The 113,452-nt window shown below is 66.0% G+C and carries 105 protein-coding genes (2 of these 105 cut by a window edge); 47 read left to right on the top strand and 58 right to left on the bottom strand.

Features of this window, described 5'->3' with window-relative positions; genetic code table 11:
* Positions 1-275 carry the end of a DEAD/DEAH box helicase gene (locus tag ACCQ12_RS16945; RefSeq protein ID WP_039403615.1) on the top strand. Its footprint begins 1,108 nt before the window's first position, so only the last 275 of its 1,383 coding nucleotides appear in the window; the start codon falls outside the window, past its left edge; it ends in the stop codon at positions 273-275.
* A 205-nt stretch (positions 276-480) separates the two neighbouring features.
* On the opposite strand, the gene ACCQ12_RS16950 is transcribed toward ACCQ12_RS16945, so the two are convergent.
* Positions 481-2,778: a transferrin receptor-like dimerization domain-containing protein gene (locus tag ACCQ12_RS16950; protein ID WP_372382309.1), complete on the bottom strand. Its 2,298-nt coding sequence runs from the start codon at positions 2,776-2,778 to the stop codon at positions 481-483.
* 164 nt (positions 2,779-2,942) lie between these two features.
* Positions 2,943-5,576, bottom strand: a complete 2,634-nt coding sequence (locus tag ACCQ12_RS16955) for a TonB-dependent receptor plug domain-containing protein (protein WP_338121481.1) — start codon at positions 5,574-5,576, stop codon at positions 2,943-2,945.
* Between the two features lie 262 nt (positions 5,577-5,838).
* Here ACCQ12_RS16955 and queD point away from each other — a divergent pair, with 262 nt between their 5' ends.
* Complete coding sequence (queD, locus tag ACCQ12_RS16960) at positions 5,839-6,192, top strand: 6-carboxytetrahydropterin synthase QueD (RefSeq protein ID WP_008576903.1); 354 nt, start codon at positions 5,839-5,841, stop codon at positions 6,190-6,192.
* 193 nt (positions 6,193-6,385) lie between these two features.
* Positions 6,386-6,721 (top strand): phasin family protein, encoded by a 336-nt coding sequence (locus ACCQ12_RS16965; RefSeq protein WP_104581755.1) that lies wholly within the window; start codon positions 6,386-6,388, stop codon positions 6,719-6,721.
* 328 nt (positions 6,722-7,049) lie between these two features.
* On the opposite strand, the gene bioD is transcribed toward ACCQ12_RS16965, so the two are convergent.
* On the bottom strand, positions 7,050-7,724 hold the full coding sequence (bioD, locus tag ACCQ12_RS16970) for a dethiobiotin synthase (RefSeq protein WP_372382310.1): 675 nt from the start codon (positions 7,722-7,724) through the stop codon (positions 7,050-7,052).
* 236 nt (positions 7,725-7,960) lie between these two features.
* Between bioD and msrC the strand changes: the two genes are divergently transcribed.
* Entirely contained in the window at positions 7,961-8,443 is a 483-nt protein-coding gene (gene msrC, locus ACCQ12_RS16975) for a free L-methionine (R)-S-oxide reductase MsrC (RefSeq protein ID WP_039403631.1), read from the top strand.
* The gene (locus ACCQ12_RS16980) at positions 8,440-8,832 is read left to right on the top strand and encodes a TfoX/Sxy family protein (protein WP_039403635.1); all 393 of its coding nucleotides are present in this window, start codon (positions 8,440-8,442) and stop codon (positions 8,830-8,832) included. The genes msrC and ACCQ12_RS16980 overlap by 4 nt, the downstream gene beginning before the upstream one ends.
* A 106-nt stretch (positions 8,833-8,938) precedes the next feature.
* On the opposite strand, the gene ACCQ12_RS16985 is transcribed toward ACCQ12_RS16980, so the two are convergent.
* The 4 genes from ACCQ12_RS16985 to dinB all read right to left on the bottom strand — a co-directional run bounded on the left by ACCQ12_RS16985 (position 8,939) and on the right by dinB (position 14,444).
* On the bottom strand, positions 8,939-9,850 hold the full coding sequence (locus ACCQ12_RS16985; RefSeq protein ID WP_372383650.1) for an alpha/beta hydrolase: 912 nt from the start codon (positions 9,848-9,850) through the stop codon (positions 8,939-8,941).
* A gap of 97 nt (positions 9,851-9,947) precedes the next feature.
* The gene (locus ACCQ12_RS16990) at positions 9,948-12,164 is read right to left on the bottom strand and encodes a TonB-dependent siderophore receptor (RefSeq protein ID WP_506191678.1); all 2,217 of its coding nucleotides are present in this window, start codon (positions 12,162-12,164) and stop codon (positions 9,948-9,950) included.
* A 430-nt stretch (positions 12,165-12,594) separates the two neighbouring features.
* Entirely contained in the window at positions 12,595-13,245 is a 651-nt protein-coding gene (gph, locus tag ACCQ12_RS16995) for a phosphoglycolate phosphatase (protein WP_184438263.1), read from the bottom strand.
* A 119-nt stretch (positions 13,246-13,364) separates the two neighbouring features.
* Positions 13,365-14,444, bottom strand: coding sequence for a DNA polymerase IV (gene dinB, locus ACCQ12_RS17000; protein ID WP_184438259.1), 1,080 nt, complete (start codon positions 14,442-14,444; stop codon positions 13,365-13,367).
* Positions 14,445-14,789: 345 nt separating this feature from the next.
* Between dinB and fabA the strand changes: the two genes are divergently transcribed.
* Together fabA and fabB are read left to right on the top strand one after the other, a co-directional pair.
* Positions 14,790-15,305: a 3-hydroxyacyl-[acyl-carrier-protein] dehydratase FabA gene (gene fabA / locus ACCQ12_RS17005; RefSeq protein ID WP_039403728.1), complete on the top strand. Its 516-nt coding sequence runs from the start codon at positions 14,790-14,792 to the stop codon at positions 15,303-15,305.
* Complete coding sequence (fabB, locus tag ACCQ12_RS17010; protein WP_372382312.1) at positions 15,305-16,513, top strand: beta-ketoacyl-ACP synthase I; 1,209 nt, start codon at positions 15,305-15,307, stop codon at positions 16,511-16,513. The genes fabA and fabB overlap by 1 nt, the downstream gene beginning before the upstream one ends.
* A gap of 98 nt (positions 16,514-16,611) precedes the next feature.
* On the opposite strand, the gene ACCQ12_RS17015 is transcribed toward fabB, so the two are convergent.
* Together ACCQ12_RS17015 and ACCQ12_RS17020 are read right to left on the bottom strand one after the other, a co-directional pair.
* Entirely contained in the window at positions 16,612-18,636 is a 2,025-nt protein-coding gene (locus ACCQ12_RS17015) for a M3 family metallopeptidase (RefSeq protein WP_372382313.1), read from the bottom strand.
* A gap of 93 nt (positions 18,637-18,729) precedes the next feature.
* Positions 18,730-19,833 (bottom strand): PLP-dependent cysteine synthase family protein, encoded by a 1,104-nt coding sequence (locus tag ACCQ12_RS17020; RefSeq protein WP_372382314.1) that lies wholly within the window; start codon positions 19,831-19,833, stop codon positions 18,730-18,732.
* A 134-nt stretch (positions 19,834-19,967) separates the two neighbouring features.
* On the opposite strand from ACCQ12_RS17020, the gene ACCQ12_RS17025 reads away from it, so the two are divergent.
* The 6 genes from ACCQ12_RS17025 (at position 19,968) to ACCQ12_RS17050 (ending at position 27,410) form a co-directional block, all read left to right on the top strand.
* Positions 19,968-20,384, top strand: a complete 417-nt coding sequence (locus ACCQ12_RS17025; RefSeq protein WP_372382315.1) for a CopL family metal-binding regulatory protein — start codon at positions 19,968-19,970, stop codon at positions 20,382-20,384.
* Between the two features lie 226 nt (positions 20,385-20,610).
* The gene (locus tag ACCQ12_RS17030; RefSeq protein ID WP_372382316.1) at positions 20,611-22,395 is read left to right on the top strand and encodes a copper resistance system multicopper oxidase; all 1,785 of its coding nucleotides are present in this window, start codon (positions 20,611-20,613) and stop codon (positions 22,393-22,395) included.
* A gap of 209 nt (positions 22,396-22,604) precedes the next feature.
* Positions 22,605-23,678, top strand: coding sequence for a copper resistance protein B (locus ACCQ12_RS17035; protein WP_506191679.1), 1,074 nt, complete (start codon positions 22,605-22,607; stop codon positions 23,676-23,678).
* Between the two features lie 159 nt (positions 23,679-23,837).
* Positions 23,838-24,362 (top strand): lactoylglutathione lyase, encoded by a 525-nt coding sequence (gene gloA / locus ACCQ12_RS17040; RefSeq protein ID WP_166752254.1) that lies wholly within the window; start codon positions 23,838-23,840, stop codon positions 24,360-24,362.
* Between the two features lie 326 nt (positions 24,363-24,688).
* On the top strand, positions 24,689-25,447 hold the full coding sequence (locus ACCQ12_RS17045; RefSeq protein WP_372383651.1) for a hypothetical protein: 759 nt from the start codon (positions 24,689-24,691) through the stop codon (positions 25,445-25,447).
* Positions 25,448-25,553: 106 nt separating this feature from the next.
* Positions 25,554-27,410, top strand: coding sequence for an XVIPCD domain-containing protein (locus tag ACCQ12_RS17050; protein WP_372382318.1), 1,857 nt, complete (start codon positions 25,554-25,556; stop codon positions 27,408-27,410).
* A gap of 134 nt (positions 27,411-27,544) precedes the next feature.
* On the opposite strand, the gene ACCQ12_RS17055 is transcribed toward ACCQ12_RS17050, so the two are convergent.
* From ACCQ12_RS17055 to glmS, 3 genes are all read right to left on the bottom strand, one after another.
* Positions 27,545-28,690 carry a hypothetical protein gene (locus ACCQ12_RS17055; protein ID WP_372382319.1) on the bottom strand — a complete coding sequence of 382 codons (1,146 nt, stop codon included), beginning with the start codon at positions 28,688-28,690 and terminating at the stop codon, positions 27,545-27,547.
* 234 nt (positions 28,691-28,924) lie between these two features.
* Complete coding sequence (locus tag ACCQ12_RS17060; protein ID WP_039564281.1) at positions 28,925-29,398, bottom strand: hypothetical protein; 474 nt, start codon at positions 29,396-29,398, stop codon at positions 28,925-28,927.
* Positions 29,399-29,789: 391 nt separating this feature from the next.
* A complete protein-coding gene (gene glmS, locus ACCQ12_RS17065; protein WP_039403678.1) occupies positions 29,790-31,619 on the bottom strand; it encodes a glutamine--fructose-6-phosphate transaminase (isomerizing) in 1,830 nt (609 codons plus the stop codon).
* Between the two features lie 206 nt (positions 31,620-31,825).
* On the opposite strand from glmS, the gene ACCQ12_RS17070 reads away from it, so the two are divergent.
* The 7 genes from ACCQ12_RS17070 to ACCQ12_RS17100 all read left to right on the top strand — a co-directional run bounded on the left by ACCQ12_RS17070 (position 31,826) and on the right by ACCQ12_RS17100 (position 39,852).
* On the top strand, positions 31,826-33,097 hold the full coding sequence (locus ACCQ12_RS17070) for an efflux RND transporter periplasmic adaptor subunit (protein WP_372382320.1): 1,272 nt from the start codon (positions 31,826-31,828) through the stop codon (positions 33,095-33,097).
* Positions 33,098-33,145: 48 nt separating this feature from the next.
* Positions 33,146-33,865, top strand: a complete 720-nt coding sequence (locus ACCQ12_RS17075; protein ID WP_184438222.1) for an ABC transporter ATP-binding protein — start codon at positions 33,146-33,148, stop codon at positions 33,863-33,865.
* A gap of 11 nt (positions 33,866-33,876) precedes the next feature.
* Positions 33,877-35,178, top strand: a complete 1,302-nt coding sequence (locus ACCQ12_RS17080) for an ABC transporter permease (protein ID WP_166749336.1) — start codon at positions 33,877-33,879, stop codon at positions 35,176-35,178.
* A gap of 55 nt (positions 35,179-35,233) precedes the next feature.
* Positions 35,234-36,466, top strand: a complete 1,233-nt coding sequence (locus tag ACCQ12_RS17085) for an ABC transporter permease (RefSeq protein WP_166749551.1) — start codon at positions 35,234-35,236, stop codon at positions 36,464-36,466.
* 199 nt (positions 36,467-36,665) lie between these two features.
* The gene (locus ACCQ12_RS17090) at positions 36,666-37,013 is read left to right on the top strand and encodes a hypothetical protein (RefSeq protein ID WP_047692991.1); all 348 of its coding nucleotides are present in this window, start codon (positions 36,666-36,668) and stop codon (positions 37,011-37,013) included.
* A gap of 140 nt (positions 37,014-37,153) precedes the next feature.
* A complete protein-coding gene (locus ACCQ12_RS17095) occupies positions 37,154-38,497 on the top strand; it encodes a sigma-54-dependent transcriptional regulator (protein ID WP_372382321.1) in 1,344 nt (447 codons plus the stop codon).
* Between the two features lie 8 nt (positions 38,498-38,505).
* Positions 38,506-39,852: a sensor histidine kinase gene (locus tag ACCQ12_RS17100; protein WP_039409248.1), complete on the top strand. Its 1,347-nt coding sequence runs from the start codon at positions 38,506-38,508 to the stop codon at positions 39,850-39,852.
* A gap of 206 nt (positions 39,853-40,058) precedes the next feature.
* Here ACCQ12_RS17100 and glmU read toward each other — a convergent pair whose 3' ends face one another.
* Positions 40,059-41,423, bottom strand: a complete 1,365-nt coding sequence (gene glmU / locus ACCQ12_RS17105; protein ID WP_372382322.1) for a bifunctional UDP-N-acetylglucosamine diphosphorylase/glucosamine-1-phosphate N-acetyltransferase GlmU — start codon at positions 41,421-41,423, stop codon at positions 40,059-40,061.
* Between the two features lie 145 nt (positions 41,424-41,568).
* On the opposite strand from glmU, the gene ACCQ12_RS17110 reads away from it, so the two are divergent.
* Positions 41,569-41,952 (top strand): GtrA family protein, encoded by a 384-nt coding sequence (locus ACCQ12_RS17110; RefSeq protein ID WP_047692945.1) that lies wholly within the window; start codon positions 41,569-41,571, stop codon positions 41,950-41,952.
* Between the two features lie 412 nt (positions 41,953-42,364).
* On the opposite strand, the gene ACCQ12_RS17115 is transcribed toward ACCQ12_RS17110, so the two are convergent.
* The 10 genes from ACCQ12_RS17115 to ACCQ12_RS17160 form a co-directional block, all read right to left on the bottom strand.
* Positions 42,365-42,952, bottom strand: coding sequence for a chorismate mutase (locus ACCQ12_RS17115; protein ID WP_372382323.1), 588 nt, complete (start codon positions 42,950-42,952; stop codon positions 42,365-42,367).
* A 266-nt stretch (positions 42,953-43,218) separates the two neighbouring features.
* Positions 43,219-43,641 (bottom strand): F0F1 ATP synthase subunit epsilon, encoded by a 423-nt coding sequence (locus ACCQ12_RS17120; RefSeq protein ID WP_005992065.1) that lies wholly within the window; start codon positions 43,639-43,641, stop codon positions 43,219-43,221.
* 143 nt (positions 43,642-43,784) lie between these two features.
* Entirely contained in the window at positions 43,785-45,191 is a 1,407-nt protein-coding gene (gene atpD, locus ACCQ12_RS17125) for a F0F1 ATP synthase subunit beta (protein ID WP_047693886.1), read from the bottom strand.
* 125 nt (positions 45,192-45,316) lie between these two features.
* Positions 45,317-46,180: a F0F1 ATP synthase subunit gamma gene (gene atpG / locus ACCQ12_RS17130; RefSeq protein WP_047693887.1), complete on the bottom strand. Its 864-nt coding sequence runs from the start codon at positions 46,178-46,180 to the stop codon at positions 45,317-45,319.
* Between the two features lie 185 nt (positions 46,181-46,365).
* Positions 46,366-47,913: a F0F1 ATP synthase subunit alpha gene (gene atpA / locus ACCQ12_RS17135; protein WP_104579461.1), complete on the bottom strand. Its 1,548-nt coding sequence runs from the start codon at positions 47,911-47,913 to the stop codon at positions 46,366-46,368.
* 47 nt (positions 47,914-47,960) lie between these two features.
* Positions 47,961-48,488 (bottom strand): F0F1 ATP synthase subunit delta, encoded by a 528-nt coding sequence (locus ACCQ12_RS17140; RefSeq protein ID WP_372382324.1) that lies wholly within the window; start codon positions 48,486-48,488, stop codon positions 47,961-47,963.
* Between the two features lie 3 nt (positions 48,489-48,491).
* Positions 48,492-48,962: a F0F1 ATP synthase subunit B gene (locus ACCQ12_RS17145; protein ID WP_039409208.1), complete on the bottom strand. Its 471-nt coding sequence runs from the start codon at positions 48,960-48,962 to the stop codon at positions 48,492-48,494.
* Positions 48,963-49,076: 114 nt separating this feature from the next.
* On the bottom strand, positions 49,077-49,379 hold the full coding sequence (gene atpE / locus ACCQ12_RS17150) for a F0F1 ATP synthase subunit C (protein ID WP_002814105.1): 303 nt from the start codon (positions 49,377-49,379) through the stop codon (positions 49,077-49,079).
* A 73-nt stretch (positions 49,380-49,452) separates the two neighbouring features.
* Entirely contained in the window at positions 49,453-50,253 is an 801-nt protein-coding gene (gene atpB / locus ACCQ12_RS17155; protein WP_047693890.1) for a F0F1 ATP synthase subunit A, read from the bottom strand.
* A gap of 25 nt (positions 50,254-50,278) precedes the next feature.
* Positions 50,279-50,644, bottom strand: a complete 366-nt coding sequence (locus tag ACCQ12_RS17160; protein ID WP_074059361.1) for a hypothetical protein — start codon at positions 50,642-50,644, stop codon at positions 50,279-50,281.
* A 632-nt stretch (positions 50,645-51,276) separates the two neighbouring features.
* Here ACCQ12_RS17160 and ACCQ12_RS17165 point away from each other — a divergent pair.
* Positions 51,277-52,089, top strand: a complete 813-nt coding sequence (locus ACCQ12_RS17165; protein WP_039409218.1) for a porin family protein — start codon at positions 51,277-51,279, stop codon at positions 52,087-52,089.
* Positions 52,090-52,228: 139 nt separating this feature from the next.
* Here the strand turns inward: ACCQ12_RS17165 and ACCQ12_RS17170 are convergent, their stop codons facing one another.
* The 6 genes from ACCQ12_RS17170 to ACCQ12_RS17195 form a co-directional block, all read right to left on the bottom strand.
* Entirely contained in the window at positions 52,229-52,516 is a 288-nt protein-coding gene (locus ACCQ12_RS17170) for a hypothetical protein (RefSeq protein ID WP_372382325.1), read from the bottom strand.
* A gap of 62 nt (positions 52,517-52,578) precedes the next feature.
* Positions 52,579-54,411: a dihydrolipoyl dehydrogenase gene (gene lpdA, locus ACCQ12_RS17175; protein WP_372382326.1), complete on the bottom strand. Its 1,833-nt coding sequence runs from the start codon at positions 54,409-54,411 to the stop codon at positions 52,579-52,581.
* A gap of 16 nt (positions 54,412-54,427) precedes the next feature.
* Positions 54,428-55,075 carry a hypothetical protein gene (locus ACCQ12_RS17180; RefSeq protein ID WP_372382327.1) on the bottom strand — a complete coding sequence of 216 codons (648 nt, stop codon included), beginning with the start codon at positions 55,073-55,075 and terminating at the stop codon, positions 54,428-54,430.
* A complete protein-coding gene (locus ACCQ12_RS17185; RefSeq protein ID WP_372382328.1) occupies positions 55,072-56,877 on the bottom strand; it encodes a dihydrolipoyllysine-residue acetyltransferase in 1,806 nt (601 codons plus the stop codon). Before ACCQ12_RS17185 ends, ACCQ12_RS17180 begins: the two co-directional genes overlap by 4 nt.
* Before the next feature lie 127 nt (positions 56,878-57,004).
* Positions 57,005-57,763: a DUF2884 family protein gene (locus ACCQ12_RS17190; protein WP_372382329.1), complete on the bottom strand. Its 759-nt coding sequence runs from the start codon at positions 57,761-57,763 to the stop codon at positions 57,005-57,007.
* A 153-nt stretch (positions 57,764-57,916) separates the two neighbouring features.
* On the bottom strand, positions 57,917-58,477 hold the full coding sequence (locus tag ACCQ12_RS17195; RefSeq protein WP_372382330.1) for a DNA-deoxyinosine glycosylase: 561 nt from the start codon (positions 58,475-58,477) through the stop codon (positions 57,917-57,919).
* A gap of 140 nt (positions 58,478-58,617) precedes the next feature.
* Here ACCQ12_RS17195 and ACCQ12_RS17200 point away from each other — a divergent pair, with 140 nt between their 5' ends.
* A complete protein-coding gene (locus tag ACCQ12_RS17200) occupies positions 58,618-59,289 on the top strand; it encodes an OmpW/AlkL family protein (protein ID WP_047693898.1) in 672 nt (223 codons plus the stop codon).
* 247 nt (positions 59,290-59,536) lie between these two features.
* Here ACCQ12_RS17200 and ACCQ12_RS17205 read toward each other — a convergent pair whose 3' ends face one another.
* The 5 genes from ACCQ12_RS17205 to ACCQ12_RS17225 form a co-directional block, all read right to left on the bottom strand.
* A complete protein-coding gene (locus tag ACCQ12_RS17205) occupies positions 59,537-60,094 on the bottom strand; it encodes a CcdC protein domain-containing protein (RefSeq protein WP_372382331.1) in 558 nt (185 codons plus the stop codon).
* Positions 60,095-60,235: 141 nt separating this feature from the next.
* Complete coding sequence (locus tag ACCQ12_RS17210) at positions 60,236-61,039, bottom strand: MetQ/NlpA family ABC transporter substrate-binding protein (protein ID WP_039409234.1); 804 nt, start codon at positions 61,037-61,039, stop codon at positions 60,236-60,238.
* Positions 61,040-61,245: 206 nt separating this feature from the next.
* Positions 61,246-61,941, bottom strand: a complete 696-nt coding sequence (locus ACCQ12_RS17215) for a methionine ABC transporter permease (RefSeq protein WP_039564295.1) — start codon at positions 61,939-61,941, stop codon at positions 61,246-61,248.
* Complete coding sequence (locus tag ACCQ12_RS17220) at positions 61,938-62,945, bottom strand: methionine ABC transporter ATP-binding protein (protein WP_047693900.1); 1,008 nt, start codon at positions 62,943-62,945, stop codon at positions 61,938-61,940. The genes ACCQ12_RS17215 and ACCQ12_RS17220 overlap by 4 nt, the downstream gene beginning before the upstream one ends.
* 234 nt (positions 62,946-63,179) lie before the next feature.
* The gene (locus ACCQ12_RS17225; protein ID WP_372382332.1) at positions 63,180-64,076 is read right to left on the bottom strand and encodes a DMT family transporter; all 897 of its coding nucleotides are present in this window, start codon (positions 64,074-64,076) and stop codon (positions 63,180-63,182) included.
* A gap of 106 nt (positions 64,077-64,182) precedes the next feature.
* Between ACCQ12_RS17225 and ACCQ12_RS17230 the strand changes: the two genes are divergently transcribed.
* The 6 genes from ACCQ12_RS17230 (at position 64,183) to ACCQ12_RS17255 (ending at position 69,527) form a co-directional block, all read left to right on the top strand.
* On the top strand, positions 64,183-64,668 hold the full coding sequence (locus tag ACCQ12_RS17230; protein WP_047693901.1) for a YajQ family cyclic di-GMP-binding protein: 486 nt from the start codon (positions 64,183-64,185) through the stop codon (positions 64,666-64,668).
* A 144-nt stretch (positions 64,669-64,812) separates the two neighbouring features.
* Entirely contained in the window at positions 64,813-65,277 is a 465-nt protein-coding gene (locus ACCQ12_RS17235) for a hypothetical protein (protein WP_372382333.1), read from the top strand.
* Positions 65,270-67,009, top strand: coding sequence for an ATP-binding response regulator (locus tag ACCQ12_RS17240; protein ID WP_372382334.1), 1,740 nt, complete (start codon positions 65,270-65,272; stop codon positions 67,007-67,009). The genes ACCQ12_RS17235 and ACCQ12_RS17240 overlap by 8 nt, the downstream gene beginning before the upstream one ends.
* A complete protein-coding gene (locus ACCQ12_RS17245) occupies positions 66,987-67,850 on the top strand; it encodes an alpha/beta hydrolase (protein WP_047693904.1) in 864 nt (287 codons plus the stop codon). The genes ACCQ12_RS17240 and ACCQ12_RS17245 overlap by 23 nt, the downstream gene beginning before the upstream one ends.
* A gap of 131 nt (positions 67,851-67,981) precedes the next feature.
* Complete coding sequence (locus tag ACCQ12_RS17250; protein ID WP_184439268.1) at positions 67,982-68,542, top strand: DUF1415 domain-containing protein; 561 nt, start codon at positions 67,982-67,984, stop codon at positions 68,540-68,542.
* A 178-nt stretch (positions 68,543-68,720) separates the two neighbouring features.
* The gene (locus ACCQ12_RS17255) at positions 68,721-69,527 is read left to right on the top strand and encodes an SDR family oxidoreductase (protein WP_047693905.1); all 807 of its coding nucleotides are present in this window, start codon (positions 68,721-68,723) and stop codon (positions 69,525-69,527) included.
* 56 nt (positions 69,528-69,583) lie between these two features.
* Here ACCQ12_RS17255 and ACCQ12_RS17260 read toward each other — a convergent pair whose 3' ends face one another.
* The 3 genes from ACCQ12_RS17260 to ACCQ12_RS17270 are packed head-to-tail and all read right to left on the bottom strand — an operon-like array spanning position 69,584 to position 72,038.
* Positions 69,584-70,264 carry an HAD family hydrolase gene (locus ACCQ12_RS17260; RefSeq protein ID WP_166744208.1) on the bottom strand — a complete coding sequence of 227 codons (681 nt, stop codon included), beginning with the start codon at positions 70,262-70,264 and terminating at the stop codon, positions 69,584-69,586.
* Positions 70,261-70,974, bottom strand: coding sequence for a pseudouridine synthase (locus ACCQ12_RS17265; protein WP_039414172.1), 714 nt, complete (start codon positions 70,972-70,974; stop codon positions 70,261-70,263). The genes ACCQ12_RS17260 and ACCQ12_RS17265 overlap by 4 nt, the downstream gene beginning before the upstream one ends.
* Positions 70,971-72,038, bottom strand: a complete 1,068-nt coding sequence (locus tag ACCQ12_RS17270; RefSeq protein WP_166744206.1) for a class I SAM-dependent methyltransferase — start codon at positions 72,036-72,038, stop codon at positions 70,971-70,973. Before ACCQ12_RS17270 ends, ACCQ12_RS17265 begins: the two co-directional genes overlap by 4 nt.
* Before the next feature lie 188 nt (positions 72,039-72,226).
* On the opposite strand from ACCQ12_RS17270, the gene ACCQ12_RS17275 reads away from it, so the two are divergent.
* Positions 72,227-72,487, top strand: a complete 261-nt coding sequence (locus ACCQ12_RS17275; RefSeq protein WP_081422346.1) for a hypothetical protein — start codon at positions 72,227-72,229, stop codon at positions 72,485-72,487.
* A 209-nt stretch (positions 72,488-72,696) separates the two neighbouring features.
* Here ACCQ12_RS17275 and ACCQ12_RS17280 read toward each other — a convergent pair whose 3' ends face one another.
* The 5 genes from ACCQ12_RS17280 to ACCQ12_RS17300 all read right to left on the bottom strand — a co-directional run bounded on the left by ACCQ12_RS17280 (position 72,697) and on the right by ACCQ12_RS17300 (position 77,542).
* Positions 72,697-74,034: a PQQ-dependent sugar dehydrogenase gene (locus tag ACCQ12_RS17280; RefSeq protein ID WP_047693910.1), complete on the bottom strand. Its 1,338-nt coding sequence runs from the start codon at positions 74,032-74,034 to the stop codon at positions 72,697-72,699.
* A gap of 88 nt (positions 74,035-74,122) precedes the next feature.
* Positions 74,123-74,431, bottom strand: a complete 309-nt coding sequence (locus ACCQ12_RS17285) for a DUF3247 family protein (RefSeq protein WP_039414184.1) — start codon at positions 74,429-74,431, stop codon at positions 74,123-74,125.
* A 221-nt stretch (positions 74,432-74,652) separates the two neighbouring features.
* Positions 74,653-76,596, bottom strand: coding sequence for a hybrid sensor histidine kinase/response regulator (locus tag ACCQ12_RS17290; protein ID WP_372383652.1), 1,944 nt, complete (start codon positions 76,594-76,596; stop codon positions 74,653-74,655).
* Positions 76,597-76,818: 222 nt separating this feature from the next.
* Positions 76,819-77,109 carry a hypothetical protein gene (locus ACCQ12_RS17295; protein ID WP_047693911.1) on the bottom strand — a complete coding sequence of 97 codons (291 nt, stop codon included), beginning with the start codon at positions 77,107-77,109 and terminating at the stop codon, positions 76,819-76,821.
* A complete protein-coding gene (locus ACCQ12_RS17300) occupies positions 77,096-77,542 on the bottom strand; it encodes a hypothetical protein (protein WP_372383653.1) in 447 nt (148 codons plus the stop codon). The genes ACCQ12_RS17295 and ACCQ12_RS17300 overlap by 14 nt, the downstream gene beginning before the upstream one ends.
* Before the next feature lie 248 nt (positions 77,543-77,790).
* Here ACCQ12_RS17300 and ACCQ12_RS17305 point away from each other — a divergent pair, with 248 nt between their 5' ends.
* Positions 77,791-78,366, top strand: a complete 576-nt coding sequence (locus ACCQ12_RS17305) for a DUF3016 domain-containing protein (RefSeq protein ID WP_355605214.1) — start codon at positions 77,791-77,793, stop codon at positions 78,364-78,366.
* Between the two features lie 674 nt (positions 78,367-79,040).
* On the opposite strand, the gene alr is transcribed toward ACCQ12_RS17305, so the two are convergent.
* Entirely contained in the window at positions 79,041-80,138 is a 1,098-nt protein-coding gene (gene alr, locus ACCQ12_RS17310) for an alanine racemase (protein WP_372382335.1), read from the bottom strand.
* Entirely contained in the window at positions 80,138-81,424 is a 1,287-nt protein-coding gene (locus ACCQ12_RS17315; RefSeq protein WP_372382336.1) for a D-amino acid dehydrogenase, read from the bottom strand. Before ACCQ12_RS17315 ends, alr begins: the two co-directional genes overlap by 1 nt.
* Before the next feature lie 148 nt (positions 81,425-81,572).
* On the opposite strand from ACCQ12_RS17315, the gene ACCQ12_RS17320 reads away from it, so the two are divergent.
* Complete coding sequence (locus ACCQ12_RS17320; RefSeq protein ID WP_047693916.1) at positions 81,573-82,052, top strand: Lrp/AsnC ligand binding domain-containing protein; 480 nt, start codon at positions 81,573-81,575, stop codon at positions 82,050-82,052.
* A 194-nt stretch (positions 82,053-82,246) separates the two neighbouring features.
* On the opposite strand, the gene ACCQ12_RS17325 is transcribed toward ACCQ12_RS17320, so the two are convergent.
* Positions 82,247-82,675: a hypothetical protein gene (locus ACCQ12_RS17325; RefSeq protein WP_039566476.1), complete on the bottom strand. Its 429-nt coding sequence runs from the start codon at positions 82,673-82,675 to the stop codon at positions 82,247-82,249.
* 340 nt (positions 82,676-83,015) lie between these two features.
* On the opposite strand from ACCQ12_RS17325, the gene msrB reads away from it, so the two are divergent.
* From msrB to ACCQ12_RS17355, 6 genes are all read left to right on the top strand, one after another.
* Positions 83,016-83,480, top strand: a complete 465-nt coding sequence (gene msrB / locus ACCQ12_RS17330; RefSeq protein WP_104579479.1) for a peptide-methionine (R)-S-oxide reductase MsrB — start codon at positions 83,016-83,018, stop codon at positions 83,478-83,480.
* Positions 83,481-83,647: 167 nt separating this feature from the next.
* Positions 83,648-84,136, top strand: coding sequence for an MliC family protein (locus ACCQ12_RS17335; protein ID WP_372382337.1), 489 nt, complete (start codon positions 83,648-83,650; stop codon positions 84,134-84,136).
* Positions 84,137-84,368: 232 nt separating this feature from the next.
* The gene (gene motA / locus ACCQ12_RS17340) at positions 84,369-85,223 is read left to right on the top strand and encodes a flagellar motor stator protein MotA (RefSeq protein ID WP_039405757.1); all 855 of its coding nucleotides are present in this window, start codon (positions 84,369-84,371) and stop codon (positions 85,221-85,223) included.
* Positions 85,224-85,233: 10 nt separating this feature from the next.
* On the top strand, positions 85,234-86,433 hold the full coding sequence (gene motB / locus ACCQ12_RS17345; RefSeq protein WP_372382338.1) for a flagellar motor protein MotB: 1,200 nt from the start codon (positions 85,234-85,236) through the stop codon (positions 86,431-86,433).
* Between the two features lie 474 nt (positions 86,434-86,907).
* Complete coding sequence (locus tag ACCQ12_RS17350; RefSeq protein ID WP_104579482.1) at positions 86,908-87,501, top strand: hypothetical protein; 594 nt, start codon at positions 86,908-86,910, stop codon at positions 87,499-87,501.
* An 8-nt stretch (positions 87,502-87,509) separates the two neighbouring features.
* Positions 87,510-87,794: a DUF4031 domain-containing protein gene (locus ACCQ12_RS17355; RefSeq protein WP_104579483.1), complete on the top strand. Its 285-nt coding sequence runs from the start codon at positions 87,510-87,512 to the stop codon at positions 87,792-87,794.
* Between the two features lie 377 nt (positions 87,795-88,171).
* On the opposite strand, the gene ACCQ12_RS17360 is transcribed toward ACCQ12_RS17355, so the two are convergent.
* Positions 88,172-88,723, bottom strand: coding sequence for a DUF6630 family protein (locus ACCQ12_RS17360; protein WP_047696425.1), 552 nt, complete (start codon positions 88,721-88,723; stop codon positions 88,172-88,174).
* A gap of 163 nt (positions 88,724-88,886) precedes the next feature.
* Between ACCQ12_RS17360 and ACCQ12_RS17365 the strand changes: the two genes are divergently transcribed.
* Complete coding sequence (locus ACCQ12_RS17365) at positions 88,887-89,153, top strand: DUF3297 family protein (protein WP_047696423.1); 267 nt, start codon at positions 88,887-88,889, stop codon at positions 89,151-89,153.
* A gap of 585 nt (positions 89,154-89,738) precedes the next feature.
* On the opposite strand, the gene ACCQ12_RS17370 is transcribed toward ACCQ12_RS17365, so the two are convergent.
* The 3 genes from ACCQ12_RS17370 to ACCQ12_RS17380 form a co-directional block, all read right to left on the bottom strand.
* Positions 89,739-90,500 carry an ABC transporter permease gene (locus ACCQ12_RS17370; RefSeq protein WP_166752275.1) on the bottom strand — a complete coding sequence of 254 codons (762 nt, stop codon included), beginning with the start codon at positions 90,498-90,500 and terminating at the stop codon, positions 89,739-89,741.
* Positions 90,497-91,441 carry an ABC transporter ATP-binding protein gene (locus ACCQ12_RS17375; protein ID WP_104579484.1) on the bottom strand — a complete coding sequence of 315 codons (945 nt, stop codon included), beginning with the start codon at positions 91,439-91,441 and terminating at the stop codon, positions 90,497-90,499. Before ACCQ12_RS17375 ends, ACCQ12_RS17370 begins: the two co-directional genes overlap by 4 nt.
* A 292-nt stretch (positions 91,442-91,733) precedes the next feature.
* The gene (locus ACCQ12_RS17380; RefSeq protein WP_039405778.1) at positions 91,734-93,371 is read right to left on the bottom strand and encodes a Na+/H+ antiporter; all 1,638 of its coding nucleotides are present in this window, start codon (positions 93,369-93,371) and stop codon (positions 91,734-91,736) included.
* A 476-nt stretch (positions 93,372-93,847) separates the two neighbouring features.
* On the opposite strand from ACCQ12_RS17380, the gene ACCQ12_RS17385 reads away from it, so the two are divergent.
* Positions 93,848-94,405, top strand: coding sequence for a fasciclin domain-containing protein (locus tag ACCQ12_RS17385; RefSeq protein WP_047696413.1), 558 nt, complete (start codon positions 93,848-93,850; stop codon positions 94,403-94,405).
* A gap of 463 nt (positions 94,406-94,868) precedes the next feature.
* On the opposite strand, the gene ACCQ12_RS17390 is transcribed toward ACCQ12_RS17385, so the two are convergent.
* The 3 genes from ACCQ12_RS17390 to ACCQ12_RS17400 form a co-directional block, all read right to left on the bottom strand.
* On the bottom strand, positions 94,869-96,308 hold the full coding sequence (locus ACCQ12_RS17390; RefSeq protein ID WP_372382339.1) for a UdgX family uracil-DNA binding protein: 1,440 nt from the start codon (positions 96,306-96,308) through the stop codon (positions 94,869-94,871).
* A gap of 346 nt (positions 96,309-96,654) precedes the next feature.
* Positions 96,655-97,899: a putative DNA modification/repair radical SAM protein gene (locus ACCQ12_RS17395; protein WP_039405785.1), complete on the bottom strand. Its 1,245-nt coding sequence runs from the start codon at positions 97,897-97,899 to the stop codon at positions 96,655-96,657.
* 114 nt (positions 97,900-98,013) lie between these two features.
* Positions 98,014-98,820: a DODA-type extradiol aromatic ring-opening family dioxygenase gene (locus tag ACCQ12_RS17400; protein WP_372382340.1), complete on the bottom strand. Its 807-nt coding sequence runs from the start codon at positions 98,818-98,820 to the stop codon at positions 98,014-98,016.
* A 188-nt stretch (positions 98,821-99,008) separates the two neighbouring features.
* Here ACCQ12_RS17400 and ACCQ12_RS17405 point away from each other — a divergent pair, with 188 nt between their 5' ends.
* Complete coding sequence (locus tag ACCQ12_RS17405) at positions 99,009-99,905, top strand: LysR family transcriptional regulator (RefSeq protein WP_039405787.1); 897 nt, start codon at positions 99,009-99,011, stop codon at positions 99,903-99,905.
* Positions 99,906-99,999: 94 nt separating this feature from the next.
* Positions 100,000-100,569 (top strand): flavodoxin family protein, encoded by a 570-nt coding sequence (locus tag ACCQ12_RS17410; RefSeq protein WP_372382341.1) that lies wholly within the window; start codon positions 100,000-100,002, stop codon positions 100,567-100,569.
* Positions 100,570-100,578: 9 nt separating this feature from the next.
* Here the strand turns inward: ACCQ12_RS17410 and ACCQ12_RS17415 are convergent, their stop codons facing one another.
* Positions 100,579-100,704 carry a hypothetical protein gene (locus ACCQ12_RS17415; RefSeq protein ID WP_372382342.1) on the bottom strand — a complete coding sequence of 42 codons (126 nt, stop codon included), beginning with the start codon at positions 100,702-100,704 and terminating at the stop codon, positions 100,579-100,581.
* 247 nt (positions 100,705-100,951) lie between these two features.
* Here ACCQ12_RS17415 and ACCQ12_RS17420 point away from each other — a divergent pair, with 247 nt between their 5' ends.
* The 3 genes from ACCQ12_RS17420 to ACCQ12_RS17430 all read left to right on the top strand — a co-directional run bounded on the left by ACCQ12_RS17420 (position 100,952) and on the right by ACCQ12_RS17430 (position 105,168).
* Positions 100,952-101,947: an aldo/keto reductase gene (locus tag ACCQ12_RS17420; protein WP_123137656.1), complete on the top strand. Its 996-nt coding sequence runs from the start codon at positions 100,952-100,954 to the stop codon at positions 101,945-101,947.
* Positions 101,948-102,254: 307 nt separating this feature from the next.
* Entirely contained in the window at positions 102,255-102,950 is a 696-nt protein-coding gene (locus tag ACCQ12_RS17425; RefSeq protein WP_372382343.1) for a glycosyltransferase, read from the top strand.
* A gap of 148 nt (positions 102,951-103,098) precedes the next feature.
* Entirely contained in the window at positions 103,099-105,168 is a 2,070-nt protein-coding gene (locus ACCQ12_RS17430) for a M13 family metallopeptidase (protein ID WP_372383654.1), read from the top strand.
* Between the two features lie 453 nt (positions 105,169-105,621).
* Here the strand turns inward: ACCQ12_RS17430 and ACCQ12_RS17435 are convergent, their stop codons facing one another.
* Positions 105,622-106,548 (bottom strand): oxygenase MpaB family protein, encoded by a 927-nt coding sequence (locus ACCQ12_RS17435; protein WP_372382344.1) that lies wholly within the window; start codon positions 106,546-106,548, stop codon positions 105,622-105,624.
* 480 nt (positions 106,549-107,028) lie between these two features.
* Between ACCQ12_RS17435 and ACCQ12_RS17440 the strand changes: the two genes are divergently transcribed.
* Positions 107,029-107,628 (top strand): hypothetical protein, encoded by a 600-nt coding sequence (locus tag ACCQ12_RS17440; RefSeq protein WP_039405802.1) that lies wholly within the window; start codon positions 107,029-107,031, stop codon positions 107,626-107,628.
* A gap of 183 nt (positions 107,629-107,811) precedes the next feature.
* Here the strand turns inward: ACCQ12_RS17440 and ACCQ12_RS17445 are convergent, their stop codons facing one another.
* From ACCQ12_RS17445 to ACCQ12_RS17460, 4 genes are all read right to left on the bottom strand, one after another.
* Complete coding sequence (locus ACCQ12_RS17445; RefSeq protein ID WP_047694783.1) at positions 107,812-109,407, bottom strand: APC family permease; 1,596 nt, start codon at positions 109,405-109,407, stop codon at positions 107,812-107,814.
* A gap of 174 nt (positions 109,408-109,581) precedes the next feature.
* Positions 109,582-109,953 (bottom strand): hypothetical protein, encoded by a 372-nt coding sequence (locus ACCQ12_RS17450; RefSeq protein ID WP_039405806.1) that lies wholly within the window; start codon positions 109,951-109,953, stop codon positions 109,582-109,584.
* Between the two features lie 51 nt (positions 109,954-110,004).
* A complete protein-coding gene (locus tag ACCQ12_RS17455) occupies positions 110,005-110,781 on the bottom strand; it encodes a LytR/AlgR family response regulator transcription factor (RefSeq protein ID WP_372382345.1) in 777 nt (258 codons plus the stop codon).
* Positions 110,778-112,076: a sensor histidine kinase gene (locus ACCQ12_RS17460; RefSeq protein ID WP_372382346.1), complete on the bottom strand. Its 1,299-nt coding sequence runs from the start codon at positions 112,074-112,076 to the stop codon at positions 110,778-110,780. Before ACCQ12_RS17460 ends, ACCQ12_RS17455 begins: the two co-directional genes overlap by 4 nt.
* A 278-nt stretch (positions 112,077-112,354) precedes the next feature.
* On the opposite strand from ACCQ12_RS17460, the gene ACCQ12_RS17465 reads away from it, so the two are divergent.
* Positions 112,355-113,452: the 5' portion of an FAD-dependent oxidoreductase gene (locus ACCQ12_RS17465; RefSeq protein WP_372382347.1), read on the top strand. It continues 111 nt past the right edge of the window; only the first 1,098 of its 1,209 coding nucleotides appear in the window; its start codon is at positions 112,355-112,357; its stop codon lies off the right edge, out of view.

The following is a 113,452-nucleotide window of genomic DNA, read 5'->3' on the forward strand; positions in this document are numbered from 1 at the left end:
AAATCCGCGACGTGCCGGGCTACGAGCCGCAGACCCCGATCCGCTGGGGCAACAGCGCGCCGGGCCGCGCCGAGCAGCCGGGCGGCGACCGCGCACCGCGCAAGAGCCACGCGCGTCGTCCGCATGGCGATGCCCCGCGCCAGGCGCATGCGCATGCCGGCCCGAAGAAGCCGGGTGGCCAGCGCAGCAGCGGGCCGCGTCAGGCCAACGCCGGTGCGGGCGCCGGCCGTCGCGATGGTGGCCGTGGCGGCCAGCGTCCGAGCGGCACGCGCTGATTCCTGCGCGCCGGTGCGACCGGCACTTAAGGTTGGCGTTGAACTGAAAAAGCCGCCCTTTCCGGGCGGCTTTTTTGTGCGCGGTGCAGAGGATGCGCTGTAGCGAACCGGCTGCGCGCAACAAGCATCAGGCATCAGGCAAGACTGGCAGCTGCGGCGGCATCGCTGAGGTCGCGCGCTGCCAGTCTTGCCGTGCAGCGCTCCGCTAGCCCTCGATCAACGCGGTATTGCGATCGATGGCCTCGCGATACCGATCCAGCACCGCCGCGGTCTGCACGATGTAGTTGCGCAGATCGTCCCAGCGCCGGTCTTCCAGCGCTTCGCGGATACCGGGCAAGGTCTTGACCTCGTAGCCGGTGGCCAGGCCCGGTGCGTAGATCAGGTTGCGATACCACGGCCGGCCCGGCAAACCGCCCGCGACCAGCAGCGTTTGATCGATGCGTTGCAGCGAGGCATTGAGCTTGCCGCGCATGGTCGCATCCAGGTTGCCGCCACGCGCGGCCAGTGCAGCGTCGTAGCGCTTGGCGCTGGTCTGCAGCCGCGTGATCGCCTGATCCAAGGCGGCGAAGTCGATCGACGGCACCGCCGCCTTGGGCTCGGGGGCACGCTGCGGACGGTTGGGGTTATCGACCGCCGCGTACGCACCGGCCTGCAACAGCTCGGCCTGCGTGCGCGCCGCGGTGCGGTCGCTATCGGCCTGCTGCTTGAGCTCCTGTGCATAGCCGGCCACCGCATCGGCGAAGTCGCCGAAACGTTGCGGCAACACCGGGGCGTTGGCCACGCGCAACACGGTGCGCCCCACCGTTTGCGACAGCAACGGCAGATAGCTGAAATCCGGATCGATATAGCGCGCGAAGTAATCATAGGAGTCGTACAGCGAGTGGTAAACACCGCTGCCGCCACCCTGCCCGCCATAGCCCAGATCCAGTGTCGCCAACCCCAGATGCTGCAGGAACGGGCTGTAGTCGCTGCCGGAACCGAGCGCCTTGAGCGGGATGTCACCACCGGCGGCCACCTGCTTGGCGATCTCTTTTTGCGCTGGCTTGGCGGTGGGCGCCAACGCGTCGATGCGCGCACGCGCGCGTTGCCGTTCGAGCACGCTCACGCCGCTGTCGGGGTCGCGCACGTCTGCCGCCACGCCATTGACCAACCGCTGCAGCGCATGGCTGCCACCGGCATTGAGAAAGCCGCGCCCGTTGCCGTCGGTGTTGACGTACAGCACCGCCTTGCGACGCAGCTCGTCGGCGTGCTGCTCGGCCCATTCGGTGGAGCCGAGCAGCCCGGCTTCTTCGCCATCCCAGCTGGCATACACCAGCGTGCGCTTGGGGCGCTGGCCCTGTTTGGCAAGCTCGCCGATCGCCTTGGCTTCGGCCAGCAAGGCGGTGGTGCCTGAGAGCGGATCGGCCGCGCCGAACACCCAGCCGTCGCGGTGATTGCCGCGCACGACCCACTGGTCGGGATACTCGCTGCCGCGCAAGGTGGCGATTACGTTGTAGATGGTCTTGCTGCCCCACTCCGCATCGACCTTGAGATGGACGCGTGCGGTGTCGTCGCCACCGATGCGGTAGGTGATCGGCAGGGCGCCGCGCCAGTCTTCCGGTGCTACCGGGCCGCCCAACGCGGCCAGCAGCGGCTGTGCGTCGCCCCAGCTGATCGGCAGGGTCGGGATCTTCAACACGCTGCCGGCCTGTTCGATCTTCAGCCGCTTGGCGCCCTTGCTTGCGCCCACGCCCGGCGTCAGCGGATCGCCCGGATAGATGGCGAAGTTGGCGACCGAGCCGCGTTGCACGCTCCACTGATTGCGCGCCGGGCCATCCGGATAGGCCTGATCCTGGAAATAACCGTCGTCACGCGGGTCGGAATAAATGATCGCGCCGATGGCGCCATGCTCCTGCGCCAGCCGCGGCTTGAGCCCGCGCCAGCCCTTGCCGTAGCGCGCGATCACGATCTTGCCGCGCACATCCACGCCGTTGCGCGCCAGTGCTTCGTAGTCTTCGGCGATGCCGTAATTGACGTAGACCAGGTCGCCGGTGACATCGCCATTGCCGCCGTAGATTACATACGGTGGCAACACGTTTTCGGTCTGGGCGGAGGTGCTGTCGCCCGCCAGCGGCGGCTCCTTGAGGCGCGCCACATACGGCGTGGAGCCCAGCAATTCCAGCTGCGAGGTCTTGGGCGAGGGCCACAGCACCTCGAAGGTTTCGATGCGCGCATCCCAGCCGTAGGCACGCAGGCGCGTTTGCAGATCGCGGGCGTTTTCCAGGTTGTGCGGGGCGCCGACGTGGTTGGGCGCCGACGACCACTGCTTCAACCAGCCACGATAATCGGCGTCCTTCAAGCCGCCGTCGAAACGCGCTTCCAGCGCGCGTTGCGCCTGGGCGGCAGCGGCATCGTACCCGGGCAGCGCGGCCGGTGGCGCTGCGGGATCTGCGGCGGGTTGTGCGGTCAGCGAAGGTGCGGCCAAGGCCAAGGCGATCAGCCAGGCATGCTGCGAAGAGGTCATCGTGCGTCCTTGAGAGTGTTCAGGGCGAAGAGCGAGTGGAATCGTTCGAGGCGATGGCAGCCAGGGCCACCATCGCATGGCCAGGCACGCGCAACCAACAGGCGATGGCGCGACGGCGGTTTGACGGCAAACCACCACCGCGCGCATCGGCGCTGCACTGCGGGTCAGAACCGGTAATCCAGTCCAACCGTGAAATAGCGCCCGCGCAGGTCGTACTGGGTGAAGTCGTAGGGCGCGCGAATGCCCGGGAACGAGGCATCCACCGGCGGCTGCTTGTCGGCCAGGTTCTCGATCTTGGCGTACAGGGTGAGCTTGTCGATGCCGGTGTAACCCAGATACAGATCGAACTGGTTGTAATCACCCACGCGCGACTGCACCGCACTGGCCGCCGCACTGGCCTTCTGGTCGTAGCCGCCGGTGTAGTACCAGGTCAGCGCCGCACTGATCGTGCCCAGGTTCCAGTCCAGCGTGGTGGTGGCCTTGTTGCGCGGCAACGATGGGCCGAGATTGCTGCCGGCGTAATCCTGCAGTGGGCCACCGACCACGGTGGGGCGGCGGTAATCGCGTACATGCGTGTAAGCAGTGTTGAGGCCGATGTTGCCGGCCGCTTCGGTGCGCCAGCGCTGGCGCAATTCGACATCGATCCCGGAGGTGGTCAGCTCGCTGAGGTTTTGATAGCGGTTGTACACCGCCACCAGGGTGCCGCGTTCGTTGCGGATCACATCGGCCGGGTTGTTGTTCTGCACGATGGTGGCGTTGTTGCCGGTGCCGACCAGGTTGTCCAGTTCGATCTTGTACCAGTCCACGCTCAGGCTGGTGTCGGCCCACGGCGACAGCACCACGCCCAGGTTGTAGCTGCGGGTGCGTTCGGGGTCGAGGTCGGTGTTGCCGACGGTGAAGAAGGTGGGATTCTGGCGCGAGCCGGGCACGTCCGGATCGAACGGATCGACCACCGAGCCGTAAGAAATATTGGTGCTGGCCGCATTCTCCGACAACGACGGTGCGCGAAACCCGCGCGAGGCCGCCGCGCGCACCAGCACCGCGTCCAGCGGCTGCCAGCGCAGGCTGGCCTTGGGCGAAAACGCATTGCCGAAATCGCTGTAATGATCGCCACGCCCGGCCAGCTGCAGTTCCAGCGATTGCAGCAGCGGCACGTTGACTTCGGCATACAGCGCCGAGACCTTGCGCTCGCCATCCACCGCGGCGATCGCCGGGCGGATCTGCAGGCCCTGGTCGATCTGCACAGGATTACGCGAGACCAGCTCCTCCTGCCGCCACTCCGCTCCGGCGGCGAACCCGACGTTGCCGGCCGGCAACGCGAACAGGTTGCCGGAGGCCTTGACATCGACACCACGCAAGGTGGATTGCGCCGGACGCAAGGTGCTGAGGTTGATGCCGTCGATCACCGCTTGCGGCGTGGCCGATGGGTTGCGCAGATTGTAGCTGCCGTCGGCCAGTGCCTGGGCCAGGGTGAAGCGATTGGCGAAGCCACCGGAGACGGTTTCGTGCTCGGTGCTGCGCGCAGTGAACGCGGCCGCTTCCCAGTCCCAGCGCTCGGTCTTGCCGCGCACGCCGCCAAGAAATCGGTAGGACTGCGAGCGGTTCGTCTTGACCGTCTGGCCCAGGTTAAAAAAGGTGTATTCGATCGGCACTGCCACCCCGTACGGGTTGTACGGGCTGGAGGCCGGCAGCAGGTTGGACACCGGCTCGGCCAGCCCGGTGCTGGCGTTCAATGCAAAGCGGCCGCCTTCCAGGGTGAAGTACGGGCTGGAGCCGAAGATCGACACACCCTTGACCTCGCTGTAGAGCGCCTCGCCGAACGCTTCGACGGTGTCGCTGAGCCGGAAGGTGGCGTTGGTGTAGGCCTGATAGCGCTTGGTCGAGGGAATCAGCGTGGTGAACGGGGCCTGGTTGAAGCCGCAGGTGTCGCCGGCCAGCCCGTCGATGGGCGCGCTGGCGGTGAGCACGGTGCCGGTGGGGCAATTGCCTTGCGCATCCAGCAGCGGCACCGAGCGGCCACCGATCAGATAGCGGGCGCCCTTGGCCGACCAGCCGTTCCAGCGCCCACCCGGTAGATCGGTATAGATGCCCGAACGGGTCAGCGCGCGCTGGTCCTGATCGAGCCGGTCGCGGTTGTAGGCGTCGAAACTGAAAAGGATGTTGTAGCCGTCGCTATCCAGGTCGCCGATGCCGCCGATGAACTTGGCGCGCTGGGTGTCCATGCCGCCCTGATCGGAGGTGCCGCCGCTCACGCCCAGCTCGGCGCCCTGGAAATCCTGGCGGGTGATGATGTTGACCACGCCGGCCACCGCATCGGAACCGTATACGGCGGAGGCGCCGTCCTTGAGCACTTCGATGCGCTCCACCGCCACCAGCGGCAGCGCATTGAGATTGACGAAGGTGTCGCCCAGGCCGTTGGCAGGAAAGCCGTAGTTGGCCAGCCGGCGGCCGTTGAGCAGCACCAGGGTGTTCTTCTGCGACAGCCCGCGCAGGCCGATGCCCGCCGAGCCGGAAGCCCAGCCGTTATTGGTGGTTTCATTGGTGGCGTTGCCGGTATTGGCCGAGATCGAACGCAGCGCGTCGGCCACGGTGACCTTGCCGGACTGCTCCAGTTGCTGGCGGTCGATCACCTGCACGGGGTTCGGGCCTTCGCTGTCGCTACGCTTGATGTTGGAGCCGGTGACGCTGACGGTGGCCAGGGTCTTGCCCGTTTCCGGTGGCGCCTCGTCGGCGTGTGCAAGGGGAATCAGCGCCGACAACACGGCAAGAGACAGCAGGTAAGGCGTAGGGCGCTTCACGTACGGCATCCATGAACAGGGGGCTGTGCAGTGAGCCATGTGCGTTTTACTAACAAAAATTACATATCTGCATACGGTTATGCGCTGCGGTGACGCACACAGACACACGGGTGCGCTGGCCAGCGCATCGAACCTCGGCGCTGCGCTGCATGTGGGGGAGTGCAACCAGGCGATCGCCGATTGGCACCGTGACGCGGCCATATCGCTGCGCGTTGCGCTGGCCGTCGGCTGCAGACGGCCCGGCGCACTTACAATGCCGCGCATGGATATCTTCAAAGTCTTTACGCTCGAGGCCGCGCACCGTCTTCCCAACGTGCCGCCTGGGCACAAATGCGCCCGCCTGCACGGGCATTCGTTTCGGGTCGAACTGCACGTCAGCGGCGAACCCGGTGCCGAGACCGGCTGGATCATGGACTTCGGCGACATCAAGGCCGCCTTCCAACCGATCTACGACCGCCTGGACCACCATTACCTCAACGACATCGAAGGGCTGGAAAACCCCACCAGCGAGCGGCTGGCGATCTGGATCTGGCAGCAACTCAAGCCGGCGCTGCCGCAGCTGAGCGAGATCGTGGTGCATGAGACCTGCACGTCCGGCTGCCGCTACCGCGGCTAATCAGTTAGCGCAGTCCCGTGTCCGGAAGCCGCCCATTGGGCGGCTTCCGTCGTTTCGGAACTTCTCTAACCATTTGATCTAGAAAAGCTTCTGCAGAGAGTTGGCAAATCTTCAGCAAACGTGTTGCATCGCAACAATATCGGCGTATGCTGCAACGCAACAAACGGTCACACGCTTCCCCAAGGGGTTCGCAATGTCGGCGCAGTTCGAAAACAGCTTCACCAGTCAGTTCGCCTCTGCTGCAGCACGTGCCAACCAATTGGCATTGGACACGCTGGAACAGAACGTCAACGCGACCACCAGCTTCTTCGGTGAGTTTGCGCAGGCACGCGACCTGGGCGCCTACCAGACGCTCTGGCCGAAAGGACTGCAACTGGCCCGCGACAACCTGGAACGTCTGGCTTCGGTCAATCAGGAAGTGGTGGGAATGGGGTTGAAGATGTCCAGCGAGCTTGGGCAATTCGCCAAGCAGCAGTTCGACACCGGCAGCGATCAGGCCGGCGCAGCAGGCAAGACCCGGCGCAAGTAACCGCCAATAAATTCAGCGTCTTTGCATGGGTCCCTCCCCCCGTGCAATCCGGCCCGACAGATCCCTCCCTCTGTCGGGCTTTTTTATTGTCCGATCGCTGGAGGCATTGATGCCCAGGTATGACACGGCGACGCTGCCGGAGCGCGCATTGGCCGCAATGACCATGTAAGCGGCGGCCGCACTGCAACGGAGTGACGGCGCGCACTGCCCCACGCGAGTGGAGCGCGGTGTACTCCCTGGCTGGCCGCGGCACGCGCGCCGGGCGCGGATCAACGCAAGCCGATCACGCGGCGTGTCAGCAGGCTCGCGTAGCTTGCCGGCCGTGACACTAGGCCGGCAATTGCAGCCCCTGCGCCTGGCTGGCGGCATCGGCGCCAGGTCGCCAGGCGATCCGTCCCCAGCACGGCATTGCCAGACGCGCGTGCAGCATGCGGATGTTGTCTTCGGCGCGCTCCATCTGCGGATCGACCTCGTTGGCGATCCAGCCGATGCAGTCCAGGCCGTCGGCGGCAATGGCGGCGGCGGTCAGGCGCGCATGATTGATGCAGCCCAGCCGTACGCCGACCACCAGCACCACCGGCAGCTGCAGCGCGCGCACCAGATCGGCCTGATCCAGATCGGCGCTCAGCGGCGCGGCCCAGCCACCGACGCCTTCCACCACCACGACGTCGGCCTGCGTGCGCAATTGCGCAAAGGCCTGGGTGATCGGGTCCAGCGACAGCGTCACGCCGACATCGGCTGCCGCCAGCTCTGGTGCCAGCGGTGCGGGCAAGGCGTAGGGGTTAAGGGTGGCGTAGTCCGGCTGCGGGTCGCTGGCGGCCTGCAGGGCCAGCGCGTCTTCGTTGCGCCAGCCCTGCGCGGTGCGCTCGCACCCGCTGGCCACCGGCTTCATGCCCACCGCCGTGCGCCCTCGCGCCCGTAAGGCGTGCAGCAACGCGGTGCTGCCCATGGTCTTGCCGATTCCGGTATCGGTGCCGGTGACATAAAACGCCGGATGCTGCATCGGTCAGGTCCTGCGGCCGCGCCGCCATTGCCGTGAGGGCGCGCAGCATAGCGTGCGCATCCGTACTCGACGCTGAGCCGGCAAGCAGTTGTTGCGGCAGGCGTCGCGCCGGCCACGGGCGCCGGGCGGCGCCGCGAAGCGCCGAGTCGCACGGCTGCCATGCGGGCAAGCGCCGCCAGCGCCGCCCTGCGCTGGCGCGCCATGCCGCCACAGAGCGCCGCTGCTAAACTTTGCCCATGTTCGCCACCTCCTCGCTGACCGGCAGCAAGCCGGAACAATATGCCCAGCTCACCGCCCAGGCTCAGGCACTGGTGCACGGCGAGCCGGACCGGATCGCCAATGCCGCCAATCTGGCCGCGCTGATCTTCAACTCCCTGCCCTCGCTCAACTGGGCGGGATTTTATTTCTACGACGGCCGCGAGCTGGTGGTGGGGCCATTCCAGGGTCTGCCTGCATGCGTGCGCATTCCGCTGGACAAGGGCGTGTGCGGCGCAGCGGCCAGCACCCGGCAGAGCCAGCGCATTGCCGACGTGGATGCGTTTCCCGGGCATATCGCCTGCGACTCGGCATCGCGCTCGGAGCTGGTGATTCCGCTGGTCAAGGGCGATGCGTTGATCGGCGTGCTGGATCTGGACAGCCCGGAGCTGGACCGCTTCGATGCGGACGACCAGCGCGGCCTGGAAGCGATCGCGCAGGTCTTTGTGGACGCGCTGACGTGACCACCGAACGGCTGCGCAACATCGGCCCCAAGAGCGCGGCGTGGCTGCGCCAGGTCGGGCTGCGCACGCAGCAGGACCTGCAAGCCGTCGGTGCGGTGGGCGCATTCGTGAAAGTACGCCGTGCCGGCTTCAAGCCCAGCCTCAATCTGCTGTATTCGCTGGAAGGCGCGCTGTCCGATTGCCATTGGCAGGACGTGCCGGAAGCGCGCCGCCATGCCCTATTGGCCGAATACGAAGCGGCCAGCGCGCTATTGCCGGTGCGCGGCCGCGCGGTTGGCGGACCGGTGGAAACCGTGCATTACGCGCGTGCCGACAATGACGACGCGCATGGCGACATGGGCGAAGCAGGCGCAGATACTGCGGACCTGAGCGAAACGCGCGAGGATTAAGTGCCTACGCCGAGGTGTCACCGCAGCATGCGTGGACGCCAACACTGCGATCCGCAGCAGCGTGCTTGTCGAGCGGGTTATCCTCGAGCGCCTGCTTGATGGAAGGTCATCGATGCGTCGCTACATCCTGCAACGTTGGCGCGAGCGATGCGCCTAACGTCTGGCCATGGCTGAGGCCTGGCAGCGGTTGATAGTCAGCGGTGAGGCCAGGTAACGACGACAGCAACACGACGAGGCGCTGTGTGGCCTGTGGATCTGCACGCGGCCGCTCCGGACGATCCGGTTTTGCATTGTTCGCTGATGGTGCGCCCTCGCCTGCCATCAGCGTCAGCCGACGCCTGGATGGCTGCGTGCCTGCCGAACCCTCCCGCGCATCGGCGACCACACGCTGTGCCTGCTGAACGACAAACCCATCGCCCCACCACAGCGATGGATCGACCGCGACGTAGTGCTGGAACAACTGCGGCTGCGTCAGCAACACCTGCAGCACGAACAGCCCGCCATACGAATGGCCCCACAGGGTCTGCCGCTGACGATCCACCGCCACACGCGCTTGCACCTGTGGGCGAATGCGTGTTGCGATCAGCTGCGTGAATGCTGCCGCACCGCCGGTCCTGCGCTGCGGATTCAGCGGATCGGTTTCCACCCGCCCGTCGCCGTAGCGCGCAGGCGTGTAATCCAGGCTGCGCCCCACCGCATCGATGCGCAACGCGCTGTCGTCGGCGATGAACACCAGCACCGGCGCATCGCCGTGGGTGGACAGGTTGTCGAGCAGGCGTTCATCCATTTCCATCAATGCCGCATTGCCATCCAGCAGATACACCACCGGATATCCCGCGGCCGGCGGCGCCGCTTTGGGGGTGGCAATGCGCACGCGGTAGTGGCGTTGGCCATCGGCCGAATCCAGGCGCAACGCGCTGAAGACATACGAGGCACTGGGACGATCGGCAACTGTGCTGCCGATCGTGCGGCTCAGGTCCGGCTGTGCGAATGCCGGCACCGTGCCGACGATCCACATCAGCACACCGGCACACGCAAGCCGCCAGGAATCATGTCGCGTCACTGCATGCTCTCCTTGTCCTGCGCCCATGTTCGCGCGCGGTGCTGAATTGCTGTTAGAAACCAAAACTCAGGCTCGCCCAATACGCGCGACCGGGCTCGTTGTAGGTGGCTGCACCCGCCGCACCGCCGGTGTTATTGGTGCCTTCGCGGAACAGGCGGGTGTCGAACAGATTGTCCACACCGATGCCCACGCTGACCTTGCGGGTAATGCGGTAACGCGCACTGACGCCCCACAGATCGTAGGGGTCGCGCGCGTCGGGGGCGATGGCGCCGCCGCTGGTGCTCGATTGCGTGGCCGACTCCTGCTTGCCGTAGAAGGTGCCGGTAAGCAGCAACGACAAAGCCTGGGTCGGTTGCCAATCGAGCGTGGTGTTGACCGTGTATTCCGGGATCACCGATAGCGGCTGATCAGTTGCGGTGTTCTTGTTCTCGATCATGTAGGTGACATTGGTATTCCACTTCAACACGCGGCCCTGCTCGCCCAGCAGCGGCAGGGTGAGATTGCCTTCCACCCCTTGCACGATCGCTTCCGATGCATTGGTCCACTGGAACACCTGCCCGCGTCTGTCGACCGTGACGCCGACCGGCACCATCCCGGCGACGATCTTGTCGTCGTAGGCATTATGGAAGTACGTCAGCGAGGCATGGTGACCGGTCTGTGGGGCCCACTCGATACCGACTTCCTTGTTGATGCTGGTCTCCGGATCGAGATCGTCGTTGCCCTGGATATAGCAGCCCGAGCCAAGATTGGGGAACAGCACCGGACAGCCATTGCCACGCGTGTAATACAGATAATTGGCGTTGGACTGATACAGGTTGGGCGCCTTGAAGGCGCGCGCGATGCCGCCCTTGAGCAACCAGTCTTCGCTGAGCTTGTACTGCACGTTGAGGCTGGGGCTGAGGTTGTTGCCGAACTGGCTGTGGTGATCCAGCCGCACACCCGGCGTCAGCGTCAGCCGCTCGCTGGCGTAGATGTTGTCTTCCAGATACACCGCGCTGAGCGTGGCCTCGCTGCGCGGGCTGCGCGTCCCGTTGGGAAGGCCGGGGAAACCACCGCCGGCACTCACCGTCTGCGACATCGAATACGCATCGCTGAGGCGGCTCTGGCGGCGCTCGAAGCCCAACGTCAGCACCTGCTCGGCCCAGGCCTGCAGCGGCAGATTGAATTCGCCATCGATATTGAGATTGTCGAGCGTGGCGGTGGAGTCCAGCAGACCCGCGGCAATGGAGCCTTCCGGTCCGCCGGCCAGGCCTTCGTTGAGGCGGGTATTGTCGGTGCCTTCATACGCGGCGGTGAGGCGGGAGGTGCCGAGCGCCCAGGTGCCGCGATGGGTCAGCGAGGCGGTGCGGCGGATCATGGTGTTGGTTTCGCTGCCGAACAGTGCGCCCAGATCGGCACCGGCCAGGCCATCGGCGCTGACCGCGCGATCGCCGGCATACAGATTGCCCTGGCGGCTGAGGCCGGCATCGAGTTCGATCACCTGGCCTTCGCTCGGATCCCAGCGCAGCAGGCCGTTGATGTCCTTGTTACGCACGCCTTCGCGCCCTGCCGGCGGCACCGCCGCAGTACTGCTGGCGAAGCGGCGATTGAGCTCCAGCGAATCCGGATCGGTCTTGTTGAGGTTTCCATACAGGCGGAAGGAGAAGGTATCGGTCAGCGGTCCGCTGAGCTGGAAGCCGACACGCTGGCCGCCGCCTTCGGCACTGTGCTGCGGCACCAGGCCGAACATGCTCATCGAGCCGCTCAGATCGCCGGTCGGCTTCTTGGTGATGATGTTGACCACGCCGCCGGAGGCACCCGAGCCATACCGTGCCGCGGCTGGGCCACGCAGCACTTCGATACGCTCCACCGCTTCGGCCGGCACCCAGTTGGTGTCGCCGCGCGTATTGCGCTCGCCGCTGCGGCCCATGCGCACCGCATCGCGTGATCCCACCGGCTTGCCATCGACCAGAATCAGCGTGTTTTCCGGGCCCATGCCGCGCAGATCGATCTGGCGGTTGTTGCCGTACTGGCCGGAGGCGCTGTTGCCGGTGAGGTTGACGCCCGGCATGGTACGCAGCAACTGCGACAGGTCGTTGACCGGTGGCCGCCGTTCGATGTCTTCGGCGGTGATCACGGATGACCCCAAGGCCTGGCGTGCAATCTGCGCGGCGGTGACGTGCACGGTGTCCAGCGACCGCGGCTCAGCCGCAACGTCTTCAGCCAACGCGCTGAAAATGCCGCTGCCACAGCAGAGCGCAATAGCCTGGACCAGCTGAAGGTGGGACAACACGGGACGACATGCGGACGCAGACATCCATGACCGGCGTGATGCGGACATTCTCAAACCTCTCGACAGGAGATAGACCTCTGGCGACAGCTTGAGGTGACACGGTGGGGGTAATGCGTGAAACAGGCGTAACGCCGTGCGGGCGCGGCCGATGCAGTCAAGCCTGGCCGCGCATTCTACACAGATGCGATTCATTCTCAAAACGAAACGCCATGCGGGCGTGGCCGTGTACGGGCTGCGCAGCGTGGCGCAGCTCATCCACCACCGATGACGCGCGTGGATCGCAGTGGCGGCACCTGGCAGCTGGCCGAGGCGGCGATCAAGCGAAAGACCATCACCCAGGGCGACCAACGCCGCCAGCTCCGGCGATGGTCGTCGCTGCACGGCGTGGTGGGCGATGCCTGTTCCTGCGCTGGTCCCGCCGCGCAGACTACGTCAACGCCAGCAGTTCCCGCATGTCATCGACAATGGCTACCGCACCGGAGCCCTGCACGTCGAAGCCGCGCAGATAACCGTAGCGCACCATGGCCAGCGGCATGTTGGCGGCATTCGCCGCTGCCGCGTCAGTGCCCGAATCGCCGACCATCAAACATTGCTGCGGCGTGTACCGGAACTGCGTGGCCAGGTGCAGCAGCGGCGTCGGGTCGGGCTTGCGCTGCGGCAACGAATCGCCACCAAGCACGCTGCTGAAGGACGCGGCGATGCCCAGGTGCTCCAGCAGCGGTGCGATGAATCGCGATGGCTTGTTGGTGCATAGCGCCAGCGTCGCCCCGGCATCGCGCAGGCCGTGCAATGCCTGCGCTACACCCGGGTACAGCTGCGGGTCGTGCAGCAGGCATGCTTCGTAATGCCGCATCATCACCGGCATGACCGTGGCCGCATCGTCCGTGCTGCCGGCTTCGCGCAGTGCGGCAGCCAGTAGCACCTGCACCCCTTCGCCGATCCAGCCGCGGATGGTGGATTCGCTGAACTGCTCCAGCCCCAGCTCCTGCAAGGTGTCATTGAGGGCTTCGGCGATATTGGGCGCGCTGTCCACCAGGGTGCCGTCCAGATCGAAAATCACCAGCGGATACGCAAACATTCGGATGGCCTCGTGCGGGGAACGCGGCAGTGTATGCAGTGCGGGATTCAGGCCGCGTCACCGCGCGAGCGCAGCCGTTTTACCCGTCTACGCGCGCGGCAACACCGGCAGGCACGCGCTCACGGTGCCTGCGAGACCTCGCCGAACAACTGCCCCTGCACCGCGCCCTCTTCCACATCGCTGAAACCGCTGAGCCCGACACCGACCAGGCGGTAACGCGTATCGGCAGGCAGCTCCACGCGCCGGGTCAGCGCCAGCGCAATCTGCGCCAACGCCTCGAACGAGGCCGGTGGCTGCTCGGGCGTGTGGGAGCGCGTCAGGATACGAAAATTGGAGGTCTTCAATTTCAGCACCACCGTCCGGCCAATGCGTTCGGTGCGGCGCGTGGCCAGCCAGGTCTTTTCGGCCAGGCGCAGGATGTGCGGGTCCAGCGCATCAAGCGCAAGATCTTCGCTGAAGGTGTCTTCCGAAGAGACCGATTGCACTTCCTGGTCCGGCTCCACCGGGCGCTCATCGATGCCCCGCGCGCGGCGATACAGGCTCTGCCCGAAGCTGCCGAAATGCGCCTGCAATTCTTCCAGCGGGCGCAGGCGTAGATCGGCCACGGTGACGATGCCCAACGCCGCCAGCTTGCCGTCCATCACCTTGCCCACACCGGGAATGCGATTGACCTTGAGCGGCAGCAGGAAGGCGTCCACGCGGCTGGGCGCGATCACGAACTGGCCATCGGGCTTGCGCCAGTCCGAGGCGATCTTGGCCAGGAACTTGTTCGGCGCGATGCCGGCCGATGCGGTGAGCTGGGTTTCTTCACGGATCTGGGTGCGGATCAGCTGCGCGATTTCGGTGGCCAGCTGCAGGCCGGTCTTGGCCTGGGTGACATCCAGATAGGCTTCGTCCAGCGACAGCGGCTCCACAAGGTCGGTATGCCGATGGAAGATCTCGCGCACCTGCCGCGACACCGCCTTGTAGCGGGCAAAATCCGGCGGCACGAACACCGCATCCGGACACAGGCGCTCGGCGCGCAGGGCCGGCATTGCCGAGCGGATGCCGAAGGTGCGTGCTTCGTAGGAGGCCGCGCACACCACCGAGCGCGCACCGCGCCAGGCCACCACCACCGGCTTGCCGCGCAGGCTCGGGTCGTCACGTTGCTCCACGGATGCGTAGAACGCATCCATGTCCACGTGCACGATCTTGCGCATCAAGCGGGTTTCTCTGTTGCAGGTCTGCATCCATGATAAGCCAGCGCCGTCTCATGCCTTGAGCGGCGATCGCGCACGATGCAAGCGGCAAACGGGCGCGACCGGCCATCGAACACCAGCGATCACGCCTGGAAGGCACAGCTGCAGAGCCAACCATGCGGGCGCGCCAGCTCCCCAGAGACGGCATGCCGGCATGCCGCCGTTCCACATGCAATCCGGCCCTGATGAGCGGCGCAAGCGGCTGAAAACAGCACGCATGCGTACGGATAAAACGTTTGATTGAACCGCGCAGGCTCATGCACCCTTGCCGACCTTGCCTCTCGCTCCTTGCAGGACACGTTCGTCATGACTCGTCAAAGTGCGTACTCGCGCGACCAATTGCTGGCCAGCGCGCGTGGAGAATTGTTTGGGCCCGACAGCGGCAGGCTGCCGAACGATCCGATGCTGATGTTCGACCGCATCACCGAGATCAGCGACACCGGCGGTGCGCATGGCAAGGGCGTGATTCGCGCCGAACTGGATATCCGCCCGGACCTGTGGTTCTTCGGCTGCCACTTCATCGGTGACCCGGTGATGCCCGGTTGCCTGGGCCTGGATGCAATGTGGCAGCTCACCGGCTTTTTCCTCACCTGGATCGGTGCGCCCGGGCGTGGCCGCGCCCTGGGCTGCGGCGAGGTCAAGTTCACCGGACAGGTGCTGCCCAGCGCAACCCTGGTGAGCTACGAGATCGATGTCAGCCGCGTGATCAACCGCAAGCTGGTGATGGCGCAAACCGACGCACGCATGCTCGTGGACGGGCGTGAGATCTATACCGCCAAGGATCTGCGCGTGGGCATGTTCACTTCAACGGAGAGCTTCTGATGCGCCGTGTTGTCGTTACCGGAATGGGCATCAATTCGTGTCTGGGCAATGATCTGGACACCGTCTCCACTGCACTGCGCGAAAGCCGCTCCGGCATCACCGCGCTGCCCGATCACGCCGAAGCCGGCCTGCGCAGCCAGGTGGGCGGCGCGGTGGCGCTGGACCTGGAGGCATTGATCGACCGCAAGCTCAAGCGCTTCATGGGCGATGGCGCGGCCTATGCATACCTGGCCATGCGCGATGCGATCACCGATGCGGGCCTGAGCGCCGAGCAGGTCAGCGACCTGCGTACCGGCGTGATTGCCGGCTCCGGCAGCGGCTCCAGCCAGTGGCAGGTGGAAACCGCCGATCTGCTGCGGGCACGTGGCGTGCGCAAGGTAGGCCCGTACATGGTGCCGCGCACGATGAGTTCGGCCGTCTCTGCATCGCTGGCCACTGCGTTCAAGATCCGCGGCCTGAGCTATTCGCTGTCGGCCGCGTGTGCGACCTCGGCGCACTGCATCGGCGCGGCGGCGGATCTGATCCGGCACGGCGCACAGGACGTGATGTTCGCCGGCGCCGGCGAAGAACTGCACTGGACCATGAGCGTGATGTTCGATGCGATGGGTGCGCTGTCCACCGGCTTCAACGATCGTCCGGCGGTGGCATCGCGCCCGTACGACGCGCAGCGCGACGGCTTCGTCATCAGCAGCGGCGGCGGCATGCTGGTACTGGAAGACTACGACCACGCCATCGCGCGCGGCGCACGCATCCATGCCGAATTGCTGGGCTACGGCGTGACCTCCGATGGCGCGGACATGGTCGCCCCCAGCGGCGAAGGCGCGGTGCGCTGCATGCACATGGCCATGCAGGGGCTGGATCGCCCCATCGATTACCTCAACACGCATGGCACCTCGACACCGCTGGGCGATGTCACCGAACTGGGAGCGGTGCGCGAGGTGTTTGGCGACAACGTGCCGCCGCTGTCCTCGACCAAGGCACTGTCCGGCCATTCGCTGGGCTCGGCCAGCGTGCACGAGGCGATCTTCAGCCTGCTGATGTTGCGCGATGGGTTCATGGCCGGCTCGGCGCATATCGAAGAACTGGACCCGCGCGCGGAAGGTTTCCCGATCCTGCGGCAAACCCAGGACGCCAGCTTGAACACGGTGATGTCCAACAGCTTCGGCTTTGGCGGCACCAACGGCACGCTGGTGTTCGGCCGGGTGTAAGTACGCGGCGCTAGACGCCGCGCGGAATGGGGAATGGGGAATCGGTGTGCCGGGAGATCGCTCTTGCCACTCCCCGATCCCGATTCCCCACTCCCGGGTCAGCCGGCCATGCCGTTATGCCGCAGCAACGCGTCGATCCGGGGCGCACGGCCACGGAAGGCGCGGAAGTTGTCGGCCGCACTGCGGCTGCCGCCACGCGACAACACCTCGTGGCGGAATCGGGCGCCGGTCTCGGCTACCTGCTCGGGTGCTTCCTCGAACGCGGCATAGGCATCGGCGCTGAGCACTTCGGCCCATTTGTAGCTGTAGTAACCGGCCGCATAACCGCCGGCAAAAATGTGGCTGAACTGGTGCGGGAAGCGATTCCACGCCGGTGGCCGATTGACCGCCACTTCGTCGCGCATGCGCTCGATCAACTGCAGCACGCTGTCCTGCGCCGGGTCGAAGCTGCTGTGCAGCTGCATGTCGAACAAGGCGAATTCCAGCTGGCGCACGGTGAACATGCCGCTCTGGAAATTGCGCGCAGCCAGCAAGCGGTCGAACAGGTTGCGCGGCAGCGGCTCGCCGGTCTGCACATGCGCGGTCATCACCTGCACGCGCTCCCATTCCCAACAGAAGTTCTCCATGAACTGGCTCGGCAACTCCACCGCATCCCATTCCACGCCGTTGATGCCGGCCACGCCCAGCTCGCCGATGCGGGTCAGCAGCTGATGCAGGCCGTGGCCCATTTCATGGAACAGCGTGGTGACTTCGCCATGCCGGAAGGTGGCCGGTGCGTCGCCGCTGCCGCGGCCGAAGTTGCACACCAGGTACACCAATGGCGTCTGCACGCCGTTGGCCGTTTCGCGGCGATTGCGGCAGTCGTCCATCCACGCGCCACCGCGCTTGCCCTCGCGTGCATACAGATCCAGATAGAACTGGCCGACCAGCGCACCTTGCGCATCCTCCAGCCGGTAGAACCGCACATCCGGGTGCCACACCGGCGCGCTGTCCTGCGTGACGCGCAAGCCGTAAAGACTGTGGATCACATCGAACAGACCAGCCAGCACCTTCGGCTCGGTGAAGTACTGCTTCACTTCCTGCTCGGAAAAGCTGTAACGCGCCTGCTTGAGTTTTTCGCTGACGTAGGCCAGATCCCAGGCCTGCAGTTCGTCCAATCCCAATTCTTCGCGTGCGAAGGCTTCAAGCTCGGCGCGGTCGCGCTGCGCATAGGGCTTGGCGCGCACGGCCAGATCGCGCAGGAAGCCCATCACCTCGTCCGGGCTCTGCGCCATCTTGGTGGCCACCGAATAGTCGGCGTAACTGGCAAAGCCGAGCAGCTGCGCCAGTTCCGCACGCAGCGCAAGAATGCGGTCGATATTGGCGCTGTTGTCCAGCGCGGCATCGCCGAATTCGGAAGCGCGCTCGGCGTTGGCGCGATACAGCAGCGCGCGCAGTTCGCGGCTGTCGGCATCGCTCTGCACCGGCAGATAGCACGGCATCTGCAAGGTGAACTTCCAGCCCGCCACGCCGTCCTTTTCTGCGGCAGCACGCGCGGCGGCGATCACTTCGGCCGGCAGGCCGGAGAGCTGCGCTTCGTCCTCGGTCACGTGCGACCAGGCATCGGTGGCGTCGAGCACGTTTTGCGAAAACTTGGCCGCCAGTGCCGACAGTTCTTCCTGGATCTGCGCAAAACGCGCCTTGGCGTCATCATCGAGTTCGGCACCGCCCAGGCGGAAATCACGCAGCGCGTTGTCCAGCACCTTGCGACGTGCCTCATCGTAGGACGCCGCCTCCGGCGACTGCGCCAACGCCTTGTACTGCGCATACAGCGCCAGGTTCTGGCCCAGCGCACTGCCGAAGCGGCTCACCTTGGGCAGGTTGCTGTTGTAGGCCTCGCGCAACTCCGGGGTGTTCATCACCGCCTGCAGATGACCAACTTGCCCCCAGGCGCGCCACAGGCGCTCGGTGGCATCGTCCAGCGGGGTCACGAAGCTGTCCCAGCTCACCGGGCTGACCTGTTCGGCCGCTTTCACTGCCGCTTCGGCATCGGCGAGCAAGTGGTCGATCGCCGGGCCCACGTGTTCGGGGCGGATCGCATCGAAGGACGGCAGTCCGGACAGGTCGAGCAGCGGGTTGGTCATGGGGCGCTCCGGCGGGGACTGGATCAGGAATGACGAAGTTGTCTGGGGACACGTACCGATACGTTGCGTGTCACTGCGTGGTGGATATGGCGGTCATTCCAGCGCGGCACAAGGCAAGGCCGGCAGATCGCCGCCGTTCACGGCCAGCGCAATGGCTGCATCGCTGCCGCTGACATCGAGCTCGCGCGCCACGTACCAGGCCGGGTCGTAATAGCTGTGCGCGTAGCGCTCGCCGGCATCGCACAGGATGGTGACGATGGAGCCCTGCCGGCCCTCCTCGCGCATCCGCTGCGCCGCCTGCAGGACGCCGACGAAGTTGGTGCCGGTGGAGCCGCCGACGCGCCGGCCCAGGGTGGCGCTGACATGGCGCATGGCCGCCAGGCTCAGCGCATCGGGCACCTTGATCATCACGTCCACGCAGCTGGCGATGAAGCTCGATTCCACCCGCGGCCGGCCGATGCCTTCGATGCGCGAGCCTCCGGTGATGGCCAGCTCCTTGGGGCATTGCCCGTCCACCGCGCGGCAGTAGCCGTCGAAGAACACCGACACTTCCGGGTCTGCGCACAGGATGCGGGTGGCATGCCGGCGGTAGCGCACATAGCGCCCCAACGTGGCGCTGGTGCCGCCGGTGCCGGGGCTGCAGACGATCCAGTCCGGAATCGGGTGCGGCTCCTCGGACAGCTGCTTGAAGATCGATTCGGCGATGTTGTTGTTGGCGCGCCAGTCGGTGGCGCGCTCGGCATAGGTGAACTGGTCCATGAAGTGCCCGCCGGTCTCGCGCGCAAGCGCATGCGAGGCGCTGTCCAGGTCGCAGGCGCGCTCCACCAGATGGCAGCGGCCGCCCTGGAATTCAATCGCGGCGATCTTCTCCGGCGAGGTCGACGCCGGCATCACCGCGATGAAGGGCACGCCCAGCAGGCGCGCGAAATACGCTTCGGAAATGGCGGTGGAGCCGCTGGAGGCCTCGATCACCGGGCGCCCGGCACGCAGCCAGCCGTTGGTGAGCGCGTACAGGAACAGCGAGCGCGCCAGCCGGTGCTTGAGGCTGCCGGTGGGGTGGCTGGACTCGTCCTTGAAGTACAGGTCGATGCCCGGATAACCCGGCAGGTCCATCGGGATCAGATGGGTGTCGGCCGAACGATTGAAATCGGCCTCGATCTTCTGGATGGCGGCGGCCACCCACTGGCGCTGCGACATGGGCAGGGACGTGATGCAAAGGAAGAACGCAATTCTAACGCCGCCAGGTGCACTGCCGGGGCGGGCGGTCATCCGGCGGACAGTTGCCAGGCCGGTGGTATGCTCGTGGCCCCTGTCCGCCGCCTCCACTGCCCGTGCCGCGTTGCCTGCTCCGCCTGCTGCTGTGCCTGTGCCTGGTCGCCAATACGGCCACCGGCGCGTGGGCGTCGGTAGGCATGGCGATGCCGGACACGGTCATGCCGCAGGCCGCGGCGCATGCGATGGCGGCGCACCCGTCGACCGCACAGGCCATGCCATGCCACGACGCCATGGCGGCGCCGCACAACGCTGCGCCCGACGCACTGGCCGCGCAGGTCAAGGGCGACCAACCGCATGCGGCCGACTGCTGCAAGCTGGGCAGTTGCGACTGCCTGCAGCATTGCAGCCTGGCCCTGCTGACGCTGCCTGCGGTGCCGACAGCGATGCCGGGCCATTTTGCCGTGCCTGCCGCCCTGGACGAAGGCCGCAGCAGCCCGGCGCACGAGCAACCGGTGCGACCTCCCATCGGCTAAGCGGCCGACGGACCCTGTGCCCGCCAGCAGGCGGGCATGCTCGTCACCCGATGTCGTCAGGTCGTGCATGCGCGCTGCGCGTGCAATCGCGCCCTCGCCGCAGCCTGATGCCGGCTCCGCATCGTCTGTCAGCCACGTCTTATGCCCTTCGCCCTGCGTGCCTGCATGCGGGAGTTCCCAGCGATGCGCTGCGTCCGCCAGTTGGCGCAGACGCACCGGAGGTATCATGTCTTCAGATTCCCATGTGTTCGATCCACCCTCCGCGCCAGGCCTGAGCCGGCGCCGCTTCGTGCAGGGCCTGGCCCTGGGCGGGGTTGCCGCCACCGCCGGGCTGTGGCGCAACAATGCACACGCAGCCGGCGCCATGGCTGCGCCCGTCCTGCGCGGCAACAGCCAGTCGCTGCAGATCGGCCGCCTGCCGGTCAACATCACCGGGCGCACCCGCCCGGCGATCACCGTCAACCAGAGCCTGCCCGCACCCACGCTGCGCTGGCGCGAGGGCGACACGGTGAGCGTGCGCGTGCGCAACGCGCTGCCCGACCAGCCCACCTCGGTGCATTGGCATGGGTTGTTGCTGCCGGCCAACATGGATGGCGTGCCGGGCATGAGCTTCGATGGCATCGCGCCGGGGCAGGAATATCACTACCGCTTCGCGCTGCGCCAATCCGGCACCTACTGGTACCACAGCCATTCGATGTTCCAGGAGCAGGCGGGTTTATACGGCGCCATCGTCATCGACCCGCTGACGCCAGCGCCGTATCGCTACGATCGCGAGCATGTGGTGCTGTTGTCGGACTGGACCGACCTGGACCCGGCCGCGCTGTTCCGCCGGCTCAAGCAGATGCCCAGCCACGACAACTACGCGCAGCGCACGGTGGGCGATTTCCTGCGCGATGCGCGCGAAGACGGTGTGCGGGCAACGCTGGCAGACCGCGGCATGTGGGGGCGCATGCGCATGACCCCCACCGATCTGTCCGACGTCAACGCCAACACCTACACCTACCTGCTCAACGGCGTGCCACCGGCCAGCAACTGGACCGGGCTGTTCACCCCCGGCGAAAAGGTGCTGCTGCGTTTCATCAATGGCTCGTCGATGACCTACTTCGACCTCCGCATCCCCGGGCTGCGCATGACGGTGGTGGCCGCCGATGGCCAGTACGTCCATCCGGTCAGCGTGGACGAACTGCGCATTGCCGCAGCCGAAACCTTCGACGTCATCGTCGAACCGATCGGGCAGGATGCATTTACGTTGTTTGCGCAGGACATGGGGCGTACCGGTTTCGCCTGCGGCACCTTGGCGGTACGGCACGGCCTGCAGGCGCCGATTCCTGCACTGGACCCGCGTACGATTTTGACCATGCAGGACATGGGGCATGGCGATGGGATGCATCACGCACTGCCCGCAATGCATGGCGCACCCGGGATGCAGGCCGCACATGCGATGCACGACATGCACTCGCATGACGATGCAAAGGCACACGACAAGACCCCTCACCACCCCGCCAGCGAGGCCGGCAACCCACTGATCGACATGCGCAGCAACGCCACCGCACCGCGGCTGGACGACCCCGGCGTGGGCCTGCGCGGCAACGGCCGCCGCGTGCTGCGCTATGGCGACCTACACAGCCTGTTCGACGACCCGGATGGGCGCGATCCCGGGCGCGAGATCGAGCTGCATCTGACCGGGCATATGGAAAAATTCGCCTGGTCCTTCGATGGCATCGCCTTCGCTTCTGCAGAGCCGTTGCGACTGCAGTACGGCGAGCGGCTGCGCATCGTGCTGGTCAACGACACCATGATGCAGCACCCCATCCATCTGCACGGCATGTGGAGCGATCTGGAAGATGCCGACGGCAACTTCCAGGTGCGCAAGCACACCATCGACATGCCGCCGGGCACCCGCCGCAGCTACCGCGTGCGCGCCGATGCGCTGGGCCGCTGGGCGTATCACTGCCATCTGCTGTATCACATGGAAGCGGGCATGATGCGCGAAGTGCGGGTGGAGGCATGAGCGCGCTTCGGCTCACCGCGCTGGTAGCGGGCAGCGTCTTGTTCAGTGCGCCGCTGGCGGCGCAGGAGCACGTGCATGCTGCGGTGGACATGGCAGCGCACGACCATCATGCCCATTCGATGCAGGCAGCAGACCAGCCCGGCGAAGCCGGCACGCAGGCGCCAGCCTCTCCGGAAGCGCCGTCGTCTGCGCGCGATGCGGCGCCCGCGATGGACATGACGCATGCGCATGCGCAGCACGCCAGCGATGACGCCGCTTCGATGGAGCCGGATGCTGCCACGCACGCTCCGGCACGACACCCGGCGCATGCCCACGGCACAGCGCACCCGCAGCATGCAGACATCCCGCAAACACCGCAGCAAGCCGCATCGCCTTCGTCGCCAGAGCAACGCCAGATGTCGAACGAGGGCATGGACCATGGCGCGATGAATCATGGGCCGACGCATCATGCCGCGATGGAGCACGCTGCAGTCGACCACGCGGCGATGGATCATACGGCGATGGATCACGCAACGATGGGTCATGCAACAGCCACGAGCACGCCCGCGCCCACATCTGCCCCGCGTGGCAACACCGCACTGCCACGCGAGCCAATTCCCAAGCCCACCACCGAGGACATCGCGGCAGCCTTTGCCTCGTTGCGTAGCCATGCGATGCACGGAACCGGCATCAACCGGTATGTGCTGCTCGATCGCCTGGAAGCCTTCGACACCGATCGTGGCAGCGGGCAAGCGTGGGAAGCACGGGCGTGGGTCGGCGGCGACATCAACCGGCTCTGGCTCCGCAGTGAAGGCGAGCGACACCGCGGCCGCACCCGGGATGCATCGGTCGAAGCGTTCTACGGTCATGCCATCTCACCGTGGTGGGATCTGCTGGCAGGCGTGCGTCAGGACCTGGGTGCAGACCATCGCAGCTGGGCCGCGTTCGGGGTGCAGGGAGTGGCGCCGTACAAGTTCGAAACCGAAGCCACGCTGTTTGTCGGCAGTGGTCGCGCCGCCATGCGGCTGGAAGGTGAGTACGACGTGCTGCTCACCAACCGCCTGATCCTGCAACCACGTGCAGAGGCGACCATCGCAGTGACCGATGACGATCGACGCGGTATCGACAGCGGGCTGCAACAGGTCGAAGTAGGCGTGCGGCTGCGTTACGAAATCACCCGGCGGTTTGCGCCTTACATCGGCTGGGTGCATCACCGCAGCTTCGGTGACCGGGCCAACGCCACGATGGACGAGGAGCCTGCACGCGACAGTCGCTTCGTCGCCGGCGTGCGCATCTGGTTCTGAGCCAGTGGCAAGGGGGCCCAGACTGCTTATCTGGCCCCTGCCGCTGACGGGCGCGCGGACGGTGGCAGCGCGCTGCCATGACACGCACACAACCCCGCCCCCGCTAAAATCGCCGCCCGGCGCTCACCCTGCGCACTCAACTTTCAACAGGAGATCACCATGCCTTTGACCGATCTGCAGCATGTTCCCGGTGCCAGTGCGGCGCCGGCACAGACCCACGGCTTCGTGTTCAACCACACCATGCTGCGCATCAAGGACGCGCCGCGCTCGCTGGACTTCTACACGCGCGTGCTCGGCTTCCGCCTGCTGGATGCACGTCACTATGCAGAAGCAAAATTCAGCCTGTACTTTCTCGCGTTGTTGCCGCAAGACACTGCCATTCCCGATGACGACGCACAGCGTCGCCTGTGGATGGCCGGCATCCCCGGCGTGCTCGAACTGACCCACAACCACGGCACCGAAACCGAAGACGGTCCCGTGTATCACGACGGCAACAGCGACCCGCGCGGCTTCGGCCACATCTGCATCTCGGTGCCGGACATCCACGCCGCCTGCGCGCGCTTCGACAGCCTCGAGGTGCCGTATCAAAAACGCCTGGAAGACGGCCGCATGAAGCACCTGGCCTTCATCAAGGACCCGGACGGATACTGGGTAGAGATCATTTCCAATACGCCGCTGGCCTAAGAGCGGCACGCTCGGCAACCCTGACGTTTCAGCGGATGGGAGTAGACATGAAAACTCCTCCCATGCCGCCGCAAGGTCCCACGCCACGGCGGAAAGCCGGCACCACCAGGCGCGGCGCGACGACTGGACACAACGGCGGGCTGGAGTAGACTTTCGCCGCCCTCCGCAATGGATGCATCCCAATGCTCGTCAGGAAGATTCCACTGATCCTTGCGCTAGCAACCATCGCCGCGTGCAAGCCGGCGACACCGGATACCACACCTCCAAAGACAGCCGCCACCGCGGCCAGCGGCGCCACCATATCTTCAGACAAGGACGCTTCTCCCATGCAGGACGCAACCCAGGGTTCCACTCAACAGCTCCAGCCGCCCCGCCCGGACAGCGTGCTGTACTTCATCAGTGATGTAGATGGCGATGGCGCACTTTCTTACGAAATCGCCAATGGCAGCTGGATCCATTTCTGGTACGGCCTCCAGTTCGAACTTGATGGTACGCAGTACTACACCGGCTTTGCCTGGAAAACCCCCCAGCTGTTCGGGGCGGAGCGCGAAAATCACTACCCCGCGCCCGACACCAAGGTAACCTTGGCCCACGCGACCTTCGTGACCAGCGAACCGGGCAGCAAATCGCCGTGGAAGTTTCTCGGCGCTGAGCCCTACATCGGGGAGTTCGGCGGGATGGAAAAGGGCAACACGGTCGATACGACGCGCAAAGCAAAGACCAGCGTCACCGACGACGGTCGACTGGTGCTAGCCGTGCCAACGTGGAGCCTGCAGTCGGGCGTACGGATCCTTTCGTACGACGCACTTGTGTACGACCCGAAGGAAACCAAGGATGTCGATGACAGGCATTGGACCTACATCGGCAATCTCCCGGCCGGTGAAGACAATAGTGCAAATTGCGGCGAGGACGCGCCTGGGAAGATCCAGTGCATCAAGAACACCAGCATGCTTGAGTTCGTTCCACAGGGCGGCCTGCCCGCATTACGGGTAACGGTTTCGGCTGACCCGAAGACGAGCGGGGCTGACGAAACGGTTGTCTACCGTTACGATGCGACACAGAAATCGTATTTGCCGACCCCTTAATACAGAACCAAAGGAATTGGTTCGGGCGGCGTACCGCTGCAGCTACTGGGCTGCAGCACTCAATCAAGGACCTTGAGCGATGCCAACAAATTATTCACGGGCCCAAGTGCTCGATATCATTGAACGCGAAGCTGCCGAACGAAATATTCCGCGTGACGACTTCCTGCGGTTTGCGCACGTAGAGACTGGCGGCAACTTCGACGAGTTGGCCAACCGCGGGGCAAGTGGTGCGAAGGGGCTGTTCCAATTCACCCCCCGAACCGCTGGCGAATACGGCATCGCTGGACGCGAACTGGATGCAGTGGTCAATACCGACGCAGCCGCACGGCTGTATCTGAATAACCGAACGAGCCTGGTTGACCGGCACGAACGCGATGGCCGCCCTTATCTTTCGGGCAAACCGGCGCCTGACGGCCTAGACATGTATATGGCCCACCAGCAGGGCGTTAGCGGTTACCGCTCTCTTCAGACCGCGATTGCCACCGGATCTTTCGGACTCGATAGTACACGCGCCAACATCCTCAACAATGTTGGCGAGAAAGAAATGAAGGCGCTGACCGGCGTGGATGCTGCGACGTTTCAGCGCATGTCCGACAAAGACATGGCGCAAACGTTTGTCCAGTATTGGGATACGAAGATGGACCGTATCCGCATTCCCGAAAAAGGCATTGTTCCTGTTTCGGAGAGTCAGCAGGTGCAATCGCCGACGCAGTCGGCATCGCCGCAGCAGCAAGCGCCTGCCGCACACGGCGTCGCGCTGAGCGCAGCGTACGATCTGAGTATTAAGTATGACCACGTCAAGTACGGCATGGGCTCGAAGGACCCAGACAAAGGAAAGGTCGACTGTTCCGGCTGGGTCGTAAAATTGCAGAACGCCACCATGGATGAGATCAATCAGGGCGCCGGGAAATTAGTATTCAGTGATAAGCAAAAATTTGTTTCAGGCTATGACAGTGCCTCTGAATTACTGCGCAAGTCCGAGCAGCGTTCCGGGCCTCTGATCGAAGGCAAGGACGTCACCGCCGACAAGCTCAAGGAGGGCATGATCATCGGCGAGGACAATGGTTCCTTGGGATGGGACAAAGGGCGTTACAAGGGCATCGACCACATCACCATGGTGGTGCGCGACCCCAAGGATGGCGAGCTCAAGATCAGCCAGTCGCGTGGTGGCGAGGGTGTCGAACTCAGCTCGCTGGATTCCTACCTTGAGCGCAAGCACGCCAAGGGCGTCAAGCTCTATGCCAGCGACCCGCTCTCCGAGGCGCGCGAGTTGCTGCAGGACCGCAGCCAGACCAAGCAGCAGTCGCACGACAGCAACGCGCACAAGCCCGCGCATGCACAAGCTGCGGCCGAAACATCCGGCGTGCTGCGCGAGAAGGCGCACGGTGCCGATGTTCAAAAATTGCAGCAAACCTTGCAACAGCTGGGCTACAAGGACGCCAACGGCAATGAACTCAAAGCCGACAGCGCCTATGGCCAGCGGACGGGCGAGGCAGTCAAGGCATTCCAGCGTGCACACGGGCTACAGGACGATGGCGTGGTTGGCCGCGATACGCTCAATGCGCTGAAGCAGGCAGAAAAAACACCGCTGCTCTCGGAGAAAACCAACCCCGACCACCCGCTATTCAACCAGGCTGTCAGCAAGCTGGAACAACTGGGTCCGAATGCATTCGCCAACCGGCAGCAGTTGGTGAACGCTGCCGGCCACATGACCTTCGAAGCAAAAGTCAGTGGCCTACAGCGAATCGACATGGTGGCGCAAAGCAAGGACGGCAGCGGGCTGTTTGCCGTACAGGGCCAGCCGAGCGACCCAGCGCATCAGCGGATCTACACCGACAAGGCAACCGCTGCGGAACGTCCCCTGGAGCAAAGCAGCAATGCCGTGCGGCAGGAAGCACAATCGCAGACGCAGGCACAAGATCAGCACGAGCAGCAACGCAACCAGGCGCGCAGCGTAGGCTGATCGCTCTGCAATGGAAAGACACAAGGGGCACTGATCAATGGATCAGTGCCCCTTGTGGTTTAGCGATATGTTTAGCGTGATTCTTGTCAGAGCACATCGGGTGCCCGATGTCCGGCATCGACAGATCCGGCCGTTCAATTGGACGTCGCAACAGCCTCTCTATCGGGGAACCACTGTGGCAACCGCTCGGCGAATTTCGCTGCGCATTCGTCGCTGTAGGCTTGTGCGGCCTCTTTGACCAAGGCGTAATCGTTGGCTTCCCACTGCTCCAGAGAAGCAGTCCGCGGTGTCGGCGTACAGTCCATGCTGACCGGGCTCGCCTTGCGCTTGAGAAGGCCGGTGCGCTCTCCGCCGATCGTCACTGCATAGCGCAATTCGTAGGGCGATTTGGTATCGGCCAGACTCTGATACACCAGCAGCCAGTCGGACATCAGCACCTGCAATGGAAACGGATCCACCGGCAGCGCAGTCGGATGCCCGGTGAAATAGGTCTTCAAGTGCGCGTTGACCGCATCGCGCTGCAATTGATAACCCGGATTGCCTACACCTTCCATCTTCTCGCCTTTCAACTGTCCCTTGTTGAAGGCCGAGACCACGCCCCCACGCGCAAACAAGCTGGTGGCGATCTGCAATCCCACCACCGCCCCGGTATGCCCGCGACGAACCACGCGCAACATTTCATCGCCATTGGGCAGCCCGTTGGAGCCTACGCGCATGCTGGCATGCAACGGCAGCTGCAAGGCCCAGTCAGCCGATGCTGCAATGACGACATCTGCATCGGCTTGCGTTTGTGACGATGGCTGCCCTTCGGCTGCCGCAACCACAATCGTCCCCGCTTCAGCCGCCGCCGCATAGGCAGTTGCCGCAGAGAAATCACCGCCTGCAAACGCAGGCCCCACTGCCGTGGCTTCGGTCACGCGCGCAGGCGTACAAAACGTCCCAGCTGCACGCATCTGCGCTTCATGAAAGCCGATACCGCTGATCTGGTGCACATCGGCATCCTTGCCGTACCGCTCCACCAACTTGCCGATCACTGCATCAGATGGCGTTTGCTGTGCGCAGACCTTGGCGGCGGCGATACGCGACCAGGCAAATTGCAGCGCAGGGTCCCAACCCATCGCATCTTCGCCCACGAACCCGTGGTCGTAGTGATACGCATAGATGGCAGGGTCGATTTCCTGCAGCGTCATTCCACCCTGACCGGCATAGCCCAGCGGCAGGTCTTGCGCAACGGCAAGCCCAGGCAGTGCCAACAGCACCGCCGCGATACACGTCTTCATGGATCCCTGTCCTTATGGATGACTGCGACGCGCTGCATGTCCCCCATGCAGCGCGACCAATGCACCAACGCTTGCACGCGATGGCTTCCAACACTGCAGGGTTCGGATCGACAGGTAATGGCACAACGCACCCGCAGATCGTCCTGCAGGGATAGTGTGCCCGCACGAGGCAGCCATCGCAGTCGGGGCGGTCCCGACGCCGATGTGGGGACCGCCCCTGCGCGCGTTCACTGGTTACGCATGCAAGATCCCGCCAGCGCTCGGTTGCCAATCGTGTGGCGTGCGCAATGCAGCGAGTGTGCGCACCAGCTCGCGATAGCTGCCGGCCAGTTGTGCGAACAGTCCTGCATCGCTGTAGCGGGTGTCGGCTACTTCAGAATATGCGCCGCGCCCCAGGTCGATGAAGTAGTCCACACTCAACCGACGGCGCTGCGCCACGCCTGGGAACAGGCCTGCAATCAGCAGACATCCGTCGCCCACATCGCGTAATGCATCGGCCCGTACGCTGCCGACCTGATCCTGCGCATGCAACCATGCCAGTGCCTGCGTGCGCGACAGCAGATGCGCATCGCGCTGGAAACGCAACAAAACAAACACCAGATAATGCTCACGCGACTCGTCCAGCGGACGTGCGATCCGCTGCCCCGCCTCGCGCACCAACGCCTGCCACAATTCCGCTGGCGCCCCCTGTTTGAAAGACTCGTGCATACGTCCTCCTGCGTGGTGTGACCCTCGCAAGAAGCTTATGCATAACCTGGGCCAAAGCGTTGGCAGCCTCGGAGCGCGGCTGCTAAGCGGCGTTACACGCAGCCGCCTTGATGGCGGCCTGCCGCCTGGCTGCCCGGGGACGACGATCGCCGCTATCTCTTGCGTAGCAGCAGTGAGGCATCCACGCGGCCTGGCTGCGCACCGCCGTTGCACCATGGCTGCCAGCTCACGCTTCGGTGCAGCGGCGCGATGTGGCTAAGGCACGCAAATCATCGGCCTGAGGCCGGCACTGGCGGCAGGCAGGCACCGTATTCGCGTGGTACAAGCCAAGCAGAAACAACGCACTGACCGCGCCTGCCTGACGGCGGGCGCGGTCGTCCCACTCGCGCGCTTACTCCACCGTCACAGACTTGGCCAGATTGCGCGGCTTGTCCACATCGGTACCGCGTGCCAGGGCGGTGTGATACGCCAACAGCTGCACCGGGATGGTATGGATCACCGGCGACAGCACGCCGGCGTGGCGCGGGGTACGGATCACGTGCACGCCCTCGGATTCACTGAAGTGGCTGTCCTGGTCGGCGAACACGAACAGCTCCCCACCACGGGCACGCACTTCCTGCATGTTGGATTTGACCTTCTCCAGCAGGCGATCGTTCGGTGCGATCACCACCACCGGCATCGCCGCGTCCACCAGTGCCAGCGGGCCGTGCTTCAACTCGCCGGCCGGATACGCTTCGGCATGGATATAGGAGATTTCCTTGAGCTTGAGCGCGCCTTCCAGCGCGATCGGGTAATGCAGGCCGCGGCCGAGGAACAGCGCATTTTCCTTCGGCGAAAACCGCTCGGCCCAGGCCATGATCTGCGGCTCCAGATTCAAGGCGTGCTGTACGCTGCCCGGCAGGAAACGCAGCTGCTCCAGATAATCGGCTTCTTCGGCCTCGCTGATGCGGCCCTGCAGCTTGCCCAGCACCATGGTGAGCTGGAACAGCACCGCCAGCTGCGTGGTGAACGCCTTGGTCGAGGCCACGCCGATCTCGGCGCCGGCGCGCGTATAGCAAACCAGTTCGCTGGCGCGCGGGATGGCGCTTTCGGGCACGTTGCAGATCGACAACGTATGCAGATGCCCCAGCGACTTGGCGTATTTCAGCGCTTCCATCGTGTCCAGCGTTTCGCCGGACTGCGAGATGGTGACGATCAGGTGCTTGGGGTTGGCATACGCGGCGCGGTAGCGGTATTCGCTGGCGATTTCCACGCTGCACGGCAGGCCGGCGATGGCTTCGATCCAGTAACGCGCGGTCATGCCGGCGTAGTAGCTGGTGCCGCAGGCCAGGATCTGCACGCCTTCGATGTCACGCAGCACCGCTTCCGCGTTGGCACCGAACAGCGATGCCGGAAAACCCTTGGCATCGATGGCCGCTTCGATGGTGTCGGCCAGCGCACGCGGCTGCTCGTGGATTTCCTTCTGCATGAAATGGCGGAACGGGCCCAACTCCAGCGACGCCAACGACACGTCCGACAGGTGCAACGGGCGCTCGACCGGCGCGTCGTTGCCATCGAAGATGCGCACGCCATCGCGACGCAGTTCGGCAGTGTCGCCTTCTTCGAGGAAGATCACCTGGCGGGTGGCCTGCACGATGGCCGAGACATCGGAGGCGACGAAGTTCTCGCCCTCGCCCACTCCGATCAGCAACGGGCAGCCCATGCGCGCGCAGACAAACCGTTCCGGCTCGGCCTGGCTCATCACCGCCAGCGCGTAGGCACCGGTGAGCTCCTTGACTGTGCGCTGCAGCGCGGTCAGCAGGTCGCCCGCGCTGCCCAGATGGTGATGGATCAGGTGCGCGATGACCTCGGTGTCGGTCTGCGACTCGAAGGTGTAGCCCAGCGCGCGCAGTTTTTCGCGCTGCGCTTCGTGATTTTCGATGATGCCGTTGTGCACCAGCGCCACGCCGGCGCTGATATGCGGGTGCGCGTTGGCTTCGGTGACACCGCCATGCGTGGCCCAGCGGGTGTGGCCGATGCCCAACGTGGCGCCGAACTGTTCGGCCTGCGCGGCCTGGGCCATTTCGGCCACGCGGCCGGTACGGCGCACCCTGCGCACCTGATCGCCATCGAGCACCGCAATGCCGGAGGAATCGTAGCCGCGGTATTCCAGCCGCTTGAGTCCTTCGATCAGGACCGGGACCACATCGCGCCCGGCGATCGCTCCGACAATGCCGCACATAGGGACAGCTCTTTAGGAAGAAGACCGGCATTTTAGCGTGTCCGCTCTTGTCCACTGCATGACCGTCCCCGGACAGCATGTCCGCGCAGGTGTCCGCGGACACTGCGGACACCCTGCGCTGCGACCCTAAAGTGCAACCATTTCAGCCACTTGCCGGTTGGCACGTGTCCTGCTTTGTCATCGTGACGCCACCGAGCCCGCCGACCATGATTCGTGACACCTCTGCCCAGGACCAGGTTCTCAGCACCCCCACCCAGGGCACGCCGTGGCGCCGCTGGCTATGGCCCGGCATCGCTGCGGTCGCCGTGTTGGCCGGTATTGGCTGGGCGGTCACTGCGTGGAGCGCCGGCAGCCGCTCGTTCGATGCCAGCCGGGTGCGCATTGCTACGGTCACCCAAGGCGACCTGGTCCGCGACATCGCCGCCGACGGCCGGGTGATCGCCGCCAACAGCCCCGTGCTCTACGCCATCTCCGCCGGCACGGTAACGCTGAGCGTGGTCGCCGGCGATGTGGTCAAGCAGGGCCAGGAGCTGGCGCGCATCGACAGCCCGGAGCTGCGCAGCAAGCTGGCGCAGGAGCAGGCCACGCTGGCCGGCCTGGAGGCCGAATCCAGCCGCGCCGCCCTGGATGCCACGCTGGCCCGCGCCAACGCCAGCAAGCTCACCGACCAGGCCCAAATCGACAAGCAGGCTGCCGCACGCGACCTGGAGCGCTACCAGCGCGGCTACGATGGCGGTGCGGTGCCGCAGGTGGAGCTGGCCAAGGCGCAGGACACCTTGAAGAAGACCGACATCGACCTGCAGCACGCCCAGCGCGATGCGGCGCTGAAGAGCCAGGGCGCAGATCTGGATTCGCGCAACAAGCGCCTGCTGGCCGACCGCCAACGCGCGGTGGTTGCCGAGGTGCAGCGCCAGGTGGATGCCCTCACTCTGCTGTCGCCGTTCGATGGCCAGGTCGGTCAGGTGCAGGCGGTGCAGCACACGCAGGTCGCCGCGAACGCACCGATCCTGGGCGTGGTGGATCTGTCCAAGTTCGAAGTCGAGATCAAGGTGCCGGAAAGCTTCGCCCGCGATCTGGCGATCGGCATGCCGGCCCAGCTCACCAGCGGCAGCGGCGAACCGTTCCCCGGCGCCATCTCGGCGGTGTCGCCGGAAGTGGTCAACGGCGAAGTCACCGCGCGCATCCGCTTCACCGACAAGCAGCCGCCGGGCCTGCGCCAGAGCCAGCGCATGAGCGCACGCGTGGTGATGGACACGCGCCGCAACGTGCTCAAGGTCGAGCGCGGCCCCTTCGTCGAACAATCCGGCGGCAGCTATGCCTATGTGATGGATGGCAACACCGCGGTGCGCCGCCCCGTGCGCATGGGCGTCAGCAGCCTGGGCGAAGTGCAGGTGCTGTCCGGGCTGCAGGCTGGCGACCGTGTGGTGGTGTCCGGCGCAGACAACTTCGGCGATGCGCCGCGCGTCACCGTCCACTGATTCAGTCATTCCACCTCGTCGCACTCTCTCTTCGCAAAGGAATCGGCAATGCTCAAGATGCAAGCAGTCTCCAAGGTCTTCCGCACCGAACAGGTGGAAACGCACGCGCTGCGCTCGCTGGACCTGCATGTACGCGAAGGCGAATTCGTCGCGGTCACCGGCCCCTCCGGCTCGGGCAAGACCACCTTCCTCAACCTGGCCGGGCTGCTGGAAACCTTCACCAGCGGGCAGTACCTGCTGGATGGCGAAGACGTCAGCCACCTCTCCGACGATGCGCGCTCTCGCCTGCGTAATCAGAAGATCGGCTTCATCTTCCAGGGCTTCAACCTGATTCCCGACCTCAACCTGTTCGACAACGTCGATGTGCCGCTGCGCTATCGCGGCATGGCCGCGGCCGAGCGCAAGCAGCGCATCGAAGAGGCGCTGACCAAGGTCGGCCTGGGCTCGCGCCTAAAGCACTACCCCACCGAGCTCTCCGGCGGCCAGCAGCAGCGCGCCGCGATTGCGCGCGCACTGGCCGGCAGCCCACGCCTGCTGCTGGCCGACGAACCCACCGGCAACCTCGACTCGCAAATGGCGCGCGGGGTGATGGAACTGCTGGAAGAGATCAACAGCCAGGGCACCACCATCGTCATGGTCACCCACGACCCGGAACTGGCCGCGCGCGCGCAGCGCAACGTGCACATCGTCGACGGCCAGGCCACCGATCTGGAACGCAACCCCAGCCTGATGCGCGCGCCCAGCGCCGCTGCAACCCTGGCCGACTAAGGAGCCCGCCCATGTTCGGCTATTACTTCACTCTGGCGCTCCGCAGCTTCCGCCGCAACAAGGTGCTCACCGCCCTGATGGTGCTGGCCATCGCGCTGGGCATCGGCGCCAGCATGACCACGTTGACGGTGTTCTACGTGTTGTCAGGCGATCCGATTCCGCAGAAGAGCGACCGGCTGTTCAACGTGCTGGTCGACCCACAACCCAAAGCCGGTTTTCAGCCAGGCGAAGAGCCGGATGATCAAGTAACCCGCTTTGATGCCGAGGCGCTATTACGTGAAAAACGTGCCAACCGCCAGGCACTGATGACCGGCGGGCAAGTGGCCATCGAGCCAGACAAGAAGGGCATCAGCGCATTCAAGTCGGAAGCTCGCTTTACCTCGGCAGATTTCTTTCCGATGTTCGAAACACCATTCCTGTACGGACAGGGCTGGTCGGCCGGCAGCGACGAAAAACACGAACGCGTTGCAGTCATTACCAAGAAACTCAACGACAAATTGTTCGACGGGAGCAACAGCGTCGGTCGCGATTTGCGCATGGACAAGAGCACTTTCCGCATTGTTGGCGTACTCAATGAATGGAATGTCAATCCGCGCTTCTATGACCTCAGCAATAGCTACGGCTCAGACGAACAGGTATACCTGCCGTTCTCGGTGGCGATCGATCTGAAGATGGACCATTACGGCGGCATGAATTGCTTTGGCAAGAACGACAATAGCGATCAAACCGCGCTCAACGCGTCCTGCACCTGGATGCAGTATTGGGCAGAGCTGGAAAGCCCGGCGAAGGCTGGTGACTACAAGGCCTACCTGGACAACTACTCCGATCAACAACGCGCTGCCGGACGTTTCCAGCGCCCGAACAACACCCGCCTGCGCAACGTGATGGAGTGGCTGGACTATAAAGAGGTGGTTCCCGGCGACGTGCGCCTGCAGTTGTGGCTGGCAATGGGCTTCCTGCTGGTGTGCCTGCTCAATACCGTCGGTTTGTTGCTCGCCAAGTTCCTGCGCCGCAGTGGCGAGATCGGTGTGCGTCGCGCACTGGGCGCATCGCGCGGTGCCATCTTTGCGCAATGCCTGGTCGAAGCCGGCACCATCGGACTTGCAGGCGGCATTGCGGGACTGGGGCTGGCATGGTTGGGATTGTGGGCGGTGCGCCAACAGGCCGTCGACTACGCCAAGCTGGCACATCTGGATCCGACCATGCTGCTGCTGACCTTCGCACTGGCGCTGCTTGCCAGCCTGCTGGCCGGCTTACTGCCGTCCTGGCGCGCCATCCAGGTTGCCCCCGCGCTACAGCTCAAAGCGTCCTGATCACCAAGCCCGCCGCGCTAAGGCGGGCACGGCCTCTTATCCGAAGGTACCGCCCATGGACATTCGCCCTATCGTTTCCACGTTGCGCCGTCACAAGACCGCAGCGACATTGATCGTGCTCGAAATAGCACTTGCCTGCGCGATTATCTGCAATTCCCTGTTTTTGATCGGCAACCGCATCGAAACGCTGCAGCAGCCCAGTGGCATTGCCGAATCGGAACTGGTCAGCATCCAGCTTGGGGGTATCGGCACCCAGGTCAATGCAGAAGCGCGCACGCGTGAAGATCTGGCGGCACTCCGCAACCTGCCCGGTGTCCGCAGCGCGACCGTCATCAATCAGATTCCGTTTGTTCATTACTCATGGAACAGCAGTGTCTCTCTTACTCGAGAACAAGAGCGCCCGACACTCAATGCCGCGCAATACATGGTCAGCGAAGGCACGCTTGGCACGCTTGGTCTGCAATTGCTGGCAGGGCGCGATTTCACTGCAGGCGAATTCATGGATGTGTCGCAGGCCAACAAGGACAGGTCCATCGATGAGAAAGGCCTTTCGATGATCATTACGCAGCACATGGCCAACAAGCTATTCCCCGCCCAAACTGCATTGGGAAAGACCGTTTACGCAGGCGATACTGCACTACACATCATCGGCATCGTGCAGACACTGGCACGCCCCACCAACAATACCGCAGCCGGTGTTGATCAGAGCAATTACTCGATGTTGCTGCCACTGCGCATCAATTACACCGCAGGCCAATACATCATCCGTGTCACCGATCCAACGCGTCGGGCAGAGGTCTTGCAATCTGCCGTCGCTGCGCTGATGAAATTGGACAATAGTCGGCTGGTCCTGAAACAGGAGACTTATAGCGAAATCCGCGCGGACTATTTCGAGAACGATCGCGCCATGATCTGGTTGCTTGGCGCAGTCTGCATCGCGCTACTGATCGTCACTGCGCTGGGCATCGTCGGTCTTGCCAGCTTCTGGGTGCAGCAGCGCACCAAGCAGATCGGCATCCGCCGTGCGCTGGGTGCAACGCGTAGCCAGATCCTGCGCTACTTCCAGATGGAGAATTTCCTGCTCGCCTCGATCGGCATCATGCTCGGCATGCTCATGGCCTACTCGATCAACGTGTGGCTGATGGCGCGCTACGAATTGCCGCGGCTGCCGGCGATCTACCTGCCGATCGGCGCCTTGCTGTTGTGGACACTTGGCCAGGTGGCGGTATTCTGGCCCGCGCGCCGTGCGGCTGCAGTGCCACCGGCTGTCGCCACTCGCAGTGCATGATCAACGACACCTCTTCCTTGCTGCGAGTTGGACGGGACGAAGCGTCGGCGCCTCCTTGCCATCGCCCGCACGTGCGGCAACTTCACTGATCGGGACACATTCCATGCATCCCTTTGTTGCAACACCGGCGCTGATCCTGCTGACAGTCTCTTGCCTATTGCACGCCGGGCAGGCCAGTGCCGCAACGCAGGCGACCTCCGTGCCAACCACCTCGACCCGCGATGTCCTCGTCATCGAAGACACGCGGCTGGACTGGCGACGTAACGAACAGGTCCTGGAACTCGTCTCGACCGGCGACGGATTGCTGGTGACAAAGGCCAGCGCGGCACTGGCGCTGCAGTTACACCGTGGCGATCGGCTACGCACGGCAGGGCGTACCCAGATCACCAGCGTCGCCCAGCTGATCGCCGCACTGCGTGCCGCTGCAAACGCCCCGATCGAAGTGCACGTGCTACGCGACGGCGTCCAGGTGCGTCTGACCTGGGCCGCAGCAGCGTACGCGCCACTCCTCCCGCCGAGGGCTCCTTCGCCGCCCACGTCCGGCTGACAAGCGGCCAAGTCTCCATCGCGCGCACTGTCGAGTCCGTCGGCATTGCTATCGCCTGCAAATCACGCTCCGCATTTGCAGCACCGTCCTGCACAGTATTCTGTGTCGATCCCTCTTCCCGCGCCTTCCTGAGCACCGCGATGCCGCACATCCTGATCATCGACGACAACACGGCCGTGGCCACTGCGTTGGAGGTGCTGTTTTCGTTGCACGACATCGAGGCGCGGCATGCGCATTCGCCGCAGGCCGGGCTGGCGCTGCTGGACGAGCAGGCGTTCGATCTGGTGATCCAGGACATGAACTTCACCGCCGATACCACTTCCGGCGAAGAAGGCGAGGCGCTGTTTGCCCAACTGCGTCAGCGTCATCCGGACCTGCCCGTGATCCTGCTCACCGCCTGGACGCATCTGGGCAGCGCGGTGGGCCTGGTCAAGGCCGGCGCGGCCGACTACATCGCCAAACCCTGGGACGACACCAAGCTGCTGACCACGGTCAACAACCTGCTGGAACTGTCCGAAGCACGCCGCGAGCTGGAACGTCGGCGCGAACGCGAACGGCGCGGCCGCGAGCAGCTGACCCAGTGCTACGACCTGCGCGGCGCGGTGTTCGCCGACCCTGCCAGCGAGCGCGCGATCGCGCTGGCCTGTCAGGTCGCACGCTCGGACTTGCCGGTGCTGATCACCGGCCCCAACGGCAGCGGCAAGGAAAAGATTGCCGAGATCATCCAGGCCAATTCGGCCACCAAACACGGCCCGTTCATTGCACTCAACTGCGGCGCCTTGCCAGGCGAATTGATCGAAGCCGAATTATTCGGTGCCGAAGCCGGCGCCTACACCGGCGCCAACAAGGCGCGCGAAGGCAAGTTCGAAGCGGCCGACGGCGGCACGCTGTTTCTCGACGAGATCGGCAACCTGCCGTTGGCGGGGCAGATGAAGTTGCTGCGCGTGCTGGAAACCGGCCGTTACGAGCGGCTGGGGTCCAACCGCGAACGCCACGCCAAGGTGCGCGTGATCAGCGCCACCAATGCCGATCTTCCGGCGATGATCCGCGACGGCAGTTTTCGCGAGGATCTGTATTACCGGCTCAACACGGTGGAAATCGCACTGCCTGCACTGGCCGAACGCCCCGGCGACATCGGCCCCCTGGCCGAGCACTTCCTTGCCGGCGAAAAGCCGCTGTCCGCGCAGGCGCGCGATGCATTGCAACGGCATGCCTGGCCCGGCAACGTACGCGAGCTGCGCAATGTGCTGCAACGCGCCGCCTTGCTCGCGCAGGGTGCACGCATCGAAGCGGGCGATCTGAATCTGCCACGTGCACCCGCCCCACGGCCGGTGGCGCCGGCTGCAGGCGAACCGGATCGCGCGCGTATCGAACAGGCGCTGGCACGCGCGCAAGGTGTGATCGCACAAGCCGCCGCCGAGCTGGGGTTGAGCCGCCAGGCGCTGTATCGGCGCATGGACCGCTACGGCATCACTGCCGAATGAGCCACCGCATGTGGAATCGCTCCTTCACCCTTGGCCTGTTCTTGCGGCTGTTGCCGGTACTCGCGCTGGCCGCTGCCCTGCCCTGGTTGATCGCGTACTGGCTGGACCGTAGCTGGGAGGTGGCCCTGGTCTCGGCCGTGGCGCTGCTGTCGGCCATGTGGTGGAGCCTGCGCCGCGCCACCGCGCCGATGCGCTCGCTGTTCCGGGCGCTGGCCGGCACCACCAGCAGTTACCGCGACGGCGAATACAACTTCGGTGTCCACTGGCGCGGCAATGACGAACTGGCGCAACTGGTGCAGGCGCATGCCGAACTCGGCGATGTGCTGCGTGCGCAACGCCGCGACCTGGTGCAACGCGAACTGATGCTCGACACCATGCTGCAGAACACGCCGGTCGCGATGCTGCTGGTGGTGGCCGGCGGCGATGGCCTGCGACGGATCGGTTTCTCCAACAATGCCGCACGCAAACTGCTGCATGGCGGGCGCAAGCTCGAAGGCCAGCATCTGGACGATGTGCTGGAGCGCATGCCGGGCGAATTGCGCGATGCCCTGGCCCGCGGCGGCGACTGCCTGTTTGCGGTACGCGAAGAGGGTGACGACGAAGACGATGAGCAGATCTATCACCTGTCGCGGCGCAGCTTCCACCTCAATGGGCGCGGCCACGAACTGTTGTTGATCCGCACGTTGACGACCGAACTTCGCCGCCAGGAAGTGCAGACCTGGAAGAAGGTCATCCGCGTCATCAGCCACGAATTGAACAACTCGCTGGCTCCGATCGCCTCGCTGGCGCATTCCGGCGCGGAGCTGCTGCGCCGCGAACGCACCGACCGCCTGGGCACGGTGTTCGAAACCATCGAAGAACGCGCGCGCCATCTGGAAGGGTTTATCCGCGGCTATGCGCGGTTCGCAAAGTTGCCGCAGCCGCAGCTGCAGACAATCGCCTGGGAACCATTTCTGGAACGCTTGCGGCAACAGATCCCGTTCCAGTTGCAGGGCGACCTCAGCGATGTCAGCAGCCGCATCGATGCCGCCCAGGTCGAACAGGCGCTGCTCAACCTGCTCAAGAACGCGCACGAAGCCTGCAGCGAAGCGCAGCCGGCCAATAGCGAGGTCGCCGTGCGCGTAAGCCGCGTGCCGCAATGGCTGCGCATCGAAGTGCTCGACCGCGGCAATGGCATGAACGAAGCGGTGCTGCACAATGCGCTGATGCCGTTTTATTCGACCAAGCGCAACGGCACCGGCCTGGGGCTCGCACTGACCCGCGAAATCGCCGAAGCGCACGGCGGGCGCATTTCGCTGCACAACCGCGCGCATGGCGGGCTGTGTGTGACCCTGTTGCTGCCATTGGCCGCATGAAGCAGCACCCCGTCCACGCCTGGTAGCGCCTAGGATCAGCACGCGTCATCGTTGCATCAGACCGTCCGCATCAGAACGCCGTCGTGCAGCTGTAGGAGCGCACCCGGGCGAGACAGGCTTCCCGGCATTGTCAGTCGCGCCCGGGTGCGCTCCTACGCAGTCGATCTGGGGCCGCAGCGCACTGTATTGTCCGCCAACAGGGCGGCCTACTTTTTGCCGGGCCGCTCCCATCCTTCGATCACGGTCTGCCGCGGACGCGACACACTGAGCTGGCCCGGCGGTGCGTCGCGCGTGATCACCGATCCCGCGCCGATCGTCGCATTGGCGCCGATCTCGATCGGTGCCACCAACGCGCTGTTGGAGCCGACAAAGGCGCCATCGCCGATGGTGGTCTGCGATTTGTTCACGCCATCGTAGTTGCAGGTGATGGTGCCGGCACCGATGTTGACCTTGCTGCCGATGACCGCATCGCCCAGGTAGGTGAGGTGATTGGCCTTGCTGCCCACGCCCATCGTGACCTTCTTGGTCTCGACGAAATTGCCGATATGCACGCCATCGGCAAGCACGGTGCCGGGGCGCAGCCGTGCGAACGGGCCCACCAGCACCGCACCTTCGGTGACCACGCCTTCCAGGTCGCAGTGCGCACGCACCTGCGTACCCGCGCCCAGGTTCACGTCGCGCAACCGGACGAACGGACCGATCACCACACCATCGCCCAGGGTCACATCGCCTTCCAGAATCACATCGATATCCAGCTGCACATCGCGGCCCACCTGCACGCTGCCGCGCTGCTCCACGCGCGCAGGGTCGGCCATGCGCACGCCCTGCAGGCATAGCGCCCGCGCCGCCCGTGTCTGCCACGCACGCTCCAGCTGGGCCAGCTGCCAGGGGTCGTTGGCGCCCTCCACATCCTGCGGGTCGGCCACGTAGACCATGTCGGCCGGCGTGAAATCGCTGGCCGCGCTGGCAAACACATCGGTGAGATAGAACTCGCCCTGCGCGTTGTCGTTGGACAGCCCACCCAGCCAACGGCGCAACGCGGTGGATTCGGCGGTGAGGATGCCGGTATTGATGGTGCGGATACGGCGCTGCTCCTCGCTGGCATCCTTCTGCTCGATGATCGCTGCCACCTTGCCTTCGGCATCGCGCAGGATGCGTCCATAACCGGTGGGGTTGGCGAGTTCGGCGACCAGCACCGCCATGCGCCCCGGCGCGTGCAGCAGCTGCAGCAGGCTCTCGCTGCGGATCAGCGGAACATCGCCGTACAGCACCAGCACCGTGGCCGCATCCGGAATCGCATCCATTGCCTGCTGCACTGCGTGGCCGGTGCCCAGTTGCTCGCGCTGCTCGGCCCATTGCAGATCCTGCTGCGCAGCGAATGCGTCCCGCACATGGTCGCCGCCGTGCCCGTACACGATATGGATCGCCGCCGGCTGCAGCTGCCGTGCGGTGGCGATCACGTGCGCCAGCATCGGCCGGCCCGCCAGCGGCTGCAGCACCTTGGGCAGCGACGAGCGCATGCGCTTGCCCTCGCCTGCGGCCAGGATCACAACGTGCAAAGGCAGGGTCATCAACAGTTCCCGAGGCAATAGATGCGTAAATTCTAGTCGCAGCGGTGCAACACGGCGTGCCCGTCACAGAGGATCGGCAGGCAATGACACACCGTTAAGCGCGGCGACCGCTAGGATGGGCGCCCTTTCTTCCTCTTCGGTCCGCATGAGCCTGTTCCGCCAAGGCAGCCAGTTCATCCTCATTGGCGCGCTGCAGTTGGCGGTGGATTGCGGCATCTTCATCGCGGCCACCGCCGCCGGCATGCCTGCAGTGCCGGCCAATCTGCTCGGGCGCATCAGCGGTGCGGTGCTCGGCTTCTGGCTCAACGGCCGCTACACCTTTGCCCGGCAAGGCGATGCACGCCTCGGCTGGCAGCGTTTTCGACGCTTTGCGGTGATGTGGCTGGCGCTGACGCTGATCAGCACCTGGCTGCTGTCGGTCACCGTCGATCTGGTCGGCCTGCGTCAGGCCTGGCTGGCCAAACCGCTGGTCGAAGGCGGGCTGGCAATCGTGTCGTTCTTTTTGGGCCGGCACGTGGTGTATCGCTGAGGCCAGGCAAGCGATCACGGCGACCGGGCGCATCAAACGCTCCGCGCCGGCGCGACCTGTCCTGCACAGTGCGCCTGCCTTCGCCTGGGGAGCGCTGGCGAACAGCCGCCATGCGACAGGCATGTCGTTCAACCCCCGCTTTTCCCGTCGCAGACGCCCGCGCAGCGGCGCCCCCGGACCTCAGGCTGACGACCGCGCACGAACCGGCTTCGCCGTCGTTGGACGCTATTGGCAAACAACCGCTTCACCCACAGGTCGCCAGACCACGCGGCCCAATCGCTGACCGCGCGGTCATCCGCCTGACCGCAGATACGGTCACTCGTTCCAGCACACGCTGCAAGCGCATAGACCCACACACGCACTGAATCGTCTGCTCGCCTGAATCAAGCCCATCGCGCCGAATTGCCGCCCGCTAGGTCTTGTTGCCCACCTGCTGGCAGAAGTCGCCCAGGCTGCGCACCAGTGCCGCGCGATGCAGTGCGTCCAGTTGCCATTGCGCGGCATAGCGCGCGGCCGCGCGCGCGGTGTCGGTCGGGCACTCGCGCGCCGCGCGTGCGGGACCTGCGGCGGCCAGTGCATCGAGCAACTCGCCTTGCAGCTGGTCCAGCCGTGCGCGCAACGCAGCCAGATCCGGCCGGGCGGTATCCGGCGCGCGGCCGCGCTCGTGCCAGCGATTCAGCAGTGCATATTGCACGGCCTTGTTGGCCTCGATCTGCGCGGCAAAAAAACGCACTGCATCATCGGGCTCCAGCCCATGGTGGGACGCCTGATCGCGCACGCTCAGCAACACTGCGGCTTCGCGCGTCTGGTCCAGCACCGGCTTGCCGCTGTCCCACTTGCTCAACGCCACGGCATCGCCGATGGCATTGCGCGCCACGATGCGGTCCAGCAGCGGATCCAGCGAAGGCTGGCTGCGCGCCGGCCATGCGCACCCCAGCAGTGCGGCCGTCAGCATGCCGGTCATGACGTAACGACGGAAGCCATCCACCCAGTAGGTCATGTAACGTTCCTCCACGACAGGTCGCCTGCGGCGATGACGCGCCAGCGTCAACCAAGGCACACAAACCGTCGTAACGGCGCATCCCGCATCGCACCACGGCGCAAGCGCGCAGTGTGCCTGTTACCCACAGAACATGGCGTGCTGTCCCGCAACCGCGGCTCCAGAAACGAAAACGCCGACACGAAGGTCGGCGTTTGCAGTCCACACCTGGGTGCGGCAGTACACGGGCGTCGCGTTGCCTGACCCTTGACGGGCCAGGCAAGCGCTCAGTGCTTGAGATTACGGCGCAGGCGTTCGAGCGCCTGCAACTGCACCGTCGCCTCGGCCAGCTGACGCTGCGCCTGGGCCACGTCCACCGTGTCGCCACGGTTGGCCAGCAGCCGCTCGGCTTCTTCCTTGACTTTGCGGACGGCGGCCTCGTCGATGTCCTGCGCACGCACCGCGGTGTCGACCAGCACGGTCACCACCTGCGGCTGCACTTCCAGGATGCCGCCGGAAATGGCGAAGTCCAGCTGTTCGCCACTGGCGGTGGTGACCACCACCTTGCCCGGCTTCAGGCGGGTGATCAGCGGCGCGTGCTTGGGCGCAATGCCCAGCTCGCCCAGCTCGCCGGTAGCCACGACCAGCGTCGCCTCACCGTGGAAGATCTCCTTCTCGGCGCTGACGATGTCGCAACGGATAGTGCTCATGGTGCCTCACTCTGTGAAGCGGGGATTGGGGATTGGGGATTGGGGATTGGCAACAGCGGCGTTCACCGTCGTTCCCTTCCTCATCGCCGCACCCCGATCACCGCCGTAGCAAATCCCGAATCCCGAATGCCAAATCCCGGCTCTTACGCCTTGGCGCTCATCTTGTTGGCTTTCTCGACCGCTTCTTCGATGCTGCCGACCATGTAGAACGCCTGCTCCGGCAGGTGGTCGTATTCGCCGTCGCAGATCGCCTTGAAGCCGCGGATGGTGTCCTTCAACGAGACGTACTTGCCCGGCGAGCCGGTGAACACTTCGGCCACGTGGAAGGGCTGGCTGAAGAAGCGCTCGATCTTGCGTGCGCGCGACACCGACTGCTTGTCTTCTTCGCTCAGCTCGTCCATGCCCAGGATCGCGATGATGTCCTTCAGTTCCTTGTACTTCTGCAAGGTCTGCTGGACGCGCTGGGCGGTGTCGTAATGCTCGTGACCGATCACCAGCGGATCCATCTGGCGACTGGTGGAGTCCAGCGGATCCACCGCCGGGTAGATACCCAGCGAAGCGATGTTACGGCTCAGCGTGACCGTCGAGTCCAAGTGGGCGAAGGTGGTCGCCGGCGACGGGTCAGTCAGGTCGTCCGCAGGCACGTACACGGCCTGGATCGAGGTGATCGAACCGCTCTTGGTCGAGGTGATGCGCTCCTGCAGCACGCCCATTTCTTCGGCCAGGGTCGGCTGATAGCCCACGGCCGACGGCATGCGGCCGAGCAGCGCGGACACTTCGGTACCGGCCAGCGTGTAGCGGTAGATGTTGTCCACGAACAGCAGCACGTCCTTGCCCTTGCCGTTCTCGTCCTTCTCGTCGCGGAAGTACTCGGCCATGGTCAGGCCGGTCAGCGCAACGCGCAGACGGTTGCCCGGCGGCTCGTTCATCTGGCCGTACACCATCGCGACCTTGTCCAGAACATTGGAGTCCTTCATCTCGTGGTAGAAGTCGTTGCCCTCACGGGTACGCTCGCCCACGCCGGCAAACACGGACAGACCCGAGTGCGCCTTGGCGATGTTGTTGATCAGTTCCATCATGTTGACGGTCTTGCCGACGCCGGCGCCGCCGAACAGGCCGACCTTGCCGCCCTTGGCGAACGGGCACATCAGGTCGATGACCTTGATGCCGGTTTCCAGCAATTCGGTGCTGGACGACTGGTCTTCATACGACGGTGCGCCGCGATGGATTTCCCAGTGATCCGAGGCCTGCACGTCGCCGGCTTCGTCGATCGGGCGACCCAGCACGTCCATGATGCGGCCCAGCGTACCGGCACCGACCGGCACCGAAATGGCGCGTTCGGTGTTGGTGGCGACCAGGTTGCGCTTCAGGCCGTCGGTGGAGCCGAGCGCAATCGTGCGCACGACGCCGTCGCCCAGCTGCTGCTGCACTTCCAGGGTGATTTCGGTGCCGTCGACCTTGAGCGCGTGATACACCTTCGGCACTTCATTACGCGGGAATTCGACGTCGACGACCGCGCCGATGATCTGAACGATCTTGCCCTGACTCATTTGGATAACTCCACTAATGTCTGTTCGATTCTGGTGTCGGGAATGGGGAATCGAGAATGGGGAATGGGAAGATCAAGAGCACCGATGGCCTTGCCTATTCCCGTTTCCCGATTCTCCATTCCCGGCTACACAGCGGCCGCGCCGCTGACGATTTCCGAAATTTCCTGGGTGATCGCCGCCTGGCGCGCCTTGTTGTAGACCAGTTGCAAGGTGCCGATCATCTTGTTGGCGTTGTCGCTGGCGGCCTTCATCGCCACCATGCGCGCGGCATGTTCGGAGGCCACGTTTTCCAGCACCGCCTGGTACACCAGCGACTCGATGTAACGCGTCATCACGTGCTCCAGCACGGTGGCGGCATCGGGTTCGTACAGGTAGTCCCAATCGTGCTGCGCCACCTTGTGCTCGGCGGCCGGCAGCGGCAGCAGTTGATCGAAGCTGGCCTTCTGCGTCATGGTGTTCACGAAACGGTTGTAGACCAAGTACACGCGATCCACACGGCCCTCGATGAAGGCATCGATCATCACCTTGATCACGCCGATCAGCTGTTCCACCTGCGGGCTGTCGCCCAGGTGGGTCACGCTGCCGACCATGTTGACCTTGATGCGACGGAAGAACGCCGAGGCCTTCTGGCCGATGGTCACCACGTCGACCTCGGCGCCCTTGTCCTGCCACGGGCGCACTTCGCCCAGCATCTTGCGGAACAGGTTGTTGTTCAGACCACCGGCCAGGCCGCGGTCGGAAGAGATCACGATGTAGCCGACCCGCTTGACCTGCTCACGCTCGACCAGGAACGGATGCTGGAAATCGGTGCTGGCCTGCGCCAGATGCCCGATCACCTGCTTCATCGCCTGCGCATACGGACGCGAGGTCTTCATGCGGTCCTGCGCCTTGCGGATCTTGGAGGCCGAGACCATTTCGAGCGCGCGCGTCACCTTGCGGGTGTTCTGCACGCTCTTGATCTTGGTTTTGATTTCGCGTCCGCCTGCCATTGCTCGCTCGCTTCGCTCGTGGGAATCGGGAATCGGGATTCGGGATTGGCCAAAGCCTCCCACGTCCCGCACCACGACTTCCGAATACCTAATTTGGAGATTCGAAACGATGGTCGAGGATCAACAGACCTCGATCCACCGTTCTTACGAATCCCGAATGCCCAATCCCAATCCCGGCTACTGACTTACCAGGTGCCCGTGGTCTTGAACTCTGCGATGCCCTTCTTGAACGCCGCTTCGATGTCGTTGTCCCAACCGCCGGTGCTGTTGATCTTGCTGATCAACTCGCCCTGGGTGTTGGCGAAATGCGCGTGCAGGCCTTCTTCGAACGCCAGCAGCTTATTGACCGGCACGTCATCGAGATAACCCTCGTTGACGGCATAGATCGACAGCGCCTGGTTGGCGATGGACATCGGCGCGTACTGCTTCTGCTTCATCAGCTCGGTGACGCGCTGACCGCGCTCGAGCTGCTTGCGGGTGGCTTCGTCCAGGTCCGAGGCGAACTGCGCGAATGCGGCCAGCTCACGGTACTGCGCCAGCGAGATACGAATGCCGCCGGACAGCTTCTTGATGATCTTGGTCTGGGCCGCACCACCGACGCGCGACACCGAGATACCGGCGTTGACGGCCGGGCGGATACCGGCGTTGAACAGGTCGGTTTCCAGGAAGATCTGGCCGTCGGTGATCGAGATCACGTTGGTCGGCACGAACGCGGACACGTCGCCGGCCTGCGTTTCAATGATCGGCAGCGCGGTCAGCGAACCGGTCTTGCCGGTCACCGCACCGTTGGTGAACTTCTCCACGTATTCCTCGGACACGCGTGCAGCGCGCTCGAGCAGGCGGGAGTGCAGATAGAACACGTCGCCCGGATAGGCTTCGCGACCCGGCGGGCGCTTGAGCAGCAGCGAGATCTGGCGGTAGGCCACGGCCTGCTTGGACAGATCGTCGTACACGATCAATGCGTCTTCGCCGCGGTCCATGAAGTATTCGCCCATGGTGCAGCCGGCATACGGGCTGATGTACTGCATCGCGGCCGATTCGGACGCGGTCGCAGCCACCACCACGGTGTGCGCCAGCGCGCCGTTCTCTTCCAGCTTGCGCACGATGTTGGCGACGGTCGAGGCCTTCTGGCCGATCGCCACGTACACGCACTTGATGCCGGTGCCCTTCTGGTTGATCACCGCATCGATCGCCAGCGCAGTCTTGCCGGTCTGGCGGTCACCGATGACCAGTTCGCGCTGGCCACGGCCGATCGGGATCATCGCATCGACCGACTTGTAACCGGTCTGCACCGGCTGGTCGACCGACTTACGCCAGATCACGCCGGGCGCGACGCGCTCCACCGGTGCGGTCTGGGTGGCGCCCAGCGGGCCCTTGCCGTCGATCGGCTCGCCCAGTGCGTTGACCACGCGACCCAGCAGTTCCGGGCCCACCGGCACTTCCAGGATGCGGCCGGTGGTCTTGGCCACGTCGCCTTCGCGCAGGTTTTCGTAATCGCCCAGCACCACGGCGCCGACCGAATCGCGCTCCAGGTTCAACGCCAGGGCGAAGGTGTTGTTCGGCAGTTCGATCATTTCGCCCTGCATCACATCGGCCAGGCCGAAGATGCGCACGATGCCGTCGGACACGCTGGTCACGGAGCCTTCGTTGCGCGACTCCGCAGACAGCTTGACCGTCTCGATGCGGGTCTTGATCAGGTCGCTGATTTCGGAGGGGTTGAGCGTGGTTGCCATCGTTCAGTCCTAGGTGCCGGCCGCGAGGGCCATGCGTTTATGTGAATTCAGTGGGCGAGCGAGCTTTGCAGACGCGCAAGCTTGCCCTTCAGCGAGCCGTCGATGACCACGTCGCCGGTGTCGATCACCGCGCCGCCGATCAGCGACGCATCCACCGCGGTGGTGATGTCCACCTCGCGGCCGAAACGCTTCTTCAGCGCGACGGCAATCGTGTCCAGCTCGGCCGGGCTCATCTCGGTGGCCGAGGTCACGGTCGCCTTGACGACGTGTTCGGCTTCGGCGCGCAGCTGTTCGTACAGCCCCGCTACTTCCGGCAGCAGCGACAACCGCTGCGCATCGGCCAGCAGGCCGAGAAAGCGCAGATAGTCTTCGCCTGCCTGCGGTGGCGCCAGCAACGTTACCGCCTGTTCCTGGCCCAGGGCCGGGTTGAGCAGCAGCGCAGCCACGCGCGGATCGCAAGCCACCTGCGCCGAAAACGCCAGCGCATCGGACCAGGGCGCGAATGTGCCGCCCTCACGCGCGATCGCAAACGCGGCACGGCCGTAGGGACGGGCAAGTGTGAGGGCCTGACTCATCGCTTAAATCTCCGCCGCCAGCTCGTCGAGCAGCGCCTTGTGGGCGTTGGCGTCGATTTCGCGCTTGAGCAGCTTTTCTGCACCGCTGACGGCCAGCACCGAGACCTGCCTGCGCAGTTCTTCGCGGGCACGGGTGGCGGATGCGTCGATTTCGGTCTGGGCAAGATCCTTCTGACGGTTGGCTTCGGCGATTGCCTCCAGCTTGGCCGCTTCGATGATCTGGTTGGCGCGCGCATGGGCCTGATCGATGATCTCGTTGGCCTTGGTGCGTGCGTCCTTCAATGCTTCGTTGACCTTTTCCTGCGCCTGCGCCAGATCCTTCTGACTGCGATCGGCCGCAGCCAGACCTTCAGCGATCTTTTGCTGACGCTCTTCGATCGCCTGCAACAGCGGCGGCCAGATTTTGGTCGCGACGATCCAGATCAGACCGGCGAAGGCCAACGCCTGGGCAAAGATGGTAAGGGTGATATCCATGGGTCGCTCAATCGCTGTTTAGGGGTGAAAGCGCCGCCGCACGGGCGACGCTTTCCGACCTTCATCCGCGGAGGCAACCGCGCGCGGCTGCCTCCACATCCTGCTACCGCTGGATCAGCCGGCGGCCTGCGACAGACGCTCGATGAACACCTGGGCCAGCGGGTTGGCGAAGGCGAACAGCAGGCCGACAGCGACGCTGATGATGAACGCGGCGTCGATCAGGCCGGCGGTGATGAACATACGCACCTGCAGCACCGGGATCAGTTCCGGCTGGCGCGCAGCCGATTCCAGGAACTTGCCAGCCATGATGGCCAGACCGAGGCCGGCACCCAGCGCGGCCAGGCCGATCATGATGCCGACGGCGAGGACGGTGGAGCTCTGGACTTGAGCGAGGTTGGTCAGGACGGCGAGGTACATGGTGATCTCCGAACGAAAGTTTCTAAGGGTGATGGATGAAGCGGAATGAAGCAGATGAAGGGGTGACGCAAACTCAGTGACTGTCTTCAGCCAGGCTCAGATACACGATCGACAGCATCATGAAAATGAACGCCTGCAGCGGAATCACCAGCAGGTGGAACAGCATCCAGCCAAGGCCGAACGCGCCGCCAGCAACCATGCCGGCGATGCCCGCACCGCCCAGCACCCAGATCAGCAGGAAGACGATCTCGCCGCCGAACATGTTGCCGAACAGTCGCATCGCCAACGAAATCGGCTTGCTCAGCCACTCGACGATGTTCAAGAGCAGGTTGAACGGCATCATCCACTTGCCGAACGGCGCCGTGAGGAATTCCTTGGTCATGCCGCCCACGCCCTTGGAGCGCAGCGAGAACACGATCATCAGGAAGAACACGCTGATCGACATGCCCAAGGTGGCATTGACGTCGGCGGTCGGTACCGGCTTCCAGGCATGGATACCGGCCCAGCCCAGCGGAATGGCGATGAAATCGGCCGGAATCATCTTGATGAGGTTCATCAACAGGATCCAGAAGAAGATGGTGATCGCGATCGGCGTCACCAGCTTGCTGCTGCCGTGATAGGTGTCCTTGGCCTGGCGGTCGACGAACTCCAGGCAGATTTCCACGAATGCCTGCCACTTGCCCGGCACGCCGGCAGTGGCATTGCGGGTCGCCGTCCAGAATGCCAGCACCATCACCAGGCCCATCAACACGGCCATGACCAGGGTGTCGACGTGGATGGTCCAAAACGTGCCGCCACCCTCGCGAACCGGATAGATCAGGTTCTGCAAGTGATGCTGGATATAGGAGGTAGGGGTTGCTGCCTCGCCCGCCATGTGTCTGGAGCCCTTTAAGTTCGAATCAACGTCTGGCCAAGGCCAGAACCTGAAAAATCAACCCGATGGCGATACCCGCCAACAGAGCCAGAGGAGGCAGCCGCCACAGGGCAAAGCCCAGCGACAACGCCGCAAATACCAATACCCACTTCAGCACCATCGCCAGCACCAACCGCACCATGGCGATACCGGCTGCCTGGATGCCGCCACCGAGCGCCGTGCGTGCCGCCACCCAACCACCCAGCACCGTCGCAAACCCGGTCAATGCCAGACCGGCAGAGTAACGGGGACCGACCAACAGCAACCCCAGACTGGTTATAGCTACGGCGGCAAGCGGATATACCGCAGCGCGCAGCATCAACCGCCGACCCGCGTCAACGGAGTTCAGCACTACGGTTACCTTACGTGTGAATGAGTGGGAAGCGCAGTTGCGCCTCGTCGAGCCGCGAAAGTATAGCAATGGGACAAATTGCGAGACAACCGGCAAAGGTCATTCGTTGTTGCGACGCACCATGTGGCGGCAGCGGCAACGGGTGGGAACTTTGCCACAAACCGACGGTCATAACCGGCGAGGCCTGCACATCCTCGTCGAAAGGTCGCGCCGCAGGCCGCGTCTCGGGGCCCCGGGAAACCGGGGCTCCTGCTTTTTACGCATTTTGTCGCACCCTGACACTTTCCCATCCGCGGTCCAATCCGCTGCGGTGCACGAGCACTCGCTTCGCCAGCGCGCGGAATGAGCGATGGCCCGGCGACATCGGGAGGTCACTTTGCGCACTCTGCGCAGTCAAACGTACCGCAGGGTATGCACTGCCGCACACTTTGGGCCCATCGCAACCGGCAGCGTTTTCAGGGCTGGACAGCGGCGGTGCCTGTGCCTGTTGGCGTTGCGGACCGTTTTGTCCGATTGCTATGCGCACCTTCACGGTCATGCGACGGGTTCTTCACTTTTGGACGACGCCGCCTTATCGAACATGCGCCGCACTGGCTCAACGGCCTGACCATTCCAAGAATTCGGAGCTCCCCATGAAACACCTTCTCGCACTGGCGATCCCGTGCGTTCTGGCCGTCGGCTATGTCGCGCCCGCACACGCCGAAGATACCGACGACCGCTTCCAGCTTCGCCTCGGTGCGATGAACGTCGACAACGACAACACCATCCGTGGCAACACGCTGGTGGCTGGCAACAACGTGTCGGTCAACGAAGACTTCAAGCTCGGCGGCAAGGAATGGGAGCCGCGCGTGGATGGCGTGTTCCGCATCAGCACCCGTCAGCGCCTGATCTTCGATTACTTCAAGTACGACAAGGACCGCCGCGAGACCCTGACCCAGGATCTGAGCGCCGGTGGCGTGACCGTGCCGACCGGCAGCTTCATCAAGGGCGAGCTGAAGTACCAGGTTGCGACCCTGGTGTACGACTACTCGGTGATCGACACCCCTGAATTCAGCCTCGGCCTGCAGATCGGTGCCGAGTACGCCAAGGTCGAAGCCAATGCGTATGCCGATCTGGGCAGCGTGTTCTCCGGCGACGTGCTGGACGAAAGCGAAGACGGCGCCGCGCCGGTGGTGGGTATCCGCTTCACCGCACGCCCAAGCGAGCATTGGCTGTTCAACGTGCAGGGCCAGTACCTCAACACCAGCTGGGGCGATTTCGGCGACTACGACGGCGACCTGAGCCGCGCCAACGCGATGGCCGAATACCGCTTCACCAAGAACTTCGGCATCTTCGCCGGCTACGACTGGTTCAAGCTCGACGTCGACCAGCGCGGCAGCGACGGCCTGATCGGCCTGAAGCAGGAGTTCAAGGGCCCGGTCGCAGGCGTGACGTTCGCGTTCTGATTCTTTCGGGCCCCCGGTACCCGGGACCCGCAAAAGCAGCCTTATGCAGAACCCCGCAGCGATGCGGGGTTCTGTCGTTTTACGGATGCATGGCAAGTAACCGACGCGGCTGCAACCCATGGCAGCAGCGGACACACGCTCAGGGCGGCTTGGTCGCACCCGCGACCAACAGATGCCGGTGCGTGGTGCAGTAGCACTCGTCGTGCCAACCGTAGTGGGGATCGGTGCAGATCGCATGCTGCACCGTTGCCGGCAGCGACGCCACGTCGCTGCGCAAGTCGCACTTCAGCGAGACGAACACCGAGCCCGGATGTGGCCAGTCGGTTCGCTGCGGCGGCTCGGCGATACGGTTGCCACTGGCCAGTTCGCGCTGCAGCAGCGCCTGCAGTTCAGGACACAGATTGCCCTGCCCCATGACGACCTCCATGCGTCGACTCACCACCGCAACGACCGCACCACACGTGGCGGCACGGCCGTGCGGAACGGCGCTTACTTCTTCTTGGGGATGTACAGGTCGGTGATGGTGCCGTCGTAGACCTCGGCCGCCATGCCGACCGATTCGCTCAGGGTCGGATGCGCGTGGATGGTGTGGCCGATGTCTTCGGCTTCGGCGCCCATCTCGATGGCCAGGCCGATTTCGGCCAGCAGGTCACCGGCGTGCACGCCGACGATGGCACCACCGATCACGCGATGGGTCTCTTCGTCGAAGATCAGTTTGGTGAAGCCTTCGGTGCGGCCGATGCCGATTGCGCGGCCGCTGGCGGCCCACGGGAACTTGGCCACGCCGACCTTCAGGCCCTTGGCCTTGGCTTCGGTTTCGGTGACGCCGACCCAGGCGATTTCCGGGTTGGTGTAGGCCACCGACGGAATCACCCGCGCCACCCATTCCTTCTTCTCGCCGGCAGCCACTTCGGCGGCCAGCTTGCCTTCGTGGGTGGCCTTGTGCGCCAGCATCGGGTTACCGACGATGTCGCCGATGGCGAAGATGTGCGGCACATTGGTGCGCATCTGCCGGTCCACCGGGATGAAGCCGCGCTCGGTGATGGTGACGCCGGCCTTCTCCGCGCCGATCTTCTTGCCGTTGGGCGTACGGCCCACGGCGACCAGCACGCGATCGTAGGCGGTGGCCTGCAGACCCGGCTTTTCGCCTTCCACTGCCGCTTCGAACGACACGGTGATGCCGCTGGTGTCGGCCTTGACGTCGGTGGCCTTGGTCTTGAGATGGACTTCCACGCCCTGCTTCTTCAGGCGGTCGGCCAGCGGCTTGACCAGGTCCTTGTCGGCGCCCGGCATCAGCTGGTCCATGAACTCGACCACGGTGACCTTGCTGCCGAGCGCGCTGTACACCGTGGCCATTTCCAGGCCGATGATGCCGCCGCCGACCACCAGCAGGGTCTTGGGAATGTCGTGCAGCTCCAGCGCGTCGGTGGAGTCCATCACGCGCTTGTCGTCCCACGGGAAGTTGGGCAGCTTCACCGCCTGCGAGCCGGCCGCGATGATGCAGTGCTCGAAACGCAGCAGCTGGGTCTTGCCGTCGTCGCCGACGATTTCCAGCTCGTTGGGCGAGACGAAGCTGGCCACGCCGGTGACGGTGCGTACCTTGCGCTGCTTGGCCATGCTGGCCAGGCCGCCGGTGAGCTTGCCGACCACTTTTTCCTTGTACTCGCGCAGCTTGTCCAGGGTGATCCTGGGCTGGCCGAAGTCCACGCCGAAATCGCCGGCATGGGCGACCTCGTCGATCACCGCTGCCGCATGCAGCAGCGCCTTGGACGGAATGCAGCCCACGTTGAGGCAGACGCCGCCGAGGCTGGCGTAGCGCTCGATCAGCACCGTGTCCAGACCCAGGTCGGCCGCGCGGAACGCGGCGGTATAACCACCGGGGCCGGCGCCGAGCACCACCATCTTGCATTCGATATCGGCGGGCTTGCCGCTGGCCAGCGCCGGCTTGGGCGCTGCCGGCTCGGCCGGAGCGCGATGCGACGGCGTCACCGGCGGCTTGCTGCCCGGAGCGGCGGCAGGCGCTGCAGCGGCCGGGGCAGCCTTGGTGTCGGCCTTGGCAGGCGCTGCCGGCGCGGCGGCCTCACCTTCGGTCTCGAGCAGCAGCACGACCGCACCTTCGGAAAGGTTGTCGCCCACCTTGACCTTGAGTTCCTTGACCACACCGGCCGCCGAGGACGGCACTTCGAGCGTGGCCTTGTCCGATTCCAGCGTCACCAGGCCCTGGTCCTTGGCCACGCTGTCGCCCACGGCGACCAGCACTTCGATGACGGGGACATCGCTGTAATCGCCGATGTCGGGAACCTTGATTTCAATGACCGCCATTTGCTTCTCCTGTGGCTCAACCGGCCATGCCGGCAAGCGTCTGCTGAAGTTCATCCAGCGACGATTCGATTTGGGTCCAGCGCTTGTCGCGCTTCTTTTCCTTGCCGTCGCTGGCTTCGATCAGCAGCGCGGCCTGTTGCAGCAGCAGCTCGCCGGCACCGCAGCTCGGGCGCGTGCCGCTGTAGCGCACGCCCTCGACCTGGAACGACACCACTTCGCCCTCGGTCACCGGCGCAGTACGGCCGGTCGGCGCCAGCTGGGTGAGTGCAGCGGTCCAGTTGCTGACCAGGCGCCTGGCCAGGGCCGCCGGAATCGGGATCTCGACCGTTTCCGGGGTCTGTTCGGTACGGAACTGCACGCTGCCGCGATCGGCCTGACTGACCCAGCTGTAGACGCGCTCGTCGGCGCGGCTGTGCCGCAGGGTCCAGTCGGTGCCGTCCTTGCCCGGCACCAGCGACACGCCGCTCTCCACCCCACGTGTGGGCAGGGTCAGCAACGACAAGGCCGGCTTGCTGGCGCCATCGAGCAGCGTGGTCACCGCAGTGCCGTAGTTGCCCACTGCCGGCGGCCAGCCGCGCCCGAGCGTGCTGGCGCACTCGCGCGCCGCAGCACAGGTCCACGGCAACACACCAAGCAGGACGATCGTCAGCAGCGCAGGCTTCACAGCAGGACGCGACGCATGTCGGCCAGCACCTGGCTGAGGTAGGTGGTGAAGCGGGCCGCCAGCGCGCCGTCGATGACGCGGTGGTCGTAGCTCAGTGACAACGGCAGCATCAGCTTGGGCGAGAAGTCCTTGCCGTTCCAGACCGGCTGCATTGCCGACTTGGACACGCCCAGGATCGCCACTTCCGGCGCATTGATGATGGGCGTGAACGCGGTGCCGCCGATGCCGCCGAGCGAGCTGATCGAGAAGCAGCCGCCGCTCATGTCGGCCGGGCCGAGCTTGCCGTCGCGCGCCTTCTTGGCCAGCTCGCCGCTTTCCTGGGCGATCTGCAGCACGCCCTTCTTGTCGACGTCGCGGATCACCGGTACCACCAGGCCGTTCGGCGTATCGGCGGCAAACCCGATGTGGAAGTATTTCTTCAGGGTGAGGTTTTCGCCGGCCGCATCCAGCGAGGCGTTGAACTCGGGGAACTTCTTCAGCGCTGCGGCGCTGGCCTTGACCAGGAAGGCGAGCATGGTGAGCTTGATGCCGGCCTTCTCGTTTTCCTTGTTGAGGGCAACGCGCAGGGCTTCCAGGTCGGTGATGTCGGCCGATTCGAACTGGGTGACGTGCGGAATCATGGCCCAGTTGCGCGCCAGGTTGGCACCGGAAATCTTCTTGATGCGCGACAGCGGCTGGGTTTCGGTGTCGCCGAACTTGCTGAAGTCCACCTTCGGCCAGGCCAGCAGGTTCAGGCCGGTGCCACCACCGGCCGGTGCAGCGCCGGCTGCGGCAGGTGCGCCGCCGCTGAGTGCGGCCTTGACGAAGCGCTGCACGTCTTCACGGGTGATGCGGCCGCCCTTTTCGCTGCCCTTGAGCTGGTTCAGGTCCACGCCCAGTTCGCGTGCGAACACGCGCACCACCGGGCTGGCATACGGCACCTTGGACGGCAGCACGCTGTCGGCATCGAAGGTCACCGGCGGGCTGCTCGGTTTGCCCGAGGACGGCTGGCCGCCCTGCGCTGCCTGCGTGCCAGCGCCGGAACGCGCGCCCTGCACCTGCGCGATTTCGCGCTGGGCCAGCTTGTCCGGCTCGGCCGGGACGGCAACCGGCTCGACCTTGCCCGCGGTTTCGGCGGTGTCGGTGGTCGGCTTGGCCGGCGACTGCGCCGCACCGGTGCCGCCATCGCTGGCGGCAATGATCGCCACCACATTGCCCTGCGAGAGCGTGTCGCCGACCTTGACCTTGAGTTCCTTGACCACGCCGGCGGCCGAGGACGGCACTTCCATCGTGGCCTTGTCCGATTCCAGGGTGACCAGGCTCTGGTCCTTGGCAACGGTGTCGCCCACGGCCACCAGCACTTCGATCACCGGGATGTCGGTGTAGTCGCCGATGTCGGGCACGGTGGCCTCGATCAGGCCGCCTTCCGAACCGGCCGCCGGTGCAGCCGGCTCGGCCTTGGCGGCAGGTGCCGGCGCCGCAGCGGGCGCGGCCTTGGCGGGTGCGGCGGGTGCGGCGGGTGCGGCGGGTGCGGCGGGTGCGGCGGTGGGGGCCGGCTTGGCGGCGGCATCTGCGCCGGCATCGGCCACTTCGATCAGCGCCACCAGGGCGCCCTGCGACAGCGAATCGCCGACCTTGACCTTGATCTCCTTGACCACGCCGGCCACCGACGAGGGCACTTCCATCGTGGCCTTGTCCGATTCCAGCGTGACCAGGCTCTGGTCCTTGCTGACCGTATCGCCGACGGACACCAGCACCTCGATTACCGGGACGTCGCTGTAGTCACCGATATCGGGGACAAGTGCTTCCTTGATTTCGGCCATACGGGGAACTCCGGCAACAGATGGGGAAACCCCTATTGTGGCCGGCTGCGGGCCGCAGCGCCAACCATTGCCGCGGAAAAAATCGCGCGCCCGGCAGGATGCAGCGTCCGCACGCGCACCTGCACGCTTATTTCGACATGCGCCGATCCACCCGCAACAGTTGCAGTGGCTCGCCCGAGGGCAAACGATACGCCAGCGCATTGTCCAGCGCATCGAGGGCGTGGACCCGTGTGCACAGCTGCTGCGCGCGAGGCCGCAATGCACGCGCCCGCGGCTCGACCATGCGCTCGATGCGCGCTTGCAGGCCATCGAGCGAGCGCAGCTGCGCATCGTTTCCGGTCAGTGCCGACTGCACCGCCGCGGCGATCACATCGCCGATCAGCTGCGGCAGCAGCTCGGCAACCAGCGCACCGATCTGCTGGTCGATATCGATGGGCGTGAGCTGGCGCTTGCTGAAGCTTTGCGTCAAACGCCGGCCCAGCTTCTCGCGCACGCCCGCCAGCTGCCTGCGGGTTGCCTCGGGACTGCGACTGAAGCCGGCCGCCACCTCACCCAGCGCCGTGAGCGCGATATCGGCGGCGTCGCGCCCGACGTCCTGCACCAGTGGCACCACCTCGCGCGTCTGGCGCTCGAACTGGATCAGCCGAGTGCGGTCGTCAGCGCTCAGCGCAACCCAGCGGTCGTCCACGAACAATGCGCCCTGGCGCATCACCAGGCGCTGCGGCGCACCGGCGGCACGGATCAGCACGACGCTGCGCGCAGTGAGCGTGACCTCGTAATCGCTGCTGACATTGCAGTGCAGCTCCGCCGCAGCAGCCGCTGGCACTGCACCGAACAACGCCAGGGCCAGCACGGCCAGTCCCGTTGTTGCATGCCTGATCGCCATTGCGTCGCTCCCGTGTGCTGCCTGCACTGTGCCGCCCCTGCCTGCGCTGCACCTGTGCCAGAGGCTGGCGTGACCGATGGCGCCCGCCGACGTACCCGCGCGCTCTGTGTGTTGCACCGGTTGCACACCAGCGGCGATACGCTGGCGCGTGGCTTACTTCAACGCATCACGCACGGGTTGCCATGCCTGACACAGGCGCGGCAACGACCAGGCAGCATTGGCCGGGCTGGTGGAAGGCAAGGCCAGCATCGGCACCGCGCGCGCCTGCTCCGGGAGCAACGGGTGCACATGCCGCTGCCAGGCCTTGGCGGCAGCGGCGCCGTTACAGGCTACCAGGCGCAGTTGCGGCAACGTGGACAGCAACATGGGCAGCGGGTTGATCACGACGCTGTCGGCAACGATGGCGGTGTCCAGGCTGCCGGGACGCACGCACTGGCCGATCACGTCCCACAGACCGAGGCCGCCGTGAAGCAGTGCCTGCATGCGCAAGGCATAGGGAAAGGCCGTATCGATGCCCAACAGGGCATGCATGACAGGCCAGAACCGATTACGCGGATGCGCGTAGTAGCGACCAGCATCCAGCGAGGCGATGCCGGGCATCGAGCCGAGCACCAGCACGCGACAATCGTTACGAACGTGCGCTGGCAAGCCCTCACATGTGCCGCTTTTCGTCACGGCACTCGCATCTGCGTGAATGTCTTTTTCTGCCTTCATCGTGCAACCACGGCCTTCTTGGGAATGTTCCTGAACACACGAAATTTTAGCGAGCCGCAGGTGGGCGTGGATTCAGATTTTTAGGAATAGTTTTGGCGCGGCCCACTCCACGGGCCTAACAACAAGACGAGGAGATCCTCATGCGTTCCATTTCCATCCTGAGCCTGGCTGCTGTATCTGCACTTGCGATTGCACCGTCCGCGTTCGCGCAGGACACCACCTATTCCAGTGACACCTCCTCGACTTCCTCCACTGCTGAAACTGCCTCCGGCAAGCATTGGGCCGTGGTCGGTGGCGTGGCACTGCTGAACCCGAAGAACGATCCGGCTCCGGGCCTGGACGTCGATGGCGGCCCGGCACCGACGCTGAGCGCCAGCTACTACATCAACGACAACTGGGCCGTTGAACTGTGGGGCGCTGCCGACAAGTTCAACCACCGCGTCAACGCCGATGGCGTGGGCAAGGTCGGTACCGTCGAGCAGCAGCCGATCGCCATCAGCGGCCAGTACCACTTCGGCGAAGCCGACAACGTGTTCCGTCCGTTCGTGGGCGTGGGCTACTACGAGTCGAACTTCAGCAACGAGAAGATCGACGCGGCCTCGCCGAGCGGCCAGCACGTCGGCGTGGATACCGCCAAGGGCGTGATCGGCACCGTTGGTGTGGACATGAACATCAACTCCACCTGGTTCGCACGCGCCGATGCCCGCTACATGCGTTCGCGTCCGGAACTGCGCGTTGGCGGCCAGGGCACCGGCAGCGAGCTGGAACTGGATCCGTGGACCGTCGGCTTCGGCATCGGCGCGCGCTTCTAAGCACGCACCAGCCGTACGCGATGTTTCAGTTGACGAAAGACGGGCCGCAAGGCCCGTTTTTTGTGCGCGTCGCTTGCGCATTGCGCGGGTCGTGGTACCTGCCCTGCGCGTTGGCTTGGCCAGCGGCGACATCGGGGTACCCAGGCGGTGACTGGTGCGTAGCTCGCCCATCAGCGCACGGGCGATGGCCACGGCAACGCCGCAGCAGCGTTGATCGTCGCGCAGGCAGTTGAGCGTGGCGCTGCCTTCAACGCCAGTAGACGCTGCCGCGCAGGCGCGCGGTGCGCCACCGCCACCACAACAGGGTGGCGTAGGCCAGCGCGTAGCCGAGCAGCACGCCGGCTGCGCCGAGCAGGCTGGCGTGGCTGAGCCAGCCGTCCACCGGCCATGTGGCGCCCTGCCAGGTACTGCGCCAGCCCTGCACCATCCCGGCGATCACCCGCACCACCACCAGCGTCGTCAAGCCCAGCACCAGCCACAGATTCGGCCGATAGAACAGGCCCTGCGCGGTGCGCTCGAAGCGGGTCAGGCGCAAGGCCAGCACGCCCAGCGCCAGCCCGCAGGCCCATCCGAAGGCGGCATGGCTGATCGCGCCGGGCCAGAACGCGGCGGCGATCAGGGTAAACACCACGAACAGCGCGCTGGAGATGCCGGCCGAAACCAGGTTGACCATCAGCAGCCAGCCCCGTGCCTGCCGGCGTGCGGTACCGACCCGGAAGCGCTGCAGCAGCGACAACGGGAACAACACCGCGAACACTGCCAGGGCAATGATCACGGCCAGCGGAATGGCAAGCAGCAAGGGCATCGGGACGTGGCCGGGGAAAGATGGCCGACCACGCTACTACGCAGGCGCGCAGCTGCGCGTGTTCGGCGCTATCGACGCCGCAGTTCCGGCATCGCAACCGCGCTTACCTGGCGGCTGCGTACGCCTTAGTGTCGGCCGCTCTTAAAAAGCGGGCAGCACCGCGCCTTTGTACTTCTGCTCGATGAAAGCCTTCACTTCCGGGCTGGTCAGCGCCTTGGCCAGTTTCTGCACGCGCGGATCGTCCTTGTTGTCCGCTCGCGCCACCAGGAAGTTGACGTAGGGCGACTCCTTGCTTTCGATCGCCAGGGCATCGCGGGTCGGATTGAGCCCGGCATCCAGCGCGTAGTTGGTGTTGATCAGCGCCAGGTCGACCTGATCCAGCACGCGCGGCAGCATTGCCGAATCCAGCTCGCGGAATTTGAGCTGCTTGGGGTTGTCGACGATATCCCGCTGGGTCGACAGCGCATTGCTCGGGTCTTTGAGTTTGATGACGCCGGCCTTGTCGAGCAGGATCAGCGCGCGGCTGTTGTTGCTGGGGTCATTGGGGATCACCACATCGGCACCGGTGGGCAGGTCGGCCAGCGCCTTGAAGCGGCGCGAGTACGCACCGAACGGCTCGATATGCACGCCGACCACGGTCACCAGCTGGCTCTTGCGGTCGCGGTTGTACGCGTCCAGGTAGGGCTCGGTCTGGAAATAATTGACGTCGATCTGCTTCTGCACGACCTGGTCGTTGGGCTGCACGTAGTCGTTGAACACGCGCACGTCCAGTGTCAGGCCCTGCTTGGCCAGCAGCGGTTCGACCACTTCCAGGATCTCGGCATGCGGCACCGCCGTGGCCGCCACGGTGAGGGTGTCGCCGCCACTGCTGCCGCCGGTGCCGCCGCAGGACGCCAACGCCAGCGTGGCCGCAGCCAGGAGGGAACGAAACGCGAATGTGCTCATGTAGGGATCCGTGGGAGGAGGAGTGCGGAAAGGCCGCAGACGTTAAACCTAGCAGACCGTGGCGGCGGCGGCGATGCAGCGCGCCGCGGCAACGCGCGGCGCACGACGCCGTGCAGACAGGCGCGCGCATTGCCCCCACTGCGGCCAGCGCGGCCATGGCCAGGGCGCACGACCAGCGTCCGCCGCCCCGCCCTGCCTTGCGCGGCTCAGCGCCGGCTGTAGTGCGCCACCAGGCGGTCGCCCAGCATCTGCAGCAGCTGCACCAGCACCAGCAGGGCGATGACGGTGATCAGCGCCACATCTGCATGCGAGCGCATGTAGCCCTCGCGATAGGCCACATCGCCCAGCCCGCCGGAACCGATCGCACCGCCCATGGCGGTGAAGCCGATCAGCGCGATGGTGGTGACGGTGGCGCCGGCGATCAGGCCGGGGCGCGCTTCGGGCAGCAGCACCCGCAGCACCAGCTGGCGGGTGGTGGCGCCCATCGCCTGGCTGGCTTCGATGATGCCGCGGTCCACCTCGCGCAGTGCGGTTTCCACCAGGCGCGCATAGAACGGCGCGGCACCGACCACCAGCGGCAGGATTGCGCCGCGCACGCCCAGCGAGGTGCCCATCAGCATCAGCGTGAGCGGAATCATCGCGATCATCAGGATGATGAAAGGCACCGAGCGCAGCAGGTTGATCACCAGCGCCAGCGCGCCGTACAGCACCGGACGGCGGCGCAGCTGCGGCGCGCCGCATAGAAACAGCGCCACGCCCAGCGGCAGGCCGATCAGCAGGGTCAGCGGCAGCGCGCCGGCCAGCATCAGCAAGGTGTCCAGGGTCGCCTGCCCGATGTCGCCCCACTTGGCGGCATCGAGATTGCGGAAGAAGCCGCCGGCAGCGGCAACGATCGGGTTCATACGCGCAGATCCTCCACATGCACGCCGGCGGCGACGAAGCCGGCGCGTGCAGCGTTCTGGTCGCCGCCGGTCAGCGCGACGACGAGCTGACCGTAGGGGGTGTCCTTGATGCGATCCACGCGCCCGGACAGGATGTTGTAGTCCACCCCGGTCTCGCGGGCGATGCGGCCCAGCACGGGTTCGTAGGTGCCGTTGCCCAGGAAGGTGAGCCGCACGATGCGCCCGCCGACCGCGGCGAAATCGCGGTGCAGTTCGGCTTCGTCCACATGTTCGGCTTCGGACACGAAGCGCCGGGTGGTGGCGTGTTTGGGGTGCAAAAAGACCTCGGTGACCGGACCGGTTTCCACCAGATGGCCCGCATCCAGCACGGCCACGCGGTCGCAGACGCGGCGGATCACGTCCATCTCGTGGGTGATCAGCACGATGGTCAGGCCCAGCTCGCGGTTGATCTGCGCCAGCAGCTGCAGCACCGAGGCGGTGGTCTGCGGGTCCAGTGCGCTGGTGGCCTCGTCGCACAGCAGGATCTGCGGCCGGGTGGCCAGCGCGCGCGCAATGCCGACGCGCTGCTTCTGTCCGCCGGACAGTTGTGCCGGATACTTGTTGGCGTGGTCCTGCAGGCCCACCCGGGCCAGCAGCTCGGCCACCCGCGCATCGATCTCCGCGCGCGGCGTGCCGGCCAGTTCCAGCGGAAACGCCACGTTGCCGGCCACGGTGCGCGAGGACAGCAGATTGAAGTGCTGGAAGATCATGCCGATGCGCCGGCGCAGGGCGCGCAGGCCCTGGCTGTCCAGCGCGGTGACGTCCTCGTCGCCGATCAGCAGGCGGCCGCCGCTGGGTTCTTCCAGCCGGTTGATCAGCCGGATCAGGGTGGATTTGCCGGCACCGGAATGGCCGATGATGCCGAACACCTCGCCGGGGCCGATCCGCAGATCGAGCGGATGCAGCGCCACGATCTGGCGACCGTCAACGGAGTAGGACTTGTGCAGGCGCTGAAACTGGATCACCGCGCGTGGCCGATTGGGGGGTCGTGAAGCCTACCAGTCAATGTTTAGGGCCGTCATTCCATTAGGTTCTAACGGTTGGGATTCGGGAGTCGGGATTTGGGATTCGCAAAGGCGACGGCCCTCGCCTTTGCGAATCCCAAGCGCCCGCTATCTCCGGCTGCCAAACGCTAGATCTGGGACTCATCGGAGCGCGCGCGCCTTGCTTTGCCGAATCCCCAATCCCCAATCCCGTTCTCACGGCCGCTCAAGCGGCAACGGGCGATCCGCCTTGCGTATGCGCTCCCGCCGCAACAAATACAGCCCGCTGGCGACGATGATGCCGGCGCCGGTCCAGGTCCAGCCGTCGGGCAGGGTCTGCCACAGCAGCCAGTCCCAGCCGATCACCCAGACCAGGCCGGTGTATTCCAGCGGCGCGATCATCGAGGCTTCGCCGCGCAGGAAGGCCTGGGTCAGCGCGATCTGCCCCAGCGCCCCGGCCAGGCCCATGCCGGCGATCAGCGAGCCGTGGCGCGGCTGCAGCGGTACCCAATCGGGAATGGCCAGCAGCCCGGCGCCGATGGCCATGAACAGCAGAAACCACACCACCATCGCCTGCGGGGTGTCGGTGCGGGTCAGCAGGCTCACCGTGACCGCGGCGATGGCATAGGCGGTGGCCGCCAGCAGCACCATCAGGCCGGGCAGCGAGATCAGCCCGTCCACGCCCGGGCGCAGCACCACGATCACCCCGACCAGGCCGATGCTGATCGCCGTCCAGCGCCGCGGCCCGACGTGTTCGCCCAGCAGCGGCACCGACAACGCCGCCACCAGCAATGGCGCCACGAAGTACAGCGTGTAGGCGGTGGACAGCGGCATGCGCTTCAGGCCATAGACGAAGCAGCCGATCATCACCATGCCCAGCACTCCGCGCAGCAGATGCAGGCCCCAGCGCACCGGCACGATCGCGCGCGGCCCGGCCGTGGCGAACACCCACACCAGCACGAACGGCAACGAGGCCGCGCCCCGCAGCAAGGTGACCTGCAATGGCGGGTAATGCGCCGAAAGCAGCTTCATTCCCGCATCCATCAGCGAGAAGCAGGCCACGGCGGCCACCATCCAGGCGATGGCGGGGAGCGGAGAACGGGTGGTGGGCATGGCCGCATTATCGCCGCCGCGCCCCATCGACCGCCATGCGCCGGTGACGGGCAGCCCGGTGCGATGCCCTAGAATGGCCGCTGTTTTCAGACAGCAGGAGCTTTGCATGCCTTCCTTCGACGTGGTGTCCGAAGTCGACAAGCACGAACTGACCAATGCGGTGGACCAGGCCAACCGTGAACTGGACACGCGTTTCGACTTCAAGGGAGTCGAGGCCAGGTTCGAGCTGGAAGACGGCAAGGTGATCAACCAGTCCGCACCTAGCGATTTCCAGGTCAAGCAGATGACCGACATCCTGCGCGCGCGGCTGCTGGCACGCGGCATCGACGTGCGCTGCCTGGAGTTTGGCGATGTGGAAACCAACCTGGCCGGTGCGCGGCAGAAGGTCACCGTCAAGCAGGGCATCGAGCAGAAGCAGGCCAAGCAGCTGGTGGCCAAGTTGAAGGAGGCCAAGTTGAAGGTCGAAGCGCAGATCAATGGCGACAAGCTGCGCGTGACCGGCAAGAAGCGCGACGACCTGCAGGACGCCATCGCACTGCTGAAAAAGGCCGATTTCGAGCTGCCGCTGCAGTTCGACAACTTTCGCGACTGAGCGCGGCGGGCATGCCGGTGAACGCGTCGAGCCGCCAGGCCATGCCCGTGGTTGACGTCGGTCGCGTGACGGCGCATCGCCCCCGCCCGCCGCAGGCAGCGTGCGGCAACGTACGCTGCATCGGGCCGCTGGTCTAGCAGCCCGATGCGCGCACTGCTCGGCCGTCTGTTGAATCGCCTGCGCGTCGCCAAACAGACGGGCGCGGCTGTCGCGAGTGGGGGGCAGGCGGCCGCCGTCCAGGCACAGCCCCGCATCGAAGCCGGCTCCACGCTGCACGCCATGGCCAGCCTGGACCCGGTGGCGGCAGCCTCCTTTGCCGATGCCTTCGCGGTGGAGATCGAGCATGCCATCGCGCGCTGCTCGCTCGGCCAGGCCGCCACCAGCCGGCAGCAGGCGTTGGAGCAGATCCATGCGTTGAAGAACACGATCTCGCTGACCGGCTCGCAGCAACTGCTCAGGGCCTGCGACCAGCTGCGCCGCGACGTGGAGCGCGACGCCCTGAGCGACACGCTTGCGCACCGCTTCACCGCGGTGGCGACCGCCGCTGGTCTACTGGTCAGGCACTACCGGCGCACCCTTCCCCTCGACGACGCGGAACCTCATGCGTAGTACTTCCCATCGCGCTGCGCCCGGCCTGATTCCGGCGGCCAGGCAGTTGCGCAACGACAGGCTCGTGCAGCTGCTCGAGTCGTTCCTGGAATACCGGGCCTGCGTGGGCCGCGTGATCGTGCAGACCATCGTGATGCTGTGGTGCCTGGGCTGGCTGTACGGGCCGCAACCGGTGCTGGTGAAAGACGCGCACAACGTCTTTCTCACCGCGGTGCTGCTGTGGGTGGTGGCGGTGGCATGGATGGTGGTGGTGCGCAGCAAACGCATTGCGCCGGGCGAATGGATGGATGCCTTCGGCTTTGCGATGAGCCTGCTGTTCATCGGCATCCAGACCTCGCAGGCCTTCATCCTGCTGATGTCGTTGAACGCGTTCCTGCCCTTCATCACCATCGCTGCCGTAGCGCGCTACGGGCAACGCGCGATGGTCCCGGTGCTGCTGAGCACCTTCGTGCTGATGCTGCTGACCGCGCCCACCGGCTACTGGCTGTCGCGGCCCGCGTACTTTGTGTATGCGGTGGCGCTCAGCATGGTGCTGCCGTTCCTGGTGGCCCGCATCGTAATTGCGATGCAGGAAGTGGCGCTGCAGGCGCTGGCCTCGCGCGATGCGCAAAGCCGCTTCATCAGCACCATGAACCACGAACTGCGCACGCCGTTGAATGCGGTCATCAATTGCGCGCAGCTGATCGACACCCAGCGCATGCCGGCCGACCAGCGCGACCTGATGCAGGCGGTGACGGTCAACGCCACGGCGCTGCGCCATCGCGTCAACGAGGTGCTGGACGTGGCCAGCATCGACGGTGGACGGCTGCAGCTGCACAGCAAGCCAGTGAGCCTGCTGGACGTGCTGACCACGGTCAAGGCGGTGTGCGCGACCGCCGCGTCCACCAAGGGCGTGTCGCTGGGCGTGCGCCTGGAGGCTGCGCAGCCGCCGCACGTGCTGGGCGACGAGGGCCGCATCGAGCAGGTGATCAGCAACCTGGTCATCAACGCGATCAAGTTCACTCCGACCGGCGGCGCGGTCGAGCTGCTGGTGGACGCCACCCTGGCGCACGCGCGCTGGACCATCGAGGTGACCGTCACCGATACCGGCATCGGCGTGCCCGACGACAAGAAGGCCTACATCTTCACGCCGTTCACCCAGCTCAGCACCGGCTTCAATCGCGTCGAGGGCGGTGTGGGGCTGGGCTTGTACATCGCCTTGTCGGTGTCCGATGCGATGGGCGGCAGCCTGACGGTGAGCGACAACCCCGCCGGTGGCAGCATCTTCCGCTGGATCTTCGAATTGCCTGCCACCGCCGCCGAGGGCAGCCGCACGCTGGACCTGCGCGATGCGCTGGCGCAGCACGCGCAGACGGTGCCATCGTTGCACTGCCTGGTGTTCGAGGACCTGGATACCAACCGCCTGGTGATCGGCAACCTGCTGACCCGCGCCGGGCATCGTGTGAGTTTCCATGTCGATGGCACCGATGCGGTGCAACGCATCGCACAGGCCGCACCCGACATCGTGTTTCTGGATCTGCACATGCCCGGCACCTCCGGCTGGGATGCGCTGGGGCAGGCACGCGATACGATTGCCACGCTGCCGCCGATCATCGTGCTGACTGCCGACACGCGTACCGACTCGATGCGCGAGGCGTCCGCTGCCGGCGTGGCCGGATACCTGTCCAAACCGATCAACGCGCACGAACTGCTCGCGCTGCTTGCCCGCCATGCCCACCGACCACCGCACTGAACTGAAACCGGGCAATGCGGCGCGCCGGCACTGGCGCACCGCTGCGCAGGCGCGCACGCCGCTGGCGCTGCTCTACCTGCACGGGTTTTCCGCAAGCCCGGGCGAAGCCGGCACGCTACCCGAGCAGATGGCCGATGCGCTGCAGGCCAACTGCTACGTGCACCGCTGGCCCCGGCACGGGTACAGCGCAGCGGACGCGATGCACGGGCTCACCACAGCGGCGTTGCAGGCTTCGGCGGTGGAGGCGCTTGCGCAGGCGCAGCGCATGGGCGAGCGGGTGGCGATCGTGGGCTCGTCGATGGGCGGCACGCTGGGCCTGTGGCTGGCTGCACAGCATCCGGCGCACATCGCGGCCGTGGTCGCCTGGTCGCCCGGCGTGCAGCCTGCCAACCCGGGATTTCTCGACCGGCTATGCGCTGCGGAGGTGCCGGTGACCGACCCGTACCCGCGCACGGCGGCGGCACTGGCGTATTGGTCGGACACCATCCACCCGGACGGTTTTCGTGCATTGCGTGGCCTGTTCCACGCGGTGACCGCTGCGCCGCCGTGGCCGCAGGTGCGCTGCCCGGTGTTGCTTGGCTATTACCGCGCGCCCAACGGCGACGAAGATCAGATCGCCTCGGTGCCGGCAATGCTGGCCATGTTCGAGGCACTGGGCACGCCGCCCTCGCACAGGCAGGCGATGGCATTCGATGCGGGCGCGCATGCGATCGGGTCGCCGCACAAGACGCCGCTGGCCGACCACGTCGCACAGGTGTCAGTGGAATTTCTGCGTACGCAGGTGGGCGCACCTCCCGGCGATGCGAGGCATGGCGAGGCCAGCAGCGCAAGCAAGCGTTGATCTTCGCGCATGCGCTGGAGCATTGCCGCCCGCAACGGCGCTTGCGTCTGCCGGGTCATTCGCCGTGGGTGGATGCGCCGCTGCGCCCACAGCGATCGCATACACTGGCGCGCCATCACGCCGCCGCCACGATGACCACCACGCCTGCCCCGACCGATCCGTTGACCGCCACGCGCACGTGGATCGAACGCGCAGTGATCGGCCTGAACCTGTGCCCGTTCGCCAAGGCGGTATACGTCAAGGAGCAGGTGCGGCTGGTGCTCAGCGATGCCAGCACGCCCGAGGCGTTGCTGGAGCAACTGGCCGAGGAGCTGGTGCTGCTGCGCGATACGCCGGCCGAGCAGATCGACACCACGCTGATCGTGCACCCGGACGTGCTCAGCGATTTCCTGGACTACAACGACTTTCTCGACAACGCCGACGCGGCGGTGGAAGCGCTGGACCTGCAAGGTGTCCTGCAGGTTGCCAGCTTTCATCCCGACTACCAGTTTGCAGGCGCTGCGCCGGACGACGTGGCCAATTACACCAACCGCTCGCCCTTCCCCACCCTGCACCTGCTGCGCGAAGACAGCGTGGAGCGTGCGGTGGCCGCGTTCCCGGATCCGGACGTCATCGTCGAGCGCAACATCCAGACGCTGGAACGGCTGGGCCACGCTGGCTGGGAACGCGTCTTGAACGGCGCCGAGCACTGAGCCTGCAACGCGCTGCGCGCGCCGGCATGCAGCGGAGCCGAGCGCGCGCGGTGCCGTTCGGCAACTGTTGAGCGCAAGGCGGCGCGAGCGCATCGTGCGCGCCGGTGCACGCGGTGTTGCTACGACGCTGACAGCGTGCGCGCTACAGTGCCGCCTTCTTTCGCACGGTGCGCATGCCATGGCCCTGACTCCCGGCGTTTCCGCATGGAACCCTTCCCCCCTGCAGGACCGCGTGGTCGTGATCACCGGCGGTGCGCAAGGTATTGGCCGCGGCATTGCGCAGGCAGTGCTCGGTGCCGGCGGCACGGTGGTGATCGGCGATCTCGACGCCGATGCCGGAAAGGCCTGCCTGCAGGAGTGGGCGCTGCCGCGACGCAGCGCCTTCGTGCGCTGCGATGCCGCGCGCGAGACGCAGGCGGCGCGCTTGATCGCCACCGCGCTCAAACGCTTCGGCAGGCTCGATGGCCTGGTCAACAACGCCGGCGTCCCCGATCCGCACATCGCGCCCTTGCCGCAGTTGGCATGGGACGAGTGGAACCGGCGTCTTGCGAGTCTGCACGGCGCGTTTCTGTGCAGCAAACAGGCACTGCCCGCGTTGGCCCAGGCCGAGGGCGGCGGCGCGATCGTCAACATCGCCTCTACCCGCGCCTGGCAGTCGGAACCGCATAGCGAGGCCTATGCCGCCGCCAAGGGCGGCCTGGTTGCCTTTACCCATGCGCTGGCGCTGAGCGAGGGCCCGCAGGTACGCGTCAACAGCATCAGCCCGGGCTGGATCAGTACCGATGCCTGGCGCGCACCGCAGCGCCGGCGTGCGCCCAAGCTGTCGCGACGCGACCATGCGCAGCATCCGGCCGGACGCGTGGGGACCCCGCAAGATATCGCGCAGCTGGCGGTGTACCTGCTGTCGCCGCCGCTGTCCGGATTTGTCACCGGGCAGGATTTCGTCGTCGACGGCGGCATGTCGCGCAAGATGCAGTACGTGTGAGAACGTACCGCTGATGCGGCCCTGATGCGTGTCCGCGCGCTCCCGCCATCCGGCGATCAGCCCGCCAGCTGCGCTTCCAGCAGGTGCTGCGCATCGCTTAGCGAGGGCAGGATGCGATGACCGAGCGCGCGCACGTCGGCATCGGGTTCGAGCAGGTCCGGGATCTGGATCGGCGTCATGCCGGCCGCCAGGGCGGCGCGCACGCCGGTGGGCGAGTCTTCCAGCACCAGACACCGCGCAGGGTCCACGTCCAGCGTGCGCGCGGCCAGCAGGTAGATGTCCGGCGCCGGCTTGGGATGTTGCACGTCGCTGGCGGTGCACACCGCTGCGAAGCGCCACAACAGGTCCGCAGCCTCCAGCTTGCGCAAGGCCAGCGGGCGTTGGGTGGACGTGGCCACCGCACGCGGCAGCCCTTGCGCCGCCAGATACTCCAGCAGCGCGATGATGCCGGGCCGGTGCGGGATGCCGCGTTCCACCGCAGCGTCATACAACGGCTGGGCGCGCGCCAGCAGGTGCTCGGCAGCGGCATCGCCGACGCGTTCGCCAAGCAGACGGCGGCACGCCGCATCGCCCGTGCCCACCATGCGCAGCCAGAAGGCCGGCTCGATCTGCAGCCCCTGCGCACCGGCCGCCTGTGCCAGGCAGGCGGTGATGGCGCGCTCGCTGTCGAGCATCAGGCCATCCATATCGAAGATCACCGCCTGCGGACGGAACGGCAGCGGTGCGACCGCCGTCATGCAGATGCTCCACGGCCGAACAATACCTCCAGATCGCTCGCCTCCAGCGCGCGCCACTGCCCGGACGGCAGCGCATCCAGTCCCAACCCGCCGATGCGGCTGCGATGCAGCGCCACCACGTGATTGCCGGCGGCGGCAAACATGCGCCGCACCTGGTGATAGCGGCCCTCGTGCAGGGTCAGGCGTGCCTGGCGGGGGCCGAGCACTTCCAGTTCGGCCGGCAGCAACGGCTTGGTTTCGCCTTCCAGCAGCAAGGTGCCACTGGCAAACAGCGCGGCTTCGTCGCCACGTAGGTCCTCGGCCAGCGTGATCTCGTAGACCTTGTCCAGCGCGGACTTGGGCGAAATGATCCGGTGCAGCAGCGCGCCGTCGTCGGTCATCAGCAACAGGCCGCTGGTTTCCCGGTCCAGCCGCCCAACCGGCGCCAGCACCGGCGCGCGTGAGCGGAAGCGTGGCGGCAGCAGCTCGTAGATCAGCCGGCCGGTGTCCTTGGTCGAGCAGGTGTAACCGCTGGGTTTATGCAGCAACAGGCTGAAACCCGGGGGCGGATCGAGCGGCTCGCCATCGATGCGGATGGCGTCGTGTTCCACCTGGTCGTCGGCGTACAGCACCTCGCCCTGCGCGTCGGTGACCGCGCCCTGGCGGAACAGCTGGGTCACCTGCTTGCGGCTGCCGTAGCCGAGATTGGCGATGTGCTTGACCAGCTTCATGCGCGCGCTCCGCGTCCACGGGTGGCGGCGATCAGCTTGAATCCGTCGCGCTCGGCAGCCACGCGCACCTGCCCGAAGCTGTCGTTGAGCACCTGTTCGTAGGGCAGATGGCGGTTGGCCACCAGCAACAGCTGCCCGCCCGGGCGCAGCGCCTGCGCGGCCACGGCAATGAAGCGCTGCCCGATATCCGGGCGATCGGCACGGGACGGCGTGTGGAACGGTGGATTGCTGACGATGAAGTCGTACTGCGCCTCCAGCCCGGCGGTGACATCGCGCCAGTGATAGTGCAGCTGCGCCGGATGCGCGAGGCCCTGCAGGTTGCGCTGCGCCAGCTGCAGCGCACGCGCTTCGGCCTCATACACATCCAGCGCAGTGACCTTGGGGCAGCGTGCCAGCACCTCGGCCGAGAGATACCCGAACCCGGCGCCCAGATCGGCGCCATGCCCGGCCAGGGTGGCGGGCAGGTGCTCGACCAGCAACGCCGATGCCGGGTCGATGCGGTCCCAGGCGAACACTCCCGGGCGGCTGACAAAACGCCCGTCCAGGATCTTGCGTGGCGCATCCAGCGCCGCCCAACGCGCCTGCAGCGCCGCATCGGTCTCGGCAGGCAGCGGCGCAGTCCAGTAGGTGCGGCAGTGATGCTTGGTCAGGCTGCCGGCCAGGCCGGTGAGTTGGCGCAGATCGGCTTCGCCCGAGCGCGCGCCCTCGTTGTTGGACTGGCAGGCGACCACGCGGCCGCCGGGCGCGGTCAGGGCCACCGCACGCGCGAACAGCGCACGCGCTTCGTCGCGCTGGCGCGGCGGCAGCACCAGCACCAGGGCATAACGGGTGGTGTCGGCCTCGATCTGGCTTTCTTCGCGCACGCTCCAGCCGCTGCGCTCCAGCGCCTGGGCGAAGGGACGGAAGCTCTGCTCGCAGATCAACGCCTCGGCGGTGGCATGTTCGCGCAGCGGAAAGCCGTCGCGTGCGCGCAGGAACAACACCGGGCCTTGCGGCCATGGCAGCGCGCCCTGGGCAAAGGGCAGGAACAGGGCTTGAAGCGGGGCATCGGGCGGGCCAGCCATCGGATCATCGGGTCGGGAACAGGCCGCCATTGTAAGGGACCGGTGCCGCCCGCCCGCCGCGCCCGACGCGGGGTTGCCTGCGTGTGTGCATCGCCGCCACGCGCCTTCCAATGTGTATACGGACTATTGATGCGCACGCAACATCCGCCCGCCTAGGCTGGAATCCAAGCCCACACCGGAGAGACGCGATGCGAGCCTTGTTCGTAGGGGGAGTAGTCGACAACAGCGAAATGGATCTGGACGACACACCACCACCGATGCATTACCCCGAAAACACCGGCGCCGGCCGTCCCCGCTACCGGCTGCACCAGGTAGGTGAGCGCGAAGACGGCACCGTGGCGTATGCGGTCTACGGCGCTCCGGAAATGGCCGACGAAGAGATCAACCGCATCACCGAAGAGCGCGACTACGCACGCCGTTTCAGTGCAACGCCCGAAGCGCCACGCTAGCCCACAGTGGTGCCGCACGTGCTCTCACGTTGCTCCGTGAAGGGCGCTCGAAGTGTGCAATGCCAATTGATCATCAGGCATGCCGGCGACTCGAACACATATTCAGTAGCTTGCCGCGTTCACGGACAAGCTCAAGCAATAGACGTCGAGCAACGCATGTAGAGCCAACCAGACCGGGCAGCCGCCCGGTTTTTTTGTCAATCGATGCGTCAGCGCGTCTTCGGTGTCACACGCCAGATCACGTTGCCCACGTCATCGGCCACCAGCAGCGCACCGCTGTTGTCGGGCGCCACGCCGACCGGGCGCCCCTGGGCGTTGCCTTCGGCATCCAGAAAGCCATCCAGCACCGTGATCGGCGTCCCGCTGGGCTTGCCGTTGGCAAACGGCACGAACAGCACCTTGTAGCCACTGGGCGGGTCGCGGTTCCACGAGCCGTGCTGCCCGATGAAGGCGCCCTGGCGGAAGCGTTCCGGCAGCAGCGTGCCGCTGGCAAAGCTCAGGCCGAGCGATGCGGTATGGGGGCCCAGCGCATAGTCCGGCTTGATCGCCTTGGCCACCAGCTCGGCATTCTGCGGTTCGACCCGCTCGTCCACGTGCTGGCCGTAATAGCTGTATGGCCAGCCATAGAAGCCGCCATCGCGCACCGAGGTCAGGTAATCCGGCACCAGGTCGCTGCCGATCTCATCGCGCTCGTTCACCACCACCCACAGCGCCTTACTCTGCGGCTCCCAGGCCGTGCCCACCGGGTTGCGCAGGCCGCTGGCAAAGACGCGGCTGTTGCCGGTGGCCGGGTCGATCTCCAGGATCGCGGCGCGATTGAGCTCGGCCTCCATCCCGTTTTCGGCCACGTTGCTGTTGGAGCCCACGCCCACGTACAGCTTGCTGCCATCCGGGCTGGCCAGCAGCGACTTGGTCCAGTGATGGTTGAGCCCGCCCGGCAGATTGGCCACGAACGTGGGCTTGGCGGTGATATGCGTGTCGCCCGGCGTATACGGAAAGCTCACCAGTGCATCGGCATTGGCCACATAGAAGCGGTCACCGACCAGGGCCATGCCGAATGGCGAGAACAGCCCGCTGATGAATTGGGTGCGCACCTCGGCCACGCCGTCGCCATCGGCGTCGCGCAACAAGGTGATGCGGTTGGCGCTGGACACCACCGCACCGGCCTTCTTCATCACCGCACCCTGCACCTTCTTGCGTAGCCCGCCGCCACTCTCGGCGTTTTCAGGCTTGGGCGGTTGCGCGGTCTCGGCGACCAGCACGTCGCCGTTGGGCAGCACATACACCCAGCGCGGGTGATCGAGGTCGCGCGCGAACGCATTGACCTGCAGATCGTCGGCAGCGATTGGCTTGGCCGTGGCGGCCCAGCGCTTGACCGGCGCCACCTTCACCGTGGGGATGAGGCGTTTGACCGGCTCGGGCAATTGCGGGTTCGGGCCGGTGCCCTGTTCGATGGCAAGGGTGGCGGTGTCACCACAGCCGGCCAGGACGGCGACCGCCATCAGCGATAGCGGCCAGCGAATGCGAGAGGGCAGAAAGGCTGTCATTGCAGACGATTCCTGAACGATTGCGGCAATCGGACATCATGCCGGCAACACGCCAGGAAGAAGTAAACACATCGTCAACACGTTGCCTTCACGGCATGACTTGCGGATCGGCCCCCAGGGGCAGCGGATGCACGGCCACGATGCGATCCATCCAGATCCACTGCGGCTCCTGCGAGGCGTCCAACTGGTCCAGACGCAGTTGCCCGTTGAGCCCTTCATTGTCGTTGTCGTCGAGATAGGTCTGGATGCTGGGGCGCACCGCAACCGTGCCGCTCAGCATGCTGCCGTCGTCCAGTTCGATCCGCACCCGCTCCTGCCCATCGAGCAAGGACACCCAATGCTCCAGCGTGGCGATCTGCACCTGTTCGGAATACACGTGTGGGGCGTACTTTGGCATTGCGATTTCTCCATCAACGGAGCTCCTCACGCTAGGCCAGGCAGCGTGAAAGACACAGCAAACGCCTCGATGTCACGGTGAGCACGCCTGCACGGCGTTGCCAGCCTGCAGGCATGCAGGTAATGGGCACCACGCGATGAGCGATCGGCGGCAGGGCGCATCGCCGATCGTGCCAGCACTTGCGAGCGTGGCACTGCGCGGCGTTGCCGCCGCGCCACGCGTCATTCCACCGCTTCGCGCGCGGCGCGCACTGCGGTGACCAGTTGCGCCACGCTGTACGGCTTGGCCAGATGCTCCTGGAACCCGGATTCCAGCGCGCGCTTGCGGTCGTCATCGCGCGCCAGCGCAGTCACCGCAACCGCCGGCAGGGCATTGGCATCCAACCCCAGGTTGTCGCGCACGGTGCGGATCAATCCGTAGCCATCCATGCCGGGCATGCCGATGTCGGTCAGCATCACATCGAAGCGCGCATGGCCGCGGTGGTCGATCAATGCCAGCGCATCGGTGGCGCTGCCGGCGGTAACCACTTCGGCGCCCTGCTCTTCGAGCAGACGGCGCAGGTAATCGAGCATGTCGGGCTGGTCTTCGACCGCCAACAGGCGCAGGCCGTTGAGCGCACGCGCCTCGACGATCTGTTCGGACATCAGGCGTCGGCGCAGTTCGCGCCGCGGGCGCTTGGCCTGGTCGGGAACATGCTCGGGCAAGCGCACGGTGAACGTGGCGCCCTTGCCACGGCCGCCGCTGGTGGCGCCGACCTGGCCGCCATGCATTTCCACCAGCTGCTGCACGATCGCCAGGCCCAGCCCCAGGCCGCCATGCTGACGGGTGGTGGTGCCATCGGCCTGGCGGAAGCGGCCAAACAGGTGCGGCAAGAATTCGGCGGCGATGCCATCGCCGGAATCGCGCACCGCCACCAGCAGGTGGCCGTCGTCGCGCTCGATGGTGACATCGATCCGGCCATGGGCCGGGGTGAACTTGATGGCATTGGAGAGCAGGTTCCACAGCACCTGCTGCAGCCGTGTGGCATCGCCCAGCACCAGGCACGGCGTTGGCGGCACGTGCAGCTCCAGCACCTGGTCCTTGCCTTCGGCGGCCAATTCCTGGGTATTCAGGGCCTCGCGCACCTGCTCGGCCAGATCCAGCGATTCGACTTCCAGCTGCACCTTGCCCAGCAGCATGCTGCTGAGGTCGAGCATGTCCGAGATCAGCCGCTTCTGCGCGCGTGCGCTGCTGGCGATCACCGACAGGCCCTTGTAGTTGGGGTGGCCTTCTTCGACCCGTTGCAGCAGCAATTCGCTCCAGCCCAGAATGGTGGTCAGTGGCGTGCGCAGTTCATGCGACAGCGTGGCCAGGAACTCGTCCTTCAGCCGCGCCATGCTCTCGGCTTCGTTGCGCGCGCTGCGCTCGGACTCCAGCAGTTGCTCGCGGGCCAGTTCGATTTCGCGCTGCTCGGTCACGTCCGGGCTGCTGCCGGCCAGACCGATGAACCGACCATCGGCCGAATACCGCGGGGTGGCAGTCATTTCGATCCAGCGCCACTGCCCGTCGTGGCGGCGCGCACGCACCAGGGCGCGCAGGCCGTGTTGTTCTTCCAGTGCGGCCGATAATTCGAACTGGAAAATCGGCAGGTCGTCCGGATGCAGCAACTCGCTCCAGGCCGACACGGTGCCGCTGGAAATGTCCAGGCCGAAGAACTCGCCATAGGCACTGTTGACGAAGCGCACCACGCCTTGCGCATCCAGCACCCAGACCGGCATCGGCAGGCCGTCGGCCAGCGCACTGAAACGCGCCTCGCTTTCGGCCAGTTCGCGCTCCACGCGCTTGCGTTCGGTGATGTCCATGAACAACACCGCCACCCGCGCCTGCTCCGGTTGCCCCACCCGGAATGCGTCCACCGAATACCAGCGACGCAACGCCTTGGCCTGCATCTCGAAGTGGATACGGTTGCCGGTGCGGGCAACCTGCCCATAGCGGTCGAACCATTCCTGCTCATGCTCGGGCAACATGTTGCGGATGGACACGTTGAGCGCGTTGGACAGGCCGGTGTAGCGCTCGAAGGCGCCATTGGTCGTGCGGATCACGTAATCGACGGCCTGATCGCCCTCGAACACCATGTCGATGACGCAGAAGCCGGCATCGATGTTGTGGAAGATCTCGTGGTACATCGCCGGATCGAGAAACGGCTCGGCAATGGCAGCGGGCAGGCCGGCGCTCGGATCGAGGCTGCTCGGATCGAGGTTGGGGGGCGAAGGACGCAAATCGGGGGCCACGGGTGCTGCCAGTGCGGATGACGGACAGATGAGACCATGCCCTATGTCGTCAGCGGGTGCACGGGCGGACCCAGGCGATCACGCCTCCGTCGCACGTCGGTCACCCCCGGCGGGCATTCACCACAAGGTTGCCGCCGCCAATGCGATGCAGGCGGTGATCAGCACGATGCCGGCAATCACGCCGCGGAACACCCATTCGCCCTCGCGGCGTAGCTGTTCATCCATCCAGCGCTGCGCTTCCTCTCGCCAGGCCGTGGAGCGCGCATAGTCGGCATCGAGCAGCAACAGGCGCACGCGCGACAACCCGAGCGCGGCACATTCGCTGCGGCAGCGCTGACTGAAGCCGTCCTCACCGCTGGCGACCTGCGCGCCAAGCGGCAGCTCCAGTTCGAGTTCATGCCTGGACATAACGGGGACGCTCCTGGTCAAGCTCGTGTTCCAGCGCCATGCGCGCCAGCTGGGTGTAGTTGGCACGTGGCCCCTGCCCGCGACCGGTGAGCATTCCCTGGTAATCCAGGTCCTGCCAGACCCGCCCGGTCCACTCCACGCAGTCTTCGGCAATCACCAGCATCAGCGAATAGCGATACTCCAGCCCGTTGGCAGCGGTGTAGGCGTAGACCGGCGGAAATTGCACCGCCACATCCACCTGGCGTGACAGCCCGGCCAGATGCTCGCGCAGGACATCGCGTGGGTCGGCACCCGGTTCCAGGCGCAGCGTGCGCGTGGCCAGATCCAGATCCACATCGCTTTGCAGCGAGACGAAGGCGGCGGCCCCGGTGGCGGGGTTGTGGCCGTGCTGTTTTGCCCAGTCGATGAACTGCAGGCGCACGTCCGCCGGCATATGCGCCGGCGCCGAAGAAACTGACTTTGTGCGGAAAGAGTGGGTGTCCATGGCGCCGATCTTCCGGGCTGTGCCGTGAAGCGTGGGCGCAGGCGCAGTGAACCCGCCGTCATGGCCGCCACGGCGCGATTAACCGTGCGGCAATGCCGTGGCGGCCCCGGGCGCAGCGCGCGTTGCGGGCGCTCTTGCGCACCCCCACACTGCCTGCACGCCCGGTACGCGACGTACCTACCGCTTGGAGGCTTTCCATGAGACTTTCCAGTGTTTCCGGCGCCGGCCTGTTGCTGGCAGGACTGCTCGCAGCGACCGGTGTGCAGGCCCGCGTACGCAACGTCACCGACCCGCAGGCGCCGCGCGCGCTGAGCAGCGACGGCAAGGTGGATGTGCGCTGGACCGACCCGGCCGAATTTTCCGAAGTGCGCTTCAGCGGCAATCGCTGGGAGGCGCAGCGCGGTGACTGGGTGACCCAGCTGGCCACCCACTTCCAACAGAGCGCCGCACGCCAGCTGCCCGATGGCCAGCACCTGAGCGTGACCATCACCGACATCCGCCGCGCCGGCCAGTACGAGCCGTGGCACGGCCCGCGCATGCAGGACGTCCGCGTGGTCAAGGACATCTACCCGCCGCGCTTGAGCTTCAGCTACACGCTGACCGGGGCCGATGGCCGGGTGATCGATCAGGGCGAACGCAAGCTGGTGGATTCGGCCTTCCTGATGAGCGGCCCGCGGCTGACCGACAGCGACCCGCTGCGCTTCGAGAAAGCCATGATCGACGACTGGCTGCGTAAACAGTTTCGTGGCGATCGCAGTACGGCCGGGTTGTGATGGTTTGGCGCGGATATCGCCGCCAAACCAGCTAGGCCTCGAAGGGTAACGGCGCGTGGCAACGCGCCGTTTTTGTTTATGGACGCGCAACAACAGTGACGCATCCCCAACGCGAGATTTGCGTCCTAAAGCCCGCTCTCTGCGGGACGAGAAGGCATGACTTTCGCGCCACAGGCGCGTGTGCCTTGGAGCGCCTGTGGCGCAAGCGCAGGCCGGGGGCGGAGCGAGGGTTGGGGTGAGATACGTTGCGAAGCCATCGTGGCGTTCCAACCGCACGAGGCTGCGCCCGTACCCTCATCCGCCCCTTCGGGGCACCTTCTCCCAGCGGGAGAAGGGAAAAACACCGCAGCTACCGATCACGCCCCTCTCCCGCCAGGAGAGTGGTTGGGGTGAGGGTACGGGGCGAAGCCCACATGCCGTTCCAATCGCACGAGGCTGCGCCCGTACCCTCATCCGCCCCTTCGGGGCACCTTCTCCCGGCGGGAGAAGGGAAGAACGCCGCAGCTACCGATCACGCCCCTCTCCCGCCGGAGAGGGGCTGGGGTGAGGGTATGGGGCGTAGCCCACTTGCCGCTCCAACCGCACGAGGCTTCACCCGTACCCTCGTCCGCCCCTTACGGGGCACCTTCTCCCCATGAAGGGGGACACTGTCCCGGCGGAGGAAGGGAATGCATCTATGCTGAAGTTTTGCCCACCGCCGCCTCACCCGCATACACCCGCGGCACGCGCTTGAGCCCACACAGCAGCTGGTACGCACTGACGTTGCATTGCGCGGCCAGCGGGCTGACCTGGGGTGCATCGCCCCACAACTGCACCAGCGCGCCGATCCCGGCCTGCGGGTGATCGGTGAGGTCCACCGTCAACATGTCCATCGAAACGCGCCCGATCAATGGGCAGACCTGGCCGTCGACCAGCACCGGGGTGCCGTTGGGCGCGAATTGCGGGTAGCCGTCGGCATAGCCCATCGCGACCACGCCCACACGCGTGGGGCGCTCGGCCACGAAGCGCGCGCCATACCCCACCGGTTCGCCAGCCGGCAGCTCGCGCACTGAAATGATGCGCGAGCGCAGCGTCATCACCGGACGCAGTTGCGCAGTGTTTTCGGTGTCCTGCGGGAACGGGTTGGCGCCGTACAACATCAGGCCCGGGCGCGACCAGTCGTTGCGCAGCGCCGGCCAGCCGAGCAGGCCGGGCGAATTGCGGATGCTGGTTTCCGCGCGCATGCCGCCGGCGGTCAGTGCGAACGCCACGGCCTGTTCGTCGGTGCGGCTGCAGTCCAGTTCGTCCGCGCGCGCCAGATGCGTCATCAACACCAGCGAAGCGATCTGCGGCAACCCGCGCAGGCGTAGCCAGGCGGCGCGGAAATCGTCCGGCGGCAGGCCCAGCCGGTGCATGCCGCTGTCCATCTTCAACCAGACACGCAATGGGCGCGGGCTCTGGAACTCGGCCAGTGCGCGTACCTGCTGCGGGGTGGCCGCCACCGTCCACAGGTCGTGCTCGGCGATCAGGCGCAACTCGTCGTATTCGAAAAAACCTTCCAGCAGCAGGATCGGTGCGCGGATACCGGCCTGGCGCAGTTCCAGCGCTTCTTCGATGCAGGCCACTGCGAAACCGTCGGCCTCCGGCTCAAGCGCCTGCGCGCAGCGCACTGCGCCATGCCCATAGGCGTCGGCCTTGACCACCGCCAGCGCCTTGCTGCCGCCCAGGCGCTTGGCCAGGCGGTAGTTGTGGCGCAGCGCATCCAGATCGATCGACGCTTGCGCAGGACGCACTACGCGGCCTCCCGCTGCGGGCGCGCGCTGCGCGGCGACAGGTAACGGAACACGTCCAGGCCCTCGGTATCGATTTCCGGCGTGCGACCCTGCATCAGGTCGGCCAGGTAGCGCCCGGAGCCGCAGGCCATGGTCCAGCCCAGGGTGCCGTGGCCGGTGTTGAGGAACAGGTTGGCGTACGGGGTGGCACCCACCACCGGGGTGCCATCCGGGGTGGCCGGGCGCAGGCCGGTCCAGAACTCGGCCTGGGCCAGATCGCCGCCGCCGGGGAACAGGTCGTTGACCACCATTTCCAGGGTGGCGCGACGGCGTGGGTTCAACGACAGATCGAAGCCGGCCACCTCGGCCATGCCGCCGACGCGGATACGGTCGTCGAAGCGGGTCAGCGCGATCTTATAGCTCTCGTCCAGCACGGTGGAGGTCGGCGCGCGCTGCGCATCGACGATCGGGATGGTCAGCGAATAGCCCTTGAGCGGGTACACCGGCAGATGCAGGCCGAGCGAGAGCAGCAGATCGGCCGAATAGCTGCCCAGCGCCAGCACGTAGCGGTCGGCGGTTTCGATGCGTCCGTCGATCTGTACGCCGGTGACCTGGCCGCCGGCGTGCTCCAGGCGCTCGATCTGCTGCCCGTAGCGGAACGTCACGCCCGCCTGTGCAGCCAGTTCGGCCAGGCGCTGGGTGAACAGGCGGCAGTCGCCGGTCTGGTCTTCGGGCAGGCGCAACGCGCCGGCCATCTGCGCGCCGCCGGCCAGGCCGGGTTCGAATTGCGCGATCTGCGCCGGGCTCAGCAGCTCATACGGCACGCCGTACTGGGCCAGCACTTCGATGTCCTGGGCAGCGGCGTCCAGTTGCTGCTGCGTGCGGAACAACTGGGTGGTCCCCAGCTGGCGGCCCTCGAATTCGATACCGGTCTCGGCGCGCAATGCGTTGAGGCAATCGCGGCTGTAGTCGGACATGCGCACCATGCGCGCCTTGTTCACCGCATAGCGCTCGGCGGTGCAGTTGCGCAGCATCTGGCTCAGCCACGCCAGCTGGCGCAGATCGCGGGTGGGGCGGATCGACAGCGGCGCATGCTGCTCGAACAGCCACTTCATCGCCTTGCCGGGCACGCCGGGCGCGGCCCACGGCGAGGTGTAGCCGAACGACAGCTGGCCGGCGTTGGCGTAGCTGGTCTCCAGCGCCGCCGCTGGCTGGCGGTCGACCACGGTCACTTCGCACCCGGCCTGCGCCAGGTACCACGCACTGGTCACGCCGATGACGCCGCTACCGAGAATGAGCACCCGCATGTCGTTCTCCTGAAAAGGGTATTCCCCCACAACAAGACACTGAGAGGGACAGTTAGCCGCAGTATATTGCGAGGCAGGCAGTGCCATTTCTGGAATCGGCACGCCTTTGTAGTGAAACTTCCTGCCAAACCTTGCCGAGACAGACCCCATGACCACCCGCACCCGCGAGCTGGACAAGATCGACCGCAAGATCCTGCGCATCCTGCAGCAGGAGGGCCGCATTTCCTTCACCGAACTGGGCGAGCGGGTGGGCCTGTCGACCACGCCCTGCACCGAGCGTGTGCGCCGGCTGGAGCGCGACGGCGCCATCACCGGCTACTACGCGCGGCTGGACCCGCACTATCTCAAGGCCAGCCTGCTGGTGTTCGTGGAGATCAGCCTGGCCTACAAATCCGGCGACATCTTCGAAGAATTCCGCCGCGCCGCGCTGAAGCTGCCCAATGTGCTGGAGTGCCACCTGGTCTCCGGCGACTTCGACTACCTGCTCAAGGCGCGCATCAGCGAAATGGCCTCCTACCGCAAGCTGCTCGGCAGCACCTTGCTGACCTTGCCGCATGTGCGCGAATCCAAGAGCTACATCGTGATGGAGGAGGTCAAGGAGACGCTGGCGTTGCCGATTGCCGATTGAATCGGGAATCGGGAATTGGGAATGGGATTGGAGAATCGGGACTGGGGTTTCGAGAGTTGTGGATTGCCGGTACCCGTGGCATCGGGGGGAATCGCTAGCGGTGGTGGCCGGTGTTGGCGGTTGGCGGTTGGCGGTTGGCGGTTGGCGGTTGGCGCTCGGCGCTCGGCGCTCGGCAATAGACCGGATCGCTGCCGTCAGCGCACAACGCGCATGCCGTCGCCTGCCGGTACTGCGTCGTAGTAGCGGCCGGTCTTGGTATCCAGCACCCGGTTGGCACCGGCCGGCTGCATGCCCTGCAGCAAGCGGCCATTGCGGTCGTAGACCATCGGCGTCGTCGGCGACACCTGGCTGCCGGCAGGCGCCACCGGTGTCTGCGCCGGACCACGGGTGGGGATGCTCGGCGCGACCGGGCGCTGCCCCAGCTGCGAGGGCACGGGGGCGGTCGAGTTAGCCGGCTGTAGCGCGCGCGGCGGCGTCACCGTGGGCTGAACCGGTGTCGGCGTGGTGATGGGCTGCAACGTGTTGGACGAACGCGTGGTGGTGGCCGACTGCGCCACCGCCGCGCCGGCCATCGCCAGCAGACCGCAGAACAGCAGGCCGCGCGTTGAGGAATGGATCGCCATGACAGGCACCGTGATTGATCGGGAGTGGTTAATCGATGGGGGCGCGGCCAGGCGGCAGCAATGCACGCAACCAGCCGGGGGATGAACGCTTTGGTCAGGTCGTTGCACTGCGAAGACGCCAGTCTCCCCGCCGGGCCGTCCCCTTCTCCCGCCAGGACATTGTCCTCCTTCACGGGGGAGAAGGCGGCGCGCAGCGCCGGATGAGGTACGGGCGCAGCCTCGGGCTTTCCAGCGCATGCGTGACTTGCTCGAACACGTCGACCGGTTGAACCACCCGCGCAGCGCCCACATCACTGGGGCAGGCGCCGGCACCCCGCCGGCGAGCGCATGCGAGAGCCTCATGAGCCAGTTCGATCTGACCCCTCCCTCCCCCGCCCAGCGCGACGCCCTGATCGCCGGGCTCAGCGATGAGGAACAGCGCGTGCTGCTGCACCACGGCACCGAAGCGCCGTTTTGCGGGGTCTTTCTGGACAACAAGCTGGACGGGGTCTACACCTGCCGCCTGTGCGGGCTGCCGTTGTTCCGCTCCAGCGCCAAGTTCGACTCCGGCACCGGCTGGCCGAGTTTCTTCGCGCCCTACGACACCGCCCATGTGCGCGAGATCCGCGATACCAGCTACGGCATGATCCGCACCGAGATCGTCTGCGCGCGTTGCGACAGCCACCTGGGCCACGTGTTCCCGGACGGGCCGCCGCCGACCGGCGAACGGCACTGCCTCAACTCGGTCTCGCTGGGCTTCACCGAGGACGGCCAGGCACTGCCCAACCCGTTGCACCGCGATGGCGCTGAGGCGCAGCCGGCCTGAGGCCAGACCACGTGCCGGTCGGCGGCAGCGCCCACGCGTGGCGCCGATCTGGCACCCACTGACGTCGCAGGGCACCATGCGCAGCGCCAGATCCTTTAAGCACTGGCCACACCATGTCCCAACCGTCGCCACGCCGGCGACGGCCCGATCCAGGCAGGAGTACGCAGATGCACACGTCCTCGACCCTGATGCTCGCCGTAGTGCTGGCCGCCACCCTGGCCAGCTGCACCGCAGGCGATCGCTCTGCCGACACCGCACCTGCGACCGCGACGGACCCACCGCCCATCGCAACCGCAGGCCCGGACGACAGCCCGCCGCCGATGGCCACCGACGCCAGCGTGACCGGCCCGCTGCCCCATGCCGGCCATCCGGGGCCGGCCACGCCGCCACCCGCCCCGACCCAGGCGCCGGATACCGTGGCCTGGCGCTGCGGCGAGCGCGCCATCACTACCCGCTTCGACCCCGCCACCGATGCCCTGCGGCTGACCCTGGACGGCCGTGCGCTGACCCTGCTCAGTGCCCAGTCCGCCTCCGGCGCGCGGTTTGCCGACGCCCATGGCAACCAGTTCTGGGAGCATGCCGGCGAGGCGACGCTGTCGTTGGCAGGCGGCGATGCGGTCAAGTGCGTGCATGAGGCCGCAACCACGATCGGCTGACGGTCCAGGCACAGCCCACGGTTTGCCGACGCCCACGGCAACCGGTTCCGGGAGCATGCCGGCGAGGCGACGCTGTCGCTGGCAGGCGGCGATGCGGTCAAATGCGTGCATGAGGCCGCAATGACAATCGGCTGATTGTTCAGTCACAGCGCACATCTTCACGCCGTGCGCTTCAAGAATCCGCCGCGCAAGCCGAAACCACTAGCACTCCCAGATTGCTTTCGGCTTCGCCATGCTCATCATCGTTGGCTTCATCGTCGTCATCGTCAGCGTCCTCGGCGGCTATGTGCTGTCGCACGGAAAGCTGGGTGCGTTGTGGCAGCCGTACGAGCTGATGATCATCGGCGGCGCGGCCCTGGGCGCGTTCCTGGTCAGTACGCCGGGCAAGATCGTCAAGGAAACGCTGACCGGCGTGCTGGGCGTGTTCAAGGGCCCGCAGTACAAGTCCGACGACTACAAGGACACCCTGAGCCTGATCTACGAGCTGCTGAACAAGGCCCGTCGCGACGGCTTCATGGCGCTGGAAGACCACGTCGAAAAGCCGCAGGACAGCACCATCTTCGGCAATTACCCCAAGGTGGTGGCCGACCATCACCTGCTGGACTTCATCACCGACTGCCTGCGCCTGATGATCGGCAGCAACATCGAGCCGCACGAACTGGAACCGCTGCTCGAACTGGAACTGGAAAAGCACCACCACGAGGCCCTGGCGCCGGCGCATGCGCTGAGCAAGGTGTCCGACGGCCTGCCCGGCTTCGGCATCGTGGCGGCAGTGCTCGGCATCGTGATCACCATGGGCTCGATCGGCGGGCCGATCGAAGAGATCGGCCACCACGTCGGCGCCGCGCTGGTGGGCACCTTCCTGGGCATCCTGCTGGCGTACGGCTTCGTGTCGCCGTTGTCGGCGGCGATGGAAGCGCGTGCCGAGCAGGACGGGCGCATCTACGAGGCGGTCAAGACCGCGCTGCTGGCCTGCCTGCGCGGCTACAACCCCAAGATTGCGCTTGAATTTGCGCGCAAGACCCTGCCCTCCAACGTGCGTCCGAGCTTCGGCGATTTCGAAACGCACCTGAAGACGATCAAGTAGGACCGCGGTCATGGCCGAGGGCAAATCCACCGTCGTCATCCGACGGGTCAAGAAGGTGCAGGGCGGCGGCCATCACGGCGGCGCCTGGAAAGTGGCGTTCGCCGACTTCGTGACCGCGATGATGGCCTTCTTCCTGGTGCTGTGGCTGATGGCCGCCACCACCAAGGAGCAGCGCGCGGCGATCTCCGAATACTTCCGCAATCCCAGCCCGCTGTCCGGCAAGTCGCCGGCGCCCTCGCCGGGCATGAATGGCCCCGGCGGCGCCAGCACCTCGATGATCAAGCTCGGCGGCACCGCCGACATGGCCAAGGGGCAGAAGGACGAAATGGGCCGCAAGCGCGACAACGCGGCCGACACCGACGTGGACAGCCGCGCCAAGGACAAGCGGCGCCTGGAAGCGTTGATGCAGGACCTGAAAGAGGCCATCGACAAGAGCCAGGCGCTGGAGCCGTTCAAGGACCAGTTGCTGCTGGATCTCACGCCCGATGGCCTGCGCATCCAGATCGTGGACAAGCAGAACCGCCCGATGTTCGATATCGGCCGCGACCAGCTCAAGCCGTACACGGTGGACATCCTGCGCGAGCTGTCCAGCTTCATCAATCAGGTGCCCAACCACATCAGCATCACCGGTCATACCGACACCACCGCCTACAGCAGCGATGCCGGCTACACCAACTGGGAACTCAGCGCCGACCGTGCCAATGCTGCGCGCCGCGCGCTGGTGGGCGGTGGCATGGCCGATGCCAAGGTGACCCGCGTGGTTGGGTTGTCGTCCTCGGTGCTGTTCGACAAGACCGACCCGCAGAATCCGATCAACCGCCGCATCAGCATCGTGGTGATGACCCAGGACGCCGAAGAAGCGGCGCTGGCCGGCGCCGGCCAGGGCGTGGCGCTGGGCAAGCCCGTCCATGACGCCGACACCCAGGTGCCAGACCTCAGCGGCGCCGCTGCCACCGGTACCGCGACGGTGGGTGCACCGGCCAGTGGCCCCATGCTGGGCGCTACGGTGCCAGCGGCTGCGGCTGCGACAGGCTCCGCGGCTGCGCCAGGCGCCGCCGGCGGCTCGCCCTCGCCCCCGCCGGGCACCGCTTCCGCACGCCCGGCGGCACCGCGCGTGTCCACCAGCGCTCAGGTCGCCTCGGCCGCCGCACTCGCCAAGGCCGCCGAAGCCGCCGTGGCAGCGCCGCGCGTGGCGGTCGAAGCGCATTGATTGCGAGGCCGGGGTTGGAGTTCCAGATGCATGCCCGGTCTGCTTGACTGACCTATCGCTGCCAGCGGTGTCGTCGAGCCGGTGATCTGCGGCTGACGTGCCTGGACGGCGGCATGCTCTGGTTGCCCGTCCACCAGACGTGCCTTGCCGAATCCATCGGCAACGCGGCGAACCCGATCTCCACGCCTGCTGCGGGGCCGGCGATGGGGAGGTCTGGCGCACGCGACGTCTTCCCTGCAGGCCAGGCTGGCGCCCTGCCACCGGCCTGGCAGGTGCGGCGCTTGCCGGACCATGGGCGCTGCTGCCCGCCTCATCCAGGCTCGCGGCGAGCGAGGATTGCCGCGGCATCACGATCGACACTGTGATCGACAGCAGGCGGGGCCGCCTGCGCCTGGTCACCCCGAAGCCGGCTGCTCATCGCATCGTGCGGCGCACGCTCTAGAATGGCCGGCCATTCCCAGCGTCGAGAACACCGTGTCCCGCAATTCCAAGGCCAAGCGCGACAAGCGCAAGAAGCAGCAACCCAAGCGCCCCTTCGCCCGTCTGGGCCAGGCGCCCCAGGTCAGCAACCATGCCGTGCTGCAGGATGCCGACGGCCGTGTGGTCGCGGCGATCGGTCTGCAAGGTGGCAGCGAGTGGATGCTGTCGATCGGCGGCCAGACCATGGGCAGCGCCGACAACCCGGTGCCGATGCTGGCCATGCTCAAGCACCTGGCCAACCTGCAGGAAGCCGAAGGCAAGACCATCTCGCTGGAATATTCGACCCAGCTGCAGCAGATGATCGACGACCTGGCCGCCGACGAAGGCCAGACCGCCGAGGAATACCTGACCAAGCTGGTGTCCGAGTTCCAGAACGCCGATGCGGATGAAGACGGCGATGAAGACGCCGACGACGCCGATGCAACACCTGCGGCCGACGGCGATGACGCTGCCGAAGATGCCGCGACGGCCGAAGACGACAGCACTGCAGACGAGGCGACCAGCGACGAGGCCGCCGACGCCGTCGCGGACGATGCCGACAGCGAGAGCGCCGGCAAGAAGCCGAAGAAGTCCAAGAAGCAGGACTGACCCGGCAAATGGCCGTCTACGTCGACGATGCGGTGCACCTGTGGCGCGACCAGCGCTGGGCGCACCTGCTCGGCGATACGCTGGACGAGCTGCATGCCATGGCGGCGCGGCTGGGCATTCCCCGCCGCGCCTTCCAGAACAAACTCAGCGGCGCGCACTACGACGTGCCCGCCCCGCTGCGCGCAGAGGCGATCGCCCTGGGCGCCATTCCCATTTCCCGCCACACCGACCGCGTCCTGCTCAAGGCGTTGATCGCCAATGCGCGTGCGCAGGCGCGAGGCGAGGCGCCTTGAGGCGGGGATTGGGGGCTGGGGATTGGGAATTCGCAACGGCGGTGGCCCCAACCTGATTGGCGGCGCGCCTTGTAGGCGCGCGACGAGCGCGAAGAGCTGTCCCGGTAACGCCTGTCCCGCGCAGGCACGCTCCTACGTGGCCATCGCTGGGCCGTGTGAGCCTCCTGGTAAGGAGGCCTGCAACTTCACGACGGCGGCATCCCCCTCTGCACCATGACGCCACGCCGTTGTAGGAGCGCGCCCGAGCGCGAGGAGCTGTCCCGGTAACGCCCGATCGCGCGCCAGCGCGCTCCTACGGGGCAGTCATCTGGCCGCGGACAATGCCTGCCAGACCCACGCACCCGGAGACCGCTCTCGCGACTCCCTACTCCCGGCCCTCAAAATGCCTCGTTGCCCAGCCGGACTTCCACGCCCAGCAACGAGGTCAGCGCCAGCATGGCGTCGTCGTCGCGGCTGAGGGCGATCCAGCCGGCATAGGCGTCGCCGCCGGTGTTCCAGTTCCACAGCGAGTAGCCGTGTTCGCGCAGGCGGTCGAACGCCACGGCCATCAGGTCGGGTACATCGAGATCGCGGGCGAAGTCTTCGTCGTCCAGGTCGCCGCCCCAGTCGATGCGCAGGTTCCAGCGCGCGCCGAGTTCGTCGATGGCAGCGATGAACGAGTCGGTGTCCTTCCAGTCCACATAGAATCCCGAGCGCCAGTCGATGACGTCTTTCAGCGTCCACAGCCACGCATCGTCGCCGTCGCCATCGTCTGCATCGGCCTGCGCTTCGCGCCAGGCATCGAACTGGGCCAGCGCGGTGTCTTCGTCGCCGGGGTTGATCAACACCAGCAGATTCCAGACCCGCGCCGGATGGTCGTCGACATCGTCTTCGTCGCTTTCGGGCTGCAGGCCTTCGTCGTCTTCGTAATCGGCACTGTTGTCGGGCATGGCGGTCTCGCTGAAGGATTGCAGACGCCAAGTGTGAGGCCTGCGGCGGCGCAAGCAAACCGAGGCCGGCCCGCCGCTGCGCCAGCAGGGCTGGTCTTCCCGGCGCAGGTCCGTATCCTGTGCGGCCGAAGACGGCCATCCGGCCCGTCATGGCGCCTTCCCCATGAGCGATACCCCTCCCGATCACCTGGCCATCGACGCACGTAGTCCGTTCCACGATGCCGACGCCCTCAACCGCGGCATCGGCGTGCGCTTCAACGGTATCGAACGCGACAACGTGGAGGAATATTCGGTGAGCGAAGGCTGGATCAAGGTGCAGGTCGGCAAGGCCCGCGACCGCCGCGGCAATCCGATGACGATGAAGATCAAGGGCGAGGTGGTGGCGTATTACCTGGACACCAAGAACGACGCCGCGCCTGCTGCCGAGTAAGCGCGGCTGACCAAACTGCTTCACGTTGTTCTATTGCGAAGCTGCTGAGCTGCGACTTGGCTGCAGGGCCCTTGCCCGCCCACCATCGCGGGACACGCCGTGAATCCGTCCCTGGAGGCTCTGGCGCGGCATCCATGCCGCTCAAGGTCCCGCGACGGTGAGCGGGCAAGGACCAGTCAAGATGGTCGGCGTGCAGAGTCTTCAACAAGCGATTCGCGAACTTGCGACGCGATGTACTCGCTCTTCAACAAACCACCAGCCAACTGTCTGGTGCGGTGTCCTCACCGATTGCGGGACCGTTGGCGGCATGGATGCCGCCAACGAGCCCCCATGGACGGGTTAACGGCGTGTCCCGCGAGCGGTGAGGGCACCGCGCACTCGACGTCTTTGCGTGTGCTGCAGGGCCCTTGCCCGCCCACCATCGCAGGACACGCCGTGGATCCGTCCCTGGAGGCTCTGGCGCGGCACCCATGCCGCTCACGATCCCGCGACGGTGAGCGGACAAGGACCAGTCACGTTGGTCGGTGCGCATGGCTTTTGATCAAACAGCCAGCAAGCGGTGAGGACACCGCACACGCGACCCGCTCAGGCCTTGAGCCGGTAGCCGCTGCGGAAGATCGCCGCCACCACGCCCAGGCACACCAGCAGGAACAGGAACGTCATGCCGGTGCTCACCGCGATGTGCACGTCGGCCTTGCCGTAGAAACTCCAGCGAAACCCGCTGATCAGGTAGACCACCGGGTTGAACAGCGTGACCTTCTGCCACACCGGCGGCAGCATGTTGATCGAATAGAAACTGCCGCCCAGAAAGGTCAGCGGCGTCACCACCATCAGCGGGATGACCTGCAGCTTCTCGAAGCCGTCGGCCCAGATGCCGATGATGAAGCCGAACAGGCTGAAGGTCAGCGCGGTGAGCACCAGAAAGCCCAGCATCCACACCGGATGTGCAATCTCGTACGGAACAAACAGCCGTGCGGTAAGCAGGATCAGCAAGCCCAGCATCACCGACTTGGTGGCCGCCGCGCCCACGTAGCCGATGACGATCTCCCACCATGCCACCGGCGCGGACAGCACCTCGTAGATGGTGCCGGCCCAGCGCGGCATGTAGATGCCGAACGAGGCGTTGGAGATGCTCTCATTGAGCAACGACAGCATCACCAGGCCGGGAATGATGAAGGCGCCGTAGCTGATGCCGTCGATATCCCCCATGCGCGAGCCGATGGCTGCGCCGAACACCACGAAATACAGCGAGGTCGACAACACCGGCGAGGCGATCGACTGGGTCAGCGTGCGGAATGCGCGCGCCATTTCGAAGCGATAAATCGCGGCAATCGCATGCAGGTTCATGCGCGCATCTCCGGCTGACGGGCGCCATGCACGAGGGTGACGAAGATCTCTTCCAGCGAGCTCTCGCTGGAATGCAGGTCCTTGAAGTCGATGCCCTGCTCGTTGAGCCGGCGCAACACTGCCCCGATGCCGGTCTGCTCGGCCTGCGTGTCGAACGTGTAGATCAGGCTGCTGCCGTCGGCCGACAACTCCAGCGGCAGATCCGCCAGTCCGGCCGGCACCGCCTGCAGCGGCGATTGCAGGCTCAGGCTGAGCTGCTTCTTGCCGAGCTTGCGCATCAGCGTGTGCTTGTCTTCCACCAGTACCAGCTCGCCGCGGTTGATCACCCCGACCCGGTCGGCCATGTCTTCGGCTTCTTCGATGTAATGGGTGGTCAGGATGACGGTGGTGCCCTGCTCGCGCAGCCGGCGCACCATCTGCCACATCTCGTGGCGCAGCTCTACGTCCACGCCGGCAGTGGGCTCGTCCAGGAACAGGATGCGCGGCTCGTGCGCCAGTGCCTTGGCGATCAGCACGCGTCGCTTCATGCCGCCGGACAATGTGGAAATCTTGCTGTTGCGCTTGTCCCACAGCGACAGCTCGCGCAGCACCGTTTCCAGGTACTGCGGGTTGGCCGGCTTGCCGAACAGCCCGCGGCTGAAACGCACCGTGGCCCACACCGTTTCGAAGGCGTCGGTGGCCAGCTCCTGCGGCACCAGCCCGATGCTGGCACGTGCCGCGCGGTAGTCGCGCACGATGTCATGACCATCGGCCAGTACGGTGCCGGTGCTGGGGTTGATCAACCCGCAGATGATGCTGATCAGCGTGGTCTTGCCGGCACCGTTGGGGCCAAGCAGCGCGAAGATCTCGCCGCGCTGGATCTGCAGATCCACCTGCTTGAGCGCCTGAAAACCGCCGGCGTAGGTCTTGCTCACTCCCTGGATGGAAACGATGGGCGTCATGGGTTGTGCACGGGGGACCAGAAGCGCCACAGGGTAGGCGCTGCGCCGTGACGATGGGAGGGGGGCTGATGGGATGGTGTCTCCCGACGCCCGCCAAGGAGCGTCAGCGAACCCAGCCGCGCACGCTCGCTGCGTCCGTGTGATGGCGCATCTCCACGTAGGAGCGCGCTTGCGCGCGATGGGGCGTTGGCGGGAAAGCCCCATCGCGCGCAAGCGCGCTCCTACGCAACCACGACTGCACGAGCGCCGTGGCTTTACGATTCCCCAATCCCGATTCCCCATTCCCGCGCGCTCACGCGCGCTTGCGCGACTCGATCAGGTCCAGATTGCGCACCAGCCGCCGCGACAGGTCGTCGGAAATCTCGCGACGGCGCGCAAGCTTGAACAGCTCGTTGCGCTCGGCCACCAGGGCCGTGTGACGGAACTGGCGCAAGGCCTGCTCGTAGGCGCCGGCCTCTTCCGGATCGGTTTCGGCCATGTCCACGGCACCCAGCTTGCGCTGGTAACGCTGACTGACCTGGTTGGCGGCGGCGTTGTAGCGCTCGGCATGCGCGCTGTCTTCCACCAGCCGCTGGCGCAGCTTTTCCACCGCCTCCAGGGCCGCCTGCGAGGCGGCCTTGACGGCCAGGTCTTCCTTTTGCTGTTCGTCTTCTTCTTCCGGCAACTCCAGCCCGCGCAACAGCCGCGGCAATGCCACGCTGGCCACCAGCAAGGAAACCAGGATCACCGAGGCCGCCAGGAAGATCGCCAGCTGGCGGGCCGGAAACGGCGAGCCGTCTTCCAGCATCAACGGCAGCGTCAGCACGCCGGCCAGGGTGATCGCCCCGCGCACGCCCGCCAGCGACACCGCCACCACGATTCGCCAGGGCGGGCTGACATGCGCCTCGCCCCGCCGTTGCGCCTTGAAGATGTTCCAGCGCAGCGACAGGAACACCCACACAAAGCGCAGCGCCATCAGGCTGGTGCTGATGGTGGCCACGTACACCGCCAGCCACCACGGATTGAGGTGTCCGGCCTCCTGCACGCTGCGCACCGCCCCGTCCAGGATGCCCGGCAACTGCTCGCCCAGCAGCACGAAGATGATGCCGTTGAAGGTGAACTGCACCGTGTCCCACACCGCCGAGCGCTGCAGGCGCATGTTGCCCGGCGCGTTGCCGGCCATTTCCACGTAGCTCATGGTGATGCCGGCGGCCACCGCGGCCAGAATTCCGGAGGCGTGGAAGGCTTCGGCCAGCAGGTACGCGGCGAACGGTGTGAGCAGGTTGACCAGGATCGCCGAGCCGGGCTCCTCGCCGAAATGGCGCCAGATCCAGGCCTGGATCCGGCTCAGGCCGAAGGTGGTGGCCACGCCCAGCGCCAACCCGGCCAGCGCCACCCACAGAAAGGTGAGCGAAGCGGTCGCCACCGAGAACGTGCCGGTCAACACCGCGGCCACGGCGAACTGGAAGCACACCAGGCCGGAGGCGTCGTTGAGCAGCGACTCGCCTTCCAGGATGTGCATCAGGCGCTTGGGAATCGGCACCTTGGAGGCGATCGAGGACACCGCCACCGGATCGGTCGGCGAAATGATGGCAGCCAGCGCGAACGCCACCGCCAGCGGCATGGCCGGGATCAGCCAATGGATCAACAGGCCGGCACCGATCACCGTGAACACCACCAGGCCCAGCGCCAGCTCCAGGATCGCCGCCTTGTCGCGGAACAGGCCTTGTTTGGGAATGCGCCAGCCGTCCAGGAACAGCAGCGGCGGCAGGAACAGCAGGAAGAACAATTCCGGTTCCAGCTCGTGCCCGGCATCGAACACACCGGAGACCACCGCGCCCAGCGCGATCTGGACCAACGGCAACGGCAGCGAGAACGGCAGGATGCGGATCAGATAACCGCTGGCCGCGACCGCCAGCAACATGGCGAGGACGACATCGATCGAATGCATGTAAAACCCGGAAGAAGAAACGGCCGCACGTGCGGCATCATCTTGCGACGCACAACAACGCACTGACGGGAACATACCGGTTTGCAACCGGTGATGAAACCATCAGGCGCGATCGATCGGCCCTGCCAGCCCATCGCACCGCCTGTCCTCCGCCACGCGATCGCAGGTGACCTGCGCAGCGCCCGGATACGAACAGTCCGCCAATGCTGCGGAGACTGCCGCATCCCGGGACGTGAGACAGGCACGCAACACCGATACCAATCGGGCAACCGGCGGCAGCGCGCTGCACACGCGACCAGCAGCCATCGCGTCGACAGCCGGGCGAAGCGTTTCGACGTTGTTCCTGACGCCGCACTCACCACGCCAAACACCGTAATGAACATCAAGACCACGTGATGCATCCGGCCCGCACCGGCAGGCGTATTGACCCTACGGTTGCCATCCAGGCGATCGCCAACCCAAAGGATCGATGCCTCATGAAGACGTCACTGCAGTCGCTTGCCATTGCTACCGCCATTGCCCTGACCAGCGCGATGGCTCCTGCTTACGCTGCGTCCAACCCGACGGTGGGTGGTGCGCCGATGCTGGTCACCAAGGACATCGTCGACAACGCCGCCAACTCCAAGGATCACACCACGTTGGTTGCCGCGGTGAAGGCCGCCGGACTGGTCGAGACCTTGAAGGGCCCGGGCCCGTTTACCGTGTTTGCGCCGACCAATGCGGCGTTTTCCGCACTGCCGGCCGGTACGGTGGACACCTTGCTGAAGCCCGAGTCCAAGGCGACCCTGACCAAGGTGCTCACCTATCACGTGGTGCCGGGCAAGGTGGACGCCGCCTCGCTGATCGCCAAGATCAAGGCCGGCGGCGGTAGCGCCACGCTGACCACGGTGCAGGGCGAGCCGCTCACCGCAAAGCTCAATGGCAAGAAGGTCACCCTCACCGACGTCAAGGGCAATACCGCCACCGTCACCATCGCCGATGTCAACCAGAGCAACGGCGTAATCCACGTGATCGACAAGGTGTTGATGCCGTAACGGCAGTTGCTGCACGCCTGCAAGTGGCTTGCGCGCGACGTCACCGGCGGAACGGAGCCACGTTCCGTCGATGGTCGACGCCGACCGTGCATGCGGCACTTTCAGGGAATTTAGTCGTAACGAGCACTCGGCGGTTAGTGTGTTCCGACAGATGCGCTCAAAGCCGGAGCGCACTGGTGGTAAGCGCTGATCCCGACACCATTCGATGATGGCTCAGCAGCCACTGGCTGCACTTGAGTGACCTGTCTGGATGCGATGGCGTTGCACTCCGGCGCCATCGCGTCCGCTTCCCGCTACGACACATAGACACGAGTGAACAGCGAATCCGCACGCGTCCGGGCACCAGACGTCGGGCGGCGCCACCACACCGCGAAGAGGCGGTGCGGGACCACCGGTTCGCCAGTGGCCCCGATTGGTGTCATCGTTCTCCGACACCATGCGCGTGCAGATGCACGCGCATCTTTTATGTCACCACGGTGCGATCTGCGGCGACCGGTGCATGCAGCAGCTGGCGCAGGTCGTCGACAAAGCCGCGGTAGCCTTCCTCGCGCGCGGCCTCCGAGCCTTGCCGCAAGACCCACGAGGGATGCACGGTGGCCAGCACCGGCGTGCCATCGTCCAGCACCTGCCACTGGCCGCGCTGCTGCATCAAGCGAAAGCGGCTTCCCAACACCGCCTGTGCGGCCGTCGCCCCCAGACAGACGATATGCGCCGGCCGCAGTTGCGCGCGTTCGGCGTGCAGCCAGCCGCTGCAGGCCTGCACATGCGAACGCTCCGGGTTGCGATGCAGGCGGCGCTTGCCGCGCTGCTCGAACCGGAAGTGCTTGACCGCATTGGTCACGTAGAAGGTTGTGCGGTCCACACCCAACTCGCCCAGTGCCATTGTGAACAGACGCCCGGCCGGGCCGACAAACGGACGCCCACTCAGGTCCTCTTCGTCGCCCGGCTGCTCGCCGATGACCATCACCGCTGCATCGTCCGGCCCTTCGCCGAACACGGTCTGGGTGGCCGGTTGCCACAGCTCGCAGCGCCGGCAATCGCGCGCTGCCACACGCAGCTGCGCAAGGCTTTGGGTTGCCACTTCCACGGCTGGTACGGGTGCCACCGGCACCCGCCGTCGCACCGGCTCGGGCGCGCGCTCGGCCATCTCGCGCACCCGTACGCCGGCTTCGCGGATCAGCTCCGGCAGCAGTGCCGCTTCGGGCAGGTTCTTCCAGTATTTCTGCGGCATCTCCTGCCGCATCATGGTGGGATTGAGCCGCGCCGGATTGAAGATATGCGCGTAATAGGTGCGCCACAGGGCTTCCTGCGCTTCGTCGGCGGGCACCTGCGTCCGCACCGCACCATCGCCGAACGACAATGCCTCGCCATCCCAGCGCACGCTGCGATACGGCGTCAGGATCGCCCACTGCATACCGGCAAACCGCCGCGCAAAAAACGGGGCGACGCGGTCCACGATGCAGTGATCGGGCTCGAACCAGGCAACGAAATCCTCCACCTCGCCCGGCAGGCGGCGAAACCGCACAAACGCCTTCATCTTGTGGGTATCGCGCTGCACCGCTTTCTGCCATTGCCGCAAACGATGCACATCCACGTCGGTGGCGCGCTCCAGCAGCGCCTTCTCGCCGGAGGCGATCCGCCACAGCAACCGATACAACACCGCATGCCGCTGCGGGTCACGATGGCATAGCACCGACGCCGCCAACTGCATGAAGTCCGCCGACACCCGTGGCGGTGCCACCACCACCGGCAGGTCCTGCAGCCGCTGCCCCATCAGCAACCCGCCCTGCGCCCCGCCGTTCCATGCCACGTCATCCGGCTCGGCCTGCGCACACCAGCCGGCCCGCGCCAAGGCACGCCATGCCTCGAAACTCCACGGTGGATCCACCTCAGCGCTGAACATCACTCACACCCGATCATCCTGGTTCCCACGCAGCAACGCGCACTGGCCAACCAGCCTCCGACGCGGCTGCACCCGATCTCGCCAGCGCTGCTCCGCGACCGTGACTGCGCGCGCCCCTGAGGTTGCTGTCCCAACCCGCCTTGACGCAGGAGCGCCCCACGCCGCCAGGTGCCGCAGCGCCTGGGGCAGAGCGTGGGATGACGGGAGCGGGAATTTGCAAGGCAGCGCCATGTTGCTGCGTCAACACACGGCCGTGCGCCGCACGGCCGGCGAGCGGCCTGCCCCTCATCCGCCCGTCGGGCACCCTCGTCCGGGGAGAAGGCGGCGCCCTGCCGACGATGAAGCATCACTCAAACAGGCTCGCCTGCCGCGGTGCAGGCGCCAGCTGTGCACGCAGGCGCACCGGGTCGTCCAGGCGTTGCCGCGGATGATGATCCAGCACACTCACAAACGGCAGCAGCTTCTTCATCGGTACCCGCAAGCGGGCAAGGTCGCCCACCCGCAACCGCGCGTGCCGCCGCGACAACAGCAGCCGCTCCACGTTGCGGGTGCCCAGCCCCGGCACCCGCAGCAACATCTCGCGCGGCGCCTGATTCAGATCCACCGGAAACCGCTCCGGGTTGCGCAATGCCCATGCCAGCTTGGGGTCCACATCCAGATCAAGCATGCCGCTGGACTGCGCGGGCGCAATTTCTTCCACGCTGAATTCGTAGAAGCGCAGCAACCAGTCGGCCTGGTAGAGCCGGTGCTCGCGCTGCAGCGGCGGTGCCTGCAAGGGCAGCTTCGACGAGGCATCGGGGATCGGGCTGAAGGCCGAGTAATACACCCGCCGCATGCGGTAATTGCCGTACAGGTTGTGGCTGGTGTCCAGGATGCTGCGGTCGTTGGCATCATCGGCACCGACGATCATCTGCGTGCTCTGCCCGGCCGGGGCAAACCGCGGCGGCTTGGCCCGGCGTACCTTTTCGGCCTTGCGTTCGAGCTGGTTTTCTTCGATGCGCCAGCGCAGCTCGCCCATGGCCGAGCGGATGCCGCCGACGCTCTTCTCCGGTGCCAGCTGGGTCAGCCCCTGCTCGGTGGGCAACTCCACGTTGATGCTCAGACGGTCCGCATAGCGGCCGGCCGCCGCCAGCAGTTCGGGCGCTGCATCGGGAATGGTCTTGAGATGGATGTAGCCGGCAAAGTGATGCTCTTCACGCAGCTGGCGCGCCACTTCCACCAGCTGCTCCATGGTGTAGTCGGAGTTGCGGATGATGCCGCTGGAGAGGAACAGGCCCTCGATGTAATTGCGCTTGTAGAAGTCCAGCGTCAGCGTGACCACTTCTTCGGGCGTGAAACGTGCGCGGCGCACGTTGCTGGAGACGCGGTTGACGCAGTACGCGCAGTCGAACACGCAGAAGTTGGTCAGCAGGATCTTCAGCAGCGACACGCAGCGGCCGTCCGGCGTGTACGAGTGGCAGATGCCCATGCCCTCGGTGCTGCCGATCCCGCCGGTGCCGAGCGAGTTGCGCTTGTTCGCGCCACTGGAGGCGCAGGAGGCGTCGTATTTGGCGGCGTCGGCAAGGACGGCGAGCTTGTCGAGGATTTTCACGCAAGCAGCATGCAGCCGGGGCGTCTCAGCCTATGAGACTGCGCGGCAGCCGATCGTGAACGCTTCAGAGCGCAGCGCTGCCGGCGCACACGCCGGCACCGTCCTGCGGCCCGGTCAGACTGCGGTAGCCGCGGCGCCATCGAAGCGATAGAGATCCATCGCCAGAAAGCCCGCATCGATGCCGGCATCGATGCGCTGCGCGCCGAGCTGGTCGCCCCCGGCCGCACCCATCGCGACGTAGAGCGGCAGCAGATGCTCGTCGCTGGGATGTGCGCGCGCTGCAAACGGTGCCTGGCGGCGGTAGTCCAGCAATGCCGGGATGTCGTTGTCCGCCAGTGCGCGCTCGGTCCATGCGATGAAGGGACGCACGTAGGGCGCTTCGCGCTCGGCGCTGTAGCCCTGGCCGAAGTCGTGCAGGTTATGGGTGATGCTGCCGGAGCCGATGACCAGCACGCCTTCGTCGCGCAACGGCGCCAGCGCGCGGCCCAGCGCGAACTGGTGCGCCGGCCCGAGCTCGGGCTGGATCGACACCGACACCACCGGGATGTCGGCCGCCGGGTACAGCAGGCGCAGCGGCACCCAGACGCCGTGGTCGAAACCGCGTTGCGGGTCCAGGTGCGGATGCAGCCCGGCCTGCTCCAGGCGGCGCACGACCTTTTGCGCCAATGCCGGCTCGCCCGGCGCCGGATAGTCCAGCGCATACAGCGGCGCAGGAAAGCCGCCGAAGTCATGGATGGTCTGCGGCCGCGCTGCACCGCTGACCAGCGGGCGACGGCCCAGCCAATGCGCGCTGGCGACGATGATCGCGCGCGGCCGCGGCAGCTGCTGACGCAGTTCCTGCAGCCGCTGCCCCACCTGGCCCGGCTGCAACGCCGTCATGGGCGATCCATGCGAAATGTACAACGATGGCAGGCAGCTCATGGGCAACTCCATGCGCCCAGGCTGATGCGCAGCAAGGCCGCGCCGTAGGCCGCGGTGCGCGGGGGTGCAAGGGTGGTGGACATGCGAGCACTCCGTTGAGGACCGCACTAGCCTATGACCCACGGCATTCTGATAAAGGACGCGAGGTCGGATAATTTATTGCACCACAAGCAATAATCGGAGCCCGGATGGATACCCTGGATGCGATGCGCGTCTTCACCGCCGTGGCCGAACGCAGCGGCTTCAGCGCCGCGGCCGATGCACTGGACCGCTCCACCGCCAGCGTCACCCGGCAGGTGGCTGCGCTGGAACAACGCCTGGGCACCCGCCTGCTCAATCGCACCACGCGCCGGGTCAGCCTGACCAGCGCCGGGACCGCGTATTACCAGCGCTGCCTGCAATTGTTGGCCGACCTGGACGACCTGGAGGCCACCATCGGCGCGCAGGCGCTGGAGCCGGCCGGCGTGCTGCGGGTCAATGCCCCGGTGAGCTACGGGATCGAGCGCCTGGGTGCCTTGCTGCCGGGCTTTCGTGCGCGCTACCCGCAGGTGGAGCTGGACCTGTCGCTGACCGATCGCCTGGTCGATATGGTCGAGGAAGGCTTCGATGTCGCCATCCGCATCACCCGCGAGCCGGCACCGATGCTGATCGCCCGCCAGCTGGGCACGGTGCGGCTGGTACCGTGCGCGGCGCCGGCCTACCTGGCGCGGGCGGGCACGCCGGCACACCCGGCCGATCTGGCTGGCCACGAGTGCCTGCTCTACCACTACTCGCCCACCGGCGACGCGGTGCGCTTCCACGGGCCCGATGGCGATGTGGATGTGCGCCTGCACGGTGGGCTGCGCGCCAACAATGGCCATGTGCTCAATGCGGCGGCGCTGGCCGGCCAGGGCATCGTGATGCAGCCGGACTTCCTGGCCGACGCGCATCTGGCTGCAGGCCGCCTGGTGCGCATCCTTCCGGCGTACGAACTCGGCCAGATCGGCATCTTTGCCGTCTACACCAGCCGCAGCCACCTGGCGCCGAAGGTGCGCAGCTTCATCGACTACCTGCTCGAGCACCTGGCCGCACCGGCACCCGGCTGAACGGGCCCGGCAACAGTTCGTCCCGCGCGTGGTCATTCTTCTGTCGCGGCCGGTATGCACACAATCCCCCTCCCCTCGTTGAGCAGGAGCATCCATGAGCAAGATTGCCATCGTGTATTTCAGTGGCTACGGCCACACCGTCAAGCAGGCCGAAGCCGTGCATGCCGGGGCCGCCAGTGTGGCCGAGGCCACGCTGTACCGCATCGACCAGGACGGCAACCTGCCCGACGACGCGTGGGATGCGATCAGTGCCGCCGATGCCATCATCTACGGCAGCCCCACCTACATGGGCGGGCCGGCGTGGCAGTTCAAGAAATTTGCCGACGGCAGCTCCAAGCCGTGGTTTACGCAGGCGTGGAAGGACAAGATCGCCGCCGGCTTCACCAACTCGGCCTCGGTCAATGGCGACAAGGCCACCACCATCCAGTATTTCTGGACCCTGTCCCAGCAGCACGGCCAGATCTGGGTGGGCACCGGTTTGCCGCCAGCCAACACCAAGGCGCACGGGCCGCAGGACGTGAACTGGACCGGTGGCTGGGGCGGCGCGCTGGCGATCTCGCCATCGGACGCTTCGCCGGACGAAGCCCCGCGCGCAGGCGATCTGGAAACCGCGCGGCTGCTGGGCAAGCGCGTCGCCGAATTCACCAACAGGCTCAAGGGCTGAGCTGGCGTCTCACCGCACCCGCGCGCGTGCCGAAACAAGGCGATGCGCGCGGGTGTGGTTGAACAGCATCGCCACGCCGCCATACGCCAACGCTGCCGCATCCACCGTCACCAGCGCCACGCAGGACGTGTGCACGGCCCGGTCACCAGCGCATCGCATGCGCCTGCCCATCGCAGCCGCTCCGCCATCGGCGCAGGCTGGAACCATGCAGTCCACTTCGATTCGCGCTGCACTCCCAGGCGTCGCAGCGCACTCGTTGCTGTGCCGTGTCACACCTGCACCACCGCACACCGACCTCAGGCGTTAGCGCGTGGGCCACGCCGCGCTAACGCATACCGCGCCACTCTCCCCGCCTACCCTGCTGCACGGAGCCTCCCCCACCATGCAAACCCGTACCCTCGGCCGTTCCGGCCCCACCGTTTCCGCACTCGGCCTTGGCTGCATGGGCATGAGCGCGTTCTATGGCAACCGCAGCGACGAAGCTGCCTCGATCGCGGTGATCCATCGCGCGCTCGACCGTGGCATCAGCCTGCTCGATACCGCCGACATGTATGGCCCGCATACCAATGAAGTGCTGGTCGGCAAGGCCATCGCCTCGCGCCGGCACGAGGTGTTTCTGGCCACCAAGTTCGGCATCAAGCTCGACCCCGGCGATCCGTCGGTACGTGGCATCGATGGCAGCCCGGCCTATGTGCAATCTGCCTGCGAAGCCAGCCTGCGCCGCCTGGGCGTGGAGCACATCGACCTGTACTACCAGCACCGCGTCGATCCCAACGTGCCGATCGAAGACACCGTCGGTGCCATGTCGCGGCTGGTCGAACAGGGCAAGGTGCGTTTCCTCGGGCTGTCGGAAGCGGCCGCCGCCACCATCCGGCGCGCGCATGCGGTGCATCCGATCACCGCCGTGCAGACCGAGTATTCGCTGTGGTCGCGCGAGCCGGAAGACAACGGCGTGTTCGCCACCGTGCGCGAACTCGGCATCGGGTTCGTGCCGTATTCGCCCCTGGGGCGCGGCTTCCTGACCGGGGCGTTCTCCTCGCCGGACGATTTCGACGCAGACGACTACCGCCGTCACTCGCCACGCTTCCAGGGCGAGAACTTCACCCGCAACCTGCAGCTGGTGGAGCAGGTCAAGGCGATCGCGGCGGACAAGGGCGTCACGCCCGGGCAACTGGCATTGGCCTGGGTCCTGGCACAGGGCCAGGACCTGGTCCCGATTCCCGGCACCAAGCGTCTGGCGTATCTGGAGGAAAACATCGCAGCGCTCGACGTGGCGCTGATGCCCGACGAACTGGCGCGCATCGATGCGATCTTCCCGCCGCAGGCCGCCGCCGGTACGCGCTACCCGGAAGCGATGATGGGCGCGGTCAACCGCTGAGCCGACGCGGCGTGATTGCGCCTGGACCACATGGCAGTGGTACCGGGCCGTGACAGAAACCGTCGCAACCGGTTGCTGGTTGCTGGTTGCTGGTTGCCGCCATCCGGCCGTAACGGCGCGCTGGGCCAGCGCGTTCGAGCATGCAGGCGTGGGTGCCTGCCATCCGTGGAAGATGGCCGCGTTCCCGGTGCGGGTGCGCGGCCGTTGCGGTCGCTTCGCCGTCGCGCCACCGGATTGACTGCGACTACTCACACCATCGCATCGCCGGCGCCTGCACACTTGGCAGCACCTCACACCACGCACGCCCATGCTGTCCTTCGTGATCCCCGCCCATGACGAGGCCGCGCTGATCGGCGACACGCTGCAGTGCCTGCACGCCTGCGCACGCGCGCTCCAGCTGGACTATGAAGTGATCGTGGTGGCCGACGCCTGCGCCGATGACACTGCCGTCATTGCACGCAGCAACGGCGCGCAGGTGCTGGAGGTCCAGCTGCGGCACATTGCGGCCACGCGCAACGCCGGCGCACAGGCGGCGCAGGGCGAGCGGCTGCTGTTCCTGGATGCCGACACCCTGATCAATCCGCAGGTGGTCGGCGCCGCACTGTCAGCGCTGGACGCCGGTGCGGTGGGCGGCGGCGCGCAAGTCCACCTGCACGGCAGCCGGGTGTGGTCCGAACGCACCGCGCAAGCGGTGTTCGGCTGGTTCTTCCGCATTGCCGGCATCGCGCCGGGGTGTTTTCTGTTCTGCACACGCGCCGCCTTCGCCACCGCCGGTGGTTTCGACACGCGCTACTACGCCGGCGAAGATGTCGCGCTCAGCCGCGCGCTGGCACGCTGCGGGCGCTTTGTGATCCTGCGCCAGACCGTGCACACCTCCGACCGCAAGCTACGCAGTTTTTCCAAGCGCGAGCATCTGGGCCTGCTGCTGCGGTTTCTGTGGCGCGGACGGCGCATGTTGCAGACCCGCGATGCGCTGGGTTTCTGGTACCAGCGACGGCGCTGAACCGAGCGTGTCCGCATCGGCGCGTGACGCGGCGGTGCCTGCCCTCAAATCGGGACGTGGCACCGCAGGCCACTTACACTGCGACACCTGTCCCGGTTTCGAGTCGCGCCGCATGGCCTCTTTGCATCGCCCTGTCCTGATCGCCGCCATGGCCGCTGCGGCATTGACCGCCGCAGCGTGTCACCGCGAGGGCGCGCAGCCTGCCGCCGACAGTCACGCCGAGCACGCCCCCAGCACACCCAAGCTCGGCGATTTCGGCTTCGATGCGGCCGGCATGGACCGCAGCGTCGCGCCGGGTGATGACTTCTTCGCTTATGCCAGCGGCAACTGGGTCAGGACCACGCAGATTCCCGAGGACCGCTCCAGCTTCAACAGCTTCGTCAGCATCGCCATCGAGACCGAACGCCACAGCCGCGACATCATCGAAGGCGCGGCCGCCAACGACCGCGTCACCGGTGAAGACAAGCAGATCGGCGACTACTACGCCGCCTACATGGACGAGGCCAGCATCGAGACCAAGGGCGTGCGTCCGGTACAACCGGAACTGGAGGCCATCGCGCAACTGGGCGACAAGCAGGCGCTGGCGCGCACGCTGGGCGGGCAGTTGCGCGCCGACGTGGACCTGCTCAACGCGACCAACTTCTACACCGACCGCCTGTTCGGGCTGTGGGTGTCGCAGGATCTGCACCATCCCGGCCGCTACGCGCCGTATCTGGTGCAAGGCGGCCTGGGCATGCCCGAGCGCAGCTTCTACCTGGACGGCGGGCGCATGGCGGATCTGCGCGAGGCCTACCGCGCGCACATCGTCAAGGTGCTGGAGCTGGCCGGCATCGCCGACGCGGCGGCCAGGGCCGAGCGCATCGTCGCGCTCGAAACGGCCATGGCACGCGTGCATGCCACGCCCGAACGGACCAACAACGTGCAGGCCGGCGCAAACGCCTGGAAACAGGCCGATTTTGCGCACAATGCCCCCGGCCTGGAGTGGGCGCTGTTCTTCGATGCCGCCGGGCTCAAGGCGCAGCAGGACTTCATCGTCTGGCAACCGGAGGCGGTGCGCGGCTTGTCGGCCCTGGTGCAGTCGGAGCCGTTGCAGACCTGGAAGGACTACCTAAGCTTCCGTGCCCTGGACCGGGCTTCGCCGTATCTGTCCAAGGCTTTTGCCGACGAGCGCTTTGCGTTTTATGGCACCACCCTGGAAGGCACGCCGCAGCAGCGCCAGCGCTGGAAGCGCGGGATCGACGCCACCAACGCCGCGTTGGGCGAGGCGGTCGGCAAGCGCTATGTGCAGAAATACGTCAGCGCCCAGACCAAGACCCGCGCCGAAGAGATGGTCAAGAACCTGGTCACCGCATTCGGCCGGCGCATCGATGCGCTGGAATGGATGACCCCGGAGACCAAACAGCACGCCAAGGCTAAGATCGCCGGGCTGACGGTGGCGGTGGGCTACCCGGACAGCTGGCGCGACTACAGCGCGCTCGAGGTGCGTCGCGACGATGCGCTGGGCAACGTGGAACGCGCCCAGCTGTTCGAGTATCGCCGCAACCTCGCCAAGCTGGGCAAGGCGGTCGACCATCGCGAGTGGTACATGCTGCCGCAGGAAGTCAACGCGTTGAACGTGCCCTTGGAGAACCGGCTGATCTTTCCCGCCGCGATCCTGCAGCCGCCGTTCTTCGACCCGGCCGCCGACGATGCAGTGAATTACGGCGCGATCGGCGCGGTGATCGGGCACGAGATCAGCCACAGCTTCGACAACATGGGTGCGCTGTTCGACGAACACGGCGAGCTGCACAACTGGTGGACGCCGCAGGACCTGAAGAAATTCGAGGCCGCCGGCAATGCGCTGGCCGCCCAGTTCAGCGCATACAAGCCGTTCGACGACCTGAGCGTCAACGGCAAGCTGACGCTGGGCGAGAACATCGCCGATGTTGCCGGCCTGGCCACCGCCTACGACGCGTATCAGCTGTCGCTGCAGGGCAAGCAACCACGGACCATCGATGGCTTCAGCCCGGACCAGCGCTTCTTCCTCGGCTTCGCGCAGGCCTGGCGTGGCAAGTATCGCGATGCAGCGCTGCGCAACGCCGTGCTGACCGATGTACACGCGCCTGGCCGCTTCCGTGCGCAGACGGTGCGCAATGTGGACGCGTGGTATCCGGCGTTCGACGTGAAGCCGGAGCAGCAGCTGTATCTGGCACCGGAGCAGCGGGTCAAGATCTGGTAAGAGGCGGCACGGACGATGCCTGTGCTGGAGTCCTTGCTCCGACACCCGTGATGCATGGACTGCCGCTCGACCTGCGCCCTACCCTCACCCCAACCCCTCTCCCGAGGGGGAGAGGGGCTTTAGACCTCTGCTGCGGCTGCCACGTACAGCGCCGCGTGCCGCGGAGACCCGCCCCTCTCCCGCCCACGCGTGTCACCCAGCTTTTAAGCTAGACAACAACGCGATACATCGGTGCGTCAGTCCTGCACCGCAAACACGCGCGCGCGCCGCAACGCAGCTGCCGATGGCGCCCAAAAAACGGCACGCTTGCGCGCACGCTCCGATGAGCAGTGCTCCACTCCAAACACTCCGTCCGCACCTGCTCCACCACGCTGCAGCAGGTGTGTCAGCCGCTCCTAAAACACGCCACGTCGCTTGCCGCGATAGAACGCTCAGCAACTCTGACATGCAATATCAGGCCTTGTCAGGCCACTTCAGCAACATCGCCGGGGGCAGCTGCATGCGCCTGCATGCGCGTGCCGAGAGGCCGTCGCGCAACGCAGTGCGGAACAGCGGCGCCAGACTGCGCAGCACGCGCGCGGATGCCCGCGCCTGGACACGCTGCGTGGCAGTGCGGCCCAGCATGTCGCTGGCCCAGCCCGGCAACAGGGCGGTACCGGCACCCAGGAACACGCCGCGCGACAGGCTTGCAGCCGGCACCGGCAACTGGATGCTGGTGAGGATGTCGAGCACCTCGCGCGAGCGCGCGTCCATGCGCAGCGCGCCACGCACCGACGCAAAATACGCGTCCACCCCAGCCTCGCTGGCGGGCACGTCGCGGGCGCCCAATGCTTCGGCCACGCGGCGCGCCTCGTCGTAGTAGCGGTCGGCAATCGCGGTGGGCACGTCGCGGCAATAACGGCGGCAGCCGTGCAGGAACCCGTAGGCCTCGGTGACGTGCACCCAGGTCAGCAGCGCCGGATCGTTGGCCTCGTACGGCACGCCATCGGCGGTGTGGCCGCGGATATGCGAATGGATGCGCCGCACGCGGGCGATCAATTGCTCGGCTTCGGCCTGCGGCGCGTAGGTGGTGCCGGCAACGAAGTTGGTGGTGCGGCGCAGCCGCCCGACCAGGTCGGCACGAAAGTTGGAGTGGTCATAGACCCCGGCCAGCGCGCGCGGGTGTAGCAGCTGCAACATCAAGGCGCATAACCCGCCCGACAGCATGCCGGGAAATTCGGAGTGCACGCGCCAGGTCACGCTGTCGGGGCCGAACAGGCCGGGGTCGCCCAGCGGCTGGTCGTATTCGATGGTGCTCTGACCACGCGGAAACGCGCCAAGCACCCAGCGGCGGATCTGTTCGGCGGCGGGGGCGGTGAGCGTACGCAGGACGGCTGACATGCCGCAATGATACGCAGGCAGTCGCAACGCCACGTCGGTGTGCCCGGCACGGCATCGCGGCCTTCGACCGGTTCAGTCGCGCGCGAAGCAACCCAGTACGGCCCGAAGCAGGCTCGGCGAGTGCGCCACGCAAACACAGGCCACTTCGTCGCGACGATACCGGCAATGCGGCTTGCCCATCTCCGCCGCAACGCGTCATTGCCGCATCACCTGGTGTGCAGTGCAACAAGATCGGGCAAGCGGAACATGCGCGATGTAGCACCGCCGCGCCGAATTCGCCTGAATTCAGCGTTTTGGGCGCAGGTGCGCAGGATTTCGCGGCCACCGGTTCGCCTCGGGCATTGCCATGCACGGCGAAAGTGCTAGAACTAGGGCCGTCCGACATCGGCACGCCGCGCGAGTGGCATACCGGTCGCTTCAGGGCACGGCAACCGCCGTTGCAGCAAGCCGTTCGTACCAGCCATCCGTCAGGAGCTTGTCATGATCGCTTTGTTCCAGGGTTTGGGCCTGCTATTGCAGGACAATGCACTCCATCGGCGCTCCTTCGACGAGCAGGTGGCCTACTGGCGCGACAAGACCGACGCGCAGCTCGACGAAGAGCTCGATCTGCTCAAGGTGGCCAAGAAGCAATGGGTGATCGCCTCGATCATCGGCTGGCAGGCGATCTCGCTGGTGCTGCTGGGCGTGATCACGCACCAGCTGTGGCAGAACGACTACCACCTCACCTTCAGTCGCATCGTCATCATCTTTACCTCGTGGGTGTCGATCCTGTTCATCATGTGGTACATCGCCGACCTGTTCGACCACAGCGCCGGTTTCGAGCGCTGGTTGCGCGCCTTCAACAGCCGCGCCCGGGTGACGCCGGACGCCGACTCGGTGGAATGTGTTGCCGACGCACTGGACATGACCCGCCGCTACCCGGAAGTGCTGCGTTACAAGCAGGAAGTGACCTCCAAGCGCGAGCTGCGCCACGAAGACATCGTCAACATGCGCGAAATGGGCCGGCTGCGCCGCTATACGGAGCTGCTGCGCGACCTCGACCGCTTCGACGGCGCACCACGGCTGGTGGTCAATTCCTGACCAGGGCCGCATGGCGATGCAGCGACGCGCTGACCGGTAAACGCGCTGCCTGCAGCAATGATTTCGCTGCAAACAAGAACGGCCGGTGCGCACTGCACCGGCCGTTCTTGTTGATTCCCAGCGGTCACTGCCAGCCGGTTGACGGGCGCCGGCTCCTGGCTGCGCACCCGAACCTGTGACCACTCACGCCTGCGCCACCGCCTTCTCCACCGAGGGAGTGCGCCAACCGCTGCGCACGCCCCAGATGTAGAACACCGCGCCGACTGCGGCGACCACGGCCAGGTCGGTGCCGTAGCTGAGGTAGCCATGGCCACCGAAGTCGGTACTGCCAGCCCAGGACACCAGCGCGATGGTGGGCAGGTAGCAGATCATCCATGCCGCGCCCTTGAGGTTGCGGCGCAGGTCCGGCCAGCCCTGCTTGGCCTGGTAGTAGCAGTACACCGGCAAGGCCACGACCATCAGCAGGATGATCTCGCCGGTCAGCGGCCAGCGCGCCCAGTACAGCAGCTCGGTGGCCATCACGAACGCGACGCCGGCCAGCACCGGCAAGGCGGCGATGCGCAGCGGGCGGTGCAGCTCCGGTGCGTGGCGGCGCAGCGCCATCGCACTGATCGGCCCGGTGAGGTAGGAAATGATGGTCGCCACCGAGATCACCGCGGCCAGCGTGCCCCAACCGCGGAAGAAGAACAGGAACACGAACGACACCGCCAGGTTGAAGAACATCGCCATGCGCGGCACGCCCCACACCGGGTGCAGCTTGCCCAGCACGGCCGGCATGGTGCCGTTCTTTTCCATGCCGTAGACCATGCGCGCGGTGGTGGCGGTGTAGGTGATGCCGGTGCCGCTGGGGCTCACGAAGGCATCGATGTACAGCAGCATCGCCAGCCAATGCAGGTTGACGATGATGGCCAGCTCGGCGAACGGCGAGCGGAAATCGATGCCGTGCCAGCCGGCCTTGGCCAGCAGGTCCGGCGGCACCGCGCCGATGTAGGCCACCTGCAGGATCACGTAGACCACCGTGGCCAGCGCGATCGAACCGAGCACCGCGAACGGAATGCTGCGCCCGGGATTGCGCGCTTCGCCTGCCAGGTTCACCGGGCTCTGGAAGCCGTTGAAGCTGAAGACGATGCCTGCGGTGGCCACCGCGGTGAGCACCGCGGCCAGATCGATCACGTGCGCATCGCCGTGGATGCCCACGCTGAAGTTCTCGCTGTGGAAGCCGCTGGCGATCAGCGCCACGCCGGTCGCCGCGGGCACCACCAGCTTGAACACGGTGATCAGCGTGTTGGAGCGCGCAAACAGCTTGACGCTCCAGAAATTCAGGAAGAAGTACACCAGCACCAGCACCGCCGAGATCAGCAGGCCCGGCACCGACAATTCACCGGCCCCGCCAGGTGCCTGCACGTAGAGCCCTTGCGCCCACGCCCAGGGCCAGGAGGCCATGTACTGCACCGAGGCCTCGGCTTCCACCGGGATCACCGACACGATGGCGATCCAGTTGGCCCAGCCGGCGATGAAGCCCACCAGCGAGCCATGCGAGTAGTGGCTGTAGCGCACCATGCCGCCGGATTCGGGGAACATGGCGCCCAGCTCGGCATACGACAGCGCGATGGTGGTGATGATCGCCGCGCCCAGAATCCAGGCCCAGATCGCGCCCGGCCCGGCCAGGCCGGCCGCGCGCCAGGCGCCGAACAGCCAGCCGGAACCAATGATCGAGCCCAGCCCGGTGAGCATGAGCGCAAAGGGGCCGACGTCGCGGCGCAACGAGTGTTCGGACATGAGTAGCCTGGCAGTGAGGGCGCCGTGAAACGGCAACAAGCCGGCAATGATCGCAGAAGCGGCCGCTGATCGTCAGTGCGTATTCAGGCTTGTCTCGAGACGGCTATGCGGCCGCGTGCCCGGAACGGGGCATCGGCTCCACGGGGGTACCAGACGCAGGCTGCGCGCTGCGGCTCAGCCGTGGCAATCGGCGCCGGGCACGCTCGAATCCACGCAGGTGTGTGCCGCTGCCGGGATGCCACGCACTGCGCGGACCTGGCCCGGCGTCAGCGCAAAGCTGTCCAGGGTCCGGCGCACGCAGGCCGGCGCCGGGACGTTGCCGGCAACCGTGGCCGGCGGGCAGTGCTCCTCGTAGATCAGGTAGTGGCAGCGGCCACTGCTGCTGGCCAGGCAATGCACGTTGGTTTCGGTGGCGGTGACCAGGGTCTTGCTGAAGATCACCTCGCGGCCATCGCTGATGGCGCGGGTGATCGAGGTGGTGCCGTTGCGTTCGTGGCAACCGGCCAGGGCGAGCAGGCAATACACCAGGGAGGCGATCAGGCGCATGGAGGCAGTCCTTCGTATCGATGCGGGATGGGGGATGGGGGATGGGCGGGATTACATGCCGCGGAACAGGCTCATGAACGGCTGGCTGACGGTGAGCGTCTCGCTGCGCCCGCGCAGCGCCAGGCGACCCTTGCCGGTGTCCTCGCGGATCACCGAGGCCACCGCCTTCATGTTGACGATGGTCGAGCGGTGGATCTGCTTGAACACCTGCGGGTCCAGCACGTCGAGCAACTCGCGCAATGGCGTGCGCAGGAGCGCTTCGCCGGCGGCGGTCATCACCGTGGTGTATTTGTGATCGGCCTGGAAATACGCCACCTCGTCCAGCGCGATCAGACGCGTCTCGCGGCCGCTGCTGGCGGTGAGCCAGGCCAGCGGCGGCGCGGCCGCGGGCGTGGCGGGACGCGCGGACAGGCGTTGCAGCAACACCTCCAGCAGGCTGCTGTCCGGCTGGCCGGCGGCGGCACGTTGCTGCACGCGTTGCCAGGTCGCCTGCAGCCGCTCGCGGCTGATCGGTTTGAGCAGGTAGTCCACCGCGCCGTGTTCGAACGCATCGATGGCGTACTGGTCGTAGGCGGTGACGAACACCACCTGCGTGCGCGGGCTGACCTCGCGCATGCCACGCGCCACCTCGATGCCGGTGAGGCCGGGCATGCGGATATCCAGAAACACCACATCCGGTTGCTCGGTGGCGATGGTCTCCAGCGCGCCGGCACCGTCCTCGCATTCGCCCACCACCTGCAGCTGCGGGCACACCTCGCCCAGCAACGTCAGCAGCGACTGCCGCAGCAGCGCCTCGTCCTCGGCGATCACCGCACGCAGCGCGCTCATGCCTGCACCTGCGGAGCGGGTGCGGCTGCGGTGCCGGGCAACGGCGGCGGCCACCGCATCGCAACCAGCTGCGCCGGCAGCGGCAGGGTGAGGGTGGCCGCCACGCCACTGGGAAAATTGGACACGATGGCAAAGCTCGCCTTGCCGGCATAGATCAGCTGCAGGCGCTCGCGCAGGTTCTTCAGGCCGATGCCGGTGCCCTGGCTGTGCGTGTTGAAGCCCTGGCCGTCGTCGGCCACGGTCAGCGTGGCGTGGTCGTCCAGGCGACGCGCCAGGATCCACACCGTGCCACCGCCGGGCTTGGGCTCCAGGCCGTGCTTGATGGCGTTTTCCACCAGCGTCTGCAGCATCATCGACGGCAACTGCAGGCCGCGTAGCTCGTACGGCACTTCCACCTGCAGGGCCAGCCGCGTGCCCATGCGGATGCGCAGGATCTCCAGGTAGGCCTGGGTGCGCTCGAGTTCTTCGCCCAAGGTGGAGATGGCGCCGTCGGCGCTGGGCAGCGAGCTGCGCAGGTATTGGATCAGGTGCCCGAGCATGATGTCGGCGCGTGGCGGGTCGGTACGTGCCAGCACCTGCGCGCTGGCTAGGGTGTTGTACAGAAAGTGCGGTTCGACCTGGGCGTGCAGCAGGTTCAGGCGCGCCACCGCCAGTTCCTTCTCCATCACCGACTGCTCGGCCGCAGCCTGTTCGTCGCGACGTTGCTCGCCGACCCGGCGCACCACCGCGCGATTGATCGCCTCGGCGTTTTCGAAGTTGCTGCCCTCGTCCACCGCAAACAGGTCCACCCAGGCGCCGGCGTCGGGCTCGCACAGCACGGTGACGCTGCTGGTGCCCTGCCCTGGTGCAATCGTCACCAGCACCGTGTTGTGGGTGATGGCAAAGCGCGCGAACAGATTCCAGCGCGACGGCTGGCGCCCTTCGTACGGGTCGATGCGCCGGATCTTGGCGCGGATCAGCAGGCTGCCCGGCGCGCATTCGATGTCCTGCACGCGCGGCAGGGCGCGCACCGCCTCTTCCACCACCGCAAAGCTGGCCCGCACATCCAGCGGCACTTCGATCTGGCGCCGCTGGCGGGTGGACAAGGTGTCGTGATCCAGCCGCCCGGCGATCAGCCGCACGCGTCGCACATGCGTGATCGAACTCATCAACGCCAGCGTCAGCAGCACGGTGCAGATCAGGCCGAAGAACGCCCCGGTGGAACCGAACAGCTGCGCCCACATGATGGCGGCCACCACCAAGGCGGCAGCCCAGGCAAACACGATGCGCACGATCAGGAAGACGCTGGCAGACACGGACGGGCAACTCGCAGGGCTGGGACGGGAGCGAGCATAGCCGGCACGTGCCGTCGCCAACGCCCGAGGCGACGAATGGCCGCCAGCGCCGCCTCAAGTGCCGCGATCGGGCGACGAACCCCGGCGGCGTACCCGCAGGGCAGCCCGGCATGCGCAGCCGACGCGGCCGTGTGGGTCATCCGGTGCGGCCGCGCCAGCGCGCGTATCATGCCGGGCGGAGCGGCGTTGCCGCACGCTGCAGCGTGCCGCCCACACCCGATCAGATCGTAAGGAGTCGCATGGACCGCCGTCACTTCCTGCGCAGCGCCGGCGTGGCGCTTGCGGCTGCATCGACCGGTGGCTTGGCCGCGAGCCGCACGCCGGCGGCCGCAGCACTGCCCTCTGCTGCGCTGCCGATCGGCGCACCGCTGCCCTTCGCCGCCGCACCTGCACTGGTACCGATCCGCGCCTCGGTCGATCGCATCATCGCCATCGATGGCTGCACGCGCCCGTTCCGGGCGCAGGGCCCGCGCATCGAGGCCGAGCGCATCGGGCGCAAGACGGTGGTGCACAACTACGGCCATGGTGGCAGCGGCTGGTCGCTGTCGTGGGGTGCTGCCGAGCACGCAGTCCGGTTGGTGCGTGCTGCCGATGCGGATGCGCGCGAGCTGGCGGTGATCGGGTGCGGCGCTATCGGGCTGACCACGGCGTTGGTGGCGCAACGCGCCTGGCTGCGAGTGCGCATCTATGCCCGCGAGCGCCTGCCGGACGTGCGCTCGTTCTATGCCACCGGCGTGTGGTCGCCGGATTCGCGCGTGTGCACCAGTGAGTACGCCACGACGGACTTCAAGACACGCTGGCAGGAGATGGCGCGGATGTCCTTTCGCCGATACCAGACCTTGCTGGGCCTGCCAGGCGAGCCGATCGAAGGGCGCGATGGCTACGCCTTGTCGGATGTGCCGTTCGACCAACCGGTCGCCTCGGCCGAGGCGCACGAGCCGGACTATCCCGCGCTGGAACGCACGCTATTGCACGATCTGGGCCCGCGCTCGCAACCGGTCGCTGCCGGCAGCCATCCGTTTCCGGTGCCGTTCGTGCGCCGCTACAGCCAACTGACCTTCAACATCAGCGCCTATGCACGCCTGTTGCTGCAGGACTTCCTGCAGGCCGGCGGCGAGCTGGTCACGCGCAACTTCGATAGTCCGCGCCAGTTCGACGACCTGCGCGAAAAGATCCTCATCAACGCTACCGGCTATGGCGCACGCGCCCTGCTGGGCGACGAGAGCGTGATCCCGGTGCGCGGGCAGACCGCGCGCCTGATCCCGCAACCGGAAGTGACCTACGGGTTGGTCTGGCGCGGCCACAATCTCAACGTGGTGCCGCGGCGCGACGGGCTG

Source organism: Xanthomonas sp. NCPPB 1068 (assembly GCF_041479385.2).
Classification (GTDB): Bacteria; Pseudomonadota; Gammaproteobacteria; order Xanthomonadales; family Xanthomonadaceae; genus Xanthomonas; species Xanthomonas cannabis.

Excerpts from the sequence above, each read along its gene's own strand:
- ACCQ12_RS17270 (WP_166744206.1), bottom strand. The coding sequence starts at position 72,038 with ATGGCTGGCCCGCCCGATGCCCCGCTTCAAGCCCTGTTCCTGCCCTTT.
- ACCQ12_RS17225 (WP_372382332.1), bottom strand. The coding sequence starts at position 64,076 with ATGCCCACCACCCGTTCTCCGCTCCCCGCCATCGCCTGGATGGTGGCC.
- ACCQ12_RS17265 (WP_039414172.1), bottom strand. The coding sequence starts at position 70,974 with ATGAAGCTGGTCAAGCACATCGCCAATCTCGGCTACGGCAGCCGCAAG.
- ACCQ12_RS17215 (WP_039564295.1), bottom strand. The coding sequence starts at position 61,941 with ATGAACCCGATCGTTGCCGCTGCCGGCGGCTTCTTCCGCAATCTCGAT.
- lpdA (WP_372382326.1), bottom strand. The coding sequence starts at position 54,411 with ATGGCGGTCATTGAAATCAAGGTTCCCGACATCGGCGATTACAGCGAT.
- ACCQ12_RS17355 (WP_104579483.1), top strand. The coding sequence starts at position 87,510 with ATGGCCGTCTACGTCGACGATGCGGTGCACCTGTGGCGCGACCAGCGC.
- ACCQ12_RS17145 (WP_039409208.1), bottom strand. The coding sequence starts at position 48,962 with ATGGATATCACCCTTACCATCTTTGCCCAGGCGTTGGCCTTCGCCGGT.
- ACCQ12_RS17140 (WP_372382324.1), bottom strand. The coding sequence starts at position 48,488 with ATGAGTCAGGCCCTCACACTTGCCCGTCCCTACGGCCGTGCCGCGTTT.
- ACCQ12_RS16965 (WP_104581755.1), top strand. The coding sequence starts at position 6,386 with ATGTCGGCGCAGTTCGAAAACAGCTTCACCAGTCAGTTCGCCTCTGCT.
- ACCQ12_RS17335 (WP_372382337.1), top strand. The coding sequence starts at position 83,648 with ATGCACACGTCCTCGACCCTGATGCTCGCCGTAGTGCTGGCCGCCACC.
- ACCQ12_RS17170 (WP_372382325.1), bottom strand. The coding sequence starts at position 52,516 with ATGGAGGTCGTCATGGGGCAGGGCAATCTGTGTCCTGAACTGCAGGCG.
- ACCQ12_RS17315 (WP_372382336.1), bottom strand. The coding sequence starts at position 81,424 with ATGCGGGTGCTCATTCTCGGTAGCGGCGTCATCGGCGTGACCAGTGCG.
- ACCQ12_RS17455 (WP_372382345.1), bottom strand. The coding sequence starts at position 110,781 with ATGAGCGCGCTGCGTGCGGTGATCGCCGAGGACGAGGCGCTGCTGCGG.
- motA (WP_039405757.1), top strand. The coding sequence starts at position 84,369 with ATGCTCATCATCGTTGGCTTCATCGTCGTCATCGTCAGCGTCCTCGGC.
- ACCQ12_RS17425 (WP_372382343.1), top strand. The coding sequence starts at position 102,255 with ATGCTGTCCTTCGTGATCCCCGCCCATGACGAGGCCGCGCTGATCGGC.
- ACCQ12_RS17095 (WP_372382321.1), top strand. The coding sequence starts at position 37,154 with ATGCCGCACATCCTGATCATCGACGACAACACGGCCGTGGCCACTGCG.
- ACCQ12_RS17325 (WP_039566476.1), bottom strand. The coding sequence starts at position 82,675 with ATGGCGATCCATTCCTCAACGCGCGGCCTGCTGTTCTGCGGTCTGCTG.
- motB (WP_372382338.1), top strand. The coding sequence starts at position 85,234 with ATGGCCGAGGGCAAATCCACCGTCGTCATCCGACGGGTCAAGAAGGTG.
- ACCQ12_RS17185 (WP_372382328.1), bottom strand. The coding sequence starts at position 56,877 with ATGGCCGAAATCAAGGAAGCACTTGTCCCCGATATCGGTGACTACAGC.
- ACCQ12_RS17230 (WP_047693901.1), top strand. The coding sequence starts at position 64,183 with ATGCCTTCCTTCGACGTGGTGTCCGAAGTCGACAAGCACGAACTGACC.
- ACCQ12_RS17290 (WP_372383652.1), bottom strand. The coding sequence starts at position 76,596 with ATGTACCACGAGATCTTCCACAACATCGATGCCGGCTTCTGCGTCATC.
- gph (WP_184438263.1), bottom strand. The coding sequence starts at position 13,245 with ATGTTTGCGTATCCGCTGGTGATTTTCGATCTGGACGGCACCCTGGTG.
- ACCQ12_RS17360 (WP_047696425.1), bottom strand. The coding sequence starts at position 88,723 with ATGCCCGACAACAGTGCCGATTACGAAGACGACGAAGGCCTGCAGCCC.
- ACCQ12_RS17240 (WP_372382334.1), top strand. The coding sequence starts at position 65,270 with ATGCGTAGTACTTCCCATCGCGCTGCGCCCGGCCTGATTCCGGCGGCC.
- ACCQ12_RS17110 (WP_047692945.1), top strand. The coding sequence starts at position 41,569 with ATGAGCCTGTTCCGCCAAGGCAGCCAGTTCATCCTCATTGGCGCGCTG.
- fabB (WP_372382312.1), top strand. The coding sequence starts at position 15,305 with ATGCGCCGTGTTGTCGTTACCGGAATGGGCATCAATTCGTGTCTGGGC.
- atpB (WP_047693890.1), bottom strand. The coding sequence starts at position 50,253 with ATGGCGGGCGAGGCAGCAACCCCTACCTCCTATATCCAGCATCACTTG.
- ACCQ12_RS17060 (WP_039564281.1), bottom strand. The coding sequence starts at position 29,398 with ATGCACGAGTCTTTCAAACAGGGGGCGCCAGCGGAATTGTGGCAGGCG.
- ACCQ12_RS17370 (WP_166752275.1), bottom strand. The coding sequence starts at position 90,500 with ATGAACCTGCATGCGATTGCCGCGATTTATCGCTTCGAAATGGCGCGC.
- ACCQ12_RS17070 (WP_372382320.1), top strand. The coding sequence starts at position 31,826 with ATGATTCGTGACACCTCTGCCCAGGACCAGGTTCTCAGCACCCCCACC.
- ACCQ12_RS17440 (WP_039405802.1), top strand. The coding sequence starts at position 107,029 with ATGATCGCTTTGTTCCAGGGTTTGGGCCTGCTATTGCAGGACAATGCA.
- ACCQ12_RS17020 (WP_372382314.1), bottom strand. The coding sequence starts at position 19,833 with ATGTCGCAGCGCCAGTGGGTGGCCGCCGCCATCCAGAAGATCGAGGCC.
- atpG (WP_047693887.1), bottom strand. The coding sequence starts at position 46,180 with ATGGCAGGCGGACGCGAAATCAAAACCAAGATCAAGAGCGTGCAGAAC.
- glmU (WP_372382322.1), bottom strand. The coding sequence starts at position 41,423 with ATGACCCTGCCTTTGCACGTTGTGATCCTGGCCGCAGGCGAGGGCAAG.
- ACCQ12_RS17300 (WP_372383653.1), bottom strand. The coding sequence starts at position 77,542 with ATGCCGGCGGACGTGCGCCTGCAGTTCATCGACTGGGCAAAACAGCAC.
- queD (WP_008576903.1), top strand. The coding sequence starts at position 5,839 with ATGGATATCTTCAAAGTCTTTACGCTCGAGGCCGCGCACCGTCTTCCC.
- ACCQ12_RS17305 (WP_355605214.1), top strand. The coding sequence starts at position 77,791 with ATGAGACTTTCCAGTGTTTCCGGCGCCGGCCTGTTGCTGGCAGGACTG.
- ACCQ12_RS17450 (WP_039405806.1), bottom strand. The coding sequence starts at position 109,953 with ATGCGCCTGATCGCCTCCCTGGTGTATTGCCTGCTCGCCCTGGCCGGT.
- ACCQ12_RS17045 (WP_372383651.1), top strand. The coding sequence starts at position 24,689 with ATGCAGGACGCAACCCAGGGTTCCACTCAACAGCTCCAGCCGCCCCGC.
- ACCQ12_RS17430 (WP_372383654.1), top strand. The coding sequence starts at position 103,099 with ATGGCCGCTGCGGCATTGACCGCCGCAGCGTGTCACCGCGAGGGCGCG.
- glmS (WP_039403678.1), bottom strand. The coding sequence starts at position 31,619 with ATGTGCGGCATTGTCGGAGCGATCGCCGGGCGCGATGTGGTCCCGGTC.
- ACCQ12_RS17285 (WP_039414184.1), bottom strand. The coding sequence starts at position 74,431 with ATGCCAAAGTACGCCCCACACGTGTATTCCGAACAGGTGCAGATCGCC.
- ACCQ12_RS17120 (WP_005992065.1), bottom strand. The coding sequence starts at position 43,641 with ATGAGCACTATCCGTTGCGACATCGTCAGCGCCGAGAAGGAGATCTTC.
- ACCQ12_RS16985 (WP_372383650.1), bottom strand. The coding sequence starts at position 9,850 with ATGTGGATCGTCGGCACGGTGCCGGCATTCGCACAGCCGGACCTGAGC.
- ACCQ12_RS17205 (WP_372382331.1), bottom strand. The coding sequence starts at position 60,094 with ATGCCCTTGCTGCTTGCCATTCCGCTGGCCGTGATCATTGCCCTGGCA.
- ACCQ12_RS17035 (WP_506191679.1), top strand. The coding sequence starts at position 22,605 with ATGGACATGACGCATGCGCATGCGCAGCACGCCAGCGATGACGCCGCT.
- fabA (WP_039403728.1), top strand. The coding sequence starts at position 14,790 with ATGACTCGTCAAAGTGCGTACTCGCGCGACCAATTGCTGGCCAGCGCG.
- ACCQ12_RS17435 (WP_372382344.1), bottom strand. The coding sequence starts at position 106,548 with ATGTCAGCCGTCCTGCGTACGCTCACCGCCCCCGCCGCCGAACAGATC.
- ACCQ12_RS17235 (WP_372382333.1), top strand. The coding sequence starts at position 64,813 with ATGCGCGCACTGCTCGGCCGTCTGTTGAATCGCCTGCGCGTCGCCAAA.
- ACCQ12_RS17295 (WP_047693911.1), bottom strand. The coding sequence starts at position 77,109 with ATGTCCAGGCATGAACTCGAACTGGAGCTGCCGCTTGGCGCGCAGGTC.
- ACCQ12_RS17405 (WP_039405787.1), top strand. The coding sequence starts at position 99,009 with ATGGATACCCTGGATGCGATGCGCGTCTTCACCGCCGTGGCCGAACGC.
- gloA (WP_166752254.1), top strand. The coding sequence starts at position 23,838 with ATGCCTTTGACCGATCTGCAGCATGTTCCCGGTGCCAGTGCGGCGCCG.
- ACCQ12_RS17260 (WP_166744208.1), bottom strand. The coding sequence starts at position 70,264 with ATGACGGCGGTCGCACCGCTGCCGTTCCGTCCGCAGGCGGTGATCTTC.
- ACCQ12_RS16950 (WP_372382309.1), bottom strand. The coding sequence starts at position 2,778 with ATGACCTCTTCGCAGCATGCCTGGCTGATCGCCTTGGCCTTGGCCGCA.
- ACCQ12_RS17190 (WP_372382329.1), bottom strand. The coding sequence starts at position 57,763 with ATGGCGATCAGGCATGCAACAACGGGACTGGCCGTGCTGGCCCTGGCG.
- ACCQ12_RS17030 (WP_372382316.1), top strand. The coding sequence starts at position 20,611 with ATGTCTTCAGATTCCCATGTGTTCGATCCACCCTCCGCGCCAGGCCTG.
- bioD (WP_372382310.1), bottom strand. The coding sequence starts at position 7,724 with ATGCAGCATCCGGCGTTTTATGTCACCGGCACCGATACCGGAATCGGC.
- ACCQ12_RS17200 (WP_047693898.1), top strand. The coding sequence starts at position 58,618 with ATGCGTTCCATTTCCATCCTGAGCCTGGCTGCTGTATCTGCACTTGCG.
- ACCQ12_RS17195 (WP_372382330.1), bottom strand. The coding sequence starts at position 58,477 with ATGAAGGCAGAAAAAGACATTCACGCAGATGCGAGTGCCGTGACGAAA.
- ACCQ12_RS17100 (WP_039409248.1), top strand. The coding sequence starts at position 38,506 with ATGTGGAATCGCTCCTTCACCCTTGGCCTGTTCTTGCGGCTGTTGCCG.
- ACCQ12_RS17275 (WP_081422346.1), top strand. The coding sequence starts at position 72,227 with ATGCGAGCCTTGTTCGTAGGGGGAGTAGTCGACAACAGCGAAATGGAT.
- ACCQ12_RS17380 (WP_039405778.1), bottom strand. The coding sequence starts at position 93,371 with ATGCATTCGATCGATGTCGTCCTCGCCATGTTGCTGGCGGTCGCGGCC.
- ACCQ12_RS17365 (WP_047696423.1), top strand. The coding sequence starts at position 88,887 with ATGAGCGATACCCCTCCCGATCACCTGGCCATCGACGCACGTAGTCCG.
- ACCQ12_RS17280 (WP_047693910.1), bottom strand. The coding sequence starts at position 74,034 with ATGACAGCCTTTCTGCCCTCTCGCATTCGCTGGCCGCTATCGCTGATG.
- ACCQ12_RS17165 (WP_039409218.1), top strand. The coding sequence starts at position 51,277 with ATGAAACACCTTCTCGCACTGGCGATCCCGTGCGTTCTGGCCGTCGGC.
- ACCQ12_RS17320 (WP_047693916.1), top strand. The coding sequence starts at position 81,573 with ATGACCACCCGCACCCGCGAGCTGGACAAGATCGACCGCAAGATCCTG.
- ACCQ12_RS17390 (WP_372382339.1), bottom strand. The coding sequence starts at position 96,308 with ATGTTCAGCGCTGAGGTGGATCCACCGTGGAGTTTCGAGGCATGGCGT.
- ACCQ12_RS17410 (WP_372382341.1), top strand. The coding sequence starts at position 100,000 with ATGAGCAAGATTGCCATCGTGTATTTCAGTGGCTACGGCCACACCGTC.
- ACCQ12_RS17445 (WP_047694783.1), bottom strand. The coding sequence starts at position 109,407 with ATGTCCGAACACTCGTTGCGCCGCGACGTCGGCCCCTTTGCGCTCATG.
- ACCQ12_RS17255 (WP_047693905.1), top strand. The coding sequence starts at position 68,721 with ATGGCCCTGACTCCCGGCGTTTCCGCATGGAACCCTTCCCCCCTGCAG.
- ACCQ12_RS17400 (WP_372382340.1), bottom strand. The coding sequence starts at position 98,820 with ATGAGCTGCCTGCCATCGTTGTACATTTCGCATGGATCGCCCATGACG.
- ACCQ12_RS17115 (WP_372382323.1), bottom strand. The coding sequence starts at position 42,952 with ATGACCTACTGGGTGGATGGCTTCCGTCGTTACGTCATGACCGGCATG.
- ACCQ12_RS17385 (WP_047696413.1), top strand. The coding sequence starts at position 93,848 with ATGAAGACGTCACTGCAGTCGCTTGCCATTGCTACCGCCATTGCCCTG.
- atpA (WP_104579461.1), bottom strand. The coding sequence starts at position 47,913 with ATGGCAACCACGCTCAACCCCTCCGAAATCAGCGACCTGATCAAGACC.
- dinB (WP_184438259.1), bottom strand. The coding sequence starts at position 14,444 with ATGCGCAAGATCGTGCACGTGGACATGGATGCGTTCTACGCATCCGTG.
- ACCQ12_RS17080 (WP_166749336.1), top strand. The coding sequence starts at position 33,877 with ATGTTCGGCTATTACTTCACTCTGGCGCTCCGCAGCTTCCGCCGCAAC.
- ACCQ12_RS17055 (WP_372382319.1), bottom strand. The coding sequence starts at position 28,690 with ATGAAGACGTGTATCGCGGCGGTGCTGTTGGCACTGCCTGGGCTTGCC.
- ACCQ12_RS17075 (WP_184438222.1), top strand. The coding sequence starts at position 33,146 with ATGCTCAAGATGCAAGCAGTCTCCAAGGTCTTCCGCACCGAACAGGTG.
- ACCQ12_RS17375 (WP_104579484.1), bottom strand. The coding sequence starts at position 91,441 with ATGACGCCCATCGTTTCCATCCAGGGAGTGAGCAAGACCTACGCCGGC.
- ACCQ12_RS17085 (WP_166749551.1), top strand. The coding sequence starts at position 35,234 with ATGGACATTCGCCCTATCGTTTCCACGTTGCGCCGTCACAAGACCGCA.
- ACCQ12_RS17245 (WP_047693904.1), top strand. The coding sequence starts at position 66,987 with ATGCCCACCGACCACCGCACTGAACTGAAACCGGGCAATGCGGCGCGC.
- ACCQ12_RS17210 (WP_039409234.1), bottom strand. The coding sequence starts at position 61,039 with ATGAGCACATTCGCGTTTCGTTCCCTCCTGGCTGCGGCCACGCTGGCG.
- atpE (WP_002814105.1), bottom strand. The coding sequence starts at position 49,379 with ATGTACCTCGCCGTCCTGACCAACCTCGCTCAAGTCCAGAGCTCCACC.
- ACCQ12_RS17015 (WP_372382313.1), bottom strand. The coding sequence starts at position 18,636 with ATGACCAACCCGCTGCTCGACCTGTCCGGACTGCCGTCCTTCGATGCG.
- atpD (WP_047693886.1), bottom strand. The coding sequence starts at position 45,191 with ATGAGTCAGGGCAAGATCGTTCAGATCATCGGCGCGGTCGTCGACGTC.
- msrC (WP_039403631.1), top strand. The coding sequence starts at position 7,961 with ATGTTCGCCACCTCCTCGCTGACCGGCAGCAAGCCGGAACAATATGCC.
- ACCQ12_RS17420 (WP_123137656.1), top strand. The coding sequence starts at position 100,952 with ATGCAAACCCGTACCCTCGGCCGTTCCGGCCCCACCGTTTCCGCACTC.
- ACCQ12_RS17250 (WP_184439268.1), top strand. The coding sequence starts at position 67,982 with ATGACCACCACGCCTGCCCCGACCGATCCGTTGACCGCCACGCGCACG.
- msrB (WP_104579479.1), top strand. The coding sequence starts at position 83,016 with ATGAGCCAGTTCGATCTGACCCCTCCCTCCCCCGCCCAGCGCGACGCC.